At 60.4% G+C, this 114,607-nt stretch carries 100 protein-coding genes and 3 pseudogenes (2 of these 103 cut by a window edge); 46 read left to right on the forward strand and 57 right to left on the reverse strand.

Going from position 1 to position 114,607, the window contains the following annotated elements:
• From CCGE531_RS20070 to CCGE531_RS20080, 3 genes are all read left to right on the forward strand, one after another.
• On the forward strand, positions 1-103 hold the 3' end of the coding sequence (locus CCGE531_RS20070; protein ID WP_120667170.1) for a sensor domain-containing diguanylate cyclase. 1,706 nt of this gene lie to the left of the window's left edge; the window shows 103 of its 1,809 coding nt (coding positions 1,707-1,809); the start codon falls outside the window, past its left edge; it ends in the stop codon at positions 101-103.
• 115 nt (positions 104-218) lie between these two features.
• Positions 219-1,286: a serine hydrolase gene (locus CCGE531_RS20075; RefSeq protein ID WP_245459321.1), complete on the forward strand. Its 1,068-nt coding sequence runs from the start codon at positions 219-221 to the stop codon at positions 1,284-1,286.
• A 2-nt stretch (positions 1,287-1,288) separates the two neighbouring features.
• A complete protein-coding gene (locus CCGE531_RS20080; RefSeq protein ID WP_120667174.1) occupies positions 1,289-1,840 on the forward strand; it encodes a GNAT family protein in 552 nt (183 codons plus the stop codon).
• Between the two features lie 169 nt (positions 1,841-2,009).
• Here the strand turns inward: CCGE531_RS20080 and CCGE531_RS20085 are convergent, their stop codons facing one another.
• From CCGE531_RS20085 to CCGE531_RS20100, 4 genes are all read right to left on the reverse strand, one after another.
• Positions 2,010-3,674: an SDR family oxidoreductase gene (locus CCGE531_RS20085; protein WP_120667176.1), complete on the reverse strand. Its 1,665-nt coding sequence runs from the start codon at positions 3,672-3,674 to the stop codon at positions 2,010-2,012.
• Entirely contained in the window at positions 3,632-4,051 is a 420-nt protein-coding gene (locus CCGE531_RS20090) for a thiol-disulfide oxidoreductase DCC family protein (protein WP_120667178.1), read from the reverse strand. The genes CCGE531_RS20085 and CCGE531_RS20090 overlap by 43 nt, the downstream gene beginning before the upstream one ends.
• 229 nt (positions 4,052-4,280) lie before the next feature.
• Positions 4,281-4,535: a hypothetical protein gene (locus CCGE531_RS20095; RefSeq protein ID WP_120667180.1), complete on the reverse strand. Its 255-nt coding sequence runs from the start codon at positions 4,533-4,535 to the stop codon at positions 4,281-4,283.
• 174 nt (positions 4,536-4,709) lie between these two features.
• Complete coding sequence (locus CCGE531_RS20100) at positions 4,710-5,621, reverse strand: phosphatase PAP2 family protein (protein WP_245459322.1); 912 nt, start codon at positions 5,619-5,621, stop codon at positions 4,710-4,712.
• Positions 5,622-5,811: 190 nt separating this feature from the next.
• Here CCGE531_RS20100 and CCGE531_RS34825 point away from each other — a divergent pair.
• A pseudogene (locus CCGE531_RS34825) lies at positions 5,812-5,910 on the forward strand (DUF779 domain-containing protein); the annotation flags it as partial.
• A gap of 188 nt (positions 5,911-6,098) precedes the next feature.
• Positions 6,099-6,668 carry a hypothetical protein gene (locus CCGE531_RS20110; protein WP_120667186.1) on the forward strand — a complete coding sequence of 190 codons (570 nt, stop codon included), beginning with the start codon at positions 6,099-6,101 and terminating at the stop codon, positions 6,666-6,668.
• On the opposite strand, the gene CCGE531_RS20115 is transcribed toward CCGE531_RS20110, so the two are convergent.
• Positions 6,657-7,283, reverse strand: a complete 627-nt coding sequence (locus CCGE531_RS20115; protein WP_120667188.1) for a TetR/AcrR family transcriptional regulator — start codon at positions 7,281-7,283, stop codon at positions 6,657-6,659. The two genes, CCGE531_RS20110 and CCGE531_RS20115, sit on opposite strands and share 12 nt — an antisense overlap.
• Positions 7,284-7,344: 61 nt before the next feature.
• Between CCGE531_RS20115 and CCGE531_RS20120 the strand changes: the two genes are divergently transcribed.
• Together CCGE531_RS20120 and CCGE531_RS20125 are read left to right on the forward strand one after the other, a co-directional pair.
• The gene (locus CCGE531_RS20120) at positions 7,345-8,277 is read left to right on the forward strand and encodes an alpha/beta fold hydrolase (protein ID WP_120669222.1); all 933 of its coding nucleotides are present in this window, start codon (positions 7,345-7,347) and stop codon (positions 8,275-8,277) included.
• Between the two features lie 118 nt (positions 8,278-8,395).
• Positions 8,396-9,385: an aldo/keto reductase gene (locus CCGE531_RS20125; protein ID WP_120667190.1), complete on the forward strand. Its 990-nt coding sequence runs from the start codon at positions 8,396-8,398 to the stop codon at positions 9,383-9,385.
• A gap of 77 nt (positions 9,386-9,462) precedes the next feature.
• Here the strand turns inward: CCGE531_RS20125 and CCGE531_RS20130 are convergent, their stop codons facing one another.
• On the reverse strand, positions 9,463-10,158 hold the full coding sequence (locus tag CCGE531_RS20130) for a RibD family protein (protein ID WP_120667192.1): 696 nt from the start codon (positions 10,156-10,158) through the stop codon (positions 9,463-9,465).
• Positions 10,155-10,556: a cupin domain-containing protein gene (locus tag CCGE531_RS20135; RefSeq protein WP_120667194.1), complete on the reverse strand. Its 402-nt coding sequence runs from the start codon at positions 10,554-10,556 to the stop codon at positions 10,155-10,157. The genes CCGE531_RS20130 and CCGE531_RS20135 overlap by 4 nt, the downstream gene beginning before the upstream one ends.
• A 120-nt stretch (positions 10,557-10,676) precedes the next feature.
• Between CCGE531_RS20135 and CCGE531_RS20140 the strand changes: the two genes are divergently transcribed.
• From CCGE531_RS20140 to CCGE531_RS20165, 6 genes are all read left to right on the forward strand, one after another.
• Entirely contained in the window at positions 10,677-11,570 is an 894-nt protein-coding gene (locus tag CCGE531_RS20140; protein ID WP_120667196.1) for a LysR family transcriptional regulator, read from the forward strand.
• Between the two features lie 394 nt (positions 11,571-11,964).
• The gene (locus tag CCGE531_RS20145; protein WP_120667198.1) at positions 11,965-12,975 is read left to right on the forward strand and encodes an aldo/keto reductase; all 1,011 of its coding nucleotides are present in this window, start codon (positions 11,965-11,967) and stop codon (positions 12,973-12,975) included.
• Positions 12,976-13,282: 307 nt separating this feature from the next.
• Positions 13,283-13,462, forward strand: a complete 180-nt coding sequence (locus CCGE531_RS20150) for a CsbD family protein (protein WP_120667200.1) — start codon at positions 13,283-13,285, stop codon at positions 13,460-13,462.
• Positions 13,463-13,505: 43 nt separating this feature from the next.
• Positions 13,506-13,850 (forward strand): BON domain-containing protein, encoded by a 345-nt coding sequence (locus CCGE531_RS20155; RefSeq protein WP_120667202.1) that lies wholly within the window; start codon positions 13,506-13,508, stop codon positions 13,848-13,850.
• Entirely contained in the window at positions 13,847-14,368 is a 522-nt protein-coding gene (locus tag CCGE531_RS20160) for a DUF992 domain-containing protein (protein WP_120667204.1), read from the forward strand. Before CCGE531_RS20155 ends, CCGE531_RS20160 begins: the two co-directional genes overlap by 4 nt.
• 243 nt (positions 14,369-14,611) lie before the next feature.
• On the forward strand, positions 14,612-15,637 hold the full coding sequence (locus tag CCGE531_RS20165; RefSeq protein WP_120667205.1) for an acyltransferase: 1,026 nt from the start codon (positions 14,612-14,614) through the stop codon (positions 15,635-15,637).
• A 43-nt stretch (positions 15,638-15,680) separates the two neighbouring features.
• Here the strand turns inward: CCGE531_RS20165 and katG are convergent, their stop codons facing one another.
• Positions 15,681-17,879 (reverse strand): catalase/peroxidase HPI, encoded by a 2,199-nt coding sequence (gene katG / locus CCGE531_RS20170; RefSeq protein WP_120667207.1) that lies wholly within the window; start codon positions 17,877-17,879, stop codon positions 15,681-15,683.
• A gap of 342 nt (positions 17,880-18,221) precedes the next feature.
• Here katG and CCGE531_RS20175 point away from each other — a divergent pair, with 342 nt between their 5' ends.
• Together CCGE531_RS20175 and CCGE531_RS20180 are read left to right on the forward strand one after the other, a co-directional pair.
• Positions 18,222-19,202: a hydrogen peroxide-inducible genes activator gene (locus CCGE531_RS20175; protein WP_120667208.1), complete on the forward strand. Its 981-nt coding sequence runs from the start codon at positions 18,222-18,224 to the stop codon at positions 19,200-19,202.
• Positions 19,203-19,377: 175 nt separating this feature from the next.
• Entirely contained in the window at positions 19,378-19,554 is a 177-nt protein-coding gene (locus CCGE531_RS20180) for a hypothetical protein (protein ID WP_162943964.1), read from the forward strand.
• Positions 19,555-19,744: 190 nt separating this feature from the next.
• Here the strand turns inward: CCGE531_RS20180 and CCGE531_RS20185 are convergent, their stop codons facing one another.
• The 5 genes from CCGE531_RS20185 to CCGE531_RS20205 form a co-directional block, all read right to left on the reverse strand.
• A complete protein-coding gene (locus CCGE531_RS20185; RefSeq protein ID WP_120667212.1) occupies positions 19,745-20,926 on the reverse strand; it encodes a M20 aminoacylase family protein in 1,182 nt (393 codons plus the stop codon).
• A gap of 75 nt (positions 20,927-21,001) precedes the next feature.
• Entirely contained in the window at positions 21,002-21,781 is a 780-nt protein-coding gene (locus CCGE531_RS20190; protein WP_120667214.1) for an amino acid ABC transporter ATP-binding protein, read from the reverse strand.
• Positions 21,782-21,801: 20 nt separating this feature from the next.
• Positions 21,802-22,746: an amino acid ABC transporter permease gene (locus CCGE531_RS20195; protein ID WP_120667216.1), complete on the reverse strand. Its 945-nt coding sequence runs from the start codon at positions 22,744-22,746 to the stop codon at positions 21,802-21,804.
• Positions 22,743-23,633, reverse strand: a complete 891-nt coding sequence (locus tag CCGE531_RS20200; RefSeq protein ID WP_120669224.1) for an ABC transporter substrate-binding protein — start codon at positions 23,631-23,633, stop codon at positions 22,743-22,745. Before CCGE531_RS20200 ends, CCGE531_RS20195 begins: the two co-directional genes overlap by 4 nt.
• Before the next feature lie 44 nt (positions 23,634-23,677).
• Positions 23,678-24,655 (reverse strand): ABC transporter substrate-binding protein, encoded by a 978-nt coding sequence (locus CCGE531_RS20205; protein ID WP_120667218.1) that lies wholly within the window; start codon positions 24,653-24,655, stop codon positions 23,678-23,680.
• A 100-nt stretch (positions 24,656-24,755) separates the two neighbouring features.
• Between CCGE531_RS20205 and CCGE531_RS20210 the strand changes: the two genes are divergently transcribed.
• Positions 24,756-26,084 carry a PLP-dependent aminotransferase family protein gene (locus CCGE531_RS20210; RefSeq protein ID WP_120667220.1) on the forward strand — a complete coding sequence of 443 codons (1,329 nt, stop codon included), beginning with the start codon at positions 24,756-24,758 and terminating at the stop codon, positions 26,082-26,084.
• Positions 26,085-26,093: 9 nt separating this feature from the next.
• Here CCGE531_RS20210 and CCGE531_RS20215 read toward each other — a convergent pair whose 3' ends face one another.
• From CCGE531_RS20215 to CCGE531_RS20245, 7 genes are all read right to left on the reverse strand, one after another.
• Positions 26,094-27,164, reverse strand: coding sequence for an acyltransferase (locus CCGE531_RS20215; protein ID WP_120667222.1), 1,071 nt, complete (start codon positions 27,162-27,164; stop codon positions 26,094-26,096).
• A gap of 38 nt (positions 27,165-27,202) precedes the next feature.
• Positions 27,203-28,018, reverse strand: coding sequence for a galactosyl transferase (locus tag CCGE531_RS20220; RefSeq protein ID WP_120669226.1), 816 nt, complete (start codon positions 28,016-28,018; stop codon positions 27,203-27,205).
• Positions 28,019-28,113: 95 nt separating this feature from the next.
• The gene (locus CCGE531_RS20225) at positions 28,114-29,610 is read right to left on the reverse strand and encodes a lipopolysaccharide biosynthesis protein (RefSeq protein WP_120667224.1); all 1,497 of its coding nucleotides are present in this window, start codon (positions 29,608-29,610) and stop codon (positions 28,114-28,116) included.
• A 226-nt stretch (positions 29,611-29,836) separates the two neighbouring features.
• Positions 29,837-30,466 (reverse strand): DnaJ domain-containing protein, encoded by a 630-nt coding sequence (locus CCGE531_RS20230; protein WP_120667226.1) that lies wholly within the window; start codon positions 30,464-30,466, stop codon positions 29,837-29,839.
• Between the two features lie 343 nt (positions 30,467-30,809).
• Positions 30,810-32,312 carry a DegQ family serine endoprotease gene (locus CCGE531_RS20235; protein WP_120667228.1) on the reverse strand — a complete coding sequence of 501 codons (1,503 nt, stop codon included), beginning with the start codon at positions 32,310-32,312 and terminating at the stop codon, positions 30,810-30,812.
• Positions 32,313-32,573: 261 nt separating this feature from the next.
• A complete protein-coding gene (locus CCGE531_RS20240; RefSeq protein WP_120667230.1) occupies positions 32,574-33,230 on the reverse strand; it encodes a DUF2161 family putative PD-(D/E)XK-type phosphodiesterase in 657 nt (218 codons plus the stop codon).
• 33 nt (positions 33,231-33,263) lie between these two features.
• Entirely contained in the window at positions 33,264-34,160 is an 897-nt protein-coding gene (locus CCGE531_RS20245) for a LysR family transcriptional regulator (protein WP_120667232.1), read from the reverse strand.
• Positions 34,161-34,302: 142 nt separating this feature from the next.
• Here CCGE531_RS20245 and CCGE531_RS20250 point away from each other — a divergent pair, with 142 nt between their 5' ends.
• Positions 34,303-35,496: an MFS transporter gene (locus CCGE531_RS20250; protein ID WP_120667234.1), complete on the forward strand. Its 1,194-nt coding sequence runs from the start codon at positions 34,303-34,305 to the stop codon at positions 35,494-35,496.
• A gap of 28 nt (positions 35,497-35,524) precedes the next feature.
• Positions 35,525-36,355 carry an aldo/keto reductase gene (locus CCGE531_RS20255; protein ID WP_120667236.1) on the forward strand — a complete coding sequence of 277 codons (831 nt, stop codon included), beginning with the start codon at positions 35,525-35,527 and terminating at the stop codon, positions 36,353-36,355.
• 59 nt (positions 36,356-36,414) lie between these two features.
• Here CCGE531_RS20255 and CCGE531_RS20260 read toward each other — a convergent pair whose 3' ends face one another.
• A complete protein-coding gene (locus tag CCGE531_RS20260) occupies positions 36,415-39,675 on the reverse strand; it encodes a cellobiose phosphorylase (protein ID WP_120667237.1) in 3,261 nt (1,086 codons plus the stop codon).
• A gap of 165 nt (positions 39,676-39,840) precedes the next feature.
• Positions 39,841-42,309 carry a glycoside hydrolase family 2 protein gene (locus tag CCGE531_RS20265; RefSeq protein WP_120667239.1) on the reverse strand — a complete coding sequence of 823 codons (2,469 nt, stop codon included), beginning with the start codon at positions 42,307-42,309 and terminating at the stop codon, positions 39,841-39,843.
• Positions 42,310-42,717: 408 nt separating this feature from the next.
• Here CCGE531_RS20265 and CCGE531_RS20275 point away from each other — a divergent pair, with 408 nt between their 5' ends.
• The gene (locus tag CCGE531_RS20275; protein ID WP_120667241.1) at positions 42,718-43,149 is read left to right on the forward strand and encodes a glyoxalase/bleomycin resistance/extradiol dioxygenase family protein; all 432 of its coding nucleotides are present in this window, start codon (positions 42,718-42,720) and stop codon (positions 43,147-43,149) included.
• 61 nt (positions 43,150-43,210) lie between these two features.
• On the opposite strand, the gene CCGE531_RS20280 is transcribed toward CCGE531_RS20275, so the two are convergent.
• The 5 genes from CCGE531_RS20280 to CCGE531_RS20300 form a co-directional block, all read right to left on the reverse strand.
• Positions 43,211-44,041 carry an alpha/beta hydrolase gene (locus CCGE531_RS20280; RefSeq protein WP_120667243.1) on the reverse strand — a complete coding sequence of 277 codons (831 nt, stop codon included), beginning with the start codon at positions 44,039-44,041 and terminating at the stop codon, positions 43,211-43,213.
• Positions 44,042-44,078: 37 nt separating this feature from the next.
• Entirely contained in the window at positions 44,079-45,326 is a 1,248-nt protein-coding gene (gene kynU, locus CCGE531_RS20285) for a kynureninase (RefSeq protein WP_120667245.1), read from the reverse strand.
• 19 nt (positions 45,327-45,345) lie between these two features.
• Positions 45,346-46,269: an ABC transporter permease gene (locus CCGE531_RS20290; protein WP_120669228.1), complete on the reverse strand. Its 924-nt coding sequence runs from the start codon at positions 46,267-46,269 to the stop codon at positions 45,346-45,348.
• A 7-nt stretch (positions 46,270-46,276) separates the two neighbouring features.
• On the reverse strand, positions 46,277-47,056 hold the full coding sequence (locus tag CCGE531_RS20295; RefSeq protein ID WP_120667246.1) for an ABC transporter ATP-binding protein: 780 nt from the start codon (positions 47,054-47,056) through the stop codon (positions 46,277-46,279).
• Between the two features lie 191 nt (positions 47,057-47,247).
• On the reverse strand, positions 47,248-48,234 hold the full coding sequence (locus CCGE531_RS20300; RefSeq protein ID WP_120667247.1) for an ABC transporter substrate-binding protein: 987 nt from the start codon (positions 48,232-48,234) through the stop codon (positions 47,248-47,250).
• Between the two features lie 185 nt (positions 48,235-48,419).
• Here CCGE531_RS20300 and CCGE531_RS20305 point away from each other — a divergent pair, with 185 nt between their 5' ends.
• Positions 48,420-49,148, forward strand: a complete 729-nt coding sequence (locus tag CCGE531_RS20305; RefSeq protein WP_120667249.1) for a GntR family transcriptional regulator — start codon at positions 48,420-48,422, stop codon at positions 49,146-49,148.
• A 152-nt stretch (positions 49,149-49,300) separates the two neighbouring features.
• On the opposite strand, the gene CCGE531_RS20310 is transcribed toward CCGE531_RS20305, so the two are convergent.
• Genes CCGE531_RS20310 through CCGE531_RS20325 form a run of 4 tightly spaced genes read right to left on the reverse strand, consistent with a single transcriptional unit; the run spans position 49,301 to position 51,576 of the window.
• Positions 49,301-49,615: a PRC-barrel domain containing protein gene (locus tag CCGE531_RS20310; RefSeq protein ID WP_120667251.1), complete on the reverse strand. Its 315-nt coding sequence runs from the start codon at positions 49,613-49,615 to the stop codon at positions 49,301-49,303.
• Positions 49,612-49,977, reverse strand: a complete 366-nt coding sequence (locus tag CCGE531_RS20315; protein ID WP_120667252.1) for a hypothetical protein — start codon at positions 49,975-49,977, stop codon at positions 49,612-49,614. The genes CCGE531_RS20310 and CCGE531_RS20315 overlap by 4 nt, the downstream gene beginning before the upstream one ends.
• 1 nt (position 49,978) lies before the next feature.
• The gene (locus CCGE531_RS20320) at positions 49,979-51,196 is read right to left on the reverse strand and encodes an Nramp family divalent metal transporter (protein ID WP_120667254.1); all 1,218 of its coding nucleotides are present in this window, start codon (positions 51,194-51,196) and stop codon (positions 49,979-49,981) included.
• Complete coding sequence (locus CCGE531_RS20325) at positions 51,193-51,576, reverse strand: hypothetical protein (RefSeq protein WP_120667256.1); 384 nt, start codon at positions 51,574-51,576, stop codon at positions 51,193-51,195. Before CCGE531_RS20325 ends, CCGE531_RS20320 begins: the two co-directional genes overlap by 4 nt.
• A gap of 389 nt (positions 51,577-51,965) precedes the next feature.
• On the opposite strand from CCGE531_RS20325, the gene CCGE531_RS20330 reads away from it, so the two are divergent.
• The 4 genes and pseudogenes from CCGE531_RS20330 to CCGE531_RS20345 form a co-directional block, all read left to right on the forward strand.
• Positions 51,966-52,556, forward strand: coding sequence for a TetR/AcrR family transcriptional regulator (locus tag CCGE531_RS20330; RefSeq protein ID WP_120667258.1), 591 nt, complete (start codon positions 51,966-51,968; stop codon positions 52,554-52,556).
• 76 nt (positions 52,557-52,632) lie between these two features.
• A complete protein-coding gene (locus tag CCGE531_RS20335) occupies positions 52,633-53,262 on the forward strand; it encodes a hypothetical protein (protein WP_120667260.1) in 630 nt (209 codons plus the stop codon).
• Positions 53,263-53,368: 106 nt separating this feature from the next.
• Positions 53,369-54,222 (forward strand): annotated as a pseudogene (locus tag CCGE531_RS20340) (cytochrome b/b6 domain-containing protein).
• Positions 54,219-54,392, forward strand: a pseudogene (locus CCGE531_RS20345) (molybdopterin-binding protein); the annotation flags it as partial. The pseudogenes CCGE531_RS20340 and CCGE531_RS20345, both read left to right, overlap by 4 nt.
• A gap of 61 nt (positions 54,393-54,453) precedes the next feature.
• Here the strand turns inward: CCGE531_RS20345 and CCGE531_RS20350 are convergent.
• Positions 54,454-55,071 (reverse strand): TetR/AcrR family transcriptional regulator, encoded by a 618-nt coding sequence (locus tag CCGE531_RS20350; protein WP_120667262.1) that lies wholly within the window; start codon positions 55,069-55,071, stop codon positions 54,454-54,456.
• 104 nt (positions 55,072-55,175) lie between these two features.
• On the opposite strand from CCGE531_RS20350, the gene CCGE531_RS20355 reads away from it, so the two are divergent.
• From CCGE531_RS20355 to CCGE531_RS20370, 4 genes are read left to right on the forward strand one after another with little or no spacing between them, the layout of a single operon-like run.
• Entirely contained in the window at positions 55,176-56,252 is a 1,077-nt protein-coding gene (locus tag CCGE531_RS20355) for an efflux RND transporter periplasmic adaptor subunit (protein WP_120667264.1), read from the forward strand.
• Positions 56,249-57,319 carry an efflux RND transporter periplasmic adaptor subunit gene (locus tag CCGE531_RS20360; RefSeq protein WP_120667266.1) on the forward strand — a complete coding sequence of 357 codons (1,071 nt, stop codon included), beginning with the start codon at positions 56,249-56,251 and terminating at the stop codon, positions 57,317-57,319. Before CCGE531_RS20355 ends, CCGE531_RS20360 begins: the two co-directional genes overlap by 4 nt.
• Positions 57,320-57,331: 12 nt before the next feature.
• The gene (locus CCGE531_RS20365; RefSeq protein WP_120667268.1) at positions 57,332-60,382 is read left to right on the forward strand and encodes an efflux RND transporter permease subunit; all 3,051 of its coding nucleotides are present in this window, start codon (positions 57,332-57,334) and stop codon (positions 60,380-60,382) included.
• Between the two features lie 12 nt (positions 60,383-60,394).
• Entirely contained in the window at positions 60,395-61,615 is a 1,221-nt protein-coding gene (locus CCGE531_RS20370) for an alpha/beta hydrolase (protein ID WP_245459323.1), read from the forward strand.
• 12 nt (positions 61,616-61,627) lie between these two features.
• Here CCGE531_RS20370 and CCGE531_RS20375 read toward each other — a convergent pair whose 3' ends face one another.
• A complete protein-coding gene (locus CCGE531_RS20375; protein WP_120667270.1) occupies positions 61,628-62,917 on the reverse strand; it encodes an ATP-binding protein in 1,290 nt (429 codons plus the stop codon).
• 2 nt (positions 62,918-62,919) lie between these two features.
• Complete coding sequence (locus tag CCGE531_RS20380; protein WP_120667272.1) at positions 62,920-63,603, reverse strand: response regulator; 684 nt, start codon at positions 63,601-63,603, stop codon at positions 62,920-62,922.
• A 226-nt stretch (positions 63,604-63,829) separates the two neighbouring features.
• Here CCGE531_RS20380 and CCGE531_RS20385 point away from each other — a divergent pair, with 226 nt between their 5' ends.
• From CCGE531_RS20385 to CCGE531_RS20395, 3 genes are all read left to right on the forward strand, one after another.
• Positions 63,830-64,909 (forward strand): efflux RND transporter periplasmic adaptor subunit, encoded by a 1,080-nt coding sequence (locus tag CCGE531_RS20385; protein ID WP_120667273.1) that lies wholly within the window; start codon positions 63,830-63,832, stop codon positions 64,907-64,909.
• Positions 64,909-68,058 carry an efflux RND transporter permease subunit gene (locus CCGE531_RS20390; RefSeq protein WP_120667275.1) on the forward strand — a complete coding sequence of 1,050 codons (3,150 nt, stop codon included), beginning with the start codon at positions 64,909-64,911 and terminating at the stop codon, positions 68,056-68,058. Before CCGE531_RS20385 ends, CCGE531_RS20390 begins: the two co-directional genes overlap by 1 nt.
• A gap of 131 nt (positions 68,059-68,189) precedes the next feature.
• On the forward strand, positions 68,190-68,909 hold the full coding sequence (locus tag CCGE531_RS20395; protein WP_120669232.1) for a response regulator transcription factor: 720 nt from the start codon (positions 68,190-68,192) through the stop codon (positions 68,907-68,909).
• 174 nt (positions 68,910-69,083) lie between these two features.
• Here CCGE531_RS20395 and CCGE531_RS20400 read toward each other — a convergent pair whose 3' ends face one another.
• Positions 69,084-69,512: a DoxX family protein gene (locus CCGE531_RS20400; protein ID WP_205586510.1), complete on the reverse strand. Its 429-nt coding sequence runs from the start codon at positions 69,510-69,512 to the stop codon at positions 69,084-69,086.
• A gap of 174 nt (positions 69,513-69,686) precedes the next feature.
• On the reverse strand, positions 69,687-70,838 hold the full coding sequence (locus CCGE531_RS20405; protein WP_120667279.1) for an ROK family transcriptional regulator: 1,152 nt from the start codon (positions 70,836-70,838) through the stop codon (positions 69,687-69,689).
• Between the two features lie 262 nt (positions 70,839-71,100).
• Between CCGE531_RS20405 and CCGE531_RS20410 the strand changes: the two genes are divergently transcribed.
• Entirely contained in the window at positions 71,101-72,132 is a 1,032-nt protein-coding gene (locus CCGE531_RS20410) for a helix-turn-helix domain-containing protein (RefSeq protein ID WP_120667281.1), read from the forward strand.
• A 46-nt stretch (positions 72,133-72,178) separates the two neighbouring features.
• Here CCGE531_RS20410 and CCGE531_RS20415 read toward each other — a convergent pair whose 3' ends face one another.
• The 3 genes from CCGE531_RS20415 to CCGE531_RS20425 all read right to left on the reverse strand — a co-directional run bounded on the left by CCGE531_RS20415 (position 72,179) and on the right by CCGE531_RS20425 (position 76,487).
• Positions 72,179-74,521 carry an EAL domain-containing protein gene (locus tag CCGE531_RS20415; RefSeq protein ID WP_245459402.1) on the reverse strand — a complete coding sequence of 781 codons (2,343 nt, stop codon included), beginning with the start codon at positions 74,519-74,521 and terminating at the stop codon, positions 72,179-72,181.
• 44 nt (positions 74,522-74,565) lie between these two features.
• Entirely contained in the window at positions 74,566-75,027 is a 462-nt protein-coding gene (locus CCGE531_RS20420) for a hypothetical protein (RefSeq protein ID WP_120667283.1), read from the reverse strand.
• Positions 75,028-75,329: 302 nt separating this feature from the next.
• Entirely contained in the window at positions 75,330-76,487 is a 1,158-nt protein-coding gene (locus CCGE531_RS20425; RefSeq protein ID WP_120667284.1) for an FAD-binding oxidoreductase, read from the reverse strand.
• Positions 76,488-76,698: 211 nt separating this feature from the next.
• On the opposite strand from CCGE531_RS20425, the gene CCGE531_RS20430 reads away from it, so the two are divergent.
• Genes CCGE531_RS20430 through CCGE531_RS20445 form a run of 4 tightly spaced genes read left to right on the forward strand, consistent with a single transcriptional unit; the run spans position 76,699 to position 82,462 of the window.
• Positions 76,699-78,780 carry a hydantoinase/oxoprolinase family protein gene (locus CCGE531_RS20430; RefSeq protein ID WP_120667286.1) on the forward strand — a complete coding sequence of 694 codons (2,082 nt, stop codon included), beginning with the start codon at positions 76,699-76,701 and terminating at the stop codon, positions 78,778-78,780.
• 6 nt (positions 78,781-78,786) lie between these two features.
• Positions 78,787-80,775 (forward strand): hydantoinase B/oxoprolinase family protein, encoded by a 1,989-nt coding sequence (locus tag CCGE531_RS20435; RefSeq protein WP_120667288.1) that lies wholly within the window; start codon positions 78,787-78,789, stop codon positions 80,773-80,775.
• Positions 80,772-81,095 carry a (2Fe-2S)-binding protein gene (locus CCGE531_RS20440; RefSeq protein ID WP_120667290.1) on the forward strand — a complete coding sequence of 108 codons (324 nt, stop codon included), beginning with the start codon at positions 80,772-80,774 and terminating at the stop codon, positions 81,093-81,095. The genes CCGE531_RS20435 and CCGE531_RS20440 overlap by 4 nt, the downstream gene beginning before the upstream one ends.
• Positions 81,092-82,462 (forward strand): FAD/NAD(P)-binding oxidoreductase, encoded by a 1,371-nt coding sequence (locus CCGE531_RS20445; protein WP_120667292.1) that lies wholly within the window; start codon positions 81,092-81,094, stop codon positions 82,460-82,462. The genes CCGE531_RS20440 and CCGE531_RS20445 overlap by 4 nt, the downstream gene beginning before the upstream one ends.
• A gap of 31 nt (positions 82,463-82,493) precedes the next feature.
• On the opposite strand, the gene CCGE531_RS20450 is transcribed toward CCGE531_RS20445, so the two are convergent.
• Positions 82,494-83,402, reverse strand: coding sequence for a LysR family transcriptional regulator (locus tag CCGE531_RS20450; RefSeq protein ID WP_120667294.1), 909 nt, complete (start codon positions 83,400-83,402; stop codon positions 82,494-82,496).
• A 59-nt stretch (positions 83,403-83,461) separates the two neighbouring features.
• The gene (locus CCGE531_RS20455; protein ID WP_120667296.1) at positions 83,462-84,787 is read right to left on the reverse strand and encodes an FAD-binding oxidoreductase; all 1,326 of its coding nucleotides are present in this window, start codon (positions 84,785-84,787) and stop codon (positions 83,462-83,464) included.
• 225 nt (positions 84,788-85,012) lie between these two features.
• On the opposite strand from CCGE531_RS20455, the gene CCGE531_RS20460 reads away from it, so the two are divergent.
• Complete coding sequence (locus CCGE531_RS20460; RefSeq protein ID WP_007536030.1) at positions 85,013-85,489, forward strand: Lrp/AsnC family transcriptional regulator; 477 nt, start codon at positions 85,013-85,015, stop codon at positions 85,487-85,489.
• A gap of 22 nt (positions 85,490-85,511) precedes the next feature.
• On the opposite strand, the gene CCGE531_RS20465 is transcribed toward CCGE531_RS20460, so the two are convergent.
• The 7 genes from CCGE531_RS20465 to CCGE531_RS20495 form a co-directional block, all read right to left on the reverse strand.
• Complete coding sequence (locus CCGE531_RS20465; RefSeq protein WP_120669236.1) at positions 85,512-87,167, reverse strand: ABC transporter ATP-binding protein; 1,656 nt, start codon at positions 87,165-87,167, stop codon at positions 85,512-85,514.
• 2 nt (positions 87,168-87,169) lie between these two features.
• On the reverse strand, positions 87,170-88,021 hold the full coding sequence (locus tag CCGE531_RS20470) for an ABC transporter permease (RefSeq protein ID WP_120667298.1): 852 nt from the start codon (positions 88,019-88,021) through the stop codon (positions 87,170-87,172).
• A complete protein-coding gene (locus CCGE531_RS20475; RefSeq protein ID WP_120667299.1) occupies positions 88,018-88,968 on the reverse strand; it encodes an ABC transporter permease in 951 nt (316 codons plus the stop codon). Before CCGE531_RS20475 ends, CCGE531_RS20470 begins: the two co-directional genes overlap by 4 nt.
• A 94-nt stretch (positions 88,969-89,062) precedes the next feature.
• Complete coding sequence (locus tag CCGE531_RS20480) at positions 89,063-90,673, reverse strand: ABC transporter substrate-binding protein (protein WP_120667301.1); 1,611 nt, start codon at positions 90,671-90,673, stop codon at positions 89,063-89,065.
• Between the two features lie 64 nt (positions 90,674-90,737).
• Complete coding sequence (locus CCGE531_RS20485) at positions 90,738-91,454, reverse strand: HAD-IA family hydrolase (RefSeq protein WP_120667303.1); 717 nt, start codon at positions 91,452-91,454, stop codon at positions 90,738-90,740.
• A gap of 231 nt (positions 91,455-91,685) precedes the next feature.
• The gene (locus CCGE531_RS20490; RefSeq protein WP_120667305.1) at positions 91,686-93,062 is read right to left on the reverse strand and encodes an aspartate aminotransferase family protein; all 1,377 of its coding nucleotides are present in this window, start codon (positions 93,060-93,062) and stop codon (positions 91,686-91,688) included.
• Positions 93,063-93,075: 13 nt separating this feature from the next.
• Positions 93,076-93,915 carry a GNAT family N-acetyltransferase gene (locus CCGE531_RS20495; RefSeq protein WP_120667307.1) on the reverse strand — a complete coding sequence of 280 codons (840 nt, stop codon included), beginning with the start codon at positions 93,913-93,915 and terminating at the stop codon, positions 93,076-93,078.
• A 324-nt stretch (positions 93,916-94,239) separates the two neighbouring features.
• On the opposite strand from CCGE531_RS20495, the gene CCGE531_RS20500 reads away from it, so the two are divergent.
• Positions 94,240-94,908, forward strand: coding sequence for a haloacid dehalogenase type II (locus CCGE531_RS20500; RefSeq protein WP_120667309.1), 669 nt, complete (start codon positions 94,240-94,242; stop codon positions 94,906-94,908).
• Positions 94,909-94,922: 14 nt separating this feature from the next.
• Positions 94,923-96,197: an FAD-binding oxidoreductase gene (locus tag CCGE531_RS20505; RefSeq protein WP_120667311.1), complete on the forward strand. Its 1,275-nt coding sequence runs from the start codon at positions 94,923-94,925 to the stop codon at positions 96,195-96,197.
• Positions 96,198-96,912: 715 nt separating this feature from the next.
• Here CCGE531_RS20505 and CCGE531_RS20515 read toward each other — a convergent pair.
• The 6 genes from CCGE531_RS20515 to argE all read right to left on the reverse strand — a co-directional run bounded on the left by CCGE531_RS20515 (position 96,913) and on the right by argE (position 103,503).
• On the reverse strand, positions 96,913-98,370 hold the full coding sequence (locus tag CCGE531_RS20515; protein ID WP_120667313.1) for an NAD-dependent succinate-semialdehyde dehydrogenase: 1,458 nt from the start codon (positions 98,368-98,370) through the stop codon (positions 96,913-96,915).
• A gap of 21 nt (positions 98,371-98,391) precedes the next feature.
• Positions 98,392-99,432, reverse strand: coding sequence for a tartrate dehydrogenase (locus CCGE531_RS20520; RefSeq protein WP_120667315.1), 1,041 nt, complete (start codon positions 99,430-99,432; stop codon positions 98,392-98,394).
• An 11-nt stretch (positions 99,433-99,443) separates the two neighbouring features.
• Complete coding sequence (locus CCGE531_RS20525) at positions 99,444-100,907, reverse strand: aldehyde dehydrogenase family protein (RefSeq protein ID WP_120667317.1); 1,464 nt, start codon at positions 100,905-100,907, stop codon at positions 99,444-99,446.
• Positions 100,908-101,047: 140 nt separating this feature from the next.
• A complete protein-coding gene (locus tag CCGE531_RS20530; protein WP_120667319.1) occupies positions 101,048-101,404 on the reverse strand; it encodes a cupin domain-containing protein in 357 nt (118 codons plus the stop codon).
• A 22-nt stretch (positions 101,405-101,426) separates the two neighbouring features.
• On the reverse strand, positions 101,427-102,350 hold the full coding sequence (locus CCGE531_RS20535; protein WP_120667321.1) for a glyoxylate/hydroxypyruvate reductase A: 924 nt from the start codon (positions 102,348-102,350) through the stop codon (positions 101,427-101,429).
• Between the two features lie 28 nt (positions 102,351-102,378).
• Positions 102,379-103,503: an acetylornithine deacetylase gene (gene argE / locus CCGE531_RS20540; RefSeq protein ID WP_120667323.1), complete on the reverse strand. Its 1,125-nt coding sequence runs from the start codon at positions 103,501-103,503 to the stop codon at positions 102,379-102,381.
• Between the two features lie 238 nt (positions 103,504-103,741).
• On the opposite strand from argE, the gene CCGE531_RS20545 reads away from it, so the two are divergent.
• Positions 103,742-104,641 carry a GNAT family N-acetyltransferase gene (locus CCGE531_RS20545; protein ID WP_162943965.1) on the forward strand — a complete coding sequence of 300 codons (900 nt, stop codon included), beginning with the start codon at positions 103,742-103,744 and terminating at the stop codon, positions 104,639-104,641.
• A gap of 119 nt (positions 104,642-104,760) precedes the next feature.
• Here CCGE531_RS20545 and CCGE531_RS20550 read toward each other — a convergent pair whose 3' ends face one another.
• Positions 104,761-105,321 (reverse strand): GNAT family N-acetyltransferase, encoded by a 561-nt coding sequence (locus tag CCGE531_RS20550; protein ID WP_120667325.1) that lies wholly within the window; start codon positions 105,319-105,321, stop codon positions 104,761-104,763.
• Positions 105,322-105,342: 21 nt separating this feature from the next.
• Positions 105,343-107,700, reverse strand: a complete 2,358-nt coding sequence (locus CCGE531_RS20555; protein WP_120667326.1) for an Orn/Lys/Arg decarboxylase N-terminal domain-containing protein — start codon at positions 107,698-107,700, stop codon at positions 105,343-105,345.
• 612 nt (positions 107,701-108,312) lie between these two features.
• Here CCGE531_RS20555 and CCGE531_RS20560 point away from each other — a divergent pair.
• Entirely contained in the window at positions 108,313-109,005 is a 693-nt protein-coding gene (locus CCGE531_RS20560) for a response regulator (RefSeq protein ID WP_120667328.1), read from the forward strand.
• 89 nt (positions 109,006-109,094) lie between these two features.
• Here the strand turns inward: CCGE531_RS20560 and CCGE531_RS20565 are convergent, their stop codons facing one another.
• Positions 109,095-109,553, reverse strand: coding sequence for a hypothetical protein (locus tag CCGE531_RS20565; protein ID WP_120764129.1), 459 nt, complete (start codon positions 109,551-109,553; stop codon positions 109,095-109,097).
• A gap of 317 nt (positions 109,554-109,870) precedes the next feature.
• Here CCGE531_RS20565 and CCGE531_RS20570 point away from each other — a divergent pair, with 317 nt between their 5' ends.
• From CCGE531_RS20570 to CCGE531_RS20590, 5 genes are all read left to right on the forward strand, one after another.
• Positions 109,871-110,293 carry an SH3 domain-containing protein gene (locus CCGE531_RS20570; RefSeq protein WP_120667332.1) on the forward strand — a complete coding sequence of 141 codons (423 nt, stop codon included), beginning with the start codon at positions 109,871-109,873 and terminating at the stop codon, positions 110,291-110,293.
• A 256-nt stretch (positions 110,294-110,549) separates the two neighbouring features.
• A complete protein-coding gene (locus CCGE531_RS20575; protein WP_245459324.1) occupies positions 110,550-111,887 on the forward strand; it encodes a TolC family protein in 1,338 nt (445 codons plus the stop codon).
• A 2-nt stretch (positions 111,888-111,889) separates the two neighbouring features.
• The gene (locus CCGE531_RS20580; RefSeq protein ID WP_120667335.1) at positions 111,890-113,026 is read left to right on the forward strand and encodes an FtsX-like permease family protein; all 1,137 of its coding nucleotides are present in this window, start codon (positions 111,890-111,892) and stop codon (positions 113,024-113,026) included.
• Positions 113,027-113,030: 4 nt separating this feature from the next.
• Entirely contained in the window at positions 113,031-113,765 is a 735-nt protein-coding gene (locus tag CCGE531_RS20585) for an ABC transporter ATP-binding protein (protein ID WP_120667337.1), read from the forward strand.
• 28 nt (positions 113,766-113,793) lie between these two features.
• Positions 113,794-114,607, forward strand: the 5' portion of a protein-coding gene (locus CCGE531_RS20590; RefSeq protein ID WP_245459325.1) for an HlyD family efflux transporter periplasmic adaptor subunit. It continues 71 nt past the right edge of the window; 814 of the gene's 885 nt are visible here — the first part of the coding sequence; its start codon is at positions 113,794-113,796; its stop codon lies off the right edge, out of view.

Below are 114,607 nucleotides of genomic sequence, written 5' to 3' on the forward strand. Positions count from 1 at the left end.
CGCCGACGGCGCTTTGCTGAAGGCAAAGCTCGACGGACGCAACAGGACCGTTGCGGCGTTTGCGATGGAACCGGAGGAGGAGCTGAAGAGAGGCCAGAGCTGATTTTGAAGGGTGCGAATATCGCGCCGAAATCCGATTTTGCTGCCTTGCCGAATACGCGTCTCGATTGTAGCTTGAAGCTGGAAATCGCATAAATGGAGGGCGCGAGTTTATGGGCATGACGCAGAATGCTTCACCTTTGTCGCCGGATAGCGAGGCCCTGCAGTCGATGGGTTTCGATCCGGCTCTTCACCGTAAGTTTGCGGCCGGCATCGAATCGGGCTTATTGCGCGATCTGCATGTCGTGCTTGCCGCCCGTTCTCAACAGCTCGTCCTGGAACATTACGGCGTTGGTTCCGATGAAAATTGGGGCACTCCGCTCGTTAGCGTCGCATTCGACGCGGACACGCTGCACGATCTCCGCTCGGTGACCAAGAGCATCGTCAGTCTCCTTTACGGCATCGCGCTGGACAAGGGATTGGTGCCGCCGCCGGATGCACCCCTCTACGAGCAATTTCCGGAATATGGCGATCTCGCCAAGGATGCGGCACGCGCCAAGATCACCATCGGCCATGCGCTGACGATGACGCTGGGGATGGAGTGGGACGAGGATCGTCCCTACACCGACCCGCTGAACAGCGAAATAGCCATGGAAAACGCGCCGGATCGCTATCGCTTCGTTCTGGAGCGGCCGATGATCGCAGAGCCGGGAACACGTTGGATTTATTCCGGCGGCAGCGTCGCGCTGGTCGGCGCCATCATCGAGCGGGGCACCGGCAAGCGCTTGCCTGATTTCGCGCGAGCCGCCCTCTTCGAGCCGCTGGATATCACCAAGTTCCACTGGTCGGCAGGATATGACGGCGTTGCGTCGGCGGCGTCCGGATTGCGCCTCACGGCGCCCGATTTGCTGAAGATCGGCATGCTGCTTCTGCAAAAGGGCGTGTGGAACGGCCAGAGGATCGTTTCGGAAGAGTGGATCGCGCGATCCCTCACGCCGGCGATTTCGACCGGGGACGGTTTGGACTATGGCATGCTGTGGTTTTGCGGGGATGCGCCCGTGCCGGCGTTCGCCAATCCACGACGTTGGCATGCGGGCTTCGGGAACGGTGGTCAAAGGCTCTGGCTGATGCCCGATGCGGGAATTGCCGCCGTCATCTATTCCGGCAAATACAATGCATGGGATGCCTGGATAACGCCCACGCGTGTCTGGCGCGAGATCATCCTCGCCAACTTCCTGAAAGCCTGAAAATGGCTCCGCCAAAAGACAAGTTCCCCACGCTTTTGACCGACCGGCTGCGGCTTCGAGAAACGAGCATGGATGATTGTGACGATTTCCATGCGTTGATTTCGATACCTGAAGTCACGCGATTTTCGAACTGGGTTGATGCGCCGAAGAAGGCGCAGATCGAGCGCTCTCTGAAATGGATGTACAAAATCTTTCCCAAGGGAGCGGGCTGTACATGGATCATTGAGGATCGGGCTTCCGGTCAATTGCTCGGCGCCATTCGCTTCAACAGTATAGATAAGCACGCCAGATGTGCCGAGCTCGGATATGAATTGCATCCTTCGGCCTGGGGCAAAGGGCTCATGAGTGAGGCGGCGAGGGCAGTCGTTCAATGCGGCTTCGACGTTTTTTCGCTCAATCGTATCGAGGCCTGGACACTGCCGGGAAACACTGCATCCGATCGGGTTCTTGAAAAAGCGGGATTCCAATATGAGGGTACGCTTCGGCAGAAGGCGCGATTCAAAGAGGCCTTTCATGATTTTCGCATGTTCGGCTGTTTGGCGGGCGACCGGTAGAGATCGCCCTCCGTCGATCGCCTAGTCGGTTTCGCTCGCACTACAGCAATTCCAGGAAAAGTGCGCAGCGGTTTTCCGTCCGGAATTGCTAGGAAACAAAGAGATAGAGCGGATCACAGATTCCGTGAAAAGCTGAACCGCTCTATCGGCCGCGAATTGGCCGATTGGATCAATCGATTGGCTGCAGCCAGCCTCGATAGTGAACGACCGGGCCGATGAACGGCAGAGCGATCGACACGTTGAAATGAAATCGATCATTCTCCGCCCACTCGTAAGCCGTGCTTCGGGGCGCAAGAAAGAGCGGTAGCCGAATGCGGAGGAACGACCAGCGCCGTATCTCCATGCTGAGCCCGTTGCCGCGCGGCAGAAGATCGAATGCGAAACGGAAGGGGCCGAAGCGCTCGACAAGCCGGCCCTTTTCCTCGCTCAGCCGGCTGGAGAAACGCTGACCGGAAAAATCCCGGGTCCATTGTTCGATGCCATCATGTTCCTCAAAGGAGACGTGCAGGCCGTGCTTTCCAGAGGCGGGAAAGCCGAACAACTTGGCGATCAGCCGGGCAGCAGGAGAGTGCCCGCGGGTCACGATAGCCTCGCCTTTGGCGCCTCCATCGCCGAAGACGTCGTGCATGGCGCGCACAGGCTCTGACAGATGCGCGAATGTGAGGCCCATGACGCGCTGATAGAGCGGCGTGTAGGGCGCCTCCGTCGTCTCCTCGCCGATTGCCAGATCGCGAAGCAACGTTCGAAAATCATCAAGGGACAGGAGCCCGCCCGCATGACGGGCGCCGGGCGAAAGTCTGTTATCGCTCAGCATTCGGGCCAGCAATTGCGCCGGAAGGGTGGGGATTTCCACGCCGTCGCCGTTTTCGGCGATGAGCGTCCAGCGGCGGGCCCGCATGGCGCCTTGCTGGATACCCTTGATTTCGATCGTCACGGCTGAACGCGCGGTGCCGAACCGTGTCGTCAGGCCCTGCAACGGCAGCAGAAAACGGCTGAGCTTTCGCAGCGACGTCAGCCAACCCCAGATCACTGGCCAGGACAGCAGCCAGAGAGCGAACGTCTGAAAAGCAAATTCAGGCCCGGCCCGAAAGATGACGCTGGGGCTTCCGGCTAAGCTGTCGACCAGCAGATCATGATCCGGCACGTCGGCAAGCGCCACCAGCCGGCGCAGCGGCGGCTTCCCCGCGACCGCGTAGGTTTCGCGCTTTAGCATGTGCCAGCCGGTTGCATCCTGCCAGCGCCGGCCGCGCCAAAGCCGCACCGGCTTGCCGACGTAGCTCAGGATCGCCGATGAGACAGAGGCGCCGGCGGTTGCACGATTGGAGGCGCTGATCGACATGTCGATCGAGCGGACTTCCTGCATGCCCTTGCTGAGCTCCACGACGACGGCACTCGACAAAGCCGGCACGCTCGATGCTCCGGAGACGACGGCGACGCCCGCAGCCCTGGCCCGTTCGTCAAGCGAGCCGATCGCGCCGACGAAATCGCGCGCATCGGCAAGATCGATATAGTGGACGCCGGCCTTTATGCAGGCCCGCGCGACGCGGTCGTCACTTTGCTGGAAAGGGCCGGCCGCATCGATCAGCAGGAAGGGCTTGTGTTCGTCAAGGACCGCAGCCATGTCGCCATTGCGGTCGGCCCGGAGCGCCCTTGCGTTCGGCAGTTGAGCGGCGAGCGCCTTCGCCGCGTCGAGGTTACGTCCGGTAACCAGAATGTCGAAGCCGTCGCCGGCAAGGCGCCGCGACAGGCGCGCGCCGAACCCGCCATAGCCGCCGAGAACGAGGATCTTCCTCAAAGGATGCGGCTCGCCTGTTCGGGTGTCGGCAGCCAGCATGTCTCCCGCCTGCCGAAGATGCGATAGCGGTTGCGGGCAAGCCAATGATAGATCGGGTCGCGCAGCACGCGGGGCACAAGGCGCAAGAGGGAAATTGCCTTCCAGGGCCAGCCAAGGCCTTCATAGATCGAAAGCACCGCGTCGCTGTCTCGCAGCACCTTTGTTCCATCGACGATGATCAGGCTGTCGGGATTGGCAGGGTCTATCCCGCAGGAGCGATAAAGGGCAGCGCCGGTTTCATTCTGCATGGAGGCGAGGCGGAAGCGGCCGATGCGGTCGTGGCGAAGTACGAACTGGGCATTGGCGGTACAGAGCACGCACATGGCGTCGAAGACGATGATCGGCCCTTGATATTCGCTGATATTGCTTTTGCTCATGTTGGCGTCGCGTTTTCCGTGCCCCGGTCTGTTCACAGAATTGTCCGGTTGAGCTGCCGCCGTCAATTGCACGTTTCGGAAGGCTGCCATGCCAAACCAACACAAGAGCGTGAGATTTGAATCGCAGAGCAGGTCGTGGGAGGGGCGGGAGAAGCAGGGCCATCGAGCTGCCCTGCCGGTATGCGGCCCGATCTTGATGACCGGGCCGCGCTTCTACTGGAATAGAGGCTCAGCGGTAGCGCCAGCCGCCATGCCACCGCTCGCGATGCACCCAATAACGGTGCCCGTCCCAATAGCCGCGGCCGGGATAAAATATGCCATAGGCCGGCACCACAGGCACGACCACAACCGGGCGTCCGTTCGGGTGGCAATAGCCATAGGGGCCGCGATGAAAGCCGATGCCGCATCCGTCGCGAGCCTCGGCCGGCGAGATCGCGGTAAAGCAGGCAGTCGCTGCAAAAGCGAGCAAAATAATCTTTTTCATGATGTCCTCATTCGTCCTGGAAGAGCTTGACGCTGTTATCCCTTCAGCGCTTAAACGGCTGCGATCGGTAAATCCGTCGCTGCATTCCGATCGTTTTTGCATTCGCTTGAGGAAGATCGGCTTTTGCAGCGCGCAAGCCTGCAAGTCATCCCAAGAACTGTGCCTGCTGCGGGATCAGGACCGAATTTCAAAATTTTGGGATGCGGGGCGGGACTGTGACGGACAGTCCTTCGCTGCGGGTACCGGCTTTTTGCCGATCATCGGCACACGCCGTATCAGAGCACGCAGAACGGCCAGGATTGCCTTGTATTGCTCCCCCGGGCACAGGCGGCCATTGGCATCGTAGGCAAAGAGGAGACGCCGCCGCGCGAATGCATGCGCCAGCCACAGCGCGAAGGCGACGCCCACGCCCCAGCCCATCAGCGTATCGCTCGCCCAATGAGCGCCTACCCATTGGCGCGACAGGCAGATCAGGACGCCGATCGGCATGAAGATGGGGCGAAGGCGGGGGAAGACCAGCGCCAGCGACATCGCCATGGCGCCGGCCGTTGCCGAATGTCCGGAGGGAAAGGATGCGAAGTCGGCGTGAAAGGCAAAGGGTCGAAAATAAAAGGCACCGTTCGTCTGCAGCAGTTCCGGTCTGGCGCGGCCGATGATGTTCTTGGTGAGCGAAGCGACAATGCCGCCGCCAGCGACCGCCAGGAAGACGAATGCCGCCGCGGTGGCGACGAGATCCGCACCTGTGCGCATGGATTTTCGCAATTTGTGCGCGGGTGCAAGGATCGCGAATATCAGCAGGGCGCCGCTGAACGAGAGCACCAGCAGACCCGTGCCGAGGCTGCTGATCCACTTCGCCATCCCGCGCAATTGCTCGGGAAACGACTTCATCCAGACGCCGAGGGGGTAGTCTGAAGTCACCATCACGAGCAACGACAGGACAAGGAAGATGGCGACGATGGCGATCGGGCGTTCGAGAAATGCGCGATTTTCAGGAGGCGCGACAGCAGGGGTGCTGAAGAAGCATCGAACGCCCCCGATCAGGCGCCTGCGACAGATTTTCGCGGAATGCTCCAGCGCTTCTTTCATGACCTGCTGTTTCCGTCGCCATGCCTGCATAAAGCCGACTTCCCATTGCTGCCGATCGTTCACAGATGCTCGCGAAGACGGACTTATGCGGTGTTTCCCTTGGTGTAAGGCTGCTACAGCAACACGCTGACAGGTGCCTGAAAGCCGCCGTGCCGCGCTTCTCCAGCGTTGATGGACACGCTTTCGGTCGCTCGGGCTGATCGGCGGCGTGCCCGTCTACATCAGCGGCAGCCAGTTCAAGGCTTGGAAGTACACTCAAATCACCATCGACGGCGTGACGGGGCTAGGCCGGCAGATGCCGGAATGCTCCGCGCAGAGATGCAACCTATGGAAAAGGCGCTATGTCGATTTATATCCTGGGTTATCCAAGTTTTAACTAACCCCTGGTAGTAGTAACCGCATCGACTATCGCATGAGGCATAGAGCTTTGCGCTAGGTTTCCATGAAGGAGAGGCTGAAGCGCTGCGAGGATTCGCGATGACATCCATCCCCAACACGCCTTCGGCGGCTTTAGCCATCCTCCAGCGGCTGAATGCCACCGGCACTGCAGCACCGCAGCGGACTCAATCCAGGACCGACAGCTTGATTGCTGTGTCGACTGGTCAGGCTGACAAGATCGCCGCATCAAAACAGCCGACCCAGGGGCAATCGAAGGTCTCGGAGGCATTCTTCGCGACGAACGGTAAGGTCGATCTTACGAAGATGAAGCTTGATCTCATCTATCGCACCGGTAAGGCCCTGGGTGTCGAACACGACGATTATGCTTCGATGGAAGATTTCGCCAAGGCCATGCAAAAGGCCTATAGCGAACTGGAGCCCGCCGAAGTCAACGCTATTGAGCATGATCTCGGCCTCGATAAACTCGGCCTGTCGCTCGAAGAGGTGATCAACAGCGCCAAGGGTCCCGAGCGCAATGATAAGGTGACGCGCGCGCTGAAGCAGCAAATGGATAAGAGCAAGGGCGAGGATGACGATGGCCAGACGAGCCAGCAAGTGATCCTGGGGCCAGACGAAGTCGGCCTCTACAGCCCCTCGTCAATCAAGTAGTTTCGAATTGGAAGCTATTGGCGCAAGTCTGCCTGGGGCAGCGAGCCCGCCTCGTATAAGTCCGGCCACAGCATCAGCCGCTGTTTCCATGTAGCTCGGATCGCGATGGAGCAGCACGACGGCAAACGAGCCGTCGAGAAGCAGCATGATCTGGCGCGCGAGCGGTAAAGCATCGCTGCCTGCTCCGGCTTCCGCGAAGACCGAGCCCAGCCAATCTTCAACACGCTTCTTGTGGGCGCGGGCGACTACCAGAGCCGGATGGCCGGGAAGGTTGATGAGTTCCACCGAGGTGCGCAGGAAGCCGCAGCCCTTCCACTTCGCGCTTTGCGCCGATTGCGCCAGACGGCGAAAAATGCCGGCGACCTTCTCGGCAATGTCGCCGTCCGTTTCCTCGAACCAGCGCTTGAAGAGAACAAGGTTCGGTTCGTCGCGCGCCTGGAGATGGGCAGCGATCAGGTCGTCCTTGCTGCGGAAATGATAATAGAGGGTACGCTTGGTGACGCCCGCCTTCTCGGCAATGGCGTCGACGCTGATGGCGCGGATACCATCTTGATGGAAGAGTTTTCCGGCGGACTGAAGAATGCGATCGCGTGTCGGCTGGGGGCTGTCCTTCATGGCTCAATGTATACCGGGTAGTGAATATACACAACGTGGCGATCACCTCATGTTGGCGGTCATGAGCGAACAAGCAATTCCATCCACGGGCGCAAGCAGCCTGCCGATTTCCATACCCTGCCGGGATGGTGTCGTTCTCGGCGGCCATCTTTGGCTGACCTCCACGCATAGGCCGATAGGCAGCGTCATTATCAATCCGGCTACCGGTGTTCTGGCACGCTACTATCATCGTTATGCGCAGTTTCTGGCGGGGCATGGGTTCGATGTGCTGACATACGACTATCGCGGCATCGGCCAGTCACGGCCGCAGCGGATGCGGGGTTCGGGCTATCGTTGGCGGGATTGGGGTGAGCGGGATTTCGATGCCGCGCTTTTGCTGATGGCCGACCATCGACGCAACGGTCCGCTCATGGTGGTTGGCCATAGCGTCGGCGGCTTCCTGCCGGGGCTGGCCGAAAGCGCCCCGATGATCGACAGGATGCTGACGGTTGGTGCTCAATATGCCTGGTGGGGCGATTACATGCCCCGCAGGCGAGCCGCTCTTTTCCTCAAATGGCATGTCGCCATGCCTGCAATCACCGCTTTCTGCGGCTATTTTCCGGGCCGCCGGCTTGGCTGGCTGGAGGATTTGCCGAAAGGCGTGGCAAACGAGTGGAGTTTTCGCGGGCGCCGGTTCGAGCGCAGCCATCCGAAAGCCGAGCGGGAGATCGCGCTGCATCGCATGGCGGCGGTCAAAGCCCCGATTTTGGCTGTTGCGGTTTCGGACGACGAACTCGGCACGATGCCGGCCATTCACCGCACGCTGCGTTATTATACCAGCGCACAACGCATGTCGGTGCTGCTGAAGCCGGCCGATTTCGGCCGCGATGCGATCGGCCATTTCGGCCTGTTTCATGATCGCCATGCCAGCGGCTTCTGGATCGACACGCTTTCCTGGCTGCGGGAAGGCCGCAATCCCTGGCCGGCATCCGCGTCGAGTGTCGGGAGCAAATAGCCTATTCATGAACGCTGAATATAGCTTCATGCTGATTATGCTGCCTAATCGTTAGATGCAGCGTCCCATATTTTATCCGCATCGAACCCGGAACGCTGGCAATAGCAGGAGAGATGCGATGAAGAAGCGTGTACTTGGAAAAAGCGGTCTTGAAGTTTCGGCTTTGGGCTTCGGCTGTATGGGATTGAACTTCAGCTATGGTCATGCACTGAGCAGGGATGACGGTATCAAGCTCGTGCGCGATGCCGTCGAGCGTGGCGTAACCTTCTTCGACACCGCTGAAATCTATGGCCCCTTCACCAACGAGGAAATCGTCGGCGAAGCTCTGAAGCCCGTCCGCGATCAGGTCGTGATCGCTACAAAATTCGGCTTCCGGATCGAAAATGGCAAGGCTAACGGTCTTGACAGCCGTCCCGAGCATATCCGGGCCGTCGCGGACGCCTCGCTGAAGCGGCTGGGTATCGAGGTCATCGATCTCTTCTATCAGCACCGTGTCGATCCCGAAGTGCCGATCGAGGATGTGGCTGGCGCGGTGAAGGATCTGATCGCCGCCGGCAAGGTGAGGCATTTCGGTCTTTCCGAACCCGGTGCGCAGACGGTGCGTCGCGCCCATGCGGTACAGCCGGTGACGGCATTGCAAAATGAATATTCGCTCTGGACGCGTGGACCGGAAAGCAACGGCATCCTGCAGGCCTGCGAGGAATTGGGCATCGGCCTCGTTGCCTACAGCCCGCTCGGCAAGGGTTTCCTGACTGGCGCCATGGGCAAGGATACTAAGATCGACGAGAACGATTTCCGTCGCATCCTGCCGCGCTTCACGCCGGAAGCGATGGAAAAGAACCAGGCGCTCGTCGACCTTCTGAGGCAGATCGCCGATGACAAGAAGGCGACGCCGGCCCAAATCGCGCTCGCATGGCTGTTGGCTCAGAAACCATGGATCGTCCCAATTCCCGGCACGACCAAGCTGCATCGACTGGAAGAAAATCTCGCGGCGGCCGATGTCGAACTGAGTGCGGCCGACCTTGCCGAAATCCAGCGCACCGCTGCGGAAATAGCCATCGAAGGCGAGCGTTATCCCGAACAGCTCATGAAGACCACGGGTCGCTAAATTCCACGCTCCTGTGGCCGCCGCCGGCGGCCACGAACCCTATGCTGCGTTTGCCAATGAATTTGCTGTGGGCGCCACTATGGCGTGACCGCATAACGCAGATAAATTGCTCCGTGCCCCAATGTCTCGCAGCTCTTGAGCGAAAGCCGGATCTTTCCAGCCAGACCTTCCTCACCGTATTCGACGATGCTCTGGCTTGCGGAGCGTCCATCGAGAGCGGGCGCGACGATCAAGCTGATTTCATTGACAAGACCGGCGGCAAGGAAGGAACCGTTGATCCCGGCACCGCCTTCCAGCAACAGGCGCTTGATGCCGAGTTCTCGTCCCAGGGTGTCCAGCATGGCGGATAGGTCGGGCTGGGCTTGCGCGGAGACGATATAGGAAATGCCATCATCAGCCAGCTCCGCAAGGTGGCTGTCGGGCACATCGCTGCCGAGAAGGACGACGATATGGTCGCCATCGATCTCGCTCTCGGTGAAGTGCAGCTTGCCGGACATATCGAGAGCAACAGCGAAATTGGCTGCCTCGCGATTGGCAAAATGGAAGGGGCGCTCGACCTTGCCCTGATCACCTGGCGGATGTGGGCCGCCTCTGCTCATTTCGGCCATCGTCACGCGACCGACCATCCAGGCATCGCCCTCAAGCTTCTGGTGGCAGGATTGATAGAGAGCCGTCCAATCGCCGAGCTCGCCGTCCGGGCTGTCCGTCCAGCGGCTCGGATGCAGTCCGCCGTCGAGCGACGAGACCATGTGGCAGATGATATAGGGCTTCATGGTTGAACCTTCCCCAGATAATCCGCGTCGCTCACCTTCTCCAGCCAGGTGACGGGCGAGCCGTTTTCCTTTTCGGCAATGGCGATATGAACCATGGCGCAATCGGGCGATGCGCCATGCCAATGCTTTTCGCCTGGCGTGAACCAGACGATGTCGCCCGGCCGGATCTCTTCGACCGGCCCGCCTTCTCGTTGGACGCGTCCCAAACCGGAGACGACGAGCAAAGTCTGGCCGAAGGGATGGGTGTGCCATGCGGTGCGGGCGCTGGGCTCGAACGTCACGGTCGCGCCGCTGAGATTGCTGCTGCCGCTAAAGGATGCGTCGATGCGAACCGTGCCGGTGAAATAGTCTTCCGGCCCTCTCGCCGATGGCTGAGAACCGCTGCGCCTGATGTCCATCGCTTTGTACTCCCTGGAGGAAATTACGGCTCGCCAGCCGTTATTCAAGGGACCTTAGGCTTGTCGCATAGTCAGGACCATACAATATAAATGGCATGTAATTATATCTGGGGCTCATGAATGCAGCGGGAAGAACTGGTCGATCTCAACGCCTTTGCCGTTGTGGCCGAGGAAAAGAGTTTCACGCGCGCCGCCGCTAAACTGGGCACATCGCAATCATCCCTCAGCCACACGATCCGGCGCCTCGAGGCGCGGCTGGGCGTGCGCCTGCTGACACGGACCACGCGCAATGTGGCGCCGACGGAAGCGGGGGAGCGGCTGCTCGCCACTCTTCGCCCCGCGCTCGAAAGCATCGATACCGAACTCGCCTCCCTACGCGAATTGCGGGAAAAGCCCGCGGGAACCATCCGCATCACCACCTCCGAGCACGCCGCCACGACGATCCTGTGGCCTGCGCTTGAAAAGCTCCTGCCGCAATATCCGGACGTCCATATCGAACTCAGCATCGATTCCGGTTTGCGCGATATCGTCGCCGATCGCTTCGATGCCGGCGTTAGGCTTGGCGAGGCGCTTGCAAAGGACATGATTGCGGTCAGGATCAGCCCCGATATGCGCATGGTGATTGTCGGTTCACCGGATTATTTTTCCAAATATCCCATGCCGAAGACGCCGAACGATCTTGCCGATCACAACTGCATCAACCTGCGTCTGGCGAGCGCGGGCGGCCTCTATGCCTGGGAGCTTGAAAACGAGGGGCGAGAGGTCCGCGTGCGGGTCGACGGCCAGCTCGCCTTCAACAATGTCGGCATGATCGTGCGGGCTGCGAAGGCAGGGTTGGGGCTCGGCTTTGTCATGGAGGATCATATTGCCGCCGATGTGGCGGAGGGGCGGCTGATGCGCGTCCTCGACGACTGGTGCACGCCCTTTTCCGGCTATCATCTCTATTATCCGAGCCGCCGCCAGCCGTCGGCGGCATTCTCTCTTCTGGTCGATGCCTTGCGTTACCGAGGTTAATCCCGGCCGCGCAGTGGCAGCCGAGATCAACGATGTTGTCTTATGGCCGTTCAGGCCGTTGCCGGCACGCAAAGCGAGGCCATGTCGATCACGAAGCGGTAGGGGGTATTCGGCGCGCTGAAGGGTCGCGAAAGCGGATCACCTCCTGCGTTTCGCGCATGCCGCCGATCGGCGATCCCGCGACACGGTGCCGGCCGATGAGGAAGGGAAGGCCGTTCACCTCGCTCCATGGGCGGACCTGTCGGACCACTAAAAGCGATCAGCGGATTGGTGACCGACCCATTATCCGGATTTCCGAATTGTAAAATCGCAAATTGCAGCTTATTTCCTTTGTCCGGTAATCTTACATGTCGTCTCGGATATGTATCGGCTTGCGCCGGCTGGGGGATAATGCATGCATCTTGGTGACTATGCCGCGCTCGGGCATTCGGAGTTGCGCGTCAGTCCGCTTGCACTCGGAACCATGACGTTCGATGAGGGCTTTGCCTGGCATTCGCGCGATAAGGCTGCGTCGATCCTCGATCGTTATCTCGATCTCGGCGGCAATTATCTCGACACCGGCAACGGCGACGTAAAAGCGGGTAGCCAGACGGTTGTCGGGGATTATTTCGCGCAGAACTCGATCAGGCGCGACCGGCTTGTCGTTGCTGCCAGGTTCAGCGCCGATCGAAACGGCGAAGCATCTGGCCGCAAAGCTGTCATAGATGGCTTCGAACGGGCCTTGCGGCGGCTTCGCACCGACTATCTTGACCTCTATTGGCTGAACAATTGGGATATACAGGCTCCGCTGGAGGAAATACTCGCGGCGCTGCACGATCTCGTTCAATCGGGAAAACTGCGCTATTTCGGCATCTCCGATGCGCCGGCCTGGAAGGTGGCGCACGCACACCTGCTCGCACAATCCAACGGCTGGCCGCCATTCATCGGTCTGCAGATTGAATATTCGCTCGCCGCACGGCTCTTCGAGATCGAACTCATTCCGATGGCGCGGGGATTGGGGCTCGGCGTCGTATCGCATTCGCCGTTGAACGGCGGGCTCATCAGCGGAAAATATACGCGCGCCGACAATGCGCGGCTGAGGTCGGGTCAGGCGCAATTGGCGCAGACGCCCGACGAACAGGATTTCGAGATCGTCGATGCCTTGATCCGTGTCGCCGGTGAGCTTGACACGAGTACCGCTCGCGTTGCCCTTGCCTGGGCCATGGCGCGTCCGGGCGTGTCGTCCACCGTTATCGGCGTGCGGAGCATGGAGCAGCTGGACGAGGATATCGGCGCACTCGACGTCCAACTCTCGACCGAACAGACGGTGACCCTCGACGCGCTGACGATCCCGAGCCATTCGCTTGTCCCGCCGCTGGCGCTGCGTGAAGCCGCCCCTGTCTGCGCGTGGATAACTCCGCAGTAAACGGCGGCTTTTGATAATTTGCCGATGTCATCCCTGCCTGCGCTCGCGGCGGCTTCCCTTATCGACCGTTCCTCCTATATCCATACTGCCAGTATCGAGATGATGAACGGCACGATGCGCCGCAGCCGCCGAATGTGAACCGGAACGCCTTGTCCGGCCGGATGTCCGGCCTCAAAAAGGCTGTTTTCTACTAGTAGTAATAGTTGATTCTGCTATGCACGCACATGCGTTGCCGCCCTATTTCATTGTTCATGGCTGCGGGGAATGCCCGCGCCGCCTCTTTTGAAACAGCTCAAGGAGACAAGAAATGGACAAGAACCGTGTCAAAGGCGCAGTCAAGGAAGCAACCGGCTCCATCAAGGAAGCGGCGGGAAAGCTGACCGGGAACGACCGGCTCAAGGCGGAAGGTGCTGCCGAGAAGATCGTAGGGAAGATCCAGGGGCAGGTCGGCAAGGCCAAGGACGCCATCAAGAACGCGCTTCGTTAACGCCATACGGCACGCACCTTCTTGCGATTTTCTCGAGGCTCCGATGCTCTTCCTGACCAAGCTTTCATCGCTGACGACATCACCGGATCGATACGCGACCTGCGCGGCGATCCGCTGCCTGATTGCTTATGCCGATGGATTGGAAGATTGCCGCATCGACGTCGCTGCCGCGGAGGGGGCAATCGTCCTGTCCGGAATTGCGCCGACTGATCAGGCGCGGCAGCAAGCCATTGCGATTGCCGGCGAATATGCTGGGACCCGCATCATCAACAACATCGTTATTGAGACTGATCGCGGACCTTCCATCGAGACCGGGATCGGCTCGTCGAGCTCCCCTGCGCCGTCCGGGCTGACCGCGGCGCTCAAACCGCCGAAGGAGACGTCATGAAAAAGACCATCATAGCGGCTGCGGCCATCGCCGTGGCTTTCGGTTCCGCGGCCTCCGCCGCCAGCAGCCAGCAACACCATCCGAAAAGGCAATCGGCGCAAGTCGCCTCCGAGCCCCGGCAGCGCCTTGGAACGCTTTCCTGCGAAGTGGCAGGCGGCGTCGGCATGATCATCGGCTCCAACAAGCAGGTCAGCTGCACCTTCAAGCAGCGAACCGGCAAGGTCGAACGCTATGCGGGCTCGATCGGCAAGCTCGGGATCGATATCGGCGTGACCCGCAAGACCTATCTGAGCTGGGTCGTCATCAACACCGCGCCCACGCGCGTCGGCGATGGTGCGCTGGCTGGCACTTACGTCGGTGCATCCGCCGGTGCTTCCGTTGGCCTCGGTCTCGGCGCCAATGCGCTGGTCGGCGGCAACTCCAAGAACTATGCGCTGCAGCCGTTAAGCGCGGAAGCGGGAACCGGCCTGAATGTCGCGGCCGGCGTTTCACGCCTGCAGTTGCGCCCGGCCAGCTAGAGCAAAACTGCTAGGAAACAAAGGGATAGAGCGGTTCAGAGATTCCGTGAAAAGCTGAACCGCTTGTCTTATGACTTTTGCCGCCGAATAGGCGAAGAATGAGCTACTGTAAGAGGGTAGCCGCTGCAGGATGGGTTACCCTTGATGCGAGTATTTTAATTGCTTTCGATGATATTTTATATCTGCTTCATTAATTCAGACATCTTAAGGTAGTGACTCGGTAACGCAATCCGATGGTCACCGATGTCAGAAACAAGAAGACAGTCCTATATTCCGGCCCTGGACGGATGGCGTGGGCTTGCCGTTCTGTTGGTCTTGATGGGGCATTTCGGCGGCGACAGATACATGCCGAATCTCGGATCGGCCGGCGTTGATTTGTTTTTCGTTCTTTCCGGGCGGCTTATGGCCGAAATCCTCTTCGTGAAGAAGATGCCCCTTGGGGTTTTCTTCTGTCGGCGTTTCAATCGCGTCTATCCGACTCTTTTGATATTTGTTCTGGTAAATGCAGCTATTTTCTCGTTGACGCCGCTTGCGCCCGGCGTCGTGGGCATGCTCTCCGCACTCTCCTTTACATTGAACTACGTCGTAATCGAGAGTCATGCCTTCATATCGATATTTGATCACATCTGGTCATTGTGTGTGGAGGAGCACAGCTATGTCCTGCTTGGCCTGCTGGCCTTTTCGTTTCGTGGTGCCGGCAACAGGTTTATTGGACTTTTCATCCTCATGCTTGGCTTTGCCGCACTCGCAAACGGCATCTTGCAATATGACGTTTATGGGCAGAATCCATTCCTGGTCTTTTGGCCGACCCATGTAGCAGCAGCGCCAATATTGATTTCGGCCGCGTATTTTCTGCTGTTTGACCAGCGGCGCTATGAATTGCCCTTGGAGTGGCTGGTGCCCTTGGCATTTCTCTGCGGCTTGACCGCGCGCCTGTTTGGCGATGCCGCTTGGCTGTTCTTCGGGGTCAAAACCCTGCTGCTGGCGGTCAGCGTGTGCTCAATCGAGAGCGCTACACGCTTCTCCGGGATATTGTTTGAAGGGCCTGTCATCCAGAAAATTGGGCGGATGTCGTTTTCAATATACCTATGGCAGCAGCCGTTCTACATCCTTGCTCAGCAACGTCGATTGTCCGAACTGACTGCCCTGGTTCTAGCCATCTGCCTCGGATCGCTAAGCTACTATCTGGTCGAGCAGCCGACCCGCACGCGACTGAATGCGCGGCTGGAAAAAGTCAAACAGCAAAACGCCGTTCTTGAAACAGGTTGATCAGGGCGCGACCAGCTTTGATCGCGCCCGATATTTTTCAACGTCAAGCGATGTCGAAGCGGTCGGCGTTCATCACCTTGGTCCAGGCGGCGACAAAGTCCTGCACGAACTTCTTCTCGGCGTCGGACTGACCGTAGAGCTCGGCGAGTGCGCGCAGCTGCGAGTTTGAGCCGAAGACGAGATCGGCGCGCGTGGCGGTCCACTTGACGTCGCCGCTTGAGCGGTCCCGTCCCTCGAAGACGTCCTTGGCATCGGAAACCGCCTTCCACTCCGTGCCCATGTCAAGCAGGTTCACGAAGAAGTCGTTCGTCAGTGCTTCCGGACGCTTGGTGAAGACGCCGTGCTGGGTCTGACCAACATTGGCGTTCAGCGCACGCAGGCCGCCGACGAGAACAGTCATTTCCGGGGCCGACAGCGTCAGCAGCTGCGCCTTGTCGATCAGCAGCTCCTCCGAGGAGACGCTATAGGCTCGCTGCTGATAGTTGCGGAACCCGTCTGCCATCGGCTCGAGCACGGCGAAAGCCTCGACATCGGTCTGTTCCTGCGACGCGTCGGTACGGCCCGGAGCGAAGGGGACAACTACATCGTGGCCGGCCTTCTTCGCAGCCTGCTCGACGGCGACTGAGCCGCCGAGAACGATGAGATCGGCGAGCGATACCTTCTTGCCGCCGGTCTGGGCGCCGTTGAACTTCGCCTGGATGCCTTCGAGCGTCTGCAGCACGGAAGCGAGCTGAGCCGGCTGGTTGGCCTCCCAATCCTTCTGCGGAGCGAGACGAATGCGGGCGCCGTTGGCGCCACCGCGCTTGTCGGAACCGCGGAAGGTGGAAGCGGATGCCCAGGCAGTCGAAACCAGCTGCGGGATGGTCAGGCCCGATGCGGCGATCTCGCCCTTGAGGGTGGCGACATCATTGGCGTCGATCGATGCATGATCGGCCGAAGGGATCGGATCCTGCCAGATCAGCTCTTCACTCGGCACTTCCGGGCCGAGATAACGAGCGCGCGGGCCCATATCGCGATGGGTCAGCTTGAACCATGCGCGGGCAAAGGCGTCGGCAAACTCGTCCGGGTTTTCGAAGAAGCGGCGAGAAATCTTCTCGTAGGCCGGGTCGAAGCGCAGGGCGAGGTCCGTGGTCAGCATGGACGGGGCGTGACGCTTGGACTTGTCGTGCGCGTCCGGGATCGAGCCGGCGCCGGCGCCGTGCTTCGGCACCCACTGATGCGCGCCGGCCGGGCTCTTCGTCAGTTCCCATTCATAGCCGAACAGGTTCCAGAAGAAGTTGTTGCTCCACTTCGTCGGCGTCGACGTCCAGGTGACTTCAAGACCGCTGCCGATCGTGTCGCCGCCCTTGCCGCTGCGGAAGCTGTTCTTCCAGCCGAGGCCCTGTTCTTCGATACCGGCTGCTTCCGGCTCGGGACCGACATGGGCGGCATCGCCTGCGCCATGGGTCTTGCCGAAGGTGTGGCCGCCGGCGATGAGAGCCACGGTTTCCTCGTCGTTCATCGCCATGCGGGCGAAGGTTTCGCGGATGTCGCGGGCTGATGCGATCGGGTCCGGATTGCCGTTCGGGCCTTCCGGATTGACGTAGATCAGGCCCATCTGCACGGCAGCGAGCGGGTTTTCCAGGTCACGGTCGCCGCTATAGCGCTTGTCGCCGAGCCAGGTTTCTTCCGCGCCCCAGTAAATGTCCTCTTCCGGTTCCCAGACGTCTTCTCGACCGCCACCGAAGCCGAAGGTCTTGAAGCCCATGGATTCCAGCGCGACATTGCCGGTGAGGATCAGGAGATCGGCCCAGGAAATGCTGTTGCCGTATTTCTGCTTGATCGGCCAGAGCAGGCGGCGAGCCTTGTCGAGGTTGACGTTGTCCGGCCAGCTGTTGAGCGGCGCAAAACGCTGCGTGCCGGAGGAGGCGCCGCCGCGGCCGTCGCCCGTGCGGTAGGTGCCGGCGCTGTGCCAGGCCATGCGGATGAAGAGCGGGCCGTAGTGACCGAAGTCGGCCGGCCACCATTCCTGCGAATCCGTCATCAGGGCGAAGAGGTCCTTCTTCAGGGCCTCCAGATCGAGCTTCTTGAACTCTTCGGCATAGTTGAATGCCTTGCCCATCGGGCTGGACAGCGCGGAGTTCTGATGAAGGATCTTGAGGTTCAGCTGGTTCGGCCACCAGTCACGGTTCGAACGGGCCGAAACGCTTGTGTTTCCATGCGGAAACGGACACTTGCCGGCAGTTTCGACTTTTGTATCCATAATTGTCTCCCTTACGATGATTTGGGCTGTGACGACCGAAGGAAGGATTTTGTGATCCTCTCGGGAAGTCGTCCGGTTTTATGACAAGCGTGACGGCGGCATGTCCGACGCATGAAAATCTCTCGTTGTACTGACCTCGCATAGAGCGGATTCGTGGAAAACCGACAAGTCAAATGCCCCGCTTTCCAGACGGTCCGCGCATCGATGAACTGAACGCAGTCAATGCTCTCAATGTGAGCTTCGTGTGACAGGCGGCCGCATCTCATCTCTGCGGCGGGACTATAACCAAGGTCATCCATTAATTTAAGTTGGATTTCCTGATTGGCGCGATAAGGTGAGCTTATGACTAATTTGACTCTCAAGCAGCTTCGCTATTTCGAAGCCTTGGCCAGGCACGGCCATTTCGGACGCGCCGCCGACGTATGCGCCATCTCTCAGCCCGCCTTGTCGATGCAGATCAAGGAATTGGAAGGGCAGCTCGGCACGAATCTTTTCGAAAGAGGTGCGCGCCAGGTTCGGCTGACCAATTTTGGAGAGGCATTCGCGAGCCGCGTCCGCAATATCCTGCGCTCGGTCGACGAGCTCGGAGACCTTGCGCGCGCGTCGCACAACCAGCCTGTCGGCAGGCTGCGGATCGGTATCATTCCGACGGTCGCACCGTATCTGCTGCCGAGCATCATCGGCAATCTCTCCCGCATATATGACGGGCTCGACATCCACGTGCGCGAGACCCTGACCTCGAAACTTGTGGAGGAGCTGGAGGAGGGACGGCTCGACACCGCCATTGTCGCCCTGCCCGTATCCGAGCCGTCGCTGGCGGAAATCCCGCTGTTTGCCGAAAACTTCGTGCTGGTGCGGCCGAGCGAGGATGAGGGCAAGCCGGTGCCCAACCGGGAGGCGCTTCGCGAAATGCGGCTGCTGTTGCTGGAGGAGGGGCATTGCTTCCGCGACCAGGCCCTGTCCTTCTGCAACATGCAGTCGGCCCTTCCTCGGGAATTGATGGACGGCAGCTCGCTGTCGACGCTGGTGCAGATGGTCAGTGCCGGCATCGGCGTCACGCTGATACCCGAGATGGCCGTGGCGGTGGAAACGCGTTCGGCTTCGGTTTCGACCGTGCGCTTCCAGAGCCCGCAGCCCTCGCGAACGATCGGCATGATCTGGCGCAAGACGAGCCCCTTGGCCAAACAGCTCATGCAGATTTCCGAGGTGGTCCGGGAAGCTGCCGATGCCATGCGCGAGCAGCACGATTCGATCTGGCGCAGGCAGGATCTGGAATTTGATGGCCGCTTGCAGCCGCCGGCAATCAGTCGGGACGGCCGATGATCCGGCCCGAACTGATCGTCTTTGCACGCGCATGTTAACGCCGTTCGATTCTTTTCCACAGGCGAGGGTATTTCAAACGATTAAAATAATTTCAATCGTTTAAATAGTTTAATAGCTTGATTTACAAAGAAACTCTTCCATGTCATGCCGTGGATGCATGGCAATGGAGGTCGTGATGCAAGAGTTTGAAAACGTAAGAGATGAAATTCCTACGTATGTGATTGATCGCCTGGAAAATGAATGGCGGCTGATGCAAACTCAGAACGCGCCGTCGACGATGGGGCTGCGGGCTGAGGCGCCCGTGAACGCCGCGCCAGCAACCTCCGATGGTCTCGGTTCCCTCGACAAGTAATTATTTTCGGAGGCCGGATCGCGCCGCACCAGCAGGCTATAAGTCCTGCGATGGTGTCCGTCGGCGCTCCCGTTCTTCCTATCACTGCCAAAAAACGAACCAGCCCCGGTCTATCGCCAGGGTTGTCGTTTCTTGTGCTGTTGATCGGCCCACGCGTGGCCGCAATCACGAGACCTTTTGCAAAATCGCTTCAGGCGTCGAGATAGCGTTCCGTCAGCCGCGCCCACATGGCAGCTCCCACGGTGAGGCTCTCGTCGGCGAAATCATATTTGGCACTGTGAAGGATGGCGGAATCGATGCCGTTGCCGAGGCGCAGGAAGCTGCCTGGCTTGTGCTCCAGGTAATGAGAGAAATCTTCGCTGCCGGGGATTAGGCCGCAGGTGGTGACCTTGTCGGTGCCGACCAGCTCTTCGGCCACCATGCGCGCGAATTCCGTCTCCTTCTCCGAGTTGACGACGACCGGATGACCGTGGGTGTAGTCGATCTCGACGCTCGCGCCATAGCCATCTACGATCGATGTTGTCAGCTTGCGGATGCGGGCCTCGAGCAGTTCGCGCACCTTCGGATCGAAGGAGCGGACGGTGAGCAACATCTTCGCACTTTCCGGAATGACGTTCGAAGCCTCGCCGGCGTGGATGGCGCCGACTGTCACGACAGCTGTCTGCGTCGGGTCGACACTGCGGGCAACGATCGTCTGCAGGCTGACGACGAGATTGCAGGCGACGACGACGGGGTCGATGGTCAGATGCGGCCGCGAGGCATGGCCGCCCTTGCCAATGATGGTGATCTCGACGGTATCGGCTGCCGCCATCAGCGGGCCGGAGCGCAATAGCCAGGTGCCTTCCGGCGCGCCCGGATGATTGTGCAGGCCGAAAATGACATCGAAGGGGAAGCGTTCGAACAGCCCGTCCTTGATCATCGCCGGAGCGCCGCTCACCGCCCCCGCCTCCTCGGCCGGCTGGAAGATGAGGTTGACCGTGCCGTTGAAGCGGCGCGTGCGGGCGAGATATTCGGCAGCCCCCAGCAATATGGTCGTATGGCCGTCATGACCGCAGGCATGCATCTTTCCGGGTGCCTTGCTGGCATAGGGGCGACCGGTCTGCTCGGTGATCGGCAGGGCATCCATGTCGGCGCGGATCGCGATGCTCTTTTTGCCGGCCCCGACCGTCAATCGGGCGACGACGCCATGGCCGCCGACATTGCGCACCACCTCGTAGCCCCAGGCCTCCAGCTTCTCGGCGACGAAGCGCGCGGTTTCCGCCTCCTCGAAGGAGAGCTCGGGATTGGCATGGAGATGCTGGCGGATGCCGGTCAGTTCGGCCTTCATCGGCTCGAGGTCCGAGAGGCGGGCGAAATCGTTGTCGAGGGTCATGGCTGTTCCAATGGTTCGCTTGAGCCGCCATCCGCCATAAAGCGTGCAGGCCCCGCTGATGATGGTACTGCCGCGCTAGATGAAGCGCGACAGGAAGCTTCTGGTGCGCGGATGCTGCGGATTGCCGATCACATCCTCCGGCTTGCCCTCTTCGACGATCTTGCCGCCATCCATGAAGACGACGCGGTCTGCCGCTTCGCGGGCAAAGCCGATCTCGTGGGTGACGACGATCATCGTCAGGCCTTGGCTGGCCAGATCGCGCATGGTCGACAGCACCTCGCCGACCAGTTCCGGATCGAGCGCCGAAGTCGGTTCATCGAAGAGCATCAGCTTCGGCTTGATCGCCAGCGCCCTGGCAATCGCCACGCGCTGCTGCTGGCCGCCGGAAAGCTGCCGCGGGTAGTTATTGGCTTTGGCCGAAAGCCCGACGCGATCCAGCAGTGCCAGCGCGTTCTCCGTCGCCTGCTTGCGGCTTTCGCCATGGATGCCGATCGGCGCCTCGATGACATTCTGCAGCGCCGTCATATGCGGGTAGAGGTTGAACTGCTGGAACACCATGCCGATCTTGCGCCGTTGCAGCGCGATCGCATGGTTGGACAGTTTGACAAGTCGCCCCTTGTTCAGCCGGTAGCCGATCTGCTCCCCATCCACTTCGATCGAGCCGCGGTTGATCGCTTCCAGATGGTTGATGCAGCGCAGGAAGGTCGACTTGCCGGAACCGGAGGGGCCGAGGATGACGACGACTTCGCCCGGCGTCACATCGAGATCGATGCCTTTCAGCACTTCGAGATTTTCGAAGGATTTGTGGACGTTGCGCGCCTGGACCAGCGGCGGCATGTCGGCAACGGTGCTCATTGGGGTATTCATCGGGGCGTTCATTGGCCCGTCTCCTGTGACGGCACGAGCGCCGGTGCGCTCTCCGTTGCCACCTTCGTCCCGCCGGAGCGGCGGTCGGCGCGGCTATAGTAGCGTTCGATGTAGCTCTGGCCGATATTCAGCACCGAGGTGATCAACAGATACCAGATGACCGCCACAAGCAGCATCGGGACGACTTCGAAGGTGCGGTTGTAGATCGACTGCACGGAGTAGAGCAGGTCGGCCATGGCGATGACGCTGACGAGCGAAGTCGCCTTGATCATGCTGATGAGCTGGTTGCCCGTCGGCGGCACGATGGAGCGCATGGCCTGCGGAATGATGATGCGGCGCAGCGCGCGGATGCGCGTCATGCCGAAGGCTTCGGCCGTCTCGAACTGGCCCCTGTCCACCGAAAGCAGGCCGCCGCGGATGATCTCGGCCATATAGGCGGCTTCGTTGAGTGCCAGGCCGGCAATCGCCGCCGTCATCGGGCTGATAACCGAATTGGTATCCCAGCTGACGAAGGTCGGGCCGAAGGGAATGCCGATCGAGAGCGTCGGGAAGAGTGTCGACAGATTGTACCAGAAGATCAACTGCACGAGCAGCGGCGTGCCGCGGAAGAACCAGATGAACAGGGAGGCGAGCGAGCTTGCCAGCGTATCCTTCGACAGCCGCGCGATCGCAAGCAGCAGGCCGAGCACAATGCCAACAGCCATGGCGACGACGGTCAGGCCGAGCGAGACATAGAGGCCGCTGATGACGACCGGATCGAAGAAATACTGGCCGACGACATGCCAGCCGAAGTTCTCGTTGTGGGCGATTGACCAGGCGCAATAGGCCGCGATCGCAAGCGTCACGATCCAGGCTGCCACGCGGCCCTTCGGGAACGGTGTGTGGGCATTCGCCACATCCCGCTCCGCCGCATCGCCGGATGGCGATGCGATGTTTCCGGCATTGGTGCTCATTTCGGCAAGGTCCCGCCAAGATTGATGCCCGGTTCCTTGATCATGTTGTTCTCAAGGCCCCACTTCTTCATGATGGCCGCATATGTGCCGTTGTCCATGAGAACCTTGACGGCCTCCTTCAAAATAGGGCCGAGCGGCGAGCCTTTCGGCACCACCGCGCCCTGATAGAGATCCTCGAAACCGTTCTTCTGGCCGACGCCGGTCAGTTCGAGCTGGCCGTTGGCCTGCGACACGAAGTAGGTAAGCGGCGCCTGCGAGGAAAAGAAGGCATCGGAACGCTTGGAGCGGACGGCGAGGATCGAGCTTGGCTGGTCGGTGAAGGATTGGACCTCGATCGCGCCCTTGCCATCGGTCTTGCATTTCTCGGCCTGGACCTGGATCACCTTTTCGGCAGATCCGCCGGCCATGACGGCGATGCGTTGGCCGCAGGCACTATCGAGCGAGGTGATGCCCTTCGGATTGCCCTTCTGGACGGCGAAGACGACGAATTCCTGTACCCAGTCGACAAAGTCGTTGGCTTCCTCGCGGCTCTTGAAATCGCCGATCGGGCCAAAGGCGAACTGATAGCGGCCGGAATTGATGCCTGCGAGAATGGCAGGCAGGCCGCTGACGCTCTCATGCTCGATTTTCAGGCCAAGCACGTCGCCGATCGCGTCGGTCAGATCGGCGCTGGCGCCCGTCAACTTGGTGCCAGTGACGATTTCATAGGGAGGGAAGGAGCCGTTGTTAACGGAAATCATCTTGCCCGATGTGCGGATTGCCTCTGGCAGTTTGGCCTGCAGGTCCTTGTTGACCGAGAGTTTCGGGAGGCTCGCATCCTCAGCGAAGGCGGAGCCCGACATCATCAGGCCTGCCACGGCAACGTAGGTCATTTTCTTCAGCGACATGTTCATTCCCCTTTTTGGTTTGTGTCTCTGATTTGAAGCGATGGTCAGGCAGCGCCCGTCCGGCCGCCGTCGACGTCGAACGGAAAGAGTTCCTCCGGCGTCATCAGCCGCGGCAAGATGCCCTGCACATGCAATTCCTCAGCGAAATCGGCGATCATCTTGCGGTTGGCTGCAAAGCCGCTTGCATCCCACCCCTCGGGCAGTTCGGTTGCCGATTTCAGCAGTTCGTCGAGCATGAAAGGCGTGGTGTCGGCATATTTGCGACGCTTGTTGAGCCAGACGCGCTGCGATTCATCGATGAGCGCGCTCAGCTCGGCCATGACCCACGGATGCTCGGCGACAAACTCCGCCTTCAATCCGATCAGGTGCATGCCCGGTACATAGCCCACATCGGCAAAATAGCGACGCTCGGCAGCGCGGAAATCCGAGAGGACCTGGCGGAAGCCGGAATTGCCGGCGAAATAGCCGTCCGGCATGAAAGGTGTGAAAATCGCATCGAGCTGACCTTCCTTGAGCAGATCCACCATCGGCCTTTCGCCCGGTGCCGGCTCGATGCGGCCGGGGCGGCCGAACCCGTCGAGACGATCGACGATCGGATGGGCTTCGGTCAGGCGGCCAGCGTACCACATGGCATCCTCGACGCCGACACCTTCGCGTCGTAGTGCTGCCCGCGTCCACGTATTGCCGGAGTCGCGCCAGCCGGTGACGCCGATGCGCTTGCCGGAAAGCTGGGCGAAGCTGGTGATCGGGCTGTCCTTGGCGGTGATGACGCAGCGGTGGCGGAAGCCGCGCATGATGAAGTTCGGTATGCCGACCACGCTGTCGTCGCCATCGAGGCGTAGCTGCGTGTAGCGGCTGAACGAGGTTTCGGCAGCATCATAGGCGTCGCTGTTGCCGACATGGGAGATGAGCGTGCCGACCCGGTCCACCTTGATGTCGAGCTTGGGGGAGGAGACGTCACCCAGGACCAGAGGCGTCATATAGTCCCAGTCACGCAGGGCAAGGCGGAGGGTAAGGGGCATGAAATTCACTCGCGGGAAAAATTATTTTCAAGACAATTAAATGTTCAAAATGGTGTGATCAAATGTTATTACGTTATTGAACATTAAAAATGGCGTGAAAATGAGCGAAACCCGAGACGCGAAATGGTTTGCCGAAAAATTGAACGATCGGACCATCCGCGGTATCGCGCTGGAGACGAGCGCGCTCATTCGCGCTGGCGCACTGCCTGTTGGCACCAAATTGCCGCCCATCCGAGACCTTGCCTTTGCCCTTGGCATAAGCCCGGCGACCCTCTCCGAAGCCTGGAGCGAACTCAGGCGTCAGAAGATCATCAGCGGACGCGGCAGGAACGGCACATGGGTCAGCGGCGATCGCTTCGTCGCCAAGCCGGCGCGGCTTGCAAGCGTCGGCGACTATGGCAATGACGCCCTGAACCTGACCGCCGCCGTTCCCGACGTGCGGCTGCTGCCGAAGCTGGAAGCGGCGATGGCCTATGGCGCCTCGGCCGAAAATCTCAACAGCTACGAGCGCAGCCGGATCTTGCCGGAGCTGGAAGAGCAGGTCAGAAGGACGTGGCCATACGAGCCGGAGGCGTTCCTGGCGACCAATGGCGGCTATAATGCCGTCTACACCGTGATCAACGCACTGGTCATGCCGGGCGCCGCCGTTGCGATCGAGGACCCGACCGCCATGCGCCTTCTGGATATTCTCGAAGATCGCGGCGCGCGCATCATTCCGGTGAAGTGCGACGAGGAGGGGCCGCTGCCGTCGTCACTGGAAGAGGCGCTGCGGTATCGCCCGGTCGCTTTCATCTTCCAGCCGCGCATCCATTCCGTCACCGGCCAGAGCGTGAGCCCGGCGCGCATGGCCAGCATGGCCGAGATCCTTCGGGGCAAGGACACATTGATCGTGGAGGACGATGGTGTTGCCGATATCTCGACGGCGCCACGCCATTCGATAGGACATCTCTTTCCCGATCGCGTCATCCATATCCTGTCCTACTCGAAGACGCACGGGCCGGATCTGCGGCTGGCGGTGCTGTCGAGCTCGCGGGCGATCGTTGAGCAGATCCAGTCCTATCGCAGCTTTAGCTCCGGATGGACGAGCCGAATTCTGCAGGCGGCCGGCGCTTGGCTGCTGCGCGATGCGTCGACGGCCAGATGTCTCGACCATGCCCGGCAAACCTATCGGCAGCGTCGGGCCGGCCTCATCGATGCGCTTGGGGAGCGCGGCGTCCATGCGCGGCATGGCGAGGGGCTGTGCTCCTGGATACCGGTCTCGTCGGAGCCTTTTGCAGTGGTAACACTTGCCGCCAGGGGCATCGCGGTGCATCCCGGCGCCAAGTTCTCCATTTTGCCCAGCAGTCATTTGCGCGTGGCGACGGCCAATCTCTCGGAACGGCTGGAAGAAGTTGCCGATGCCATTGCGCTGGCAGCCGTCCATACGTGACCGGAAATGTTATCGGCTCGGAGTCGCGCCTATGCTTTTGGGTGCGCCTTTCCAGGATGATGCGTACTTTACCAGGATCGCGGCAAGCTTCGCCGAGAGGAACGCAATGACGGAAATCGCGACGAGATAGATTGCGATGTAGATCGGCTGCGGCAGATGGACGTTGCGCATCAAATGCCCGTAGATCTCGGTAAAGCCGCGATGGCACACGTAGATCGGGTAGGAAAGATAGCCGAGAAATATGCCGAACCGCTGCAGCCTGGCCGGCAATTCGAGCATCGTGCCGGCAAGGACGATGAGCGGCGAGATCAGGATGCAGAAAACAAGCGCAAATTTCAGCGAATAGGTGGGGAGAAACAGCAAGGCGCAGATCGCCGCGATCGGCAGCAGGGCGGCATAGCTGCTCACAGTCCGGCCGAGTACGGCAGTGTTTCGAAGCCGATAGATGATCATTCCAAGTGTGAAGGAGAAGAAGACGCGGGCAAAGCCGCCGTCCACCGAGCGCCACTCCCAGCCGAGATCGAGCGATTTGTGCAGGAAGACGGAGCCGATCAGCAGCGCCAGCGATGCGGCGGCAATGAGGATGAGGCTCCGCGTTTTCAGCCTGAATAGCGCGAACGCGAAGACGAGGTTGGCAAGCAATTCCCAGAAGAGCGACCAGGCCGGACCGTTCAGCGGATAGAGCGCCCAGATGTCACCAGCCGAGCGGGTCAGAAAGCTCGGCGAAGGCAGCATGAAAACCGTCGTGAGGATACTTGCGCTGAGGTCGGCGCGCCCGACGCCCGCCGCCTGCCAATGCAGCAGCAATTGCACAAGGCCGTAGATGCTGCCGATGAGGAAGAGCGGATAGAGGCGCGCATAGCGCGCCTTCATGAAGGCAAGAACGGTCATGCCGCCGGCGAGTTTTTCGCCATAGGCCCTGGCGATCACGAAGCCGCTGAGCACGAAAAAGAAATCGACCGCGATATAGGCCGATGGCGCATAAGGCCTGTCGAGGTGGTAGACGACGACGGCGAAGGCGGCCAGGCCGCGCATCGCATCCAGGGCGGCGTATCTATGTCTCGTTGCGTCAGCCGGCATTGATCGAAACCTCGTTAAGCGGAAGAATTGCGCCTCGGCTATCCGGTGGCGCGCGCGCCGAAGAACTCGCTTCTCAAGTTTCGATCGAGCGGACGCACCCGCGAAAGATTGCCCAGGAATTGGCGGGGACTTGTCAGAACCGACCGGTTCAGGAAATGGGTCCTGATCAGACCGGAGGATTTGCTGTGGGCGCCGCTATGGCCGACCCGATAGATCGCGCCGCGGAAGGGCAGCGATCCGAGCGGGGAGCCCGCATCGGCGAGCAGCTTGCCGATGCGCACATGGCTGCCGAGCATGGATTTGATGTAGTCGATCTCGGCGTCCGCGAAGGTTGCCGGCAATCGGTAGAGATCGGAGCGGATGATCAGCGACGTGCCGCAGTAATTGGCGAAGTCGTCATGGTGCAGTAGCAGCCGACCGCCTTCGTTCCAGAGATAGCCGCGGTCGATTTTCCAGCCATTGGCATCACTATTTTTAGCCGCGAAGTCGACGATGTTGGCGCTGACGAAATCATCGTCGTCGACGATCATGAAGAAGCGGGTGTCGCGCGCCGAAAGCATGCCGCTCAGGACACGGCGGCCCTTGTCCAGCCGGAATGCGTCGTAGACCTTCTCCCGGTCGGCGCCGTTGATGTCGTGGAGCTGGTTCGGCGGGAATGTCACGCGCTCCGCCGAGAAATTCGGCGGCAGATCGGGCAGATCGGCGCCTTCATTGGCAACCACGACACCGCGCCAGTTGTTGTTGGATTGTCCGGAGATCGAGGCGATCGTTTGTGCCAGCCGCCGTTTCAGCGCGGGCCAATCATTGGAATTGGCCTGGTGGCGAACGGGAATGATGAACGTAACCAGTGTCATGATGCGCCTTTCCGACATTTGCCATTGCTATTGCGGTGACCGAAAGGATCCACCTGGGATTTACCACGCTTCGATCTGCCGTTCGCCATGGCTTGCTACTGCGCCCTTGCGCGGCGACCTTGCAGTGTCGTCCGCGCGAGGAAGAGGATCCTCTCCTTGCACAGGAGCAGGATAAGGCCCGAATAGGTGAGGCCGCCAACCAGGACTTCGCAGATGAGACGGGCTGCGAGGGGCTGGTCGTACAAGGCCGACGAGGTTGCCAGCACCGCGACGAGCATGCCGAGATAGGCGGCTATGGGCCGCAGGAACTGGCCGAAATATTCGGCAATGCTGAGGCCGATCAATCGCGAGACCATCCACAGCGTCACCGGCCAGAGCATCAGCACGCCGACCATGAGCCCGAAGACGACAGTAGATACGCCGTATTTGTGAAGAAGGAGAACGGTGAGGATCGAGACGACGTTGCGCACCAGCTGATAATAGAACCACCAGTCGGACCTGCCCTGGCTCGTGATCAGGGAGGCCTGGATAACGCCGATGCCGGCCATCAGGCCGATCACGCAGAAGAAGCGAACCGGCCAGATGGCGGCGGCCCAATGCGGTCCGAAGATCAGGGGAATGGCATCGTCGGCAACGGCTGCAAGCCCCATGAAGGCCGGGAAGGATACCAGCGAGCAACCGAAGGTCGCCATGAGGAAGGCTTCGCGCACCTTGTCCTTGTCGTGCTGCAGGGAGGAGAGCAGCACGTGGCTGACCGAGTTCAGCCCGCCTGCCAGGACATTGTTGAGCATCTCGTAGAGCCGCCGGGCGAAATTGTAGATACCGAGCGCCGCCGGGCTCACCAGCGTGCCGATGATCAGCTGGTCGAGGTTCATGGTCTGCAGGAAGCGGTTGCCCGAAGCGTAGATGCCGTAATGCAGCAATTCGCGCAGGCTCGAGAGCTTGATCCTGAAACCCGGCAGCCATCTTGCGCCCCAGAATGCCGCGACGCAAGCGGCCGCGGGGGCCGCGATCTGGGCGATTGCAAGCGCCCAGAGGCCGAAACCGGCGAAGATCAGCGTGAGGCAGATGGATGCCGAGACGATCGTGGCGATCGCGGTCCGCGCCGCCGCCAGATGAAAGGACATCGTCCGGCCGATCAGGGCATTGGGGACGATGATCATCATGTCGAAGAAGATTTTCAGCCCGATGATCAGCAGCAGGCCGACGATCTCGTCATGTCCTACCCAATGGGCAAGATGGGGTGAAAGCAGGAACAGCGCGGCATAGAGGATGGCCGCGGAGAGGAAGGACAGCCAGAAAACCGTATCGAGATGGCTTCGTCGAATGGATTTTTGCTGGATCAACGCTTCGCCGAAGGCCGTCGGCCCGAAGCCGGCGGTGAAGCTGACGATGGCGAAGGCGAGCGCGACCAGACCGAAATCCTGGGGTAGGAGGAAGCGGGACGTGACGATGAAGACCAGGCTGTTGAGCGCCGTCGGGATCATCGTGTCCAGCGCCGACCAGAAGGCGCCCCTCAAAGCGGCCCGCGATCGGTTTTCGCTCAGATGTTCAAAGACGATTTCATCCGCTTCGGAAATCAGCAAACGCATACCTCGTCGTCCAGATCTTCATCGGCGCCGGGATTCCGACGTCCACCAATTGCCGTGCCGCGATCGCCCGATCGGCAGGACGGCTTACAGGATGCTTGATCTAGGCCAGCCCCTCGATTTGTCTAGGGACGATTGTTGCATTGCAACATTGCGTTGCCGAAAATGATCGCACTATCGAGGCAAACGCGAAATCCGCCTCCTCCGGATGACCGAAAAAGCGCCATTGCTACTGTGCGGCGGAGCGGACCTGGGGCTCGTCCCATTCGATTTCGGGCGCCGCATCCAGCTCTTCTCGAGGTTCGTCCGTCACATAGAGATAGCCTTCGAGCATGTCGCAGGCACGTTCGCTGGCGCCGATCTTCGCTTCCGTTTCGCTAATTGCGGTCGCGATCGCCTTGATACGGGCGCGCAGCATGTGGCCGACCACATCCTTGCCGGGACGCTTGCCAAGCCGGTCGAGGTGGAGGCCGATGCGGCTGGAATGCCGCTCAAGCTCGCTCTTGCTGAAATTTGCCTTGCGAATTTCTTCGAGAAGGCTGGCGCGCATCTTGGCGACCGGGTCGAAGGTTCCCGGTTCGCGCTCGTCCAGCACCATCTCGGTAATAAGTTTTTCGATGGCGACCAGCGCCTGCAGGTCGACGGCGTCGGTCAACTCCACATCGTAGCCGGTATCGTCGAACACTTTGCGGCGCACGGGATCGAGAAGCAGTTCGTAGGCTTTCTGCAGCTTGGCAAAAGCCTCAGTGTCGCCGCCGGAATCCGGATGAGCCGCCTTCGCGCGCTTGCGATAAGCCGCCTTGATCTGCTCTTCCTTCGCATCGCGCGCAACGCCGAGAATATCGTATGGATCCGTCACTCCAACTCCTGCCGCCGCTTATTCCTGTTTCGAGGCCCTAGCCGCTGATCTTGCCGGCGGGGTTTAAACTTGCCGCCCGCCTGTTTCAACCGGCCCCGGCGCTATTTGTACCATCAGAAAGGCAGAGTTTGGACAAAAAGAGTCCTATGTCAAAGCCGAGCCGCCTCTTCTGTGGAAATACGGCATCTCAGATCGTTGGGTCGAAGAAGGCGACTTCCTGCCCTTGAAAGCCGGGACGCTGGCTACGACAGGTCTCGCGGAGCGCCAGGGATTGCTGGTGACGCAACGGCAATCGGCCCGCTCCCTGGAAGGAAGCGGGCCGATCAAAGAATGTTTCAGATTTTCAAGCGGCCGAGAACGGCACGGCGACGAAGGTCTTGTTGCCGTCGCGCTCGATCAGGAGCAGCACGGACTTGCGGCCATCCTTGCCGGCCTTGGCGACGGCCGTCTGTACCTCATGGGCATTGCGGACCGGCTGATCGTTGACCGAGACGATGATGTCGCCGGTCTGGATGCCGGCTGCGGCAGCCGATTTTTCCGGATTGACGCTGGCAACGACGGCGCCCTCGACGCCATGCGGCAGGTTCAACTGTTCGCGGACATCGGGTGTGAGGTTGGCAAGACCGACACCGATGCTCGGCTGGTTGGAGGGCTGCACCTTGCCGTCACCTTGGTCGTTGGCTGCCTGCTTGCTGTCGTCATTGCCGCCGATGGTGACGTTGACGTCCATGCTCTTGCCATCGCGCCACAGCGTGACCGAACGCTTGTCGCCGGGCGAGAGATCGGCGACCAGTCGCGAAAGGTCCTTCGGTGTCTTGACGGCCTCGTTGCCGACGGCGGTGACGATATCGCCGCTCTTGATGCCGGCGCGGCCGGCCGGCGTGCCCTCATTGACGCTGGCGACAAGCGCACCCTGGCTCTGCGAGAGGCCCATGGCGTTGGCGACATCGGAAGTCACGGGCTGGATCGCGACGCCGAGATAGCCGTGATCGATCGAACCGTTCTTTTCCAGCTTGGCGACGATCGCCTTGGCTTCATCGGAGGGGATGGCAAAGCCGACGCCGACACTGCCGCCGTTCGGGGAATAGATGGCGGTGTTGATGCCTACGACATTGCCTTCGCGGTCGACCAGCGGTCCGCCTGAATTGCCGTGGTTGATCGGCGCGTCGATCTGGATGAAGTCGTCATAGGGGCCGCTGTGCAGGTCGCGGCCACGGGCCGAGACGATGCCGGCGGTGACGGTCGTGCCGATACCGAATGGGTTGCCGATAGCGAGAATCTGGTCGCCGAGCTTCAGCTTGTCGGAATCACCCCAGGCGATGGTTGCAAGCGGCTTCGGGGCCTGGATCTTCAGGACCGCAAGGTCGGACTTGGCGTCGGCGCCGAGCAGCTTGGCGGGCAGTTCGGTGCCGTCATCAAGCGTGACCTTGATGTCGACGGCGTTCTGGATGACATGGTTGTTGGTAACGATGACGCCATCGGGGCTGATGATGAAGCCGGAACCGAGCGCCATGGCGCGCTGGCTCTGCTGCTGGTGCGGCGTCTGCTTCGGGAAGGGGATGCCCTGATTTTCGAAAAATTTGCGGAACTGTTCGTCCATCGGCGAATTGCTGCCGTCGGCGCTGGTATCGGTCGCCTTCATCGTGGTGGTGACGGTAACGACAGCCGGCTTGTCGGCATCGACGATGGGAGCGAAAGAGCCGCCGGGCGCAATGATGCCGGCAGGCTCGGCTGCAGCGGCAACGGTAGCGGACGTGCTGAAGGCAAAAGGCAATGCGCCGGCGCCGGCGATGATGGCGGCGCCTACAATGGCGGCAGTGCGATGCTTGTAGAGAAGAGATGACATGGCAAATGTCCCTTGCGAGATCGTTGGCGAATTGGCGTCTTGTCCATGTCCGGGACAGGCGTCGGATGGGGCCGCGTCAATTCGTTCCGAGAGCCTCTGCTTCTCTTTACTACGGGAGGCAAAGTATAAATCTGAATTGGCGCTAATGAGTAATATGATCAGCCAATTGAATTTTACAAATTAAATATTGATCATGTTTTTATTGCAAAAATTTAAGATATTACATGAATTTAATGTTGTTCGGCCGGAATTTTTCCACATTTAGCTTTGTAGTACCGGCCATCTCTTGAGGGCTTCTGCTCCAAGTTCCGTCAGGGCATAAATGCCGCGGTCGATGCGCTCGAACCAGCCATAGACGTTATCTCTCAGAATTTGCGGCGCCTTCGGCGCCGCTTCGCGCATATCCTTGGGGCGTTGCATGCCGTTTTCGATCGCCGCCGCGCAGGCAAGCGCCTGTTGCCGGTAGGCTGTCATGATCGGCTTGCGCGTGCTGCCGCCAAGGGCCGGGTCGCCCTTTCGCCGGCGATGTTCTTCGACAAGGCGAGACCTGCGCCGCGCATTCTTGCGGGGCATCGGCGCGACGGGGCTGACGATGATGTCGACAACATCGCCGTCCGATACGGCGAGCATGCCGAAGCCCAGCCTGCGGCAAAGATCGCGAAAACGGCGATCGGCGTCGCGGCCCTTGCCCTTTGCCGAGACGCGGGCGGCGATCCAGACCTCGTCGCTTGCGGCGGCCCGATCGACGGCCTGCAGGATGAGCTCGAGATTGAAACTCATCTTCAGCTCGCAGATGACGACGACGGGCGGTTCGCTGTCATTCAATCCCACGAGGTCGCAGCCGCCGATTTCGCCTTTCACGGCATAGCCGGCCGCTTCGAGAAATGACTTGATCGGGAGATAGAGCGCCGTTTCCAAATCCGCCTCCGGCCTTTGAATATCCGGCTACTTCTATCCGATTCGGTTAACCAGAAAGTCGATAAAGGCGCGGATGCGGGCGGCCAGATGTTCGTGTCCGGCATAGACGGCATGGATATGCTCGATGTCTTCCGGATTGAAGTCTTCGAGAACGGGCACGAGCCTGCCGGCATCGAGATCCGGCTGGACGTGGAATTGGCCGATGCGGGCAAGGCCCATCCCCGCAACGCAAAGGCTGCGAACGGTCGGGCCGTTGTTTGCCTGGAGGTTGCCCTCAACGGTTTTCACGAAATGGGCGCCGCTCTTCGGATCGCGAAAGGGCCAGCCTTCGGCGGTCGGGCGAAAGTTGAAAGTCAGGCAGTTGTGACGATCGAGTTCGTCCGGCGTTGCCGGCAGGCCGTTTTGCTCGATGTAGGAGGGTGCCGCGACGATGACGCGGCGGCTGTCCATCAGTTTGCGGGCTTTGAGCGAACTATCCCGCAAGACGCCGGCGCGGATGGCGACATCGGCTCGCTCGCCGACGATATCGATGACGCTGTCGGTCAAGGAGATGTCGAGTTCGATCTCGGGATAGCGCTTCAGAAAATCGGGCATGATCGGCACCAGGCAGCAGACCCCGAAGGCGACGGAGGCGCTGACGCGCAGCGGGCCGCGTGGCACCGTGGCGCCGCCTGATGCCACGATCCGCTCCGCTTCCTGAATATCGGCCAGGATCGTTCGCGCCTTTTCGAGATAGATTTCTCCCTCGGGCGTCAATTGCAGCGAGCGGGTGGTGCGTACCAGAAGGCGGGTGCCCAGCCGCTCTTCCAGCCGGGTGATGAGCTTGCTGACGGCCGAGGGCGAAAGGCGCAGCCGGCGGCCAACCGCGGAAAAGCTGCTCAGCGCAGCCACCTGAACGAAGACATCCATTTCGCCGGCGCGATTGTCCATTTGCAACCCATTCTTTTGAATTCAATTCACAAGTGTTGAGTTGATATAGCTGATTATCGTTTGAATGTCGCGACGCCATATTCTTCCCGAACAAGAACTCGCGCATCCGGACCTGTCGGATGCCATTTGATCGGGTGATCTCATGCCTCTCGCTTTGTTTGCCTTGACGATCGCTGCCTATGCGATCGGGACAACCGAATTCGTCATCGTCGGTCTTTTGCCCACCGTGGCGAGCGACCTCCATATCAACCTGCCGCTCGCCGGTCTCATCGTCAGCGTCTATGCGCTCGGCGTCACTTTCGGCGCGCCGATCCTGACCGCGCTCACCGGCCGCATCGAGCGCAAGCCGCTGCTGCTTGGCCTGATGGCGCTGTTCATCGTCGGCAACGGCATGGCCGCCTTGAGCCCTGGCTATGCGCCGCTGCTCGTCGCACGCGTGCTTTCGGCCTTTGCCCATGGCGTGTTCTTTTCTGTAGGATCCACCATTGCCGCCGATCTCGTCCCGGAAAACCGCCGCGCTTCCGCGATCGCCATGATGTTCATGGGCCTGACCGTTGCCATCGTCACAGGCGTTCCCCTTGGCACCTTCATCGGCCAGACCTTCGGCTGGCGCGCGACCTTCGCGGCCGTCGCGGGCCTCGGCATCGTTGCCTTTGCCGCCATCCTGCTGCTTCTGCCGTCCAGCCTGAAGAAGGCGCCGCCGACAAGCATCGGTGAACAGGTCCGCGTGCTTGCGAGCGGCCGGTTGCTAATCGTCTTCGCCATGACGGCGCTCGGCTATGGCGGCACCTTCGTCGCCTTCACCTTCCTTGCCTCGATCCTGCAGGAAGTCACCGGCTTTGCCGCCTCCGCCGTCAGCCTCATCCTCGTGCTCTACGGTATCGCCATTGCCATCGGCAATGTCGTGGGTGGTCGCCTCGCCAATGGCAATCCGGTCCGTGCATTGACGTGGCTCTTCGTCGCCCAGGCTGTCGTGCTTGCCCTCTTCAGCTTTACGGCCGTCTCGCCCTGGCTTGCCATCCCGACGCTTGCAGCGCTTGGTTTCCTGTCCTTCGCCAACGTGCCCGGCCTGCAGCTCTATGTCGTCCAGCTCGCCCGAGAGGTTCGCCCCGCCGCCGTCGATGTCGCCTCGGCGCTCAATATCGCCGCCTTCAATCTCGGTATTGCCGCCGGCGCCTGGATCGGCGGGCTGGTGGTCGAATCCTCCCTTGGCCTTGGCGCCACACCCTGGGTCGGCGCGATCCTTGTCGTCGCTGCCCTGGTGCTCACCCTGTGGAGCGGCGCGCTCGACCGCCGCTCGGCTTCCACGGCACAGGCCGTCTCCCGCGCCGCCTGATCAAACCCTGCAATCGAAAGGATCATTCATGAAAATCGTCAGCGCCAATAGCGCATCCATTCCCGCCCTTGGTTTCGGCACGTTCCGCATGCCGGGCTCCGACACCGAACGCATGGTCGCGCATGTTCTGGGCAATGGCTACCGTCACATCGATACCGCCCAGATCTATGGCAACGAGGCCGAAGTCGGCGATGGCATCCTGCGCTCCGGCATTACCCGCGTCGATCTGTTCCTGACGACAAAAGTCTGGGTTGAAAACTATCGGCACGATGCGTTCATTGCCTCGGTCGACGAAAGCCTGAAGAAGCTGAAGACCGACTATGTCGACCTCCTGCTGCTGCACTGGCCGAACGACACCGTGCCGCTGGCCGAGCAGATCGGCGCACTGAATGAGGTCGCAAAGGCCGGCAAGGTCCGCCATATCGGCGTTTCCAACTTCAATCGGGCCCTGATGCACGAGGCGGTTCGCCTCAGCGACCTGCCGCTCGTTACCAACCAGGTCGAATATCATCCCTATCTCGACCAGTCGCCCGTCATTAAGACCGCCGCCGGCCTCGGCATGTCGGTAACTGCCTATTACGCCATGGCGGATGGCAAGGTGCTTTCCGATCCGGTGCTGAAGGACATTGCCGGTCGGCATGGCAAATCGATCGCTCAGATCGTTCTGCGCTGGATCGTGCAGCAGGGGCTGATCGTCCTTTCGAAGACGGTGTCGGAAGCCCGCGCAGCGGAAAATGCCGCCATCTTCGACTTCGCGCTTTCGCAGGAGGAAATGGCTGAAATCCACGCTCTCGCGCAGCCGAGCGGCCGCATCGTCAGCCCCGACGGCCTGGCGCCGATCTGGGATGAAGCGGCCTGACGTTGACAATCCAACAAATAGGGGAGCCGCTTAGCGGCTCCCTTTTGGCGTTTGATAGCTCAAGCCTTGAAGTCCAGCTTGACCTCGCAGGCGCCGATCGAGGCCGGCAATAGCGGCTTGCGGATACGCTGGCCGAACTGCCGCTGGAAGCCGAAGACATTGTTGATCAGGCTCTTGGTGTAGAGGCCGGGGCCGCTCGAATAGATGCGCCAGCCGCCATCGACGGCGATATCCCCCGCCTTGACGCGCGACCACTCCGCAGAAGCCTGATAGCGGTCGTCGAAGGCCGCGTCGCTGCTGCTGAAATAGGTGTTGCGCTGACGCAGCGATGCATGCTCCACCCGGCCGCTGACGGCGATCGGGTTGGCGAGCGCCAACGCTGCCCACACCGCTTCGGCATCGTCGTCTAGCGCCAAGGCCTCGCAGTAGCGCAGATGCGCATGCACATACATGAGGCCGATCTCGCGGCCGAAGAAGGACGAGGATTCGGCACGCCGGAAGAGCTTTTCCGGGCCGCCGGAATAGGTCGCCGGCCTCTCCATCAGCCGCACGCCGTCTGGGAATAAGAGGTTCTCGCGGATGATCTTCATGTGGGCGTGGCGCTGATCGGGCGTGAACAGGCCGCCGATCATCGGCTGGGTCATCGCGATCAGCGAATAGTGCAGGCCGGTGCGCGTATCCGCAGGATGGAGCAGCAGCTCGACGTCGTCATGGCTCGGATCGAAGACGCCGTAGCCGGCAACGATGCCGTCGCGCATCAGGAGCCGGTTGAAATCGGCACACATGGCGACCGCGGTCGCCTGCAGCGATTGCGCTTCCTCGTTGCGGCTGGCAAGCGTCAGGATATTGGCATAGCGCACCAGCTGTTCGTAAAGCAGCGATACCGTCCAGCTGCTCACCATCCAGTCGCGCAAATGCGGATCGGCCGGCTGCAGGCTGTCGTTCCAGTCGCCCTCGCCGTAGCGGATCAGGCTCGTGCCCGGCACGAAGCGGTTGCGCACCGTTTCCAGCAGCTTTTCGACGTGATCGGAGATTGTCGCGTGCTCTGAGGTCAGCTGCATCGTGTCGTCGGCGCGCCACGGCACTGTTTTGGCAAGGAAGGTGATGTCGCCGGTCGCCTCGATATAATCGCAGAGCGCCTTCAGCGGCCAGACGACGATATCGCCATGCGCTTCGCCGGCGCGGATACTGGCGTAGGGCTCCAGCATGAACCATTGCGGCCAGTCGCCGCGATCGCGATACTGCTCGGAAAAGAGCGTCAAGAGGATCTGCCGGACCTCGTCGTCATGCTCGTAGGCAAGCAGGAATTCGATCGGCCCCTGGCAGACGTCGCGCGTTCCCCAGGCCGCACCCGTATATTGTTCGAGCCCATGCGGCACGCTCAAATGGACGATCGCGTCATGCGCGATCCAGGGCAGCATGACGGCTTGCGCGACCACATCGCGGCCATCGCCGTCGATGCGCGCGCCGCGCGTCACGTGGCTCCAGAAGCGTTGTGCCGGCGCCAGCATTTCTTCGCTCTCGACACCGGCGCTGTAGCGCGCAGCAAGGGCCTCGGCCGCATCCGGATCGGTCATCGATCCCGTGACCGCAAAGCGCAGTGCCTTCGTCGGATGTGATTTCAGCGCGATGAACGGGCCGTTGCGGGCGATGCCGTCGCTATAAAGCAGTTCGTCGCCGCCGACGGCCTCGAACGCATCCGGCGTCGAGGTGACGAGATGGTAGCCGGCCTTCGGGTAACGATCCCAGAGCCAGGACGGCTGCGGCCGGAAGGAGATGCGCTTGGCCGCCGTATCGACTGCGATGTTTGCCACGGCCTCATAGTCGCGCTCGCCAAGCACGACGTGGCCGAACACCAGGAAGCGGCAGGCGGCGCCCTCTACCGAAACGCTCCATTGCATGGCCGGATCGTCGCCGGAGGCGATTGCCGATACGGTGATGGTGCGGCCGGGAAGTCTGTAGATCCAACGCGTATCACTCAAGCCCATTTCGAAGGCGGCGGGCACGCCGAGCAGGCGCCAGCCATCGCCGAGATCGACGAGGATGCGCAAGCCGCTCGATCGCGTCAGATTGTAAGGATCGCGCGAAACGGAGAACAGCTTGTGGAAGGAGGTGTTGCCGATGGTCAGCTGCGCGGCGAAGATGCCCTGCATCCAGCAGGTGGCGGCCAGCGTCTGATCATCGAGCAGCATGTTCTGTCCGCTACGGACGATGGCGCCGTGGCGCCGCGCCGCCAGCCGCTCCTTTTCGCGGAGAACAATGTGTCTGTTATGCGGCCCATCCGGCACGAAGAAGGAGATGAGCTTTCCGTCGACATGTTCTTCCAGCATCCGCTTGGGATAGAGCGCATCGATCGTGGCTTGATCGAGGCTGTCGCTTTCGGCAAGCGGCGCGTCCTGCAAGAGACTGCGAGCGGACTGGGCGGCCGATATCGTGTCTACTACGAGCTCGCTCTGAAGCTTCGGCAGGCCATCGAGATGGGCGAGATCGGCATCGCTTGATGCGGCCGGATGATCGGCGATGAAGAGGCCGAAGAAAATGGTCGTGATTGCATCACCGGCTGCAAGCGAAAGTGGCTTCGACTGGATCGCCGGGCAGGCGACTTCGTGCTGGCGGCGTGTGCTCGGCAGGCTATTGCCGAAATCCGGCACCATCACGCCGTCATCGCCCTTGGATGGCACGACGAGTTGGATTGCGTCGGTCGCGTAAGCTGCCGCACCTTCGAGGCAGCCCTGTGCGAGCCACGGATTTCGCCCGCCACCCTGCTTGAGGTTCTGCCGGTTCATGATCACGGGACCGAAGACGGCGTGGCTTCCAATGTGATGATCGATATATTGCGAGGCATAGGCTTCGCTGTTCATCAGGAAGCCGCGATCGCCGAGGCCGACATCCTGAAGAAGCACGAGATCGGCGGAAATCGTAGCGCTCGTGCTGTTCTGCAGCGATACCTGCCAGAACCATGCGGTCTGGCTCGGGTGCAGGCGAAGGCTGACCGTGTGTCTCACGCCGGCCGTCTCGCCGCTCCAGGAGAAGCCACCATCTCCATGGCCGAATTGGACGGCAGCCTTGGGGCCGACGATTTCGGCCGTTGCCGGCTTTGCGCCGCCGACACGCAGATAGAGCCGGCCGATGCCGCCATAGATGGGCGATCCGAGCAGCTGATTGATCATGATGCCGCCCTGCTGGTCGGCGAAATCGATCGAAAACAGCGTGCCGTTCGGCAAGACCGAAGCCGAAAGGCCGGCAGTATTGCCAAGCGTGATAAGACCGAGTTCTTCGCGACCGGGCGTTTGAAAGCTACGATTGGAGTCCGAGGACATAAGCGGTGTCTCGCTGTTTCATGGATCGGAGGAGGGGCACTAGATCACATGGCGACCTCAGATCATAGGAGGCAATTCGCCATTCATTCGTGACGGTTGACGGACGAAAAGAGGGCTGATCCGGCGCGATGCGCCGGATCTTTCGGGCGGACGCGGTCCTCGGTTTCAGTGGTGCCGGGGCTCGGCAACCTCATTGGCCGTGCGCAGGATTGCCGACAGATCGGCATTGTCGAAAGCCTCCTTGGAGATGCCTTTGACCTTGAATGTCCTGCTTTCGCCGGGCGCGAGATTGACCAGCATGTCGTCGACTTCGGCGTTCGGGCTGATGCGGTCGACGAACAGGCAGATATCGCGCAGGAACGACTGCGCCGTGATGGTGACAGTGATCCCGTCAATCGTCTGGGCGCTCTCGATGTCGAAGCGGGGCTGTGGATATTGCAGCTTCATATCCTTTTCGAAGAACCACCAGGCTTCGGCATCGCCGAGGCGCGCACGCAGATATTCGCGGCGCGGATCACCGGGGGTCGCGACCTCGGCCGGGATCTCGATGTCGGTATTCTCGAAGCGATCGCAAAGGATGCGCCAGACGTGATGGCGGGCAAGCAACGTGCCGTTGAAGTCGAAGCGCTCGACGGTGAAGGGTACGCGCCAGAACAGGCTTGCGTCATTGACGGCTATCGCAGCCAGGCCATCGCCGCGCGGCTGGATGGTGAGGCGATGTGGCGCATAGCTCTGCCGCAGCGCGTACCAGAGCGGCTTCTTCCTGCCGGCGCCGTCGATGGCCGCCCAGGAGGTGACCGGCCAGCAATCGTTGAGCTGCCAGACGATCGTGCCCATGCAGGTCGGCCGGTGCGAGCGCATATGGTCGATGCCGTAGCTGATGGCGCGCGCCTGGTTGAGCTGCGTGACGAACAGCCAGTCGTCGAAATTTTCCGGCGGCGGAAACCAGCCTTCCAGCCCCATCCGCAGCTTGTCGTTGCCGGTCGTTGCTTTCTGGTGATGCAGCACGCCCGGCGAGGCCGGGGCCCGATCCTTTTCGCGAACAGATTGGGTAAGCGTCGCGAAGGTCGGCGGCGCCTGCCATCCGAATTCGGAGCAGAAGCGGGGAATATAGTTGCGGTAGGTCTCGTAACCCACCTCGTTCCAGACATCCCAGATGTGCTTGCAGCCGTGTTCGTCCGCGTTCGGCGCGATCTCCATGGAGCCGGAATAGGGGCTGCCCGCCCAATAGGGGCGGGTCGGATCGATCTCGGCCACCAGCTTCGGCAGCAGATCGAGATAGTAGCCGGCGCCCCATGGGCGATTGCCGAGGACATCCTGCCAGCCCCAGTCGAAATAGCCCCAGATATTCTCGTTGTTGCCGTTCCAGATGACCAGCGAGGCGTATGGCATCAGCCTTGTGATTGCCTCGCGCGCTTCCGCCTCGATCTCGCTATAGACGGGCTCTTCCTCGGGATAGGTGGCGCAGGCAAACAGGAAATCCTGCCAGACCATGATGCCGGCGGCATCACATTCTTCGTAGAACGTATCGGTCTCGTAAATGCCGCCGCCCCAGACGCGCAACATGTTCATGTTGGCATCGCGGGCTTGGGCGATCCGCTCGCGATAGCGCTCGCGCGTTACGCGCGGCAGGAAGCAATCGTCGGGGATCCAGTTGGCGCCTCGGGCAAAGACCGGAACGTCGTTGACGACGAGTGTGAAGGCAGAGCCGATCTCATCCGGCGTCGTATCCAGCCGCACGGAGCGGAAACCGACGCGCCGCTTCCAGCCGTCGAGCGCCGCGCCGTCCGAGCCGAGCAACTGCAGGTCGATGTCGTAAAGCGGCTGGCCGCCCATTCCATGCGGCCACCAGACCTGGGGATTGTCGATACGGCACTCGATCAGCGCATGGGTCTCCCCTTGCGCGACGCGGACTTCCGCGCGCTTGCCGCCGATGGACAATACGAGTGCCACGCTATCCGTGCCCTTTTCCGCCCATTCGATCTCGACATGCAGGCGTGCGACGCCCTGGCTGCCTTGCAGCGTGATTTCCGGGCGGATGCCGCCAAGACGCGCCTTCGACCAGCTCTCGATGAGGATCGGCTTCCAGATGCCCGAGGTGACGACCGTCGGACCCCAGTCCCAGCCGAAATTGCAGGCCATCTTGCGGATGAGATTGCTCGGGCCGGGATAATTCTGGGGGATATCGGCGGCGCTGCCGAGCTGCTTGCGCACCTCCTCGCCGTGCTCGTAGGCCGATTGGAAATCGACGATCAATTCGTTGCGGCCGTTTTTCAGGCGGTCGGCGATATCGAAGCGATAGCTGCGATGCATGTTGCGGGTTTCGCCGAGGGGCGCGCCATTCAGTTCCAGGCGCGCTGCCGTGTCGAGGCCGAGGCAGGCAAGGTCGATGCGCTCGGCGTCCTCTGCGTCCCAGTCGAAGGCCAGACGATAGCGCCAGGCGGAGCGGCCGATCCAATCCTGCGAGATCTCGTTGACGTCGAGATAGGGATCGGTAATCAGCTGGGCCGCCATCAGGTCGAGATGCACGTTGCCCGGCACGGCGGCGGGGGTGGAATTGGGCAGGGCCGGTGCGCTCGAGGGTGCGCGAAGGCGCGAGAGGGTCCAGCCGGTGTCGAGCGTCTGTCTTTTCATGTCATGCGTCCGTTATGAAATGGATGTCTCAAACAGCCTTTGGCGTGATGAATTGCCGGCCTGCCTGCAGATGGCGGTTCATGCGATAGACCTAGGCGATTCGGTCGCGTTGTATCAACGCCTTGATGATCTATCGAGATTCATTATAGGCGCTGTCGATGGCCTTGCGAGAGCGCTTGCCCGCCTCCATGAGCCGCTGCAACAATGGCGGCGGAATGCCATAGACTTGTGACAGGCTCTGATGACCGAAGGCCGGTGCACGGATGACCCGCGAGAGGGCTGAATGGGGCTGGGCTCAGAAAAGCAAAAAACTTCAACTGCCATTGTCGGAAGTCGTGATCGGCCAACGTCCTTGAGACAGCCCATCGATAAGGGCGGATATGCAGAACCGTTCCCAAGGAGACGAACATGACCGATGCAACAGAACAATCGCAATCCCAGCAGCCCCGCGTCCCGGTTCACGGTGGCGTGGTGGCTTATCTGACGGTGGACGGCGCCACGAAGGCTGCCGAATTCTACAAGCGCGCCTTCGGTGCTGAGGAAGCCTTTATGTTTCCGGTCGACGAAAAAGGCCGGACCATGCATATCCATCTCTACATCAATGGCAGTTCTGTCATGCTCGGTGACGCCTTTCCGGAGTACGGCCATGCACTGGAGAAGCCGCAGTCTTTCGTGATGCAGCTCGTCGTCGATGACCTCGACAGCTGGTGGAAGCGCGCCGTCGATGCCGGGGCCGAGGTCGTCGTCGAGCCACAGGTCATGTTCTGGGGCGATCGTTGGGGCCAGCTCCGCGATCCCTTCGGCGTTTGCTGGGCGATGAATGCACCCGTCGAAAGCTGACAATATAATGCCCTCGGCTTGAATAGTGTCGAGGGCATATTCCTGGGGTAACGGAAGACTGCTATTCCGCAAGTAGGGTTCGCGTCAGTGGATGTCCGGCGTCGATAAGGCCGTCCAGGACCGAGTAATGATGCTTGTCGGGCTCGACCACGACCTCCGTTGCCGCGCCGAGTCCGGTCCAGATATTGGCGAGGAGCGCATTCTGGCGGATGAATTCGGCGCGCTCGGCACCCCCGACCCAGCAGGTGAGGCGGACGGCCTCGACCGGCTCCAGCAGGGCCGGACTTTCGGCGCGTGCCTCAATGTTATCGATGCGAAGCTGCTCGTTCATGGCGCGCTTCATGATCGGGCGCAGGTCGTGAAGGCCGGAAATGGCGAGAACGTGGCGGATGCGCTCGCGAATCGCCTCGTCAAGCGGCGATGTCACCGTCATCATGCGGGCGACAAGCTGACCGCCGGCCGAATGCCCTGTCAGGATGATTGGGCCGCCGACCATCTCGGCCGCTGACTTGATTGCGGCTGCGATCTCCCTGCCGATCCCGCCGATGCGATTTTCCGGGCAAAGTGTGTAGGAGGGGATCGCCACGACATAACCGGTCGCAATTGAGCCGGCGGCGAGGTGCGACCAATAGCTTTTGTCCAGTTGCAGCCAGTAGCCGCCATGGACGAAAACCACCAATCCCTTCGGCTGGCCTTCGGGCAGGAAGAGGTCGAAGCGATTGCGCTCAGCAGGACCATAGGCGAGATCGAGCTTCACCCGCCCCGCCGCCGCCAGCTTCTCGCGGAAAGCCCTGGCCGGCTCGGCCCAGGCCGCCGGCCATCTGTCACCGTCGACGATATAGGCGCCGTTGGTATAGGCGCTCTCCCAATCGGTGACCTTGAAATAGCTCATGCCCTGCTCCCTCTTTCCGGCTACCGACCTCTGCGGCTCAGGTTACCGCCGAACGCACGGCAAAGCGCGCATCCTGCCACGATCCGCTGCTCAGGATTTCCTCCAGCACCGTCACCGCCCGCCAGACGTCGCGATAGCCGACGTAAAGCGGCGTGAAGCCGAAGCGCAGGGTCGAAGGCGCCCGGAAGTCGCCGATGACGCCGCGCTCGATCAGCGCCTGCATGACCTCGTAGGCATTGCTATGGATGAAGGATACCTGGCTGCCGCGCTTGTCGCTGTCGCGCGTCGTCTCCAGCTCGACGTCATATTGGCCGCATTTGGCTTCGACCAACCGGATGAAGAGCTCGGTGAGCGCGATGCTTTTCGCGCGCAAGGCCTTCATGTCCACTTCGTCCCAGATGGCCAAGGCACCCTTCAGCGCTCGCAGCGACAGGATCGGCTGCGTGCCGCAGAGAAAACGCTTGATGCCGGCATCGCCGTCAAAGCCCTGTTCGAAGGCGAAGGGGCGGGCATGGCTCCACCAGCCGCTGAGCGGCTGGACAATCGACGCATGATGACGCTGCGCCGCATAGATGAAGGCCGGCGCGCCCGGGCCGCCATTCAGATATTTGTAGGTGCAGCCCACGGCGAAATCGGCGTCCGCATCGTCGAGATCCACGGGCAGGGCGCCGGCGCTATGGCACAGATCCCAGATGACCAGCGCGCCCGCCGCCTGAATGCGCTTCGTCAGCGCCGCCATGTCGCGCAGCTCGCCGCTCTTGTAGTTGACATGATTGACGAGGACCACGGCGACGCTGTCGTCGATCAGCTCCTCGATGGTGTCGGCATCGCGACCCTCGAGGCGGAGCGTCAGGCCAGGGCGCGTCGAAACCACGCCCTCCGCCATGTAAAGGTCGGTGGGGAAACTATCGCCCTCCGCAACGATGACATTGCGGCCGGGCCGCATCGCAAGTGCTGCATGCAGAGTTTTATAGATGTTGATCGACGTCGAGTCGGTGACGACGGTCTGGCCTTCGGCGGCGCCGATCAACCGGCCGATACGGTCGCCAAGATCGAGCGGCAGATGAAACCATCCGGCGCTGTTCCAGCTGCGGATCAATCCGTTGCCCCATTCCTCCATGGCGGCCTGGCGCACTTCGGCAAAGACCTCGTGCGATGCCGCGCCGAGCGAATTGCCGTCGAGGTAGATGACGCCGGCCGGCAGGGCAAAGCGGCTGCGAAAGGCGCGCAGCGGGTCGGCCTCGTCCATGGCCTCGACGGACGCGAGATCGGGAAGGCTGTCCATAGGTCGTTGCCTCGTAAACTTATTCGCGAATGGTTTCTCGGGTGGCCGCTCCGCCGCGGCTGCGGCGGATGCTCGGCAGCGCCAGCATGATGAGCACGAAGAGGCCGGTCGCGAGCTTCAGGTTCGGCGGCGGCATGCCGGCGGCAAGACAGAGCGAGACGAGCTGGTAGTAGATGATCGAGCCGACGAAGGGCGCCAGCAACTGTCTGAGCACCGTCTGCTTGCCGGTGAAGGCTTCGCCGATCATCAGGGCGGCAAGCCCGTTGATCAGGATACCGATGCCCATGTTGACGTCGGCAAAGCCCTGCGACTGGACCATCAGCGCGCCGCCGGCGGCGGAAAAGGCGCTGGCGATGCCGACGCCGCCGATGGTTGCGGCCCAGACATTGATGCCCTGCGCCTCGGCCATGTCGGGATTGGAGCCGACGGCGCGCATGGCCGTGCCCTTTTCCGTCTTGAAATAGAGATTGAGGGCGATCAACACGATGAGAGCGAGCAGGCCGGCAATGACGATCTTGCTGGCAGGAAAGCCGGGAGTTGTGAAGGGCACCCAGTCGAATACCGTCGGCGAGCCGAAGACGGAGAGGTTCGATTTGCCCATGATGCCGAGATTGATGCTGTAAAGCATGGTCGACATCAGGATGCCGGCAAGCAGCGTATGAATGCGGAAGCGCAGATGGATGATCGCCGTACAGCAGCCGGCGGCCAGCCCGACGACGAAAGCGACGGCGATCGCGAGCGGCGGCGCGACGCCGGCAGCAAGCAAAACGCCGCAGACGCAGCCGCCGAGCGGAAATGCGCCTTCGCTGGTCAGGTCCGGAAAGCTCAGCATCCGGAAGGGGATCATGATGCCGAGGACGACGAAGCTCAGAATGAAGCTCTGCGCCAGGGTGACGGGAATGAGCGAGACGAAGCTTGAAGCGGTTGTCTGAATGAAATCCATCATGATGTCAGCTCACCAGCAGCATTCGGTCGGTCTTGACGGCGAAGTGGCCGATCAGCTCGGGCACGGTGATGCGCCGCTTGCCTTCCCCGGCAATTTCGAGATGCACGCGGCCGGCATCGAGCATGATGATGCTGTCGCCGAAATCGACGGCGTGCTGCATGTTGTGCGTCACCATCAATGTCGTCAGCTTCAGCGCCTCGACGGTGCGCACCGTCGCCTGCATGACGATATCGGCCGTGCGCGGATCGAGCGCCGCGGTATGTTCATCGAGCAGCAGGACGTCGGGCGAACCGCCGACCGCCATGATGAGCGACAGCGATTGACGCTGGCCGCCGGAAAGCAGCTCGACCTTGGTATCCAGCCGGTTCTCCAGGCCGAGGCCGAGAACGGCGAGGCGCTCCTTGTAGGCGACGAGACGGGCGGCATTCAGGCCGGGGCGAAATCCACGGCTCTTGCCGCGCAGCTCCGCCAGGAGCATGTTTTCGCCGACGGTCATACTGGCGGCGGTTCCCTTCATCGGATCCTGGAACACGCGGGCGAGGCGCGCGGCGCGCTTGTGGACCGGCATTCCCGTGACGTCGGCGCCATTGATGAGGATCTGACCGGAATCGAGGCTGAGAGCGCCGGAAATCGCGTTCAGCATGCTGCTCTTGCCGGCGCCGTTCGAGCCGATGACGACGCCGAATTCGCCAGCCTTGAGGGAGAGTGTCAGGCCGTTGAGCGCGACCTTTTCGTCGGGCTGGCCTCTGTAGAAAACCTTGCGCGCGGATTTGATATCGAGCATCCGTGCCTCCCCTGCAGTATAGGGTTATAAAATGGCGGCGTCCTTGACGCCGCCACGGATCGGATTGACCCTACAGCGCCGCGCGTCACATGTGACGCGCAAAGGTCGCTGTAGCACTTTAAATCTGCTGCATAATTTTATCCTTAAATCGATGTCGATTTAAGGAATTATGCAGTAGAAGATGCCGCCTATCACTTCGTGAAGCAATTGCAATCGGCAAGCGAAGCCGGCACTTCGGCGCCGAATGCCTTCAGCACGGTCTTGTTGATCAGCGGCGCGTGGTCCTCATAGGCCGGAACGGAGGGCTTGATCGTCTTCGGATCGGCACCTTTAAGGATCTGCGCGGCGATCTTGCCGGCATTTTCACCGACCTGCTCGTAGTTGACGGCAAAGCTTGCCGGCACGACGCCATTGCGGACCGCGGCGTCGTCGGAATTGACGATCGGGATCTGTGCCTGGCGGGCAGCGGCGGCAACGGCCGGGATTGCCGGCTGCAGCAGGTTGGAAGCGGGCGTATAGATAACGTCCGCCTTGCCGGCGAGCGATGCGATGCGCTGCTGGATGTCGTTGACGTTGTCGACGCCGACGGGGACCACTTCGAAGCCGGCGGCTGGAGCGGCCGCCTTGACCTTGTCGATCAGTGCGACGTCATTGGCTTCGCCCGGATTATAGGGCACGCCAAGGCGCTTGGCATTCGGCAGCAGCTTCTTGGTGAAGGTCAGGATCGCCGAGATATCCTGCAGGTCGCTCGAGCCAGTGATGCCTACGTCACCCGAGTCCCACGAAGGAACAAGCTTGGCGGCGACCGGATCGGTGACGGCTGTGAAGACGATCGGAATGCCGGAGCCGGCGAGCGCCTTTTTGGCGATCTGCGAGACGGGAGTCGTGACCGTATACATCAGCTTCGGATGTTCGGACTGCAGCTTGGCGATCATCTGCGGCACGAGCGACGCGTCGAAGCTCGTGTTGCTCTCGGAGTAGACGACATCCTTGCCTTCGACGAAGCCGTTGTCGGCGAGCGCCTTCTTGAAGCCGGCGATCGAAGCATTGAGCTGCGGATGTTCGCCGAAATTGGCGATGGCGATCTTGATGGTTTCGGCCGAAGCGGCGGCGGCACTGGCCACGACGGCGCCGGCGACCACGAGGCCGGACAGCCATTTGGATGTAGATCTCAGCATATTTTCCTCCCGGATGTGACAAGGAGCCGTGTTCCTTCGGCTCTCTTGCAGGGGATCATAGCGACTGCTGCAAGCCTGTCAAATTCAGATATATGATATGCACTATCCATGCCTTTGATATATATATTTCCGTATTTGGGAGTTTTATATATAATCCGGGCTTTGCGGAGGATGGGACAGGCGGCATGCAGGACACGGATCCGTTGAGCAAGACCGAGGCGGCCTATTGGCTGTTGCGACGCGATATCCTCAATACGAAGCTTAGGCCTGGCGCATCCTTGCGGCTCGGCGCATTGCGGGAGGCCTATGGCGTCGGCTGGACTCCGCTCCGCGAGGCCCTGTCGCGGCTGGAAGCCGAGAAGCTGGTGACGGCCGTCAGCAATCGCGGCTTCGCGGTCGCCCCTGTTTCCAGGGCGGAGCTGGAAGACCTGATGCGCGCGCGAATGGTCATCGAACTGCCGCTGTTCATGGAATCGATCGAGAAAGGCGGTCCGGATTGGGAATCTGCCGTCGTGACAGCGCACTACCGCCTGTCGCGCTGCAAGATCGTGCCGGATTCCGCTTCCGAGGAGATAGCCGATGAGTGGGATGAGAAGCATTCCGCCTTCCATGCCGCGCTGGTAAGCGCTGCGACATCAAATTGGCTCAAACGCTTCCAGTCCACCATCACGGATCAACTTCGTCGTCACCACCGTTTCCTCGGTCTGGCGCCGACGCAGCGCGCCACCGCCGGCCTTTCCGCCGGTTATGAGAAGGCGGTGGCGGCGCTCAAGGACGCGATGGCGATCGAACATCACACGGCGCTGATGGAGGCCGCCCTCGACCGCGATCTCGAACGCGCCAAGGCGCTGATGACGGAGCATATCGGCTACACATTGCAGGTCTATATCCGCTCGGAGGATAAGGCCGGGTAGCGCCAGCGAGGCGCGATCATGCGTGCTTGCGCCATGAAGGATGGCCGATATCTCGTACGGTCGGACTTCGATCGTCTTTTTCAGCCGGCCTAAGGGCTGATAATTGGCAATCAAGCATCGGCCGTCAGTTTCACCAGAGCCAATGCGCATGTTCATCGAGGTCGCGCGTCGAGTTCGGCGGCGGTGCATCTGAGTTTCAGATGGGTGGTATCCGTCAAATCGAGCTTGTCCCATGGCACGATATGACCGCTCGGCCGCTCCTTGAAGCCGAAGGGGCGCAAAATGGTATGGCCGATCGTCGTTGCCGATAATCTCTCGAGCAAGCCCAGAACTCCGAGGTGATATTCGACGACGACGAAATCTTTTCCCGCGGCTTCCGCTTTGATCTCTTCCAGCCGCCCGATCGGCCGGTCATCTATGTCATGAATCTGCGCTCCGAGCAGGAGTTCCAGGTGAATCTCCGTCATGACCGTCCTCCCGGAATGCGGCTGAAGATGTGTCGTCTCAGCCATTCCTGTGCCTGTCCGAACGGCGTCTCGCTATTGTCGACATCGGCTTCGATATCGACACCCACATTCGTGATTTTCGACCATGGGATCCGATAGGGACGCCAACCGTCACCCGCCCGCACTTGTGGGGAAAGGGCGAGCATCCAGCCATACAGCCGCCGGCTCAGTCTTCGCACCAGCGTCGATGTGCCCATTTCGATGAAGGCGATCTTGAGCCGGCCGCCATCTTCGGTCGTAAGCACGATGCCGTCGACTTTTCCGATACGAGCCTGCCGGCGATCGACGACCTGCTTATCGAGAATATCGCGGACAAGATACATGTCAGCCTCCCAGGATTTCGAGCGGTGTGGTTACAATCGAGAGTAGAAAAGCCATCGCGACGATGAAGATGACGGCGGCATTGCTGATCCAGCCATTTCTGTGCTCGCCCACATAGGTCGGGTCATTCATCAGGATGAGGAAGGGAACCACGCCGAACGGCAGGCTGAGCGCGGTGAGCGCCATCGAAAAGATGGTGAGCTGGAGAGGATCCATGCCGACGACGATCGGGATCATGGCAATCAGAAGCGAAGCGGTATAGACGAGGCAGAAGGCGGGATGGTCTTTCGGTTTGGTGTTTTCCGACCAATTCCATCCGAAGCCCTGCGCAACCAGATAGGCCTGCGCCAGACTCACCTCGAGGGCGGCGCCAAAGCAGGTGATCCCGAGTGATGCTGCGAAGAGATAAAGCCCCCATTTTCCGAAGGCGGGCGTGAGGATCATGGCGATCTGCTCATATCCTTCGATGTCTCCGACCCCTTTGGAAGGATAGATCATCGCGGCCAGCACCATGATGGCGGCGGTGATGATTGCGCCGAAACTCATGCCGATGATTGCGATCGCGCGATTGGTGCCGAAGTAGCTCTTGTCCCACCCGTCTTCTATGGCGCCCGAGGAGTAGAAGTAGAAGAGATAGGGAGAGATGACCGCGCCCAAAATTCCGACGACGATGAAACTATAATGCAGCGGATCCTCGCTCGGCAGCATCGGCACCACGCCTTTGACGGCTTCGCCCCATGGCGGACCCATGACGAACACCGCGACGACGAAGGAGAGCGCCAGCAGCCCCAGGGACGACATGCCGTTCTCGATGAGACCGAACGTGCCTCGCCAGAGCAACAGCCAAACGGCAAATGTCACCGGAAGTGACCACCACGAAAATTTCACCCCGGTCAGAAACTGCAGCGCAAGCGATATGCCGCCGATCTCGGCTGCAAGAACGAGAAGATTGACAACGAATGCTATGGTTACGGTCAGAAGAAAAATGTTGGAGCCGAAGCGGTCTCGAATTCCGTCGACGATCGTGTAATGGCTGGCGATCGCGAAGCGCCCCGACATTTCAACGAGGAAAATCACGCAGATGGTGCCGAGCACGATGGCCCAGAGAGGCGCGTATCCATAGGCTGCGCCCGCCTGGCTGGAGGTCGCGATATTTCCCGTTTCAAGAAAGCCGCCGATGCTCGTGATGATGCCCAGCGATATCTGCAACAATTTTTTCATTGCGCTGCTCGGGAGCCGGCTTTCAATTCGGCTTCGACGCCCCGCAAATCCTCAAGATGTCGTGCAATCGTCTCTGTCCGGCCATTGACGATATCGTCGTGCGCCGCGCCGATGATTATCACCAGCCGGCCGGCCACGGCGGCCAAATACCGGGGAGATGCCGGGAGTTCCTTCGACAGGCTGCCGATCTTGGTTGCGCAGCGCTCCATCGTCAGTGCGCTAAAGCTGTTCGGCACAAGCATTTTCGCCCGTGCTTCCAAGACCATGTCTGCCGTTGCACTCCATGAAAGTACCGCACGAATTTGGCGTTCGGTTTGTTGTCGTCCATCCGAGCAGGAGGCCATGCTCACAAGCAGCAGGGCGATGATGAAAAATTTCACAGCAAGGTCCTCATGGAATGCCGCTCAAGCTCGATATCTCTAATATAATCAAATGGAGGCGCGTGAGTTCCAATATGGGCGGCGCTCGACCGGCGCCTGGACGATCGCGGCTCCGTGTATGGCTGGCAATTGTCAGGCTCCCGCGCCTTCCGACTACGATTTTGCACGGGGAGGAGGCGCAGAAGCCCTCGATGGTGTTGAGCATCCCGGTCAGGTGCGATCGCCGTCACCCTCACTCGCCGACATGTTTGGAAGCCGTTGCCGCACGATGCTTGCGGATGGATCGCGCATGCCGCGTCAAGCCGCGTTCATTTTGCTCAAACGAAGAAAGATTAAGAATTTTCACTTTCGCGCTTGACGATCTTCCTACTGGAAGGTAGGCAAGATGTATGAGCAACCTTTTGACGACATCCGACGAAATTCTGGCGTCCGCGCGGACGCTGATCATGAGCGGAGGATACAACGGCTTCAGCTATGCCGATATCGCTGACGTGGTCGGGATCCGCAAGGCCAGCATCCATCACCACTTTCCGAGCAAGACCGACTTGGTCCGCACGCTTGTTATTCGATATCGCGAGGAAGCCGAGGTGGGTGTGGCGGTCCTCCAGAGCAACGTGCAGAATGCCTCCGAGCTTCTCAAGACCTATGCCGGCCACTGGTCGAAGTGCATTGAGGATGCAAGCAGGCCTTTCTGCGTTTGCGCCCTGCTTGCGAGTGAACTGCCGGCGTTGCCGCCAGAAGTCGCGGTTGAGGTGAAAGCCTTCTTCCGCTTCATCTCGACATGGCTGACCTCCATCATGGAACGTGGCGCCAAGGACGGAACCTTGAAGCTCTCAAGCGAACCCAAGGTTGAGGCCGAGATATTCATGGCTTCGGTCCATGGAGCCATGCTCTCGGCGCGAGCTTATGGAGAGCCTGAAGTGTTCGCCACCATTCTGGCGCCCACCTTGCAGCGACTGTCTCCGATGGTCGCTCGATAAAAGCTCGGGGCGGAACGAACCCGCCCCGAGCAAAACTGTACCTCGAAAAACTACCAACTAGTAGGAAGATATCAACATGATCAAGATCATTCTCCCCGCGCTCGTGCTGGGGCTGTCCAGCATCTCCTCGGCGACGGCTCTAGTCTCGTCCGCCTATGCCGACGATATGAAGGCCGAACAGGTCCATGTCCGAGGCCGCATCGTCAACTACGCCGGCTCTACTCTCAAGGTGAAGACGCGCGAAGGAAAGACCCTCGACGTCGCGCTCGCTGACGGCTGGAAAGTTTCGAGCGTCGCAAACGCAAAGGTAACTGACATCAAGCCCGGCGACTTCGTCGGCATCGCGTCCTCGCCGAAAGAAGGCGGCGGTGACGGGGCTCTTGAAGTGCTCATCTTCCCGCCGGCGTTGAAAGGTGCGGGTGAGGGCAGTTACGGTTGGGACCTTAAGCCCAACAGCAGCATGACCAATGCTACCGTGGCGGATGCCGTTAAAGGCGTCGATGGCCGGACAGTCACCGTCTCCTATCATGGCAAGGAAAAGAAGATCTCTATCCCGGACGGCACCCCCGTCGTGACCTTTGCGCCGGCGACCAAGGATGATCTCATTCCCGGTGCCATTGTCTTCATCCCGGCCGAGAAGGCTGCGACCGGCCCGATGGCCCATCAGATTCTCGTCGGAAAGAATGGCGTGGTTCCGCCCATGTAACCACGTCGTCGTCGGTCGGATCGGCCGCCTAACCGGTTCGACCGGCGACCATCACACAACGCCGTCTGATCTAAGGCCCTTGGATTCCAAGACGGAGGACACCGTCGTGAACGAGAATGCCAGCATCGACAACCTTCAATCTCCCCGGACGATCTTCATCCGCCGCCACTCCCTCATCACACGCTTCACCCACTGGCTGAACGCGCTGTGCTTGAGTTTCCTCCTGTTGAGCGGGCTGCAGATCTTCAACGCCCATCCCGAATTGTACTGGGGCCATACGGTGCTGACGGCGAACCCGCAGTCCTGACGATAGGCTCCGAGGGACAAAAAGACGATACGCGCGGTTTCGTGCGTATCGCAGGCGTGCAATTTGCGACGACCGGTGTTCTCGGCGTTTCGGACGTCGCGGGTGAGCGCACTGAGCGGGCTTTTCCGAGTTGGGCCACCATACCGTCGTTTCAGGATCTTGCGGTTGGACGCCGCTGGCACTTCTTCTTTGCCTGGCTGTTTCTTGTCAACGGCATCCTCTATCTCGGCTTCAGTGTCCTGAGCGGCCATTTCAGGCGAGATCTCGCGCCGACGGTAAGAGAGCTTTCGCCGCGTCATCTGTGGCACGAAGTTCTCGACCATGCTCGCCTTCGCTTTCCGAAAGGCGAGGAGGCCAAGCGTTATAACGCACTTCAGAAGCTGACATATCTCGCCGTGATTATTGTCCTTCTGCCCCTCATGATCCTCACGGGCCTGACCATGTCGCCCGGCATCGACGCCGCGTTCCCTGCGCTGGCCGATGTCTTTGGCGGGCGCCAATCGGCTCGAACCATCCACTTCGTCACCGCATCGCTTCTGGTGCTGTTCGTCGTCGTTCATATCGCGATGGTCGTGCTGTCGGGGCCTTGGAACAACATGCGCTCGATGATCACCGGCCGCTATGCAATCCGGGAAGAAGGTCCGAACTCATGAGCCAGCTTTTTACCCGCCGCCGGTTCCTGATTGGCAGCACGCTCGGTGCCGGTGCGCTCGCTCTTCCCGGCTGCGACCTCTTGGAGCAAAACACCGACGTCGCCACGGTTCTTCGTTCAGCCGAACAGCTGACGATGAAAACCCAAAGGCTGCTGCAGGGGCGTGATGCTTGGCCACTTTTCCTGGAATTGCTTTAAGCCTGCCAGTCTTTTCTTCAGCAAGAGCGATGGATCATGTCAGCAGTCCGTGCATGACAAGATCAATATGCGCTTGCAGATAGGTGGTTCTGTCGAGAGTCCGGCGCTCGTCGAAAAGGAGCTTGAAGAATAGAAAGGCGATGGCGGGCGCCACGATTGCATCGCCGAACGCAGCCGGCGCCGGCCGGAATTCCCCAAGGCTTATCCCGTCGTCGATAAGGGCCTGCATTTGACGCTCGAGAGGCTCGATAAATATGTCGTGGTGCCGATCGACGATCTGCGGGAATCGCGAACCTTCGGCAATGACGAACCTCATCAGCTCCCGCAATTTGCGATCCCTGATTATGAGATCGTAGATGAGTTCGATATTTCCCTGAAGCCGCTCCGTGGCGGTCCCTTTCAGCTCATTTGCACTTGCCAAGAGATTTTCGAGAGGCTCGGAAATGTGCCGGATCATCGCTTCGAAAAGCTGTTCCTTCGTCTCGAAGTAAACATAGACGGTTCCCTTCGTAACTCCGACCCTGCTGGCGATATCCTCGACGCGCGTGGCGACATAGCCGCGCTCGACGAACTCTTCAAACGCGGCATCCAGGATCTGCACGGGGCGGCGGGCCTTTTGCTCCGCGCGCGTCAGCTTTTTTAGATCGGTCATGTTCCACCTTGAGCGTTATTGACGGTTCGACGTCAAGATAATTCAATTGACTAATGGGTCAGTCAATAATATTCGTCTCGCCAACGGATGCAAGAGGTCAAATCATGAAAACTATCCTTGTCATCGCATGGCTGGGTGCGAGCGCGGTCGCGCTGTCCTCATGCGAAAAGCAGGCCGAGAGTGAGACAAAGCCAAAGAACGTCGAGGCTGTCGTGGCCAAGGTCACGCCGGTCGTCGAAAACAACGCCATCACCGGCGAGGTGAGTGCCCGCGTCGAAAGCGACCTGTCTTTCAGGGTCAGCGGACGCATTGTCGAGCGTCTGGTCGACGTCGGGACATCGGTGAAGGCCGGGCAGGTGCTTGCGCGCATGGACGCCGAAGAACAGAAGGCCGATCTCGATGTTGCCACCGCGAACTTGCAGTCAGCGCTCGCGCAGCAAACGCAGGCCCAATTGGCGTTCGACCGCCAGCAGAATCTCTTCAAGACGCAGGTGACGACACGCGCCGCGCTCGATCAGGCCCAGGAAACGCTATTGACTGCCCAGGGAAGCGTGAAGTCGGCGCAAGCTCAACTCGACACGGCACAAGACGCGCTCTCCTATACGGAGCTGCGCGCCGATGCCGATGGCGTCATCACCGCCAGAAACGCAGAAGTGGGGCAGGTCGCGCAAGCCGCACAGCTGGTCTTCACACTTGCGCATGACGGCCCCCGGGACGCTGTCTTCAACGTCTTCGAATCCCTCTATCTCGGGCGAAATCTTGAAAACCAGGTCGCTGTCAGTCCCCTTTCGGCACCATCTCACAGGATGGAGGCTTCCGTGCGCGAAATCTCGCCCACGATCGATGCGTCGACCGGAACGATCAGGGTCAAGGTCGGTCTCGAAGCGGCACCAGACATGCAGCTTGGCGCTCCGGTGGTCGGCTTGTTTCGGTCCACCGCGCGGGACGCAATCGAATTGCCATGGTCGGCAATGGCCTCAAAGAGCGGCAAGCCGGCCGTTTGGATCATCGATCCCGCTTCATCGAACGTGTCGCTGCGCCAGATCGATGTCTCCGGCTATGAGACCGGCCGCTTCGCTGTGCGGACGGGCGTATCTCCGGGCGAAATCGTCGTCGTCGACGGCACGAAATTCTTGCGATCAGGCCAGGCCGTCACATACGACAAGGGAGCTGCAAAATGAATATCCGTATCACAGCCGGCCTTGCGATCTTCGGCTCATTGCTGCTGACGTCCTGCCAGAAACAGGAGGAAGCCCATTACGAGCCGGCGCGTCCCGTGCTTTCCGTTGTCGTCAAGTCCACCGCGGCTTCCGCGCTGACCCTGCCGGGGACGGTCGAGGCCAAGATCGAGACCCAGCTCGCATTTCGGGTCCTGGGGCGGGTTATAGCGCGCAAGGTCAGCGTCGGCGACATCGTCAAAAAGGGCGATGTCGTTGCCGCCATCGATCCGCTGTCGCTGGAGCTTGCGGTCAAGAGCTCGCAATCCGAGCTTTCGAATGCGCAGGCGCAGTTGGCGAATGCCGCATCCACCGAAGAGCGCCAGCGGTCCCTGCTCGAGAGCAGATCGGGAAGTGAAGCGGCCTACGAAGAGGCGGAACTTGAGCGCAAAAGCGCCAATGCCTCTGTTGCCAAGGCACAGGCCAATTTGGACAAGGCCGAAGAGCAGCTGGGCTACACGCAGCTGAAGGCGGAATTCGACGGCGTCGTGACGGCCACTTCAGCCGAGGTGGGCCAGGTCGTGTCGGCGGGCCAGAGCATTGCCACCGTTGCCCGGCCCGACCAGCGCGATGTCATCATCGATATACCTGTCGCCAGCTTCGACGGTCTTAAGCTTGGGTCGCCCTTTGAGGTCGCCCTCCAGCTGGATCCGAGCATCCGCGCGAGTGGTGTCGTCAGGGAGATCGCCCCGGAAGCCGAGGCGACGACCCGCACGCGACGCACGAAAATCATGCTCATCGATCCACCGGCGGCGTTCCGCCTAGGCTCTGTCGTCACCGCAACCGCGACCGTTGTTGCAGATCCGATGATCCTGCTGCCCTCTTCATCCGTCCTGATGAAAGACGGAAGGCCGAACGTCTGGGTGGTCGATACCACGGCTCACAAGGTTTCCATTCGCGCGATCAAGATCGACGGGGACCTCGTCGAGGGCGGTTCCGTGAAGATCGCAGAAGGCATCAGCCCTGGCGAACGCATCGTCGTTGCCGGCGTTCACAAGCTTGCCGACGGCCAGGCCGTCAGGGTAGATTAAGGAAAGACCCCCGTGAAAAAATTCAACCTGTCCGACTGGGCGCTCGAACATCGTTCGCTCGTCTGGTACTTCATGATCGTCTTCATTCTGGCCGGCGCCTTTTCCTATATCGGTCTAGGTCGCGAGGAAGATCCCGCCTTCACCATCAAGACGATGATCATTCAGGCGCAATGGCCCGGCGCATCGGCCGAAGAAGTGACCAAGCAGGTCACCGATCGCATCGAAAAGAAGCTCGAGGAGCTGGATTCGCTCGACTATACCAAGAGCGAGACGGTTGCCGGCCAGACGACCATTTTTGTCGAACTTCTGCCGACGACCAAAGCCAAGGATGTCAATGCCATCTGGATGCGGGTCCGCAACATGATTGGCGACATCAAGGGGAATTTCCCAAGCGGTGTCGTCGGACCGTTTTTCAATGACAGCTTCGGCGACGTCTACGGCAATATTTACGCCTTTACCAGCGACGGGCTGACACAGCGCCAGCTTCGCGATCTGGTCGAGGATGCGCGCGCAAAAGTGCTGACGGTTCCTAATATCGGCAAGGTGGACATTATCGGCGCACAGGACGAGGCCATCTATCTCGAATTTTCGACGCGAAAGATCGCAGCGCTCGGGCTGAACCAGCAGTCCGTCATCGACACGCTGCAGGCGCAGAATGCCGTCACCCAATCCGGTTTCGTCGATGCCGGTCCCGAGCGCATCGCCCTGCGGGTCAGTGGCCAGTTCACGTCCGAGGAGAGCCTTCGATCGATCAATCTTCGTGTCAACGACCGCTTCTTTCCGTTGACCGATGTCGCGACGATCAAGCGGGGCTATGTGGATCCTCCCTCGTCGCTGTTCAGATTTAACGGCCAGCCGGCCGTCGGGCTTGCCATCGGCATGAAGACCGGGGCAAATCTGCTTGAGTTCGGCAAGGCGCTCGACAAGGAGATTGAACAGGTCACGGCCGATCTTCCCATCGGCGTCGATGTCCAGCGCGTATCCGATCAGCCCGCCGTCGTCGACGAAGCCGTGTCGGGCTTCACGCGCGCGCTGTTCGAGGCGATCGTCATCGTGCTTGCGATCAGCTTCATCAGCCTCGGCGTTCGGGCGGGGCTCGTGGTTGCCATCTCCATTCCGCTCGTGCTGGCGATCACCTTCCTCGTCATGGCCTATACCGGCATTTCGATGCAGCGTATTTCGCTTGGGGCGCTGATTATCGCCCTTGGCCTCCTGGTCGACGACGCGATGATCGCCGTGGAGATGATGGTTGCCCGATTGGAGGTGGGCGATGATCTGAGAAAAGCGGCGACATATGTTTATACGTCGACCGCCTTCCCGATGCTGACCGGTACGCTCGTAACGGTTGCAGGCTTTATCCCCGTCGGCCTCAATACCAGCGCCGCCGGTGAATTCACCTTCACTCTCTTCGTGGTCATCGCCGTTTCGCTCCTGGTTTCCTGGGTGGTTGCTGTGCTGTTCACGCCGCTGCTCGGCGTGACGATCCTTCCGAAATCCATGAAATCGCATCATGAGCAGAAGGGCCGTTTTGCACGGGCCTTCGCATGGCTCCTGGGCGTGGCCCTGCGCTGGCGCTGGATTACGATTGGTGCCACTGTTGCAACCTTCGCCCTTTCCATTGGCGGAATGAGCCTGGTGCAACAGCAGTTTTTCCCTTCCTCCGACAGACCGGAGCTGATCGTCGACTGGAACCTGCCGCAGAACAGCTCGATTTCAGAGACGAACAAGCAGATGGCCAGGTTCGAGCGCGAGATGCTGGCCAACAACAAGGACATCGATCATTGGACGAGCTATGTCGGCCAGGGCGCGCCTCGCTTCATCCTATCCTTTGATGTGCAGACACCCGATGTCTCCTTCGGGCAGACGGTGATCGTCACCAAGGGGCTCGACGTTCGCGACAAGGTTAAAGCCGAACTGCAGGATTATCTGACGAAGACCTTCCCCGGCACCGACGCGTTCGTGAAGCTGCTCGATATCGGCCCCCCGGTCGGCAAGCCGGTACAATATCGGATCAGCGGCCCGAGTATCCAGAAGGTCCGGGACATTGCCCAGCAATTCGCAGGCATCGTCGGTCAGCATCGCTTGCTGTCCAACATGACGTTCGACTGGAACGAGCCGTCACGAGTCGTCAAGGTCGATGTCCTTCAGGATAAGGCACGGCAACTGGGTGTCTCGTCGCAGGACATTGCAACGGCGCTGAACAGCATCGTCGAGGGATCGGCGGCGACGCAGATCCGGGATGACATCTATCTCGTCGATGTGATCGGCCGCGCCGAAACCTCCGAGCGAGGCTCGATCGAAACGCTGCAAAACCTTCAGCTTGCCGGCTCCAATGGCAAGTCCGTGCCATTGTCCGCCGTTGCGAATTTCCACTATGAATTGGAGCAGCCAACGATTTGGCGCCGGACGCGTATACCGACCATCACCATCAAGGCTGCGGTCGCCGGATCGACGCAGCCGGCGACTGTTGTCAACGAACTGCAGCCGAAAGTCGACGAGTTCCGCAAGAGCCTTCCAAGCGGCTACCACATCGTCGACGGCGGTTCGGTCGAGGAAAGCGCAAAAGCGCAGGGCCCGATCGTGGCGGTAGCGCCGCTCATGTTGTTCATCATGGCGACGATCCTGATGATCCAGTTGCAAAGCTTCAGCAGGCTGTTCCTGGTCTTTGCCGTCGCGCCATTGGCGTTGATCGGCGTTGTCGCGGCCTTGTTGCTCAGCAATGCGCCGCTGGGGTTTGTTGCGATCCTGGGCGTCTTGGCGCTGATTGGCATTCTGATCCGCAACTCGGTGATCCTCATCGTGCAGATCGAACACCTTCGAAGCGAGGGTGTACCGCCCTGGCAAGCCGTCATCGAGGCGACGGAGCACCGGATGCGGCCCATCATGCTGACGGCGGCGGCTGCGACGCTCGCGCTGATCCCGATCTCCCGGGAGATATTCTGGGGGCCGATGGCTTATGCGATGATGGGCGGCATTGTCGTCGGTACGGTCCTGACGCTGCTCTTCCTCCCAGCCTTGTATGTTGCCTGGTTCCGAATTCCCCGCGACAGCGCGCAACACTGAAGAGGGCAACCCATGTCACAGCTTGGACGAAGGGGCTTCGCCGTTCTGATGGTTCTATCGGTATTGGCGGGTTGTGCGGGGCGGCTGGAGAATGTTCTCGAGCCCCTCGCGGCCGCCATGCCAGGCACGAGCACCGTGGACATGATGGTGGCCACCACCCGCCGTCCGACCGACAAACCGGGCGAGCTCTATTCCGGCGAGCGCGGAACGGCGATATCCTTCAACGATATCGTCGTTTCCATTCCTCCGGATCGAAATCGTAAAATCGGCGAAGTGCAGTGGCCATCGCATGTGCCGGCCAATCCCGCGAAGGAATTCGCTGTTACGAAGGTCGGAGGGGTCGCGTCCGAGCGCAACATTTTCGAATGGTTCAACAAGAACCGCAACGCCAAGCGGCAGGTCGTCATTTTCGTGCACGGCTTCAACAACACCTATTCCGACGCGGTCTTTCGCTTCGCCCAGATCATGCATGATTCCGGAACGGATGCTGCGCCGATCCTCTTCACCTGGCCCTCGCGCGGCAAGGTCTTCGATTATCTCTACGATAAGGAGAGCACGAATTTCTCAAGGCGAGCGCTGGAGGATCTGATCCTGCAATCGGCCAGGAGTCCGGATGTCGGCGAGGTGACGATTCTCGCGCATTCCATGGGATCCTGGCTGACGGCGGAAGCGTTGCGTGGCGTTGCCATGCGCAACAAGGCAATTCCGGCAAAGGTGAAGAACGTCATCTTGGCATCACCCGACATCGATATCGACGTATTTCGCCGGCAGATGATCGAGATGGGGCCGCAACGTCCGCATTTCACGATCTTTTCCTCGACAAGGGATAAGGCGCTGCAGGTTTCGCAATGGCTATCCGGTGGCGTCAGTCGCGTCGGCGGCTTCGATTCGACGCCCTATGCCGCGGATTTGGCCAAGCTCGGGATCACGGTCATCGATACAAGTTCCGTCAAAGCGGACGATGCGCTGGGCCATAATACATTTGCGGACAATCGCGATACAGTCCAGCTGCTTGGACGGCGGCTGGCGGGACAGTCGTTGGATACCGGGCAAGTCTCGCTTGCGGACCGCGTCGGCATGGCGGCCGTCCGAACGGCGGACCTGGCGGGATCGGCAGCGAAAGTCGCGGTCGCAGCGCCCATGTCGATTGTCAGCGATGATGCAAGGCAGGTGCTGAAGCAGCAATTTTCCTCTGGCCCGTCGCCTATCGTCGATGGGCGAGTTTCTTATTGATGTTGGAAACTCTTAGATCCGATCACCAGCCCCGCCGTGGCCCATCGGCTTTCGAGGGATTTCGAGGGTGACGGCGAGGCCGCCGGCAGTGGGCAACGATGCGAACACGCGCCCGCCGTGGCGCTCGATCGCCTGGCAGGTGATTGCAAGGCCAAGGCCGTATCCGCCTCTCGTTACGGCGTCGTTGCCGCGCGAAAACGGCTGGAAGATGCGGTCCAGCTCATCCCGCCCGACCCCTGGCCCTTGATCGGTGACGCGGATGGTAAGCAGGTCGGATTTCGCTTCGCAAGATACGGTTATTCGGCTTTGAGCGGCGGTGTATTTGACGGCGTTCCGCACGACGTTTTCAAGTGCCCTATAGATCAATTCGCCCTCGACTTCCGCCGGGAATGTGCCGCCGACACTGGTGGTGATCGAGATCTCCCGTGACTGCGCCTCGAAATCCGCGTCGCCCAGGATTTCGTTCAGAAGTTCGATGACATCGAGGGATTGGGTTTTCAGCGGTATGCTCGAGCCGGCGGTCAGCCTGGCAAGCGTCAGGATTTCGCCCACCAGCACATCGAGGCGTTCGACCTCCCGGTCCGCTCGGTCCAGCATGACGTCGAGTTTCGCCGGGTTTTGCCGCAGGACGCCCACGACGGCCTGCAGGCGGGATAGCGGCGAACGCAATTCATGGGAGACGTCGTGAAACAACTGCTGCTGTGCATCCTGAAATTCCTGCAGCCGCGCGGCACTGGAATCGAAGTCATGCGCGAGCGCCGTAACTTCGTCCGTGCGTCCCGCCATCTTGTCGCCGATGCGGAAGTCGAAGCGGCCATGTGCGAGCGCGCTCAGGCCGTCGCGCAGATGAACGACGGGGCGAATGAGGTATCGGGCGAGCGCGCCCGCCGATATCGTGCTCGATATCAGGATCGTGAGCCATGGCAGGAATGGAGCGAAGATTTCAAAGGTGAAACGCATCGGCGTCGTCACGAAAATTCGGTAGCAACTCCCATCCCTTGAGACAGAACGTGCATCGGTCGTGTTTCCCTGCGGGCAGGCGTTGGCGCTGGAACTCTTCGACATGGAAAGGCCAAGCGGCTGCGTCTTTTCGCTCGTGAACACGAAACGCCGGGCGGCGTCTTCGCTATCCTCAATCAGGATGTTTGCGGCAAGGTTGACGAGAAGCGTCCGCCGATCCTGTTCCAGTTCATGCGCGAAGGGAACCGCTTGAATGAGCTTCACTGTGATAATGACGATGCTGACGGTTGCTGCAAGCGTCAGCCAGATAATCATGAAGAACTTCCAGAAGAGCTTGGGCATGGTCAATCCACGAGCAGCTGATAGCCCAAACCTCGCACGGATTGGATCCAGGATTGACCGTCCCCTCGCAGCCCGAGCTTCTGACGAACGCTGCTGATATGAACATCGATGCGGCGATCGAAGGGCGTAAGCGGCTTTCCAAAAGCATGCTTGGAAATGTCCTGCTTTGACACCAGCTGGCCGGCGTTGCGGGCAAGGATTTCGAGCAGGCCGAACTCGGTGCCGGTCAGCTCCAACGGCTCGCCGCACCATTCGGCGCTTCTCTTACCGGGATGGATCACGAGCTGACCTGCCTTCACGACATCGATCGATGCGCCTGCCGGCTGGTGCGTCCGGCGCAAGATCGCGCGCAACCTCGCCGCAAGTTCGCCAGGCGAGCATGGCTTCGGAACATAATCGTCAGCGCCAAGGTTCAAGCCGGATATTCTGTCGACATCATCGCCTCTTGCCGTCAGCATCAGCACGGGGATCTGGCTCAGCTTGCGAATTCTCTGCAGAACTTCGATCCCGTTCATCCGGGGCATCATGATATCAAGGACGATGATATCGACCGTATTTCCGGCGGCAGCGGCAATGGCTGCGCGCCCATCCGTGTCGGTTGCGACGTCATATCCTTCCTCGATGAGATATTCCTGCAAAAGCATCGTTAGCTCGACATCATCGTCGATGAGAAGAACCTTGCTCATTCACCCTGTCCATCATTCGTATCGGCGATCCCTACAATATAAAGCCGAAGGTCGGGCCAAGTTTTACATAACTTAACACTCCCTTGACCGCACTTAACATTCGTCCGGCTACTGATTGATATCGGCGAGCTGTGATCGGTTGCGTGATTGGAATAGCGCGCGCTCCTGCCAGAAACCGCAAGGCGAGAACTGCCCGGAACTGCCCGGAACTGCAAGGAATGCATTATTGAAAAAGCCGTCCATAAGGTTCGCAGCCGCATTCGTCGCGGCTACGCTTCTCTTTCCCTTTTCCTTTCGAAATGCCGCGGCGGAACAGACATCAGCACCCGCTCTTACCGTTTCCCTTGCTACGCCGGAGCAACGGGAATGGCCGGAGACCGTTCCGGCGAGCGGTTGGCTAAAGTCGTGGCAGGATGCAATCATCGCCTCGGAAACGAGCGGCCTGCGCATCACGGATATTCTGGTCGATGTCGGATCCGTGGTCAAGAAAGGGCAGACGCTGGCGCGGCTATCGCAGGATAGCGTTCTGGCCGAGCTTCGCAAACAGGAAGCTGCTGTCGTGACGGCCAAGGCCAAGCTGGCCAAAGCCACGGCCGACGCAGATCGGGCGAGGCAGCTGCGGTCTTCCGGCGCTTTGTCCGCTGAGAAGATCACCGAATATTTTGCCGACGAGCAAACCGCGACCGCGAGCCTCGCATCCGAGGAGGCGGCGCTCGACAGTGAAAAGATCAAGCTTGCTCAAACGACGATTACGGCCGTGGACGATGGCCTGATAACCTCGCGCTCCGCGGATCTCGGCACGGTCGTTTCCACCGGCACCGAGCTGTTTCGCATGGTTCGCCAGCAGCGTGTCGAATGGCAGGCGGAAGTATCGGCTCGCTATCTTCCCAGCATTTCGGAAGGCTTGAAGGCCACCATCAACGGCCCCGACGGCCGCCGGATCGAGGGGAAGGTGCGGCTGGTTGGCCCATCGGTAAGCACCGATACAAGCCGCGCAATCATCTATGTCGCGCTGCCGGCAGATGTGCGGCCGCGGATCGGGTTCTACGTCACGGGCAGCATAGAGCTGCGGACGGCGCCGGCCATGACTGTTCCCGAAACGGCGATCGTTTTCCGCGACGGCCTTAGCTACGTTTTCACGGAAGGCGACGACAGCCGCGTGCGACGGGTCCGGGTGGAGACCGGGCGTCGCAATAATGGCGAAGTCGAAATCCTTTCCGGCATCGAGCGGTCCACGAAGGTCGTCACGTCAGGCGGAGCGTTTCTGTCCGACAATGATCTTGTAAAAATTGCGGAGACGCACTGATGAATTTCTCAGCATGGTCCATTCGCAATCCCGTGCCGGCGATTTTGCTGTTTGCAATGCTCGGCCTTGGCGGGCTCCTGGCCTTCAAACAGCTGGCGATCCAGAATTTCCCGGATATGGATCTGCCAACGATCAAAATCTCCGCGACGCTCGACGGCGCCGCCCCGACGCAGCTCGAGACGGAGGTCGCCCGCACCATCGAGGACAGTCTCGCTTCCCTCAGCTATCTCGATCACATCACCACGACGATTACCGACGGTACGGTCTCGATCAAGGTTTCCTTCAAACTCGACAAGGACAGCGAAGCGGCATTGAACGAAGTCCGCAATGCCATCGATAGCGTGAAGGCCGATCTTCCCTCGCAGATGGAGACGCCGAGCGTTACCAAGGATACCGTCCAAAGCTCCGCGCTGGTTGCCTATGCCGTGCGCTCGACCAGCCTCGACGAGACCGAATTGTCCTGGTTCATCGACAACGATCTGACCAAGGCGTTGCTGTCGGTGCCGGGTGTCGGGCAGGTCAACCGTATCGGCGGTGTCGATCGCGAAGTTCACGTGGATCTCGATCCCGGGACCATGGCATCGCTCGGGGTCACCGCGGCCACCGTATCGTCGCAGTTGAAGGCCGTTCAAGCGGACACATCGGGCGGTCTTGGCGAGATCGGCGGCACCCGTCAAACCCTACGCACCCTTGGCAACCTTCCGTCGGTCGAGGCGCTGAAGGCACTTAGTATTCCCCTGGCGAATGGCCAGCAGGCGCGTCTCGACGATGTCGCATCGGTCAAGGACAGTTTCGCGGATCGCACCTCGATCGCCTATCTCGACGGCAAGCCTGTCATCGCCGTCGAGATCAAGCGTTCGAAAGGCTTTTCGGATAGCGGTGTCGCGGAAGATGTCGATGCGGCAATCAAGACGTTCGCCGCCGCTCACCCCAATGTGCAAATCGATCAGGCCTACAGCACGATCGGGCCGATCATGGATAACTACCATGGCTCGATGCACATGCTGTATGAAGGTGCCATCCTCGCAATCATCGTGGTCTGGTTATTCCTTCGCGATTGGCGCGCGACTATCCTGTCCGCGGTGGCACTGCCTCTGTCGGTCATCCCGACGTTTCTTGCCATGTATTTTGCAGGCTTCAGTCTGAACATCCTCACGCTGCTTTCCCTGTCATTGGTGATCGGCATACTCGTGGATGACGCCATCGTCGAAATCGAGAACATTGCCCGCCACCTGCAGATGGGCAAGCGGCCGATCGATGCCGCGATGGAGGCGGCCAACGAGATTGGACTTGCTGTCATTGCAACGACCTTTACGCTCGTTGCAGTCTTTCTGCCGACAGCTTTCATGAGCGGCATCCCCGGGCTTCTGTTCCGGCAATTCGGAGTTACCGCCGCCGTCGCGGTCCTTGCCTCGCTTGTTGTCGCGCGTCTCCTGACGCCCATGATGGCAGCCTATTTCATGAAGGCTCATCCGTCCGAAGAGAAGGACGGCCGCATCATGCGCGCCTATCTGGCCGTCGCGAAAGCCGCCCTGAATTACAGGAAGACCACGGTTACGATAACGGCCGTCATCGTGGCGCTTTCGCTTTCGACCATCCCTTTTCTGAAATCTGGCTTTTTGCCGGCTTCTGACGATGCGCGCACGCAAATCACGCTCACGATGCAGCCCGGCTCCACTATCCGGCAGACTGACGTAATGGCGCGCAAAGCCGCGGATATTGTCGGCAAGCTGCGCGACGTCACGCATGTATTTTCCTCGGTCGGTTCGTCATCCTCCGGCGGCGGTATGGACAGCAGTTCCACGAGCGATGTCGGCTCCGCCACGATCGTGGTCGTCCTGACACCCATTTCCGAGCGCAATCGGAAACAAGCGGAGATCGAAAACGATATTCGCCAGGCACTCTCCGCCCTTCCGGGAATGCGTGTGGAAGTCGGTAGCAGCGGCAACGGCACCAAGCTCGAGATTACCCTTGCCAGCGACGATGCCGGTGCGCTCGACAGCGCAAGCACGGCGCTGGAGGAGCAGCTTCGAACGGTTCAGGGGATCGGCGCGGTGACATCGACGGCAGCCAGGCAGGCGCCCGAGATCCAGATCACGCCCGATTTTGCCCGCGCCGCGGCGCTTGGCATAACCTCGAATTCGGTCGCCAGCGCCGTGCGCGTGGCGACAAACGGAGAATATTCCGCGGATCTGCCAAAGCTTACCCTGCCGCAGCGGCAGATCCCGATCGTCGTCCGCTTTTCGCCCGAAACGCGCGCCAGCCTCGACGATATCAAGAATGTGCGGGTGGCCGGAACGAACGGCAATGTCGACCTCGGCTCGATTGCCGATATCCGCATCGGCGGCAGTCCTTCCGAGATCGACCGCATCGACCGTATGCGCAATGTCACCGTCTCCGTCGAACTGAATGGCCGGATTTTGGGCGACGTCAACCGCGAGGCGAAGGCGCTGCCGGCGCTTCAGCATCTGCCGCCGGGTGTCACGCTCGTGGAGCAGGGGGAATTGCAGCGAAGCTCGGAGCTGTTCCAGAGCTTCGGCCTTGCCATGGCGATCGGCATCTTCTGCATCTACGCCGTCCTCGTCCTGCTGTTCCATGATTTCCTGCAGCCGCTTACCCTGCTGATGGCTCTGCCGCTCTCGCTCGGTGGTGCGCTCGTGCCGCTCGTGATGACTGGAACGAGCTTCTCGATGGCGGCCGTCATCGGGCTGCTCATGCTCATGGGCGTGGTGACGAAGAACTCCATCCTGCTCATCGAATATGCGATCATGTCGCGACGGCAAGGCATGTCCCGGTTCGACGCGCTCATCGATGCATGTCACAAACGCGCGCGGCCGATCGTCATGACCACCATTGCCATGGCGTCGGGCATGCTTCCGGTTGCCCTTAGCCTGACCGGCGGCGATTCGAGCTTCCGTCAGCCGATGGCGATCGTGGTGATCGGCGGCGTGACGACCTCGACCTTGCTGAGCCTCATTGTCATCCCTGTCATCTTCACCTTTGTCGATGATTTGGAAACGGTCCTCAAGCGGCTCCTGCGCCGCGTCGGCCTGGCTCATGAAACCGCCACCGAAACTCCGGCGCCCGATGGTCACGAGGCTATCGCCTTCAACTCCGATCGTGCACGGCGAGGACATGGTCACGGTTAATCCCCGTTTTGGAGAGTTGTCAGCCCGGCCGCCTGTTGATGTTCGTCGCCTTTCGGCTGGCATGCATCGCGGTTTGCGCCGACGCCTTCGCCCTCGAACGCAATACCGAATTGGAGAGACAAAGGAGATCCATGAGTCTAACCATCATCCCCGATATTCTCGTTGTAGATGATGATCGGAAGGTTCGCTCTCTCCTCAGCCAATATCTTGGCGAGCAAGGCTTTCACGTGAGAACGGCAAGCAATCTCCTGGGGTGCAATGAGGCTTTCGCTCTGCGACCTCCCGATCTTGTCGTCTCGGAGATCATGCTGCCCGACGGATCGGGTCTCGATTTCTGCCGCGAACTGCGAAACAGTCGCTCCCGCGTTCCGGTCATCTTGCTAACTGACCTGAAGGAGGACATCGATCGGATTCTCGGTCTTGAGATCGGCGCGGACGATTATCTTGGCAAGCCATTCAATCCGCGTGAGCTGGCAGCTCGCATCCGTGCCGTCCTGCGCCGAATGAGCTACAGGAAGTCACCAGAATCCGAGGCAAAACGTTTTACGTTCGCTGACATCGCACTTGATCCGCAGCTTTGCCGCGTGACAAGGAGTAACGGCGAGCTGATCTCACTGACTGGAGCCGAATTTGATCTGCTCAAGGCGTTTCTGGAACGTGCTGGCCGATTGCTGTCGCGCGATCAACTACTCGACCTGACGCAGAAGCGCGACCGCGACCCCGCGGATCGCTCAATCGATGTCCTCATCAGCCGGCTGCGTCGCAAGCTCGGTGAAACACCCGAGGAGCCGATATTCAGGACGATCCGTAACGGCGGCTATCAGCTTGTGGTCCCGGTGGCGACAGCTTGACGTCATTGCGTCGCATTCACAGCAGATCGGGAATTGTCTGAGGCTGACATCATTGTGGAACGCACCTGGCGAAGGCGGCATCTATCGCCAGGTGGATCGGCGCGCGACCAGATCATGGCCATCTGCCGTTACCGTCAGCTAATATAGGCAACTCATCGTTTATCACAAACGACCTTACTCGGTTTCTCGGGCCGGCCATCCCACCGTGGCGGCAAGTACGCTGCCTGGCCCATGTACGGCGGCAAAGAGCAGGCCAGCCACGAAAGTAAAGTGATCGACGAAGAAGCCGAATTCGGCCTGATTACCCGCCCAGTGAGACGGGCCGTGGAATGAGAATCCAAGGAAGATGACATAGAGGGCTGCAATGATCGCCGCAGGCGTGAAGAAGGCACCGGTGAGGAAGGCTATGACCAGCAGCGCCTCGAGAGCCGCTGCGCACCAGGCGAGAAACAGCGGTAACGGGAAGCCGGCGGCGGCGATGTAGCCAGCGGTCGCGCTCATGTCCATGAACTTGAATGAGACTGCCATCAGGAAGACGGCCGCGAAGATCAGACGGGCGATGAGAATGGCGGCGGTCTGCCAGGTCGATTGAGTATTTTCCACGATGTTCCTCCGGTTTGAAAGCGGTTGATGCTCCAAGGACGGCCAGCGGAAGGAAATTCCGACAGAGGTCGAAAACTTTTTTGGAGCCATCCATCGTTGGACGCGCCCCGCTTCATGAGCCGTCGGTAAACTCGTATGACACTGATATCTCAAACCCGTCGCGAGCGAAGTCCATCACAACACCGTCTCGAACAAGGGGACCAATGCCGCGCCGATTGCGCCGGGGGAATCGATCATCTCTGCTACGCTCAGCTTAGGCACGTCTCGCAACGCGCCGTGACGAGGCAGATTGTTGATCTCGGTCCGTTCGATCATCATCCTTGCCAGCCGATGCGGAAGTTCACCGCCAAGCACGATCAAGGCGGGGTCGAATACCGCACAGATCGCGTTGATGGCGCGATTATGCGCCGGCATCACGCGATCGACCCATTCGGCGACGTCATCCCAATTCAGCAGCTCTTCGCGTTTGAGATCCCGCAACGTCAGATCCGGGTATCCTTTGGCACGAAGATGTTCGAGCAAGACACCGAGCGCCGGGCGATCTCCGTAATCCTGGCGCTCGAAGAGAACCGAAAACTCACCGGCATTGCCGAAACTGCCGCGAAACGGCATGCCTGCGGAAACCAGACCGCCGCCATAACCATGAAGATGCGCGATATAGGCGAAATCCGGAGCATCGCGACCGACGCCGAAGATCGCCTCCGCCAAGGCCGCGGTCCTTGCAACATTGTCTGCCCAAACCGGCAAGCCAAGCCTGCTGCCGACGATCGGTGCCAGGTCGATCAATGACCAGTGAGCGAGCGGCAGCGGACAATTGAAGGCAGTTTCGAGCATGCGGTGCCCGGAGACTGCCAGGCCGACGCCGAGGATATCGCCGCGCTTGGCGTTCCGGCGGACAAGAAGCTCTTCGAGCGCGGCTTCGATCCGGTCCAATTCTGTCGGAAGCGAGGATCCCGCCTGCGGAATTTCCATGTTTTCCAGAGGCTCTCCGAAACCCATGAGACAAAGGCCGATCGAACCGACGTTCACCGAGATTCCGAGCGTCAAACACCAGTCTCTGCACAGCGTCAGTCCAGGGCTTGGCGGTCCGGGACGGTGGGTTTCCGACGCGGAAAAGACGATCATGCTTCGATCATGCAGTCGCCCGACAATTCGATGCAGGGACTGTTGAGTGAGGTCGAGCGGCTCGGTCAGGTCGGAGCGTTCAATTCCAGGAGACTTCCAGATCAGCCGCAACAGGTCTCGTTCGTTACGCGAAGCCACGCGTGGAGGTTGAAGGTCCCGCAAGAAATGGACGGCAACATGGTCTAGCGGATCATACTTCATTTTCTGATCATTTTAATTTACACTGCAGGTGTGAATCTTTTGAGGCTGCTTCGTTTTGTCAAGCTGAGGAACACGATCCCGATCGCCGGTCCTGCTTACTTCATCAGGATCGGCCAAGCCAGCGGAGATCGCGCCAATCCCTGCCTGACAAAAGAGGCGGCATCGGAGCGTTTGGTGGGGGCGTCACATCGGTGTTGCGGCAATCTCAGGCGAGACGCAGCACGCGGATGACGAGTACGCAAGGGAGTAAGAGCCAAGCTGCATGGTATCGTTGAGCTTCGACAATGTTGCGCGCTCTCATGACGGGTCACCTTATGATTTCGCGGCAACACATAAAGGCAGTGATTTCGGTTCGATGGTCGAGGCGTTTTCAGGAGCCTATGGCGTCTTTGGTGCCAAGCCATTGGGCAAGGATCGGGCTTTCACCTGGGCGGCGGATCTGAGAAGAAGCGGGCCTCTTACAGCGGTTCACTCGGCATATGAAAGGTCCTGGGAAGTCCGGACGCTCGATGAAACTCCGCAGCACCTTGGGCTTTACATGCCCCGCATGGGTTCGCTTCGACTGACCATTGGACGAAAGGTCGCCGAAGGTGGCGCGGGGCACATTCTCATCGCGAACAACCACGAGGCTCGCGATCGCTTGCTTCAGGGCGAGTCGAATAGCTTGGACGCTCTCTTGCTGGACTGGAAAATAGTCAAGAGAATGCTGGCTTCGCTCCTGGAAGCGCCGATCCTCGACCCGTTGGATCTGGAGCCCGTTCTCGATCTTTCAACACCATCCGGCCAGCTGATCGGCAACCTGGCACAGGCGATCATACAGGGCATGCGCAATGACGGGCCGCTCTTATCCTCTCCACTTGCCGTATCGATGATGAGCGAAACGCTTGCCGACCTCGTCATCAGGTTTGGGCAGCATCGTCTTTCCCATCATTTGGGCAAGGAGAAGGTGTCGATGGTTGCGCCGTGGCATGTGCGCCGTGCGATAGACTATATGCATGCCAATATCACCGAGCCTTTCACCATCTCGATGGTGGCCGACGATGTCGGGGTTTCGCTTCGTGCCTTGCAGATGGGGTTCAAGGCATTCAGGAAAACTTCGCCGGGTGCCTATCTACGCACAATCAGGCTGAAGGCTGCGCGCGATCAATTGCGAGATCCGTTGAATCAGCAATCCGTTCGCGAAGTTTGCGCGACGTGGGGTTTCTTTCATCCAGGCAGGTTCTCCATCATCTATCGCAGCATTTTCGGAGAAAGCCCAAGCGATACGCGCGCGAAAGCCGTTGGCCTGCGTTAGCAGCTATGCCAATCCGGGGACGTTATTCTTCTTTTTGGGCGAAACTCTAGGCGTCCGACAGGACTCTCGTGACTGCCGTAGCCGCATTGAGAGCCGTGACTGCATCGGCATCCTTCCGGCTCGGCTCCGGGCGACCAAAGAAATAGCCTTGGACTTCGCTGCATCCCTCGGTCAGAACGCATTCGAGATGCGCTTCCGTCTCCACACCCTCGGCGACGGTCGTGACGCCCAGCCGCTTGCCCAGATCGGCAATCGCCCGGACAACGGCTGCGGATTCCGGTCGCTTCACGGCATCTCTCACGAATGAACCATCGATCTTGATCTTGTCGAAAGGGAAGGCGCGCAGATGGGTAAGGGACGAGTAGCCGGTTCCAAAATCGTCCAGGGCCACGCGGACCCCGAGATCGCGGACGCGCCGCAGATCTCCAATGCCCCCGTGTTCGTCGTCGAAGATCGCGGTTTCAGTCACCTCAATTTCAAGCCGGTCGGGCGACAGCCCGGAAGACGCCAGGGCCGACAACACCGTGGAGGCGATCGTGCCCTTGCCGAGCTGCGCGGCCGATACGTTGACGGCTACGCGCGCGCCATCCTCCCATTGGACGGCGTCCAGACATGCGGTGTTCAAGACGAACTCGCCAAGCTGGTCGATCAATCCGTTCTGTTCGGCAACGGGAATGAACTCCGCGGGTGAGACCCAGCCCCTTTGAGGATGATGCCAGCGGATCAATGCTTCCCGTGCCGTGACCCTGTGGCTGCGGATATCGACGATCGGCTGATAGAAGACGAACAATCCCCGGCGGTCCCGCAAGGATGCCCGCAGCGTCGTTTGAAGCTGAATACTCTCCTGGATGCGATTTTCCATCTCTTCGGAAAACACCTTGTATGCGCTCTTGCCGGCGGCCTTTGCCGCGTAAAGGGCGATGTCGGCTCGCGCCAGCAAGGCTTCTCCCGTCTCCCCATGCATTGGCGCGTACACGATGCCAATCGATGCGCCGATTTGAACCTGGCTCACTTGGTCGAGGTCGAACGGCATGGAGAGCGCATCGATGATCCGGCCGGCCAGCCGCGCCACCGGCAAGGGTTCGGCATATGGAACAAGCACGGCAAATTCGTCGCCGCCGAGCCGTCCAATCGTCATGGCCGGCGCAGAACAAATGGCGCGCAGCCGATCAGCGACCGCTTTCAGCAGGGCATCGCCGATACGATGACCTTTGGTATCGTTGACCAGCTTGAAGCCGTCGAGGTCTATGAATAATAGCGAAGAACCATGGTCCGCCTCGGCGAGGCTCGCGTCAAATTGCGCATTGAATGTGGTGCGGTTTGCCAGCCCCGTCAGCGTGTCGTAATGCGCGAGCTGGCCTATGCGTCTCTCCGCCTCCACTTCCTTTGTGACGATCGCCCAGCTGAGCATCGGCCCCAGAAAGCTTCCGTCATCGGCGGTAATTGCCGAAATCCTGAGATCGAGCACTTCCGGCCCGAGCTTGATGCGGGCATTGTGCGGCAGATTTGCCGGATCCGCGAGAATGCGGCGTTGGTGCTCCGGATTCCTATGGAAAACATCGATCGAGGTGCCAAGCAGCTCGTCTGCCTTGATTGGCAGCAGATGCTCGATTTTGCGTATGAGGTCCTTGGAGGTCTCGTTGGCGTAATTGATGATCAGTGTTTCGGGCTCAACCGTCATCACGGCGACGGGCATGTCGTCGATCATCCGCAGCAAACGGCTTTGTGCCTCCTCGCGTCGATGCGCCTCCGTCTGCGTATTCACCATGCGCGCAAAGTCGCGATAGTTGATGTTGAGGATGACGAGCATGCCAATAGATACCAATGCGATGTTGATCGCGGTCGCAATGAAGGTTGGCTGTCCGGTTGCACAGAAGAAGATGATGAAGGCGCCATTGACGACTGCAGTCACAGTGATGGCTGCCGAGCGAAGATGCGTCAGGCAGAAGATGCAGGAGATCACCGTGATGGCCATGTAAAAGGCGAGGTGCGAACGCGTATATGCATCGCCATAGGGAAAGAGCAGGAATGACCAGGCTGTAAAGGTGAAAGCAATTGCGAAAGCAAGGCGATTGGTCCGCCTCAGAGCATGCAGCGCAGTCTCCGGAGCTGGATCCATGTGACGTGACCGCCACCAATGACGGATGCGGAATATGGAAGCCAATGTGAAGGAAAGAGGAGCTCCGATCGTCAGCCAAGATGGCGCGATCATCATATGCGTCGCGGCAACCGCCCAGGTGCTCGACATCAGGATGAAATACATCATCGGCATCTGGCGCGAGAGCGCGCGATATTGCGCTTTCAACAGCTCGGGATTGTCGGCCGGTACCGCCATAAATCGCCGGACGCTGTCGAATATCTGCAACACGGCGCCGCCCTTTCCATGCATTCCGAATTGTCTGTGTGCCATCTCGCCCACGCGTTGCGGGATGGTCATGAATGCAACAATTTACTGATTGATAGAGCCACACGGCCGCAGGCCGCCGCGAAGAACCACCCGAAGATAAGCGTCAGCCATCCCGGATTGAGCAGCGCCAGCGAATTGCCGAATTCCCGTGTTCCAGCTTTTAGGCAGTAAGAGACGGTAGCCAAACTCATCACGACCCAAGCGATCCATGACAGATTGAACATGAATCCGATTTTCTTTCGCTGTTCTTCCCGCCGCTGCAAAAGAACAAGGATGATTACAGGGATGCTTGCACCTATCAGGGTCAATGGCGTCCATGAGGGGGAGAACGCGTGCGGGAAGCAAGCCATCAATAGGGCCGCCGCTGCAACAGGCCCAAGAAATATGATGGCGGCACTCAAAGGCGGCGTAGACAGGCTGCTTGTCAAACCATTCAGTTTACCAACTTCCGATAGCAATACTTCCGTATTCTTATCTGCGCTCTTCAAGTGTTTCCCCGATGGCCGTAAATGCTTGCTGCTAGATGACCATCCCTTTCGATAGCTTTTAGAGTGGTTGTGAAATGTTAATGATCTGTTGGCGTTCCCCGAACTGACGGCGTCGCGACGTCACTCGGCCGGATTGTTGCGTTACTTGGATATCTGTTTCGCAAAATGCGGACCAACAACATTTGCCGCAAATTGTTGTTGCCGCGCCATTGCCTGAAGAGGAATTCCATCCGGCTCTTCGGATCGGCGAGAGGTGGATCGTCGGAAACCACGAGAGCAAGTTCGTTGTTTTTCTTAATCGATTAAGATCCGGACAAGGCAGCGCCCGCGCTCAATACCGATCCTCCGTCGGCGTTTGCGAAGCGCTCGATGCGGAAGTCTTGCAATGGGATGTCCGTTTTACCCTTGGCCATGATCTCGGCCATGACGTCGCCGACGCCGGGTCCGAGTTGGAAACCGTGGCCGGAAAAGCCGAATGCGTGGAAGAGCCCCGCTGTCGTCGATGACCGCCCCATCACCGGGAGACCGTCTTCGACATAGCCTTCGCAACCCGACCAGGTGCGTATCACGGCAACCTCTTTCAGCGCCGGCAAAATCGGCAGCAGCGAACGAAGCTGGCCGGGCAAGCGCGCCGGGTCTGCCTTGGCATATCCGGTATCGAGCGAAACCTTGGTGCGATCGGCGCCGCCACCGAAGACGATGTTGCCCCTTTCCACTTGCCGCAGATAACCGCCGCCGTGATCATGCGCCCAGACGCCGACGACCGGGAGAATACGATGGGGGAGAGGTTCGGTCACTCCCATTTGCGGACCTTTGGCCGCCATCGGGACTGTCTCTCCGAACAGGCCCGCGACGCGCGCGCCCCAGGCGCCCGTCGCGTTCAGCAGCATCGAGGCTTCATGCGGGCCTTTCGACGTCTCGACCCGAAATCCATAGTCACTTTTTCTGATGGCCCCGATCGCGGCATTTTCGACGATATCGGCCCCCAATTTCCGGGCGGCGTCCGCGAAGGCCGGTGCAATAAGACGCGGGTTGCCGCTTCCATCATTCGGGGAAAAGGATGCCGCTATCGCATCGGGGCCAAGGCCGGGAAAGCGCGACCGCACGTCCTTCGCGCTCAACTCTTCCAGTTCCAGTCCCCAAGGTCGGGCGTCCTTGATGAAGGATCGCATCGCCGCAAGTCCATCCTCGCTGAATACCAGCCTCAGGTGACCGGTTGCGCGGAATTCCACGTCGCGTCCGAGCATGGCTTCGGCCTGTTCCCATAGGGCGAGCGAGCGGTGGGCAAGCGGCAATTGCGGAATATACCGGCCGCTTCGCCTGATGTTGCCGAATGACGCCACGGTCGCGCCGCTCCCGATCCGGTTGCGTTCGATGAGCGTCACGCGGATGCCGCGCCGGGCGAGAAAAAAGGCAGAGGCGGCTCCCATGAGCCCGCCGCCCAGCACGATAGCATCCATTGAGGATCTCCAGAGGCTGAAAACAATCTCCACCTTGTCCGAGCCGGCTTGCCGCTGTCAAAGTCGGGATCACGCTGCGCCCATAAGTCCAGCCTATGGGTTTGCCCTTCGTCAGGGCATAAGTCCGGCTTATGACCTTTGGCATTTTCGCTCTTGGACCTTGCCGATCCGTCCATGCCAGTTTCATGACAGGCAACGGAAAGGAACGGACATGGCGGACGCGGCAGGGCAGGCTCGAGGGGCTTCGCAGCAGGATTGGAAGATCGGTGTCGACATCGGCGGCACCTTCATCGATTTCTGCGCGCTGGAAAGCCGCTCCGGTCGCGTCGCTTCGCTCAAGGTGCTGACGACGCCCGATGATCCCGGTGCCGAATTGATGACCGGGCTTTCCTTGCTTGCCGAGCGCGAGGGATTGGCGCCGGAGGCCATCAGCCGCTTCGTTCACGGCACCACGGTCGGTATCAACACCGTTATCCAGAGGCGCGGTGTGTCGCTCGCGCTCATGACGAATGCCGGTTTCGAGGATGTCATCGAACTGGCCCGGCTGAGAATGCCTGACGTCTATTCTCTGTTCTGCTCGCGGCCGGAACAGCTCATCGCACGCGACATGATCTTCGGTATCCCCGCGCGGTTGCGGGCCGACGGCAGCGAAGCGCAGGCACCGGACATGAAGGCGGTTGCCGCGGCCGTAGCAGCCGCAAGGGCCAAGGGCGCGGCGGGCGTCATCATATCCTTCCTGCACTCCTGGCGCGACGATGCCCAGGAAACCGCGGTCAAGAACGAAATCGAGAAGCTCGCGCCCGATCTCTTCGTCTTCACCTCCTCGGAAGTGTGGCCGGTCATTCGTGAATACGAGCGGACAACGACGGCGATCCTCAACGGCTACGTCCATCCGAGGGTTTCGGGTTATCTGACGGCCCTCGAAGACAAGCTCGCATCGCGGGGAGTGAGGGCGCCGGCTCTGCTGACGAAATCGAACGGCGGCGTGATGAACGCGGCCGAAGGAAAGCGTTCCTGCGTCCAGATGCTGCTGTCCGGAACGGCCTCGGGCGTGATCGGCGCCGCCTGGCTGGCGCGCCGCGCCGGTGAGAAACATATCCTCACCCTCGACATCGGCGGCACCTCGGCGGATTTCGCGTTGATCATCGATGGCGAGCCGCAATTCGGGACAGGCGAGCTGATCGGCGAGTTTCCGCTTCACATTCCCTCGGTCTCGGTCAGCTCCATCGGCATCGGCGGTGGCTCCATTGCCAGCATCGACGCTCGGGGCGTCCTGCGGGTGGGGCCGGAATCGGCCGGATCGACACCCGGTCCTGCCTGTTATGGCCGGGGCGGCACGCAAGCGACCGTGACCGATGCCATGGCCGTCTGCGGCTGGCTGGGACACAGCGAGATGGCCTATGGTCAGCTGCGCATCGATGTCGGGCTGGCGCGCGCAGCCGTCGCAAAACTTGCCGAGCGTATCGGACGCTCGGTTGAAGAGGTCTCCCAGGCCATTCTCGACATCGCGATCTCCGAGATGTTTGTCGAGGTGGAAAAGCTGGCATCGCGGGCGGGGGTCGACTTGCGGGAGTTTACCCTCATGCCGTTCGGCGGCGGCGGCCCCATGCTGGGCGCGTTCCTCGCTCGCGAATTCCGCATGGCGAAGGTCATCGGGCCGCCGCGTCCGGGTGTGGTATCGGCTCTCGGCGGCCTGGTCGCGGATCTGCGCGGCGACTTCATCAGAACGGTTTTCACGTATCTGTCACCGGAGGCCGTACCGTTGCTGCGCGCTTCTTCCGAGGCGCTGTCCGGCGAAGGGCGGAGCTGGCTTATCAAGCAGGGCCATGAAGGTTCCGCCGAATTGCGGATTTCCGCCGATATGCGCTATGTCGGCCAGAGCTTTGAAATCGAGGTTCCGTTGCAGGCGGCCTGGGTGGCGGAAGGCAATCTCGCCGCGATGGAAGAGGCGTTCCATGGCATGCATGCCCGCCTTTATGATTTTGCCGACCAGGACGGCAAGATCGAAATCGTCAATCTCCGTCTGTCTGCAATCGGTGCGGGACCGGCGCTGCAAACGACCGTCGACCTCGAAGAGAGTGCCGGCATAGCCGAGCCGGAGCGCGAAATACCGGTCTATACCGGGAAGGCGTTCGAATGGATCGGACTATACCGGCGGGACCAATTGCATCCAGGCGGGCGCTTCAGCGGCCCTGCCGTCGTAGCCCAGGACGATACGACCTTCGCCATTCCGGCCGGTACCCAGGTGACGATCGATCGTCACCTGAACCTTCATCTCACATTTTCGGAGTAGCGGCCCATGTTCGACCATTCGAATCTTCAAGTGTTTGCCAACCACACCCGGGCTGCCGCCGAAAACATGGCCTACACGCTGCAGCGGACGGCCCATTCGGCCTTCGTCAAGGAGACGGAGGATTTCACCGTCATGCTGATCAATCGCAAGGGGGAAACCTTCGGCGTCCCGATGGGCCTCGGCGCAACATGGTATCCCGGGCTTACCTATACCCGGGCCATCGAAATGATCGGAGATTACAAGCCGGGCGACGTCGCCTTTACCAATGATCCCTATTCCTGCTTCGTGGCCACGCATGCACCGGACACGCACCTCTGGAAGCCTGTTTTTTATGACGGCGAGATCATCGCCTGGACCGGCGGGCATATCCACAATACCGACATGGGCGGCGCCGTGCCTGCCTCCCTGTCGCGGGCGCTGACGGAGATCCATCAGGAAGGCATACGCTTTCCGCCGATGAAGCTGGTCAATGAAGGCGTCTTCGACGAAGACATCCTGAAAATCATGACCACCAATGTGCGCAAACCCGATCTCAACATCGGCGATATCAAGGCGCTGGTCGGCGCGCTGAACACCGGCGAGCGCAAGATCCTGGCCATGGTCGAGAAATTCGGCAAGCAGGCATTTCTTAAAGGCGCCGAAGTGCTTCTGGATCATGCCGAAGCGCAGGCTCGTGATCTCCTGCGGGCGATGCCGGATGGCACGTGGGAATTCGTCGACTACGCGGACGAGGATTCTGTCGAAGCCAATCCATGCCGGCTGAAGCTGACGCTGACGATCAAGGGCGACGAGGCGATCCTCGATTTTACCGGATCCGATCCGCAGCTCGGCTCGTCGCTCAATGTCCCCTCGGGTGGCGATCCGCGCCATACCATGCTGCTGGTCGGCGTCTATTACATTCTCTATACGCTGAACCCGAAGATCCTTCTCAACACCGGTTTGACCCGCCCCTTCACCTGCATTGCACCGCAGGGGAGCGTCCTCAATCCGGTATCACCGGCGGCTGTCGGCATGCGCTCGCTCACCTGCGCGCGCTTGCGATCCGTGATCTTCGGCGCCTTCTGCCAGGCGGTCCCCGAATTGTTGCCTGCCGCACCGGCCGGCAACAATTGCATCGTCAACGTCATGACCACGGACGAACGGACCGGCCGCAGCGTGATCGCCGCCGTCAATCCGGTGGTCGGTGGCGGCGGCGGGATGCCGCATCGCGACGGGACCAACGGTTCGGGTGCCGACGCCGCCTATCTGAAGAATACGCCGATCGAAATCACGGAAACCGAAGTGCCGATCGAGTTCGTCAAATACGGGCTTGCCAGGGACAGCGGCGGTGCCGGCCGCTGGCGCGGGGGGCTGGCGACTGAAATGGCGTTCCGCGTTTTCGCGCCCGGGAGCCGTATCACGGCCCGCAACCGCGACCGCAGTTTCTTCCGGCCCTGGGGGCTGCTCGGCGGCAAGGCGGCGGGGCTCTCCGACATGGTATTGAACCCCGGACGTGATGATTATCGCCGGCTCGGCAATATCGATACCGCCGTCCTACAGCCCGGAGATGTGCTTGAGATTCGCTCAGCCGGGGGCGGCGGTCGCGGAAACCCCTTGGAGCGCGAGGTCTGGCGCGTGCTGCAGGATGTGGAGCGTGGCTATGTTTCCCTTGCCGCTGCCGAGCGCGACTATGGCGTGGTCATCCGGGACGGCAATGTGGATGAAGCCGAAACGTCCCGTCTCAGGGCATCGCGTGCCGTTCCAACGGCCCACTTCCATTACGGCGAGGAGCGAGACGGTTACGAGGCGCAGTGGACATCAGCTGCTTACAACCTGCTCACGGATATTCTGGCCAGCCTTCCGATCCACTGGCGGTTCTTCACCAAGACGGAGATTTTCCGTCGAATGAAGGGACGTGCCGGGCATGAGGGCGTCGCCGCTGCTTTTGCCGATGTTCGCGCACGGTTCCCGGAAATGCCCGAGGTTCGTCTTCAGATCAAAGAGGCAGCCGAATGAGCAAAGGCCCGCGTCCGGCTGGAGAAGCGGGGCGCATCGTCCGTCTCGCTGAGCAAGGCCGGCCACCCGTTCGCTTCCTGCTCGACGGCATCGAACGCGAAGCCATGGCCGGCGACACGGTGCTGACGGCCATGCTGACATTCTCACAGGTTCTTCGGCAATCCGAATTCGGGCCGGAAGGGCGGGCGGGTTTCTGCCTGATGGGCGCCTGCCAGGATTGCTGGGTCTGGCAACAGGATGGAACCCGCCTGCGCGCCTGTTCGACCCTCGTCGGCAACGGCATGTCCCTGATGACCCAGGCGCCGGGAGATTGGCCATGACAATGGCGGCTGATCGCAAGGCAATAGTGATCGTCGGTGCCGGTCCGGCGGGCATTCGCGCCGCCGAGCTTCTGGTGACCGCTGACATCCGACCCGTCGTCATCGATGAGGGGATGAAGGCGGGCGGCCAGATATATCGCCGACCCCCGGAAGGCTTTATGCGTTCGGCCGAGCAGCTCTATGGATCGGAGGCCGGCAAAGCCCTTGCTCTTCATTCGCTCTTCGATCGCATGGTGGCGCGCGGGGAGGTCGAATACCATCCTCAAAGCTCAGTGATGGCGCTCGCCGCCAATGTGCTGCAGGTGCTCACACCAGCCGGCCGCCGGGAGTTCGCCTATGACCGGCTGATACTCGCAACCGGCGCGACCGACCGGCTGGCGCCGGTGCCCGGCTGGCAGGCGCCCGGCGTCTACAGTCTCGGTGCCGCGCAGATCGCGCTGAAGGCGCAAGGCGTCGCCTTGGGGCGAAGGATCGTTCTGGCAGGCTCCGGGCCGCTGCTGACCCTCGTTGCGATCCAGCTTCTGAAGGCTGGAGCGAATGTTGCGGCCGTTCTCGATACATCCACAGTTCGAAACCAGATCCTGGCCTTTCCGGGCATGATGGCAAGGCCGGCCCTGGTTCTGCGGGGCCTGGCAATGCGGATGAAACTCCGCCGCTTATATCGCGCGGGCGTGACGCTGACCGATATCGTCAGCGGCGAAAGCGGTCCGGTGGCCGTTCGTTGGCGGGACGCGGGTGGGCGCGACCATCACACCGAATGCGATATGGTCGGGATTGGCTGGCACCTGAGGGCCGAAACGCAGCTTGCCGGCCTGGCTCGATGCAAGTTCGACTACGATCCGGGCTGGGCTCAATGGCTGCCGCAGGCGGATCGGATGGGCCGGTCCGCGGATGGTGTCTATCTTGCCGGCGACGGCCTGCGGATCCTTGGCGCCGATGGTGCGGAAGTTGCCGGACGGCTTGCCGCGAGCGCCTGCCTTGCCGATATGGGATTGCCTTTTCCAGATCCTGCGCGGGATCTCCGGCGGCTCGCCCGCTACGAACGCTTTGCTCGCGCCATTGCCCGCGCCTTTCCCTGGCCTGCCGGCATGGTGCGGTCCATTCCCGATGAAACGATGGTCTGCCGCTGCGAAGGGATCAGCGCCGGCGATCTGCGTGAGAGCGTTGACTATGCTGGAGGTGAAGCAAACAGGGTGAAGTCAATAGTGCGGGTGGGTATGGGACGATGCCAGGGGCGGTTTTGTCAGCTCGCCGGCGCCGAACTGATTGCGGAGCGCGCGCAAGTCCCGGTTTGCGATGTCGGTCGTCTGCGCGAGCAGGCGCCTGTTCGTCCGCTGCCGATCGGATGCTGGATAAACAAGACGTGAATAGCTTCACTTCGACTGTGCCGAAGAGATATTACTCCCGCGCGGCTTCGCCATCCTTTAAAACGCCGGCACAAGCCTGGCGCAGATAGTCGCGCATGGTGAGGTGATTGCCCGTCAAGGGACGGTCCCGGCTGGTCAGCAGGGCGATCGGAACGGTCTTTCGTGGCAGCAGCGGCCGGCGCACGAGGCCGGGAAACTGCTCCCACGGCAGGAGACCATCCACGATCGCGACACCGAAACCGTTGCGGACAAAGGGCAGGGCGGTAATGGAAATGTCGATCTCGATCGCGGGATTGAACGATTGATTTTCCGTCGCTGCGGCATTGGCAAGCAGCTGGCCGGGGAAAGTGTCGGCGCGGTAGGAAATCAGGGTCTCGTCCTGAAGATCGGCGAAGGCGATACTGTCGCGCGCGGCAAGATGGTGTCCCTCCGGCACGATGCAGATGAGTTCGGCATATCCGAGCGTTTCGACATCGATGCCGGGCCGTGCGATATTGTTCATGACGATGCCGAGTGGGGCGTCGCCATTGCGGATCATGTCGACGACGTTGATCAGCGGCGCGATCAGCGAGCGGACGACGATATCCGGATGGGTAGTCCTGAAGGCGAGAAGCGCCTTCGGTACGATCGACATGGCGGGCGGCGTCGTAGCAGCGACCCTGATCAACCCAGTCCGCCCGTAGCGCATGTCGGTCGTTCGGCGCCGAAGCGCTCCGAGCTCGGAAAAGATGCGCTCGGCTTCCGGATATAGTTCTTCGGCTTCCCGTGTCGGGACCAGCTTGCCACGCACGCGGTTGAAGAGTTTGAATCCCAGCTGGTCTTCGGCGTGCAGCAGGATCTGGCTCAGCGCCGGCTGCGTGATGTTGAGCATGGCGGCAGCGCCGGTCACCGTCCCGGATCGCATGAGCATGCAGAAGACTTCGAGCTGACGGGCCTGCATCAGGAAATTCCGTATTGTCTGGTTCGGTTGTCGGCGGAGTCTAGCACGGGCAGGCCATTTCAGAAGTCCGCCACCTTGCCCCATGCGGATTGCAGGAAGCGGTCGGGATGATAGGGTTTGGGGTCGACTATCGGTGCGGCACCGGTGACGATATCGGCGATCAGGTGGCCGGCTCCCGGTCCGATCCCGAAGCCATGACCACTGAAACCGGCCGCCAGCACGAAGCCTGGTATAGTTGCGACCTCGCCTATGCCGGGCACGCCGTCCGGCGTCGAATCGATGTAGCCGGCCCAGCTTGCGGTGATGCGGCGGTTTGCGATCGCAGGCAGCAATTCGCGTGCACGGTCATAGGTCAGCCGGATCGTTCCCCTGTCGACCGCCGGATCGAGGATGCGCATCCGCTCCATCGGCGTCGGCCGGTCCAGGCGCCAGCGCGACAGGTTTTCGTGGCCGCTGCGAAAGCCCTCGAAGCCGCCCAGGGAAAGCGCGCGCCAGCGGCGAAGGAACATCGGCAGAAACTGCGCCCCGAACCGCATGTTCTGGGGTGTCGGATCGACGCGGCCGCGTCCGCTGATCGCGAGCGTATGGCCGCCGTCGCCTCTGCGCGTGATCGAAACATAGGCGGTATGAAGAGCGTCCGGAAGTTCGCCGTCGCCGGCGCTGACGGAAAGGATCGATGAGCGGATCGACGCCTGCGGGAAGCGGACGCCGAGCTGGCGGCAGAAGGACGAAGCCCAGGCGCCGCCTGACAGGATGGCAATCCGGGTCCTGATCGTGCCTTGCTCGGTCACGACGGCGGAGAGCTTTCCGCCTTCGGTTTCTATGCCGCGCGCAGCGCAGTTCTGGCGCAGGCAGCCCCCCAATTTCATCAGGGCGCGCGCGACCGCCGGGGCGGCGTTGGCCGGATCGGCGATGCCATCCGTCGGGGAAAAGACGCCGCCCTTCCAGCTGCGGCCGGTCGCCTTGCCGCGTTCGCTGGCCTGAGCGCTGTCGAGCATATGCGTGGTCACGCCGACGCCGCGGGCAAAGTCGCGCCAGCGGGCCCAGCCGGCAAGCTCTTCCTCGCTATTGCTCAGATAGAAGAGGCCGCAGCGGCGAAAGCCGGTGTCTTCTCCTGTTTCCGCGGCGAATTGGTCCCAGAGCTCGAGGCTTTTCGTCGCCATAGGCAGTTCGCGGGCGTCGCGGTTCTGCTGCCTGCACCAGCCCCAATTGCGGCTGGACTGCTCGGCGCCGACGCGGCCCTTCTCGAGGAGGACGACCGAGAGGCCCCGCTTTGCCAAATAATAGGCCGTAAAAACGCCGACAATCCCGGCCCCGATGACGACGACATCGGCGGAGGAGGGCAATTCGGGAGAGTTTTCGACAAGGGTGAGCGGTGCGGGCATGGATGCGGGTCTCCTATCGAGCCGAAAGCATAGCGAAACGATCGGACATGAAGCTGCCGCACAACCGCGCCATGCGGCATAAGATTCCGCTCATGGCGAACCAAGCGGCTTATTGTGCCGGGTCGATTCATGCAGAATGAAATAGACAAGATAGGCCATGGTGTTATGCTCGATCTTGGAAAATTCGCAGCATAAAATGCTGCCTCATGTGGGAAAGATTTGCCGATGAAGCTCGACCGTATCGACATCAAGATCCTGTACGAACTTCAGAAGAACGGCCGCATCACCAATGTCGAATTGGCGGAACTGGTCAACCTGTCGCCGAGCCCTTGCCTGATGCGGGTCAAGAAACTGCAGCAGGAAGGCTATATCGAGGGATATTCGGCCCAGATCAATATCGGCAAACTGGGCCAGACACTGACCGTCTTTACGGAGGTCACGCTCAAGAACCACCGCCAGATCGACTTCGCGCGTTTCCTCTCGGCGGTGGAGAAGGTCGATCAGGTCGTCGAATGCCACCTCGTCTCAGGTGGCTACGATTACATGCTGAAGTTCGTGACGGCCGGTATCGGAGAATACCAGACGATCATGGAGCGCCTGACCGACATGGATATCGGCATCGACAAGTATTTCAGCTTCGTGGTGCTCAAGTCGCCGATCGTGAAAGCCCACATGCCGTTGACCAGCCTGTTTCCCATGTAGCGGGCGGCAGTGGGATTTCCGGCTAGCCATGGCCATATTCACGCTTGAGTTCCGGATCCTGGACAAGATTGTCCAGCCAGGTCGGATCAAGTTTCGGAACGGACCCGAACAGCAGCTGCGAATAGGGGTGGCGGGGCGCATTTGCGGCTTCGCGCGTGATTTGTTCAACTTTTCTGCCGCCATACATCACGACGATCTCGTCGCAGATCGCCTCGACAACCGACAGGTCGTGGCTGATGAAGATATAGGACAAATGCAGTTCACGCTGCAGTTCCTTGAGCAGGTCGATGATCGCTGCCGCAACGACGGTATCGAGGGCGGATGTGATTTCATCGCAAATGATCAGGCGCGGCTCTGCGGCAAGCGCGCGGGCGAAATTCACGCGCTGCTTCTGTCCACCTGACAGTTCCGACGGATAGCGATAGCGAAGCGCGCGCGGCAGTCGCACCATGTCGAGCAATTGGTCGACCCTGGCCTCTCGAGCCTTGCGGTCCATCCCATGATAGAAGGCCAAGGGCCGTTCGAGAATATCGGCGATCGATTTTGCCGGATTGAGCGCCGTGTCGGCATATTGAAAGACGATCTGCATCTCCCGCAACTGATCGCGCGTGCGCAATTTCGCGGCCCGGTTCATCTCGCTGCCGTTGAAGCCGATGGTGCCTGATATGGCGGGCAGTATGCCGGCGATCGCACGCGCCAGCGTCGACTTTCCGCATCCGGATTCGCCGATGATGCCGAGATTTCTGCCCTTCTCCACCGCAAGGCTCACGGATTGAACCGCGCAGACCGCCGGCAGGCCGCTGGGCTGAATATCGCCATAGCCCGCAATCAGGCCGTCGATCTTCAGCACAGGTGCAATCGAGCTGCCCACGCTGCTGCTACGCAAGGCCTGTTTCGGCTCGAAGGCCGCCAGCAGCTCGCGCGTGTAGGGATGGCTTGGCCGTGTGAGGATCGTTTCCGTCTTCGCCAGTTCCTGGATTTCGCCGCCCTTGAGCACGGCGATGCGATCGGCGATCTGGGCGACGACCGCCAGATCGTGTGAAACATAGACGCCGGCGATATTGCCGGCACGGATGACGGATTTGAATGCTTTCAGCACGTCGATCTGCGTCGTTACGTCGAGTGCGGTGGTCGGTTCGTCGAAAATGACCAGCTTGGGTTCGCCGATCAAAGCCATGGCCGCCGCCAGCCGCTGCAACTGGCCGCCGGAGACCTGATGCGGATATCGCTCACCGATCGTTTCGGGATTTGGCAAGGAAAGAGCCCGGAAGAGCTCGATGGCGCGCCGGCGCGCTTGTTCGGGGGGTATCAGCCGGTGAATGCGGGTGACCTCGATCACCTGCTCCATGATCTTCGTGGCCGGATTGAAGGCGGCCGCCGCGCTTTGCGGAATATAGGCGACCGTGGTGCCGCGGACCTTCGAGCGTTCGCTTTCGGAAAGGGCGGCCATGTCCTGTCCATCGACCTGGATCGTGCCGCCGGAGATGCGACAGCCCTCCCGCGCATGCCCCATGAGCGTCAGCGCGATCGTCGTCTTGCCCGAGCCGCTTTCGCCGATGAGCGCGACAATTTCGCCCTTGGCGATATCGAAGCTGACGCCCTTGATGATCTCGACGATGCGACCGGAGTCGGTCGTCGCCTCGACCTTCAGATTGTTGATTTCAACAAGATTGGTCATCGTCATGCGCTCCTGTCCCTGATTCTGCGCGGCAGGTTGTCGATCAGCAGGTTGACGCTGATGGTGAGGCTGGCAATGGCAAAGGAGGGCACGAGCACGGCCGGTGCGGCGAAGGGCAGACCGCCGATATTTTCGCGAACCAGGGCTCCCCAGTCGGCATAGGGCGGCTGCAGGCCGAGGCCGAGAAACGAAAGGCCGGACAACAGAAGAACGACGAAGACGAAGCGCAGGCCGAAATCCGCCAGAACGGGGCGAATAATGTTCGGCAGGATTTCCGAGCTGATGATGTAGCCGACCCTCTCACCGCGGGTACGAGCCACCGTGATGAAATCCATCGTGTTGATGTTGACGGCAAGCGCGCGGGCAAAGCGATAGGCACCGGGCGTGTAGATGACGCCGAGTGTGATGATCAGCACCGGAATGGACGATCCGACGGCGGCAACGACGACCAGGCCGAAAAGCTTGCTTGGAATGGAATTCAGGGCATCGAGAAACCGGCTCAGGATCGTGTCGAACCATCCACCGATAACGGCGGCGATCATGCCGAGCGTCACGCCGCAAAGACAGCATAGCGCGACTGAAGCCAATGAAATGCCGACCGTATAGCGTGCACCCATCAGCACGCGTGAGAACATGTCACGGCCGAGATAGTCCGAGCCGAGCCACAATTGCCGGCTTATCGGGCCGAAATAGTCCGTATCGACGATATCGCCGACGGAATAGGGGAGCATGTAGGGTGCGAACAATGCGGTGATCGTCCAGCCAAGAATGACGGCAAAAGCCACGATGCCAACAAGGCTGACATTGTAGCCAAGAAGGGAGGGGGTGCGGTGAAGCAAGCTGTTCGTGGTCATCGCAGCCTCGGATTTGACAGGATTGCGACGATATCGGCGACGGTGATCAGCAGAAGATAACCAAGGCAGAAGATCATCGCGCAGCTTTGGATGAGCGGGAGATCGCGGGTCGCGACGGCATCCACCATCAATTTGGCGATGCCTGGATAATTGAAGATGGTCTCGACGATGATCACGCCGCCAACGAGGTAGGAAAGCGAAAGCGCAATTGCGTTGACGATCGGCCCGAGCGCATTCGGCAGGGCGTGTCTGAACACCATGCGGCCGCGCGAGGCGCCCTTGAGCAGGGCCATTTCCACATAGGGCGTCTTCAGCGTCTCGATCAGCGCCGCGCGCGTCATGCGGATCATCTGGGCCGATATGACGAAGGTCAGCGTAATGACCGGCATGGCATAGATCTTTAAAAGATCGAAGACCGTATGCGCCTCGCTGATGGAAGACAGCGCCGGCAGCCAGCGCAGATAGACGGCGAATAACAGTACGGCAAGCGTTGCGACCATGAATTCGGGCACCGATATGACGCCGATGGAAATGATCGTGACAATCCGATCGTAGTAGGAGCCGCGAAGCATGGCCGAGGTAATGCCAAGCAGGAGGGCAAGCGGCACCGAGACGAGCGTCGTGATGGCCGCAAGCTCAAGCGTCGCCACCAGTCGGCGGCCTATCAGCTGCGCAACGGGCATATTGTTTGCATAGGAAGTACCGAGGTCGCCCTTCATCAGGCCCAAAAGCCATCCCAGGAACCGCAGGATCGCGGGATCGTCGAGATGCATTGCCTTGCGCAGGCCGGCAACCGCTTCGGGCGTGGCCGCCTGGCCGAGCAGGATGGAGGCCGTGTCTCCCGGCAGCATGCTGGTTGCGAAGAAGACGGCGAACGACACGATCAGCAAGGTGATGACCGCAATGAAGAGCCGGTTTAGGACAAGAATGGAGACCTCGGATCTCAATGGCAATGCTCCTGCGTCGATCTACGAAACGAACGGCGTTCGCGAGCGGAGGTCCCCGGGCGGCTTTGCGCCGTCCGGGGAGGTTCAACGGCCGCTAGGCATTGAGCCACAGATACTCCGCCATTGCATAACCCATCATGCCACCGAGCGGGTTGGCTTCCAATCCGTTCACCTTGCTCGAAAGCGCATCCACATTCGAGATATAGGCAGGGATGATGGTACCTGCTTCTTCAGCAACCATCACCTGCATTTCGGCGTAGATCTGCTTGCGCTTGGCCTGATCCAGCAAGCCGCGCGCTTCGACAAGCATCTTGTCGAATTTTTCCGACTTGTACTGGCTTTCGTTCCAGGGTGCATTCGAAGCATAAAGAAGCGAAAACAGGATGTCCGGCGTCGGGCGCGGATTGATGTTGCCGAAATGGATCGGCGCCTTCAGCCAATAATTATCCCAATAGCCATCGGAGGGAACGCGCTGGACGTCGAGCTTCATGCCGATGTCGGCGCCGGCCGCCTGGATGATCATCGCCATGTCGATCGACGAGGTTGCGGCGTCGGAAGCGACCACCGGAATGGATTGCCCGAGCACGCCCGCCTTTTGGAAATGGAACTTGGCCTTGTCCGGATCGAAGGCCTTCGGCTTCAGATCGTTGTTGTGATAGATATTGGCGGGAGAAACGGGCTGATCGTTGGCGACCTCGCCAAGGCCGCGCAAGGCCGACTTGACGATCTGCTCACGATTGACGAGCGACTTCATGCCATCGATGAAGTCCTTCTTGTTGCCCGGCGTCATGTCTAGGCGCATGTTGAGGTTGGTATAATTGCCGCTGGTCGTTTTCGACAGTGTAAAGCCCGACTGGCCGTCGATCAGCTTCATGGCGCGTGGATTGATCGAGGCGGCGTAGTGAATGTCGCCCGAAAGCAATGCATTGACGCGGGCATTGTCATCGCTGATCGCAAAGAATTCGAACGAGTCGAGATAGGGCTGGCCGGACTTCCAGTAGTTCTTGTTCTTCACAACGACCGAGCGATTGCCCGGATCGAAGGTTTCGAGAACGAAGGCCCCGGTGCCGTTGCCCTTCGAGAAGTCGGTCGTGCCGTTGGCAACGATCATGAAGTGATGCAGGGCAAGAATGGTCGGCAGGTCGGCATTCGGGTCGGCCAGGGCAATTTCGACCGTCGATGTGTCGACAGCCTTGAAGCCAGTCATCTGCGCGGCAATCTTGGCGACTTTCGAGCCGACGCCGGGATCGAGATGGCGTTTGAGCGAGAAGACGACATCGTCGGCCGTCAGCTCCTTGCCGTCATGGAATGTCACGCCCTTGCGCAGCTTGACCGTCCAGGTCTTGGCGTCCTTGCTTTCGATGCTTTCGGCGAGTTCCATCTGCGTCACGCCGGCCTTGTCGATGAAGGTCAGGCGATTATAGAGCGAACAGCAGCGCACGTAGTCGGTGGAAAGTGATGCCTTGGCAGGGTCGAGCGTATCGGCGGTCGAGGACGACCAGCCGGCAGCTTTCAGGTTGCCGCCGGATTTGGGCGTGGCCGCGACGGCATTCGACGCCCTGCCGAGCACCAGGCCGCCCGCTGACATGGCGACGCCGCCTGCCAGAAGCATTGTGAGAAGTTCGCGGCGGGTGGCGCCTCGACGAATGGCATTCTCGACCATTGCGTCATCCGAGGCGGTCCAGTTCATGATCTTGTCGTTCATGTCATTCCCCTTTTTTCTGGTTGGCAGTCTGCTTTTTATTGGATGCGACGATGGTGGCGGCCGGTCAGGCCGCCTCAAGCGCTTTCACGGCTTCGGCGAGCTCGGCCATGGATTTGAAGTGGAAGTCCGGCGTGGTGAATTCGGCCGGTTCGATCGTGCCGCCGTATCCGGCCTGCGCGTGACGACGCTCGATCCAGCAATTCGTCATCCCCAATTGGCGGGATACGCCGATATCGTGGTATTGGCTCTGCGCCACGTGGAGAATGTCGTCCTTGCTGGCATTTTCGCCGGCCACGAAATCGAAGACCTTGTGAAAGAAGGCCGGATCCGGCTTTTCGGTGCCGGTGTCATCAGCCGTGAAGGCAGCATGGAAGGGATGTCCAAGTTCTGCCGAGAAATGTTCGAAGGCCCAGCGGCGGGCGTTCGTCATGGCGATAAGCCGATAGTTGCCGGCAAGCTGTGCCAGCGCTTCGGCACTGTCGGGAAAGGCTTTCCATTGCCTGGCGGAATCGCGCAGGCGCTGACCATAGGCCTCGTAGACCGGCAAACCGAGTTTCGGTGCGATGGCGAGATAGACACGCACGAGATCATCGGGAAACAGATCTGCATTGTCGGCATAGCGTGCGGCTCGATAGAGCGCGAGCGCCTCCTCGCCGTCGATCGTCACCTTCGCTTCAGCCGCAATTTCGCTGAGGCAGGTTTTCAGGCCGCCTTCGAAGTCGATGAGCGTTCCGACAACGTCGAAGCTCATATATTTGAATTCTGCCAATGACGTGGTCATGTCTTACCCCAGTCTGCTTGCTGGCGGCACCGGGCCGCCGCCTTGCGGAAGATTATGCTGTTCCCAGGCCCACTTGTTTTCTGACGCTCCCGGATTTACCGGGGTGGACCTTTAACTGAGACAAGTTTGGCACTTCGACCGCACCGTTTGCGCCGAATCGGACTAGTGGTGCGGCACAAAATTCCGAAAAAATGCCTGCTCGCGGTATATCGGTCCTGGGCCTTGGCGGGCTCAGTCCTTGAGCGCCCGGCGGACATCCGGATCTTCGAGTGTCTGATCAAGCGTCCTTTCCGTTCGGTCGATGATCGCGTCGATATCGGCGTCCGTGCAGCAAAGCGGTGGGGCATAACCCAGCACGCCGTTGTTGAAGGCGCGGATCACCAGGCCGTTTTCCCAAGCGCGGTCGAAAATCCGGCGCGAGGGCTGGGCCTCCACCGGCAGCGGCGTCTTTGCCGCCTTGTCCACGACCAGTTCGATCGCAGCCAGCATGCCGCGACCGCGGACCTCACCCACCAGGGGATGATCTCTCAGGCTTTCGAGGCCGGCCATCAGCCTCGCGCCGGCCTTTATGCCGTTTTCGAGCAGCCCGCCTTCGTAAAGTTTCAGTACTTCCAGGCCGACGGCTGCGCTAACGGGATGAGCCGAATAGGTATAGCCGTGGCCGACGGCAGAGGCTCCCGCCCCATCGGCAATGACCTGATAGACGTGATCCGCCATGAAGACCGCGCCCATCGGAACATAGCCGGAGGTGAGCCCCTTCGCCGTGGTGATGAAATCGGGAACGATCTCGTCTTCGGAACAGGCGAAAAGCGGACCGGTGCGGCCGAAGCCGGTAATCACTTCGTCGGCGACGAAAAGAATGTCGAGCTCCTTGCAAAGGTTGCGCATGGCCTTCATCCATCCCTTGGGCGGGACAATCACGCCCCCCGAGCCCTGGATCGGTTCGGCATAGAAGGCGGCGACCCGGTTTGCACCAATCGCTTCGACCTTCGACCTGAGTGCCGCAAGCGACGCCCGGATGATGGCGTTCGCATCCTGCCCAACGGGATTGCGATAAGGGTAGGGCGATGGAATCTTGTGCTGCCAGTCGAGGGGAAGGCCGAAGCCGGCATGGAAGTTGGGCAGGGCGGTCAATCCCGCACCGACCGTTGAAGAGCCATGATAACCTTGCTCGATCGAGATGAACTGATCGCGTTGCGGTTCGCCGCGCGCAAACCAGTAGTATCGGATGAAGCGGACGGTACTGTCGATGGCATCCGAACCGCCCAGCGTGAAATAGATGTGGTTGAGGTCGCCGGGCGCGCGTTCGGCGAGCTCGGCGGCAAGGCGGATGGCCGATTCGCAGCCAAGGCCGAAATAGGCTGTCGCATAGGGAAGCTCGCGCATCTGGCGAGCCGCCGCCTCCACGATCGTTTCGTGACCGTAGCCGGCGTTGACGCACCAAAGACCCGCGAAGCCATCTATCAACTGGCGGCCTTGAGCATCGGTGATCGTCGCTCCCTTGGCGGATGTGAGTACCCGCACGCCTTGCTGCTCATGGCCGCGATAGGAGGCCACGGGATGCACCAGATGAGCGCGATCGAGCTCGATGAGAGAATTGCTGTACATGTTCTTCTCCGGATCAGCCGAGCGCCTGGTTGGCGAGGGCGAAAGTGGTGACGGTCGAGGAATTGCTGCGCTTGATAACGGGGTTCGCCATGGTGATGCCGCCACCGACATGGACAAGCGAATGGCTGGCCAGCCACGGTCCAAGACCGGTTTCCGTGCCGGTGTCGACGCGCAGGAACGCGCCTGTTTTCCGGCTCAAGAAGTGGGACAGGAGCGATTTCGCATCGTCGATGTCTGGCGCGACGACCGGCCCCACGACCTCGCCTCGGCCGAAGGTGCGAAGGCAGGCGAAGGCGACGACTTTACCGTTACGTCGGATGATCGCGAATTCACCCAGATCGGCAAACCGTGCAATGAGAGCGGAGCGGTCGGCGCCAAAAGCCTCGCGGTCGAGGGCTGTAATTGCCGGGATATCGGCCTTGGTCGCCGCTTCGGTGTTTCCCGGGTTTTCAGTTGCTGCGACAAGGCCTTGGTGCTGGACGACGGCGCCGGTCTGGTAAAACCCCAGCTTTTCATAGAGGGGCAGGCCATCGGCGGTCGCGGTGAGGCGCAGGGGGCGGTCATCCGCGAGAGCCAAGGCGGCGTCCATGAGGCGGCGTCCCAGTCCGCGTCCGCGCATGCTTGCAGCGACGATCACCATATTGATCGTCGCGCAGTCGGTTTCGTAGGGTGTCAGAAGCGTGGTACCGACGACTTCATCGTCAGCCCCGATCGCAACCACACCTTTGCTCAGGTCCAGGGCGACTTTCCAGTCTTCCAGGCGATGAGGCCAGCCGGCCTCTTGCGACAAGCGGACCGCAGCGTCCAAATGTTCGGGACCGAAAGGCCTGATTTCTATCTGTCGCTCCTGCATGGCGCTCCTCGCATTTCTTTTGCCCAAGTGTCGGAGCGTCGGTGCCGGAAGATTATCTGAAGGCGATGTCGTTGACGGTATCTTTCGCCGTAGCTGCTCGCCCTTGCCGCATCTTATGCCGTGGCCCGGACGACAGCGGTTTCGAAACTGGAAGGGAAGGGCGTCTTTATCGGCCGGTCCTGCAAGCAAATGCCAAACGAATGCCGGTATACGAAACTTTCTGCTCCGAACCTCGCAAAATCAGTGGGCTCACACGCCGAAAGCAATCCTATTATCTTATTCTCCACCAATCGCCTCGAGGGGCAGCACGTAAGGACGAAGCGCATGACCACCTTCCGCCCGAAATATATCACCTTCGACTGCCACGGCACGCTGATCAATTTCCAGATGGCGGAAGCTGCCCGTGACCTTTATGGTGATCGTCTCGATGAACAGGCCATGCTGCAGTTCATCAAGAATTTCGCTGCTTACCGGCTCGACGAGATCATGGGCGCCTGGAAGCCTTATGCGGACGTGGTGCATAATTCGCTCGAGCGGACGTGCAAGCGCAACGGCGTTGCCTTCAAGGATGAAGACGCCAGGATGGTTTATGAGCGCGTACCCACCTGGGGGCCACATGCCGACGTTCCGGCTGGCCTCGCCAAGGTCGCAAAGGAAATTCCGCTCGTCATCCTGTCGAACGCGATGAATAGTCAGATCATGTCAAATGTCGCAAAGCTCGGCGCACCCTTCCATGCCGTCTACACGGCAGAGCAGGCCAATGCCTATAAGCCGCGCTTCCAGGCCTTCGAATACATGTTCGACATGCTGGGCTGCGGTCCGGAAGACATCCTGCACTGCTCGTCTTCCTTCCGCTACGACCTGATGTCGGCCCATGACCTCGGCATCAAGAACAAAGTCTGGGTCAACCGTGGTCACGAGCCGGCCAATCCTTATTACGGCTATGTCGAAATCGCCGACATTTCCGGCCTGCCCGGCGTGGTGGGGCTCTGAGAAAGGGCGACCAGATGAAATATTCCTCTTATTGGCATGATACGGCACCCCGCTTTGCGGGTGCTGCCGCCGGCCCCGTCGAGGGGCACTATGACGTCGTCGTCGTGGGCGGAGGCTTCACCGGGCTCGGTGCTGCCCGGCAGCTCGCTATCGCTGGCGCGAAGGTCCTTGTTCTGGAAGCCGAGACCGTCGGCTTCGGTGCGTCCGGGCGCAATGGCGGCCATCTGAACAATGGTCTGGCGCATAGTTACATCGCGGCAAAGGCGGAATTGGGCAAGGAGCGGGCCATCGCGCTCTATCGCGCATTCGATGCTTCGATCGACACGCTCGAAGCGATCATCGCGGAAGAGGGGATCGACTGCAATTTCCGCCGCGCCGGCAAGCTGAAGCTTGCCTCCAAGCCACAGCATTTCGAAGGCCTGGCCAGGAATTTCGAAGCGGTGCATGCCGAGGTCGATCCCGATACCGCGCTGCTTTCCGCCACCGATCTCAAGAATGAAATCGGTTCGCCATTCCACGGCGCGATGCTCTCGAAGAAGAGCGCCATGATGCATATGGGCCGCTATGTCGTTGGATTGGCCGAGGCAGCCAGACGACGCGGTGCGGTCATCGCGGAGGGCGCTGCCGTGACGGAGCGCAGCCGGTCCGACGGCAAGCATGTGCTCAGGACAGCCAAGGGCACCGTCACGGCGGACAATGTCATGATCGCGACCGGCGCCTATACGACAGCCAATTTCAGCTACTTCCGCCGCCGCATCATGGCGGTCGGCAGTTTCATCGTCGCGACCCGGCCCTTGACGGATGCGGAAGTTGCCTCGGCAATGCCCGGCAATCGCACCTGCGTGAACACGATGAACATCGGCAACTACTGGCGCCTGTCACCCGATAACCGGCTGATCTTCGGAGGGCGGGCCCGGTTTTCCGCGACGTCGGACCAGCGTTCCGACGCCAGGAGCGGCGCGATCCTGCGCGAAAGCCTCGCCCGCATATTCCCCCAGCTCGCCAAGGTCGAGATCGACTATTGCTGGGGCGGTCTCGTCGATATCACCAAGGATCGCTATCCGCGCGCCGGCTATCATGACGGCATCTGGTACGCCATGGGCTATTCGGGTCATGGTGCGCAGCTTTCCACCCATCTCGGCATGACGATCGCGGATGCTATCCTGGGAAGGCCCGACCGCAACCCGCTCAAGGGGCTCGATTGGCCGGCGGTCCCCGGGCATTTCGGCAAGCCCTGGTTCCTGCCCTTGGTCGGCTTGTATTACCAAACGCTCGACAGATTTCAGTGATATCAGCCGGCGGCGGTTTTGGCGAAAGCGTCACTGCAAAAGAGAGGGGTCGCGCTTGCGCCAGCCACTAACTTAAATGTGGAATCGTTGGCCTGCCATACACCAATACCCCTATAGCGCCGCTTATTGGGGATATTGCTCATGTCGGAGATTTTTTCGGCAGCCCCAAAGCGGCTTCTGCCGCCTTTTCCATCAACAGATGATCGGAACTGCCCTCTGCTGTGAAGCGCGATGGCAACTATGCGCCAGAAGGGGTCAACAGCTTGTCAGGTTAAACAACCTGTCCGGAAACATGGGGCAGGCCCACTCATGCCGTGTGATGGGAATGTTATGATCTCATCTGCGTCAACATGACTGATGTTGTATACAGCAGTTTTGAGGTAGTGCTCCCCCACGATAGATAGTGTCAAGTGATAGTCTGGAAATATCCGAAATGTGGGATTGGTTCCCTATAGTCTTCTTTCCGCTCAAGCTTCTTGTGTTAGGCACGGGCATGTTCTTCGCCATCAAGTGGCATCACGATCAAGAGAAGAAGAAATAACGAAACCAGCGGACCGTAAGCGCCCGCCGATTAGAGAAGCGCCGCCCATTTAGTCCGCTTAGGGCCATCAGCGGTCACGACTGAGAAATGTGGAACCGTAAAATTTTGGCGATTCCACATTTACGCTAGTGGCTGGCGCGCTTGCTGCCCCTTTTCAGTCCGATAGGCGGCAGCTTAAGTGAGGCCGCCGATATGGAAGGCCTTTGTTTCCAGATACTCCTCGATGCCGAGCTGCGAGCCTTCTCGCCCGAGGCCTGATTGCTTGACCCCGCCGAACGGTGCGACCTCCGTGGAGATCAGGCCGGTATTGAGGCCAACCATGCCGAATTCGAGCGCCTCGCCCACCCGCCAGGCGCGCTTCAGGCTCTCGGTATAGAAATAGGCCGCAAGTCCGTAGGGCGTGCCGTTGGCGATGGCGATTGCCTCTTCTTCCGTTTCGAAGCGGAAGAGCGGCGCGACCGGGCCGAACGTCTCCTCGGCGGCGAGCTGCATGGCGATGGTGGCCCCGGTCAGGACGATCGGCGCGGTATATTGCGGGCCGGCCGGCAGATCCCGCTTGGCAGTGACGATCGTTGCACCCTTCGAAAGCGCGTCGTCGACATGGCGGTTGATCTTGGCGATCGCCGCTTCGTTGATCATCGGACCGATCGCAACGCCGGCTTCGGTGCCCGGACCGACCTTCATGGCATCGACGCGGGCGGCGAGCTTCTTGGCGAAAGCATCGTAGACGCCGGCCTGGACCAGGATGCGGTTGGCGCAGACGCAGGTCTGGCCGCCGTTGCGGAATTTGGAGACGATCGCTCCCTCCACGGCAAGGTCGAGATCCGCGTCATCGAAGACGATGAAGGGAGCATTGCCGCCAAGCTCGAGGGAAAGCCGCTTGATGCTGGTAGCTGCTCCGCGCATCAGCAGTGAGCCGACGGGCGTGGAGCCGGTGAAGGAAATCTTGCGCACGGTCGGGTTGGCGAGAATCTCGGCGCCGATCTCGGACGGCATGCCTGTGACGATATTGATGACTCCAGCCGGGATACCAGCCATTTCTGCCAGCACGCCGAGCGCCAGAGCCGAGTAGGGTGTGAATTCGGAAGGCTTGACCACGACCGTGCAGCCGGCCGCGAGCGCCGGCGCAAGCTTGCGCGTGATCATCGCGTTCGGAAAATTCCAGGGCGTAATGATACCGCAAACCCCGACCGGCTCCTTCAGCACGAGAATGCGGCGGTCAGGGGTCGGCGAGGGAATGGTCTGGCCGCCGATGCGGCGTGCTTCCTCGGCGAACCATTTGACGAAGGAGGCGCCGTAGCGGATTTCGCCACGGGCTTCGTCGAGCGGCTTACCCTGTTCGATCGTCAGGATCAGTGCCAGATCATCGATATGCTCGAGCATCAGATCGTGCCAGGCTTCCAGCCGCGCCGCGCGCTCGGCATGCGTGCGCTTCTTCCAGGGGGCATAGGCCGCGTCGGCGGCCTCGATTGCTGCCCGGGTCTCATCGCCGCCCATATCCGGCACGGTTCCGATGACGGCACGCGTTGCCGGATTGACGACGGCAACGGTCTTGCCCGAGCGGGCGGGAAGCCAGTCGCCACCGATCAGCGCCTGCTCACGGAACAGGGATGGCACTTTCAGATTTTGCATGTTCGGATCCTCGATGAGACTTCAGATTGCGGCGAGCAGCGCGGCTGTGATCGCGTCGGTCCGGTCTTTACCCGGAACCGTGCCGATACCGCTTGCGGTTGTTGCCTCGATCGCCGCCATGACGGCATTTGCCGCATCCTGCTCGCCCAGATGTTCGAGCATCATGGCGCCGGACCACGCCGTTGCAATCGGGTTGGCGATGCCGAGATGCGCAATATCGGGCGCAGACCCGTGCACGGGTTCGAACATCGACGGAGCACTCCGCTCGGGGTTGATATTGGCCGATGCCGCAAAACCGAGGCCGCCCTGGATTGCTGCGCCGAGATCGGTGAGGATGTCGCCGAAGAGGTTGGAAGCGACGACCACGTCGAGGCTTTCCGGCGCCATCACCATGCGGGCGGCCATGGCATCGATGTGATAGCTCGTGACCTCGACATCGGGATAATCCTGCGCAAGCTGCCGGGTAATTTCATCCCAGAAGACCATCGAATGCTTCTGGGCATTGGATTTCGTCACCGAGGCGAGCTTGCCGCGCCGCGCCCTTGCCTGCTCGAAGGCGAAACGCAGGATGCGCTCGACGCCTTTGCGGGTGAAGATCGACGTCTCGACCGCGACCTCGTCGAGCGTGCCCTGATGAATGCGGCCGCCCGCGCCGGAATATTCGCCCTCGGTGTTTTCGCGGATGCAGAGAATGTCGAAGGCTGACGCCTTGAGCGGCCCCTGGACGCCCGGCAGCAGGCGGTGCGGGCGAATATTGGCATATTGCACGAAGCTCTTGCGGATCGGCAGCAGCAGCCCGTGCAGAGATACAGAATCCGGCACTTCGGCCGGCCAGCCGACGGCTCCGAGCAGGATGGCATCGAAACCGCGCAGCGTTGCGATGCCATCGGCGGGCATCATGGCGCCGGTTTCCTTGTAGAAGGCGCAGGACCAGGGAAATTCGGTGCCGTCGAGCGTGAAACCGTGGGCGCCCGCCGCCTTTTGCAGAACCGACCAAGCGGCGGCGGTCATGTCGCGACCGATGCCGTCACCCGGGATCAAGGCGATCTTGTAGGTTTTCATGTTCGCTATCCTCAAAGACTGATCAAAACGCTCTTGCTCTTGCGATTGGCCTGAAATGCCTCGCGGCCGAGATCCTTGCCGATACCGGATTGCTTGTAGCCGCCGGTCGGCAGGATGTGGTCCCGCGAACGGCCGTAGCGATTGACCCAGACGGTGCCGGCTTGCAGACGACGGGTCAGCCGGATGGCGCGCGACAGGTCGCGGGTGAAGAGGCCTGCCGCAAGCCCGTAGCTCGGATGGTCGGCAAGCTGCAGGGCTTCCTCTTCATCCTCGAATGTCTGGAGCGTCAGCACCGGGCCGAAGATCTCCTCGGTGATGGCAGGAGAGTTCCGATCGACGCCGGCTATCAGTGTCGGGGCGTAGAAATAGCCTGGCGCGTCTATGCGCGTGCCGCCGGCAAGGCATTCTGCGCCGGCCGCGACGGTGGCGGAGACGATCGCATCGATGCGCTGTCTCTGCTTTTCCGAAATGATGGGGGAGTACCGGCTTGCCGTATCCCAGGTGGGACCTGGGGCAACGCCCTTCATCCGGTCCCTGATGGCATCGATCAGCTGCGGCGCTATCTTTTTCTCGACGATGAGCCGTGATCCGGCCACGCAGGCCTGGCCTGCATTGCCGATGATACTGGCCGTCACGGCAGCCGCGGCCTTGTCGAGGTCCGCATCCGCAAAGACGATCTGGGGGCTTTTGCCGCCGAGTTCCAGCGTCATCGGCTTTATGCCCGTGCGGGCGATGTTCTCCATGATGGCCGATCCAGCCCGGCTTGAGCCGGTAAAGCTGATCTTGGCGATCTCGGGATGGCCGGTGATCGCCTGGCCGGTCGTCATGCCGTCACCCAGCACCACATTGATCAGGCCGGCCGGAAGGCCGGCGCGCACGGCGAGCTGAGCCAGATAGATGGATGAAAACGGCGTCATTTCGGACGGCTTCAGGACGACGGCGTTTCCGGCGGCCAGCGCCGGTCCAAGTTTCCAGGCGGCCATGTTGATCGGAAAATTCCAGGGCGTGATGGCGCCCACCACCCCATAGGGCTCCGTCATGACCATGCCGATATTGCCATCGTCGGTCGGCACGAGGTCGCTGCCTTCCTTGTCGGCGAATTCGGCAAAGAACCGGATCTGCTCCGCCGAAATCGCGATATCGCCCTCGACAAGCTGGCCCACGGGTCGTGTCGAAGCGACGGCTTCCAGCCTGGCCAGCGTTTCGGCTTCCTGTTCGATGAGATCGGCCCAGCGATGAAGCACGTTCAGGCGTTCGCGCGGGCGGACGCCACCCCAATTGCTTGCCTTCAATGCGGCCTTGGCCGTCTGGACAGCCTGGTCGACGACGGAGGCGTCCGCGACCGGGCATTCGGCATAGGCCTTGCCATCGGAAGGGCGGTGCATGGGAATGACACCATTCGCGGCACTAAAATGCTCGCCGATGAAATGTCCGACGGGAAGCGAAAGACTGTCGGGATCGAAACTCAGGTCCATAATGATACCTCCGGTCAATTTACCGAGATGCTATAGGATCGGCGAAGTAGCTTGATCCGATCGCGTCGGCCGGCGCGGCGGAAAAACCCGTTTTGAGGCGGTCCGGCAGCGTATTCTTTGGCAGCGCCGTGCAGCCGAACTCAAGGGGTGACGGTCACGTAGATCTTGCGGACGGTTTCGATCGTCTTCCAGATTCCAACAAAGCCCGGCTTCATGACGAAGCTGTCGCCCGCCCTATAGACGACGGGCTCGCCACCTTCCGGGGTCAGTTCGACGACGCCGGAGAGGATGTGGCAGAATTCGAAGGTCTCGCCCTTGATCGAACGGCTGATGCCAGGGGTCGCCTCCCACACGCCGGTGTGCACCGTCTCGTTGCGGGCGGTATCCTGTGCCCAGGTCTTGAGCTTCGGATCGCCCGAGATCAGCCGCTCCGGAGCGACGACGTTTTCGCGCGGTGCGAAGGAGGGGTTAGGGTCAATCGTCTTCAGGAGGGACATCGGGTTCCTTTCGAGGGTGAGGTCAATAGCCGCGGCGGCGGTCGACGAGGCCGAGCGGGTCCATGCCCGCCCGGATCCTTTTGATATTGTCGATGACGGCGCGCGCGGCGCTATGGGGCTGAGTGACGCTTGCGATATGTGGCGTCAGCAGAATGCGTTCGTGGTTCCAGAAGGGATGTCCGGCGGGCAGCGGTTCGGGATCGGTGACATCGATCACGGCGCCGGCAAGCCGGCCATTATCGAGCGCGGCCAGGAGATCTTCCGATACGAGCTGCGGTCCGCGACCGACATGCACAAGGCCCGCACCCTGGGGCAGCTTCTCGAAGCGATCGGCGTTGAGAAAACCACGGGTCTCGTCGGTTAGCGGAAGCAGGCAGATCAGAATATCGGTCTCGGAAAGCATGGCCTGGAGTCCTGCTTCGCCGGCAAAACAGGCAACGCCTTCCAGTTCGCGTTGACTGCGGCTCCAGCCGGAAAGCGAAAAGCCGAACGGCTTCAGCCTTTCGAGCACGGCCTGCCCAAGGTTCCCGAGCCCCAGCACGCCGATGCGGCGCTCGGCGGCCTGAACCTGTGGCAAGGCATTCCAGACCTGATGGCGCTGCTGGCTGAGATAGGTCGGCAGATTGCGGTGAAGCGCGAGGGCGCCAAGCGTCACATATTCCTGCATCATGCGGGTGATGCCGTCTTCGACCATCCGGACGACTTTTACGCGAGCGGGGATCTGTGCCGTGTCGAATTGATCGATGCCGGCGCCGATGGAAAAGAGAACTTCGAGATTGCCATAGCGTGGCAAGTCGTCCGGAACCGTCCAGCTTATCAGATAGCGCACGGCGTCGGGATCGACCGACAGCGGATCCATGGAAAACGAGATGTCCGGCAGCTCCTGGGCGAAGGCCTGCTGAAAGATATGGCCGCGGCGGGCATCCGAGTTGAAAAGGAACGTCATGGGCTATCCATTCTTCGGTCTTGCGGCATCATGCCCGGCAACGACGGCCAAGAGCCTCGATCATGGCCTGGCAGGCGGCGAGTTCGTCCGTGAGGATGAATTCGTTCGGCTTGTGCGCGCGCCCGATGTCGCCCGGACCGCAAATGATCGCCTCGAGGCCGGCGCGCTGGTAGAGTCCGGCTTCGGTGCCGTAGCTGACGGCGGCCAGCGGCTCGATATCAGTCAGCTCGGTCAGCAGGCCGGCAAGGGGGGCGGCCCGGGGAAGAGATAGGGCGGGATAGGAGCTTAGTTCCTCCCATTGGATCTGGAAGCCCCGGCGCTCAAGCGCGGCGGCGGCCTCACGCACCGGTAAGAGCAGGGCTGCCGGGTCCGCGCCGGAAATTGCCCGCGCTTCGGCTTCGAGCACGCAGAGATCCGGAATGATGTTGAGGGCCTGCCCGCCGTGAATGATGCCAACCGAAACCGATGAATAAGGCGGCTCGAACTCTGCTTCGAATGGTCCCTGGGCAAGAGCATGTGCGGTCGAAACGGCTGCCAGCAGGACCTCGGTGGCCGCATGGATGGCATTGAGGCCGAGGTCGGGGCGCGACGAATGACCGGAACGTCCCTTCAGGGTGATGCGGGCCGCTGATTTCCCTTTATGCGCGAGGATGGCGCGCATGTTGCTCGGTTCGCCGACGATCACGCCGAGCGGCGTTTCACAAAGCTCCGGCAGGTGCGCAATGAGATGCGGCACGCCACGGCAACCTGCTTCCTCATCATAGGAAAAGGCAAAATGAATTGGCCGCAGGAGGGGGTTTGCCGCGAGTATCGGCAGAGCAGCCAGGGACGCGGCCAGAAAGCCCTTCATGTCGCTGGTGCCGCGGCCATATAGCCTCTCGCCATCGACCTGCAGCTCGAAGGGATTGCTCGCCCATCCCGCCTCGTTGGCCGGCACGACATCCATGTGACCGGAGAGGACATAACCCGGTTTGTCACGCGGGCCGATCGTCGCGAAAATGTTCGACCGATCACCCTCGGGGCCGGGAATAATATCGACGGTAGCGCCGAAGGACTTCAGATGGGCACCGATCCACTCCACGATTTCAGCATTCGGCATTCCGACGACGGAATTGAAACCGACCAGTTTTGCCAGGATGTCCGCTGCCTGCATTGCTGTTCCCAATCTCCGATTGCCGTCCTCGTCTGGGCAAGTGACGTTGTGATCAGCGAGAAGGTTAGGCGACTGTCAGAAGAATACCTGCCGAAAGCGTTGCTCATACGGTCAATTCTTGCGTCGGCATTTGCATACGCAGTGAAATGTTTTGCGCGGCCTCGGCTAAGGTCGCCAAAGCATGATGCCGGCTTGCGCGAACAAGCAGTCGGAAGATCGGATGGCGGCCGGATCACGAATGGATACAAAGATACCCGAGAGACTGCATGTCGATGCATTCGAACTGCGTTTTGCCGACATTGCGGATGTCGCTCTGTCACAGCTTCAGGCTCTCTCGATGTCGGTCGGATGGCCGCATCGATTGCTGGACTGGCAACATCTGCGGGATGTCGGCCGCGGCTTTGTGGCGCTTGACGAAATCGACAGGGTTTCCGGCTCGACCATGTGGTTTCCGCATGGAGAGCATTTCGCCACATTCGGCATGCTGATCACCGCGCCGCGCCTGCAGACGAATGGGACGGCGGAGTGGCTGGTCCAACGGATGCTGGCCGAATGCCGTCAGGAACGGTTAAGGCTGAATGCGACAAGAGCGGCGCGCCGGATGTGCGCGACACTCGGGTTCATGCCGCAACAGACGGTTTTTCAGTGTCAGGGTGAGGTTCTATCCGTGCCTGAAGTCGGCAATATCAAGCCGGGGCTTCAGCTGAGGCGGCTCGAACGTGGTGATCTGGATGGCGTCGCTGCCTTGGATGAGCCCGCTTTCGGCACGCTGCGCTACCAGCATCTTCAGCGGTTGTTCGAGAGTTCCATCTGCTACGGTCTCTATGAGGGCGAAAAGCTGATGGCTTATTCCATGCGGCGCCGCTTCGGCCGCGGTCATGTCGTCGGTCCCGTCGTTGCCTATTGCGAGGAAGATGCAATTTCCGTCGTTCATCCGCATGTCGTCGCGCATGTCGGCAGTTTTCTCCGGCTCGATACCCACTACGGTACTGGCTCATTTGCCGGTTTCGTCCAGCAAAGCGGCATGTCCGTCTTCGACACCGTGACAACAATGGTTTCTTCCGAGGCAGCCGCCTATGGGAGCCCGAACACAGGTTCCCCGATCGTTTTTGCCCTCGCTTCGCAGTCTTTCGGATAATTGCGAAGCGCGCCTTGTGATAAATCGCCGCTAAGTGAGTTGAAGCCGAACATGTATCTTATTTCTACGTTGAACGCTTTATATGTTATGTTCAACATAGGAGACTATCATGGGTGGTTTCAGCGGGTGGAGAGGGCCGGCGGTGGCGGTGGGGTGGTCGAGCCGGCGGCGAGTGAGCGTTGGACCATGACCGTATCGGCCCAGCGGCCGTAGCGATAGGCAACCGCCGGTAACAACCCGACGCGGGCGAAGCCGAAGCGTTCGTGCAGTGCGAGCGAAGCGACGTTGTCTGCGTCGATATAGCCGATCATCTGCCGGAAGCCGGCCGCCGCGCAGGTGTCGATCAACCCGCGCATGAGCAGGCTCCCGACACCCTGGCCGACATGGTCGTGATGCACATAGATCGAATGCTTGACTGTGTAGCGGTAGGCCGGGCGTTTGCGGAACAGCACCACATAAGCATAGCCGACGACCTTCTCGCCTTCGATCGCAACGACATGCGGGAATCGGCGGTCCTTTAAATTCTTGCGCCGTTCCCGCAGGTCGTCCGGTTGCGGCGTGTCGCTATCATCAACACCAGCCTCGACGCCGCGGTGAATATGGCGGCGATAGATCGCCAACATGGCATCGACGTCGCTCTCCCGGGACGGGCGAACGACGATTGCTTTATCCTGCTTCATGACCAATCCGAATTTTCCAGCCTATTCCGCGACGACGTAGGTATAGAGTCGGATTTTGCCGGATGCATCAATCTCGCGATAGAGTCCCTGGATTTCAACCTCGAAGCCGGGGAAGGTATTGAAGCAGGTCTCGAACATCTTGAGATAGTCGATCATCGGCTTTGCCTGCTCCGTCAGGCGCTCGCCGGGCACGATGGTCGCAATCCCCGGCGGATAGACGACGAACGGCGTCGTTGCGATGCGGCCGGCAATGGCGTCGATCGGCAGATAGTCCACATCGTTGCGCACCAGGCAGCGCGCGGCGTCATGCGGCGACATGGCGATCGGCGGCAGGTGGTCGGCGGAAAACTGCTTTGTCTGGAGCGCACTGACATCGGCCTGACGGAAGAAGTTGTGCATTTCCGCGCAGAGATCGCGCAGCCGCACGCCCGCGTAGCGGCCCGGACGGCGTCGATAGAATTCGGGAATCGCCTCCTCCAGCAAAGCATTGTCGTCATGGAGTCTCTTGAAGGCGACAAGACCACTGATCAAGGTACCGGCTTTGCTTGCCTCCACGCCGGGGGTGAGCAGGAACAGCAGCGAATTGAGGTCGTTCTTTTCCGCAACGATGCGGTTTTCGCGCAGATATTGAGCAACCACGGGCGCGGGTATGCCGTGCTCGGTATATTTTCCGCTCGCCCGGTCGAAGCCGGGGGTCAGCAGGGTGAGCTTGTTCGGATCGGTCATGGCGAAGCCCGGTTCCATCGCGGAAAAGCCGTGCCATGCCGCGTCGGGCGTCAGGTGCCAGAAGGCGGGATTGGTGGCGAGCTGGTCGGTGGCGACGCTTTCCCAGGGCACATTGTGGACGGCGCCGGGGCTGGACACATCCGGGATCGCCACCCGGTCCGGCACGAAGGGCTCGAAAAACCAGCGACGCTCGGGGCGATGTTCCTTCTCCTCGAATTCGCGGCGCACGGCGCGGATCTTCTTGCGCAGTTCGATGCCGAGGCGGATCGTGTCGTCCCAGAGCACTTCGCCCGAGCGGCCCTTCATCATCTGCGCGCCGACGTCGAGAGAGGCAAACAGCGGATAGAAGGGCGAGGTCGAGGCGTGCTGCATGAAGCTTTCGTTGAAGCGCCGGTGCTCCACGCGGCGCTTCTGGCCGGTGATATGCCGATCCTTCATGTGGATCTGCGAGGCCTGCGAGAAGCTGGCGAGCTGCTTATGGGTCGATTGCGTGGCGATAATGCCCGGCGCGTCCGGGCCGAGATCGGCAAGGCCCATGGCAAAACGCCCGGCGTAGAGCGGGTGAAACTTCATGAAGCCCGCCCAGGCCTCGTCGAAGAGGATGTAGTCGCACAAATGGCCGACGCGCTTGAGGATCATCTCGGCATTGTGAATGGTGCCGTCATAGGTGCACTGCTCCACGACAGCGACGCGGAACGGGCGCGGCTTTTTGTAGGCCTCGGGGTCTTTCACCAATGGATGCGTGCGGATGCGCTCGCGCAGGGCGTCCTCGTCCATTTCAGCGAAATCCATGGGACCGATCAGGCCATAGAGGTTGCGTGCGGTCGGCAAGTAGACCGGAATACCGCCCGAGATCATCAAGGCGCCGTGATGGGCGGCCTTGTGGTTGTTGCGGTCGAACAGCACGAGATCGCCATCGGTAACGAGGGCCGACAGAGCGACCTTGTTGGAGGTGGAGGTGCCGTTCAGCACGAAATAGGTCTTTTCGGCGCCGAAGATCTTCGCCGCTTCCTTCTGCGCGGCAAGCGCAGGTCCCTCATGGGTCAGAAGGTCGCCGAGATCGAGTACGGAATTGTCGAGGTCGTCGCGAAACACCGCTTCGCCGAGATGCTCCATGAAGACACGGCCGATGGGGCTGCGGCTGTAGAAGATGCCGCCATTATGCCCGGGGCAGGTCCAGAGGTGATTGCCTTCCTCGGCATAATCGACGAGCGCACCGAAAAACGGCGTCTTCAGCGTTTCGGCATATTGCTTGAGCCGGCTGATGAGGCTCTTGGCGATGAAGGCGGGCGTCTCTTCGGACAGGAAGACATAGCCGTCGATGAAATCGAGGACCTCGACCGGCACATCCTCGAAGCGCTTGCGGCGGATGAGCAGGATGATCGGGAATTCGAGGCCGCGCCGGCGCATCAGATTGATGAGAGAGGCCGTCTTGCCTTCGAGCCCCTTCTTGCCCCAGTCGACCAGCATGCAACCGATGGCGGCGTCAGTCTGTACGGCAATCTCCGCATCTTCGAGATTGCGCGCGCGCACCACTTCAAAGCCCGAGCGTTCGATCTCCTCGACGATCTGGTTATAGCGGGCGCCCTCCAGATCCTCATTGTCGAAGGTTGGCGTTGCGAACAGGAAGTTGAAACGTCTGAAATAATCCATCTGGGTACCCGCTTTTGATCTGGCACGAGGTGTCGACGTATTTCATGACATGGATGTGACAAAATATCGAATGCCCGAAACACTCGAACAGAATGGCATTTCCGCCATTCGTAGCGTTTGATTGTGCATGCCTCAGCGCAAATCGATACCCTGCAGCCACGTCCGCGATGATTTTGGTCGCAACGACAATCTCGATCTGCGGAAGTCGGGTTCAAGCCCGTTCAAGGCGGCTGATCATGCGAGGTCGGTTGTTCGGAGCGGCAGGATCGATCAATAAGTCATCGTCGAGCTTAAGCGATCATCCGCCCGCGGCCTCAATCGTTATCACCTAGCGACTGCTTGAGCGCGGCCGATCGCTGACGCTGGCTAGCTGAAGATCGGGAGAAAAGCCGCCGCCCTGTGGAGGCGCTGATCGTAGGCAGCCATATCTCCATTCTCGGAAACAAGCCCGCAGAGGTTCAAGATCATTCAGGTCTTTTTGAGCCGGCCTCAGAGACAATAGCGGGATTGTTGGTCTTTGGTGGATGTTTCGTGGAGGTTTCATGAACAAGGGCAAAGGAGCGTTGACGCGCGGGCCTTGTCTGGGGTTTCTTGCCGCTGAAGGAGCCGCGGATGGAAAATGCATTGATTTTGATCGTAGAGGACGAGCCGGAAATCTCCGAAATTCTCGAACGCTATTTTGAACGCGAAGGTTTCCGCGTATTGACGGCAGCGGATGGCGAGATCGGCCTTTCCCATCATCAACGGCTCAGGCCGGACCTTGTGGTCCTTGACGTAAAATTGCCGAAGCTGGACGGCCATACCGTGCTTGCCAGTATCCGGCAAAGGGGGAACACGCCCGTCATCATGGTCACGGCGCTTGCCGACGACATCGACAAACTGCACGGGCTGCGCTCAGGCGCGGACGACTACGTCGTAAAGCCGTTCAATCCCGTGGAGGTCGTCGCGCGGGCGCGGGCCATTCTGAGGCGAACCACGGGAAATGCGACCAACAAGATGCTGAGGGTGGGCAGGCTTGCGATAGATCCGGTGGCGCATATGGCTGTGGTCGAGAACGGCGAAAACCGCGTTCTTCTAAACCTGACACGGACTGAATTTCGGATCCTGGAATATATGGCGGTTTTCCCGAACCGCGCTTTCGAGAGAAGCGAGATCGTCGATGCATGCCTTCCGGAAGGTGACGCGCTCGATCGAACCGTGGACAGTCATATGAGCAAGCTCCGTAAGAAGTTGGAGGCCGCGGGGATCGGCGAACTTCTCAACGGCGTGAGGGGAGTAGGTTACCGCCTTGGTGACTTCGGCTAAACATTTATCGCCGGTGCCGCGGTGGGGAGGCCCTGGTCTGGCTTCGCAGCTATCATGGTACGAAGTGCCCAAATCGATGGGAAACGAGATCAATGGGAAACAAGGCGGCCGCCGACCATCGTCATGAGAATTATGCCGCAGATCACGGCAATGAAGCAGATTGTCGGCGTAGGCTCGTAAACGGCCCGCGGGGTTCTGATGCCCCATAAGCATTTCGTGGTAATCGTCGCTGGCGAACGACAGGGTGCCCGCCTGTCCTGAAGGTTCGAAGCCGCCCCTGGTTCCGAAGAGATCTCTTGCCGCAAATCCTCCGGCATCCACCAGTCTACTTGCAAACCCAGCGCACGGCGACCATCGTCAGTGAGTACATAGCGCGCTCCTGTGTCCCAGCCTGTGCTGTCATCTCTGATCAAGCGGAGATCCAGTGCTTGTGCGAGCAATCCGATCGCCGCGCGATCGAGGGCCTCAAAATCAGAAATCTCATAGGTGGTATCGCGAAGAACTCTCTTAAGGAGCCTCAATAGATCGGATTCGTCCGGTATTTCCATTTTCGTGTCCAAGCATCTGTCGTGTGATAGGCGTTTGGAAATTCAGCACGATTGCGTGGACATTGGGTGCACGTTTGCTTGAGAATTTGCGATGTGGCTGATCGCTGTCCCAGCGGATTACCGCTATCTTCAGCCGGCTCCGCGCTGGACATGATAGCGGGGCCATCTTCACCCTTCGAAATCGCCTTTCTTCACTCGACCCATACACTATCTCCACGCAATCTGCACAAAAATGGGCCATATCGCGGACAATCGTTGGGGATCTTCTCCGACATGGGATCTGCCGCTGATACGATCGAGAAGGATGCCATCGAAACATGAAGTTCCGAGCCGAAGTAAAGCAAGTATTTGTTGCGAGCGCTCTGGCGATGACATGCCCGGTGGTCGTTCATGCAACTGCAATGGAATATTCGAAGACAAATGCTGTGCTTCGATCGGGGCCAGGCGACCGGTTTCCGGCCGTCGGAATGGTGATGGCGGGCTCCCGCGTCCATATGTTCGGATGCACGAAAGAATTTAGATGGTGCGATGTCACCGTCTCGGGGCGAAGGGGATGGATGCCTTCCGCCGACGTCGACGTTGAGTACCATCACCAGAGGCTGCCGATGCCAAGCTACGTTCGCATCGCGGAAAGGCCGGGCATCGCCATCGTTTCATTCGACATCGATTCTTACTGGTCCCGAAACTACTCGAAGCTGTACTTTTATGGCGAGATCGAAAACTGGCGAAACATCCACTGATATCATGATTGAATATTTGATCGGATCGCGACATTCATGAAACACGCCCGGCGGCGGGAAGCCTGTGCGATTGCAAGGGCTGCGAAATGGATCGCTTGGTGACAAGACCATGATCGGCAGATCTTACAGTATTCCATGCCGACTGCGCGGCATATGTCGAAAGAACAGCCTCGATATAGCGAAAGGCGAACGCAAGCGTCGATATAACATCTTGTCGATGATGGTGGTGGCATTGGCATTGCCAGCCTGTCAAACGATGGACCTATCTCTACCCGTGACACCACCACCCTTGCCTTCGGCCTACGCGGGAGCGCCTGCCAAGGTCTCCCGGGTACGAACAAGTGGCCCCGCATGGTGGGAAAGTTTCCACGATAAGACGTTGTCATCGCTTGTCTCCCGTGTAGCCGCTAACAATCTGACCGTTGCGCAGGCTCGACAGAATCTCGCGGCGGCAAGGGCCATGGCTCATTCCGCGATTGCCGGCTATCGCCCCGAGGTTGGTGGCGTCGCGCTTGCAAACGCTTCGACCGGCTCGCGGGTCAACAACGATTTCACACGACGTCCGCTGCAATTGAACCTCGAGGCCAGTTGGGAGGCGGCACTTTTCGGGCAGGACAAACTAGCGCAGAAATCGGCTGACCTGAGCGCGGCAATCGCGAACGCGGATCTGGCGGCAGCAAGATTGGCGGTAACGACGGAAGTTGCTGCCAGCTATGTTCACCTGCGGGCACTTCAGAGACGTCACGCCGACGCCGTTGAGATGATCGGGTTGCTGGAGAGGAATTCAAAGCTTGCGAGCGTCAAGGAGCAGGTTGGGCTGTCCACGGCAATCGAAACCGAACCCCAGAAATTAGGTCTCGATGCTGCGAGATCGAAGCGTCTCGAGCTGGAAAATGAGATCGCCATCTCAGCGCAGCAAATCGCGACCCTGGAAGGAACCTCCATTCCGGCCGCAGACATTCTCAAGCCTCAATCGCAACCGGTCGTACAGGCAAGTCTCATCGAAGGCCGCCCCGCCGATCTCTTGCGCTCACGACCTGATGTGGTGCGAGCCGAACTCGCAGTCGCTCAGGCCGGCGCGCAGGTGGGTATCGCAAGAAGCGACCTTTATCCGAAATTGCGCCTTTTGGGAACAATCGGGATTGGCGCTCCGGCCGGTCACTCGTTGTTTGGCGTCGCCGGCGGGCCATCGCTGCAAATGCCGATATTTGATCTCGGCCGGCGCAAAGATGTCGTCGCGGCAAGCGAAGCGAAATTCCGTGAGGCGGGCCTGGCATATCAGCAGGCCGTTCTTGTCGCCTATGAGGAAGCGTCGAGGGCACTGCGTGAATTCAACGCCGCACGACAGAGAACGGCGGAACTGAGATCGCGGTTGAAACGCGTTACCACGGTCCGCAACGGCGCCGACATTCTCGTTCGCGAAGGTCTTGAAGATAGATCGAAATCCATAAGGGGCGCGCTCGACCTGCTGGAACTGCGGGCCTCATTGACCGACAGCATCGAAGACGAGGCTCGCGCCCTCATCGCCTTCCATAAGGCAGCGGGCACTGTAGAGCAGGGCATCCCTTCACCGGCGTCGGAAAGGCGGATGTGATCATGGCCGTGCCGATCGCGCGAAAAACTCTCCTCTATGAATGGCGTCGCTTTCTGCCGGCCGTTGCGGCGGTTGCTTTCTCCGGGCTGCTCATGACGGCTCAAGGGGCACTTCTCTTGGGGATTGTGAGTGCAAATTCGCTTTACGTGTCCCAGTCGAATGCCGATTATTGGGTTGGCTATCCGGGTACGCAAAGTGTCGAACTCGGGCGCACGGTCAAGGTTGGCGTCTTGACGAACCTGTATTCGGAGCCTCTTGTCTCTCATATCGAGCCGTTGCTGCTTGGGTCGGGCGATTGGCGGGCGACCGGGGGCAACGGCGGCGTCAGTGTCACGGTCGTGGGTGTCGATACGCAAGCCGATAGTGCCGGACTGGCCCGGGTCGTTTCGCCGGATCTACGCGACCAGCTCCGCGAGCCTGGCGCTGTGGTCGTCGACGCCTCGGATAGCGACAAGCTTTCCGCCAAGCCCGGCGATCGTGCAGAGGTGAATGGCCATACCGTACACGTCATTGGCCTCATTGACGGGCTTCGCGGTCTAGGCGGGGTGAACGTAGTCAGTTCGCTCGATACCGCGCGCATGCTCGATCAGGCGCTGCCTGATGACGGCGCAGCAACTTATTTCCTCTTCGATGTGAAGGCCGGAAGCGATCCATCAGCGGTAATCGCGCGCCTCAATCGAAGAGCATCCGTCGAACGCTTCGAGATCTGGCCCTCCGGACAGCTGGCAAGCATGTCGACCAACTATATGCTGTTCGATTCCGGTGCCGGCATCGCTTTTATCTTCGCGACGCTTATTGCCGCCACCATTGGAGCGCTCATAACCAGCCAAACCCTGATGGCTGCCGTAGCAGGTGCGCTTCCGCAATATGCCACGCTTCGAGCGCTTGGCGTACCATTTGGCGGCCTGAGAACCATTGTTGCCGAGCAGGCGGCCTGGGTCGGTATTTCAGGCTTGATTATAAGTGGTGGCCTGAGCCTTCTCATAGCCCTTATCGCACGGGTCTATAAGGTTCCCTTTGTGCTTGATGGCATCGTTGTCCTTCTTGCTTCGCTCGTTGTGCTCGTCGTGGCAATTCTTGCCTGCCTTTTAGCAATTCATCGGCTGCGTCAGGCCGACCCTGCTTCGTTGTTGAGATGATCTCATGCGGTCCGCTATCTCGGCCTTCAATCTCCATAAATCCTTCACCGTCCAGAATGTGCGCACGAACGCGCTCATCGATATTTCCGTCGAGATCTATCGCGGTGAATTCACCGTGCTCAGCGGCCCTTCCGGTTGTGGCAAGAGCACGCTTTTGGCGACACTCGGCGGCATGACCAAGCCAGACAGCGGACTTCTTCGCGCCGGGGAAATCGATCTCTCGTCATCGACGGATGCACAGCGGGATGCGTTTCGCTTGAAAAATTGCGGATTTATCTTTCAAGGCTTCAACCTGTTTCCCGCGCTGACGGCCCTTGAACAGGTTCAGGTGCCGCTGGACTACCTGAATGTTCCGGAGACGGAAGCGCGCGCCAAGGCGCTCGAAGCGCTGGAGCGCGTCGGCTTGCTGCACCGCCAGCATTTGCGACCTTCGCATCTGTCGGGCGGGGAAAAACAGCGGGTCGCCATTGCGAGAGCGATCGTCAAGGAGCCAGCCATCCTGTTTGCCGATGAGCCGACGAGCGCGCTGGACAGCGGCAATGGGCAGCGGATCGTCGAGATTCTGCGCGACACGGCGAGACAACTGGGAACGGCGGTTCTGTGCGTTTCGCACGATACACGCCTGTTTTCGAAAGCAGATCGCCTCCTCAGGATGGAGGACGGGCGCCTGGTGGCTGATCAACGTTCCATCTCCGGGCGAGACATTGACACACGAGAGTATTGGCATGGATCAAATTAAGCGTACCCGTCGGTTTTGGGCGACTGGCGTGTTGGGCCTGTCCCTGACATTGGGCCTGCTATGGATGACCGTCGGCGTCCCAAAGGCAGACGAAAACTCGAACACCATCGAACGCGGTACGCCGGCAATCGCCGCCGCGGCGCGCGGAACCGTCGATGTCGAGGGAGGACTCTATCGGATAACCGCCGTGCGCGACGGGGTCGTTGCCGAGGTGCAGGTGATGGAAGGGGCCTATGTGCGCAAAGGGGATGTCCTTGCCGTTCTGGACAACCGGCAGGAGGAAGCCGCGGCTCGTATCGCCGAACAGGAGGTCTCCCAGGCGGACGATCGCTATAAGCTCCTCGCAATCAAGAAGAAGAACCTTTCGAAGACCTATGAAAGGATGCGCCGCGCCGCCGCCGGCATGGCCGTGTCGGATCAGGCGCTCCAGGATGCAGGCGATGCTTATGAGATGCAGGTCATCGAAACCAACTCAGCGGCAACGGCTCTGGACATAGCGCGTGAACGTCTCGAAATGGCCAAACGCGAGGTCAGCCTGCGTTCGATCACGGCACCGGCCGATGGCGTCGTCGTGCGCCAGGCGGTCAAGGCCGGGGAGGTCGTTTCCGCTCAGGCGATGAGCGAGATGTTTGTCCTGCTGCCGGATGGTCCGAGGATTGTGCGTGCAGACGTTCCGGAAGAATATCTGGACCTTGTCGGTCCCGGCATGATTGTGGAGATCGTCCCCGAGGGGCGCTCGGCGCAAACGGTTTCGGGGCGCATTAGCCGGGTCTCCAAAGTGTTGACGCATGCAAAATCGACGGAGAACTCCGGAGACCGCAGTGACATGAGAACGGCAAACT

The organism is Rhizobium sp. CCGE531, from assembly GCF_003627795.1.
In the GTDB taxonomy this organism is placed as follows: Bacteria; Pseudomonadota; Alphaproteobacteria; order Rhizobiales; family Rhizobiaceae; genus Rhizobium.

Bases quoted from the DNA above. Each gene is read 5' to 3' on its own strand.
- CCGE531_RS20090 (WP_120667178.1), bottom strand. From the start codon at position 4,051: ATGAGCAAAAGCAATATCAGCGAATATCAAGGGCCGATCATCGTCTTC.
- CCGE531_RS20480 (WP_120667301.1), bottom strand. From the start codon at position 90,673: ATGAACGACAAGATCATGAACTGGACCGCCTCGGATGACGCAATGGTC.
- CCGE531_RS20135 (WP_120667194.1), bottom strand. From the start codon at position 10,556: ATGGACATCAGGCGCAGCGGTTCTCAGCCATCGGCGAGAGGGCCGGAA.
- CCGE531_RS20080 (WP_120667174.1), top strand. From the start codon at position 1,289: ATGGCTCCGCCAAAAGACAAGTTCCCCACGCTTTTGACCGACCGGCTG.
- CCGE531_RS20520 (WP_120667315.1), bottom strand. From the start codon at position 99,432: ATGAAAACCTACAAGATCGCCTTGATCCCGGGTGACGGCATCGGTCGC.
- CCGE531_RS20355 (WP_120667264.1), top strand. From the start codon at position 55,176: ATGAAAACTATCCTTGTCATCGCATGGCTGGGTGCGAGCGCGGTCGCG.
- CCGE531_RS20395 (WP_120669232.1), top strand. From the start codon at position 68,190: ATGAGTCTAACCATCATCCCCGATATTCTCGTTGTAGATGATGATCGG.
- CCGE531_RS20255 (WP_120667236.1), top strand. From the start codon at position 35,525: ATGAAAATCGTCAGCGCCAATAGCGCATCCATTCCCGCCCTTGGTTTC.
- CCGE531_RS20555 (WP_120667326.1), bottom strand. From the start codon at position 107,700: ATGGATTATTTCAGACGTTTCAACTTCCTGTTCGCAACGCCAACCTTC.
- CCGE531_RS20500 (WP_120667309.1), top strand. From the start codon at position 94,240: ATGACCACCTTCCGCCCGAAATATATCACCTTCGACTGCCACGGCACG.
- CCGE531_RS20445 (WP_120667292.1), top strand. From the start codon at position 81,092: ATGACAATGGCGGCTGATCGCAAGGCAATAGTGATCGTCGGTGCCGGT.
- CCGE531_RS20235 (WP_120667228.1), bottom strand. From the start codon at position 32,312: ATGTCATCTCTTCTCTACAAGCATCGCACTGCCGCCATTGTAGGCGCC.
- CCGE531_RS20085 (WP_120667176.1), bottom strand. From the start codon at position 3,674: ATGCTGGCTGCCGACACCCGAACAGGCGAGCCGCATCCTTTGAGGAAG.
- CCGE531_RS20515 (WP_120667313.1), bottom strand. From the start codon at position 98,370: ATGCAAAATCTGAAAGTGCCATCCCTGTTCCGTGAGCAGGCGCTGATC.
- CCGE531_RS20290 (WP_120669228.1), bottom strand. From the start codon at position 46,269: ATGGATTTCATTCAGACAACCGCTTCAAGCTTCGTCTCGCTCATTCCC.
- CCGE531_RS20130 (WP_120667192.1), bottom strand. From the start codon at position 10,158: ATGAAGCCCTATATCATCTGCCACATGGTCTCGTCGCTCGACGGCGGA.
- CCGE531_RS20375 (WP_120667270.1), bottom strand. From the start codon at position 62,917: ATGCCCAAGCTCTTCTGGAAGTTCTTCATGATTATCTGGCTGACGCTT.
- CCGE531_RS20250 (WP_120667234.1), top strand. From the start codon at position 34,303: ATGCCTCTCGCTTTGTTTGCCTTGACGATCGCTGCCTATGCGATCGGG.
- CCGE531_RS20485 (WP_120667303.1), bottom strand. From the start codon at position 91,454: ATGACCACGTCATTGGCAGAATTCAAATATATGAGCTTCGACGTTGTC.
- CCGE531_RS20205 (WP_120667218.1), bottom strand. From the start codon at position 24,655: ATGCCCCTTACCCTCCGCCTTGCCCTGCGTGACTGGGACTATATGACG.
- CCGE531_RS20455 (WP_120667296.1), bottom strand. From the start codon at position 84,787: ATGCCCGCACCGCTCACCCTTGTCGAAAACTCTCCCGAATTGCCCTCC.
- CCGE531_RS20275 (WP_120667241.1), top strand. From the start codon at position 42,718: ATGACCGATGCAACAGAACAATCGCAATCCCAGCAGCCCCGCGTCCCG.
- CCGE531_RS20390 (WP_120667275.1), top strand. From the start codon at position 64,909: ATGAATTTCTCAGCATGGTCCATTCGCAATCCCGTGCCGGCGATTTTG.
- CCGE531_RS20460 (WP_007536030.1), top strand. From the start codon at position 85,013: ATGAAGCTCGACCGTATCGACATCAAGATCCTGTACGAACTTCAGAAG.
- CCGE531_RS20570 (WP_120667332.1), top strand. From the start codon at position 109,871: ATGAAGTTCCGAGCCGAAGTAAAGCAAGTATTTGTTGCGAGCGCTCTG.
- CCGE531_RS20440 (WP_120667290.1), top strand. From the start codon at position 80,772: ATGAGCAAAGGCCCGCGTCCGGCTGGAGAAGCGGGGCGCATCGTCCGT.
- CCGE531_RS20125 (WP_120667190.1), top strand. From the start codon at position 8,396: ATGAAGAAGCGTGTACTTGGAAAAAGCGGTCTTGAAGTTTCGGCTTTG.
- CCGE531_RS20265 (WP_120667239.1), bottom strand. From the start codon at position 42,309: ATGAAAAGACAGACGCTCGACACCGGCTGGACCCTCTCGCGCCTTCGC.
- CCGE531_RS20295 (WP_120667246.1), bottom strand. From the start codon at position 47,056: ATGCTCGATATCAAATCCGCGCGCAAGGTTTTCTACAGAGGCCAGCCC.
- CCGE531_RS20185 (WP_120667212.1), bottom strand. From the start codon at position 20,926: ATGACCCTCGACAACGATTTCGCCCGCCTCTCGGACCTCGAGCCGATG.
- CCGE531_RS20575 (WP_245459324.1), top strand. From the start codon at position 110,550: ATGGACCTATCTCTACCCGTGACACCACCACCCTTGCCTTCGGCCTAC.
- CCGE531_RS20225 (WP_120667224.1), bottom strand. From the start codon at position 29,610: ATGCGTTTGCTGATTTCCGAAGCGGATGAAATCGTCTTTGAACATCTG.
- CCGE531_RS20155 (WP_120667202.1), top strand. From the start codon at position 13,506: ATGCTCTTCCTGACCAAGCTTTCATCGCTGACGACATCACCGGATCGA.
- CCGE531_RS20410 (WP_120667281.1), top strand. From the start codon at position 71,101: ATGGTATCGTTGAGCTTCGACAATGTTGCGCGCTCTCATGACGGGTCA.
- CCGE531_RS20335 (WP_120667260.1), top strand. From the start codon at position 52,633: ATGATCAAGATCATTCTCCCCGCGCTCGTGCTGGGGCTGTCCAGCATC.
- CCGE531_RS20115 (WP_120667188.1), bottom strand. From the start codon at position 7,283: ATGAAGGACAGCCCCCAGCCGACACGCGATCGCATTCTTCAGTCCGCC.
- CCGE531_RS20145 (WP_120667198.1), top strand. From the start codon at position 11,965: ATGCATCTTGGTGACTATGCCGCGCTCGGGCATTCGGAGTTGCGCGTC.
- CCGE531_RS20505 (WP_120667311.1), top strand. From the start codon at position 94,923: ATGAAATATTCCTCTTATTGGCATGATACGGCACCCCGCTTTGCGGGT.
- CCGE531_RS20415 (WP_245459402.1), bottom strand. From the start codon at position 74,521: ATGCATGGAAAGGGCGGCGCCGTGTTGCAGATATTCGACAGCGTCCGG.
- CCGE531_RS20305 (WP_120667249.1), top strand. From the start codon at position 48,420: ATGCAGGACACGGATCCGTTGAGCAAGACCGAGGCGGCCTATTGGCTG.
- CCGE531_RS20495 (WP_120667307.1), bottom strand. From the start codon at position 93,915: ATGCAGGAGCGACAGATAGAAATCAGGCCTTTCGGTCCCGAACATTTG.
- CCGE531_RS20565 (WP_120764129.1), bottom strand. From the start codon at position 109,553: ATGGAAATACCGGACGAATCCGATCTATTGAGGCTCCTTAAGAGAGTT.
- CCGE531_RS20190 (WP_120667214.1), bottom strand. From the start codon at position 21,781: ATGAGCACCGTTGCCGACATGCCGCCGCTGGTCCAGGCGCGCAACGTC.
- CCGE531_RS20100 (WP_245459322.1), bottom strand. From the start codon at position 5,621: ATGAAAGAAGCGCTGGAGCATTCCGCGAAAATCTGTCGCAGGCGCCTG.
- CCGE531_RS20525 (WP_120667317.1), bottom strand. From the start codon at position 100,907: ATGGACCTGAGTTTCGATCCCGACAGTCTTTCGCTTCCCGTCGGACAT.
- CCGE531_RS20435 (WP_120667288.1), top strand. From the start codon at position 78,787: ATGTTCGACCATTCGAATCTTCAAGTGTTTGCCAACCACACCCGGGCT.
- CCGE531_RS20405 (WP_120667279.1), bottom strand. From the start codon at position 70,838: ATGAAGTATGATCCGCTAGACCATGTTGCCGTCCATTTCTTGCGGGAC.
- CCGE531_RS20380 (WP_120667272.1), bottom strand. From the start codon at position 63,603: ATGAGCAAGGTTCTTCTCATCGACGATGATGTCGAGCTAACGATGCTT.
- CCGE531_RS20370 (WP_245459323.1), top strand. From the start codon at position 60,395: ATGTCACAGCTTGGACGAAGGGGCTTCGCCGTTCTGATGGTTCTATCG.
- CCGE531_RS20585 (WP_120667337.1), top strand. From the start codon at position 113,031: ATGCGGTCCGCTATCTCGGCCTTCAATCTCCATAAATCCTTCACCGTC.
- CCGE531_RS20470 (WP_120667298.1), bottom strand. From the start codon at position 88,021: ATGACCACGAACAGCTTGCTTCACCGCACCCCCTCCCTTCTTGGCTAC.
- CCGE531_RS20150 (WP_120667200.1), top strand. From the start codon at position 13,283: ATGGACAAGAACCGTGTCAAAGGCGCAGTCAAGGAAGCAACCGGCTCC.
- CCGE531_RS20310 (WP_120667251.1), bottom strand. From the start codon at position 49,615: ATGACGGAGATTCACCTGGAACTCCTGCTCGGAGCGCAGATTCATGAC.
- CCGE531_RS20075 (WP_245459321.1), top strand. From the start codon at position 219: ATGACGCAGAATGCTTCACCTTTGTCGCCGGATAGCGAGGCCCTGCAG.
- CCGE531_RS20220 (WP_120669226.1), bottom strand. From the start codon at position 28,018: ATGACACTGGTTACGTTCATCATTCCCGTTCGCCACCAGGCCAATTCC.
- CCGE531_RS20350 (WP_120667262.1), bottom strand. From the start codon at position 55,071: ATGACCGATCTAAAAAAGCTGACGCGCGCGGAGCAAAAGGCCCGCCGC.
- CCGE531_RS20425 (WP_120667284.1), bottom strand. From the start codon at position 76,487: ATGGATGCTATCGTGCTGGGCGGCGGGCTCATGGGAGCCGCCTCTGCC.
- CCGE531_RS20280 (WP_120667243.1), bottom strand. From the start codon at position 44,041: ATGAGCTATTTCAAGGTCACCGATTGGGAGAGCGCCTATACCAACGGC.
- CCGE531_RS20465 (WP_120669236.1), bottom strand. From the start codon at position 87,167: ATGACCAATCTTGTTGAAATCAACAATCTGAAGGTCGAGGCGACGACC.
- CCGE531_RS20095 (WP_120667180.1), bottom strand. From the start codon at position 4,535: ATGAAAAAGATTATTTTGCTCGCTTTTGCAGCGACTGCCTGCTTTACC.
- CCGE531_RS20430 (WP_120667286.1), top strand. From the start codon at position 76,699: ATGGCGGACGCGGCAGGGCAGGCTCGAGGGGCTTCGCAGCAGGATTGG.
- CCGE531_RS20535 (WP_120667321.1), bottom strand. From the start codon at position 102,350: ATGACGTTCCTTTTCAACTCGGATGCCCGCCGCGGCCATATCTTTCAG.
- CCGE531_RS20160 (WP_120667204.1), top strand. From the start codon at position 13,847: ATGAAAAAGACCATCATAGCGGCTGCGGCCATCGCCGTGGCTTTCGGT.
- CCGE531_RS20215 (WP_120667222.1), bottom strand. From the start codon at position 27,164: ATGCCGGCTGACGCAACGAGACATAGATACGCCGCCCTGGATGCGATG.
- CCGE531_RS20195 (WP_120667216.1), bottom strand. From the start codon at position 22,746: ATGAGCACCAATGCCGGAAACATCGCATCGCCATCCGGCGATGCGGCG.
- CCGE531_RS20260 (WP_120667237.1), bottom strand. From the start codon at position 39,675: ATGTCCTCGGACTCCAATCGTAGCTTTCAAACGCCCGGTCGCGAAGAA.
- CCGE531_RS20180 (WP_162943964.1), top strand. From the start codon at position 19,378: ATGCAAGAGTTTGAAAACGTAAGAGATGAAATTCCTACGTATGTGATT.
- kynU (WP_120667245.1), bottom strand. From the start codon at position 45,326: ATGGACAGCCTTCCCGATCTCGCGTCCGTCGAGGCCATGGACGAGGCC.
- CCGE531_RS20245 (WP_120667232.1), bottom strand. From the start codon at position 34,160: ATGGACAATCGCGCCGGCGAAATGGATGTCTTCGTTCAGGTGGCTGCG.
- CCGE531_RS20450 (WP_120667294.1), bottom strand. From the start codon at position 83,402: ATGCAGGCCCGTCAGCTCGAAGTCTTCTGCATGCTCATGCGATCCGGG.
- CCGE531_RS20200 (WP_120669224.1), bottom strand. From the start codon at position 23,633: ATGTCGCTGAAGAAAATGACCTACGTTGCCGTGGCAGGCCTGATGATG.
- katG (WP_120667207.1), bottom strand. From the start codon at position 17,879: ATGGATACAAAAGTCGAAACTGCCGGCAAGTGTCCGTTTCCGCATGGA.
- CCGE531_RS20320 (WP_120667254.1), bottom strand. From the start codon at position 51,196: ATGAAAAAATTGTTGCAGATATCGCTGGGCATCATCACGAGCATCGGC.
- argE (WP_120667323.1), bottom strand. From the start codon at position 103,503: ATGCAGGCAGCGGACATCCTGGCAAAACTGGTCGGTTTCAATTCCGTC.
- CCGE531_RS20165 (WP_120667205.1), top strand. From the start codon at position 14,612: ATGTCAGAAACAAGAAGACAGTCCTATATTCCGGCCCTGGACGGATGG.
- CCGE531_RS20580 (WP_120667335.1), top strand. From the start codon at position 111,890: ATGGCCGTGCCGATCGCGCGAAAAACTCTCCTCTATGAATGGCGTCGC.
- CCGE531_RS20550 (WP_120667325.1), bottom strand. From the start codon at position 105,321: ATGAAGCAGGATAAAGCAATCGTCGTTCGCCCGTCCCGGGAGAGCGAC.
- CCGE531_RS20140 (WP_120667196.1), top strand. From the start codon at position 10,677: ATGCAGCGGGAAGAACTGGTCGATCTCAACGCCTTTGCCGTTGTGGCC.
- CCGE531_RS20175 (WP_120667208.1), top strand. From the start codon at position 18,222: ATGACTAATTTGACTCTCAAGCAGCTTCGCTATTTCGAAGCCTTGGCC.
- CCGE531_RS20315 (WP_120667252.1), bottom strand. From the start codon at position 49,977: ATGTATCTTGTCCGCGATATTCTCGATAAGCAGGTCGTCGATCGCCGG.
- CCGE531_RS20545 (WP_162943965.1), top strand. From the start codon at position 103,742: ATGGATACAAAGATACCCGAGAGACTGCATGTCGATGCATTCGAACTG.
- CCGE531_RS20330 (WP_120667258.1), top strand. From the start codon at position 51,966: ATGAGCAACCTTTTGACGACATCCGACGAAATTCTGGCGTCCGCGCGG.
- CCGE531_RS20360 (WP_120667266.1), top strand. From the start codon at position 56,249: ATGAATATCCGTATCACAGCCGGCCTTGCGATCTTCGGCTCATTGCTG.
- CCGE531_RS20300 (WP_120667247.1), bottom strand. From the start codon at position 48,234: ATGCTGAGATCTACATCCAAATGGCTGTCCGGCCTCGTGGTCGCCGGC.
- CCGE531_RS20490 (WP_120667305.1), bottom strand. From the start codon at position 93,062: ATGTACAGCAATTCTCTCATCGAGCTCGATCGCGCTCATCTGGTGCAT.
- CCGE531_RS20120 (WP_120669222.1), top strand. From the start codon at position 7,345: ATGAGCGAACAAGCAATTCCATCCACGGGCGCAAGCAGCCTGCCGATT.
- CCGE531_RS20560 (WP_120667328.1), top strand. From the start codon at position 108,313: ATGGAAAATGCATTGATTTTGATCGTAGAGGACGAGCCGGAAATCTCC.
- CCGE531_RS20110 (WP_120667186.1), top strand. From the start codon at position 6,099: ATGACATCCATCCCCAACACGCCTTCGGCGGCTTTAGCCATCCTCCAG.
- CCGE531_RS20210 (WP_120667220.1), top strand. From the start codon at position 24,756: ATGAGCGAAACCCGAGACGCGAAATGGTTTGCCGAAAAATTGAACGAT.
- CCGE531_RS20530 (WP_120667319.1), bottom strand. From the start codon at position 101,404: ATGTCCCTCCTGAAGACGATTGACCCTAACCCCTCCTTCGCACCGCGC.